Origin of the sequence: Streptomyces xiamenensis (genome assembly GCF_000993785.3) — a bacterium.
Classification (GTDB): Bacteria; Actinomycetota; Actinomycetes; order Streptomycetales; family Streptomycetaceae; genus Streptomyces; species Streptomyces xiamenensis.
The window spans coordinates 3,573,251-3,685,118 of the sequence record NZ_CP009922.3 but is presented as its reverse complement, the minus strand read 5'-3'; the positions used below and the strand labels follow the sequence as shown (position 1 = coordinate 3,685,118).

At 72.2% G+C, this 111,868-nt stretch carries 109 protein-coding genes and 2 pseudogenes (2 of these 111 cut by a window edge); 51 read left to right on the top strand and 60 right to left on the bottom strand.

The genetic code is table 11. The features are described 5' to 3' along the window. Nucleotides 1-1,095, top strand: partial view of a radical SAM protein gene (locus tag SXIM_RS17045; protein WP_046724611.1) — the 3' portion only. 27 nt of this gene lie to the left of the window's left edge; only the last 1,095 of its 1,122 coding nucleotides appear in the window; the start codon falls outside the window, past its left edge; its stop codon occupies nt 1,093-1,095. 64 nt (nt 1,096-1,159) lie between these two features. Beyond that, nucleotides 1,160-2,368, top strand: coding sequence for a methyltransferase domain-containing protein (locus SXIM_RS17040; protein ID WP_046724610.1), 1,209 nt, complete (start codon nt 1,160-1,162; stop codon nt 2,366-2,368). 66 nt (nt 2,369-2,434) lie between these two features. Here the strand turns inward: SXIM_RS17040 and SXIM_RS17035 are convergent, their stop codons facing one another. Further along, complete coding sequence (locus SXIM_RS17035) at nt 2,435-3,022, bottom strand: TetR/AcrR family transcriptional regulator (RefSeq protein WP_046724609.1); 588 nt, start codon at nt 3,020-3,022, stop codon at nt 2,435-2,437. A 72-nt stretch (nt 3,023-3,094) separates the two neighbouring features. On the opposite strand from SXIM_RS17035, the gene SXIM_RS17030 reads away from it, so the two are divergent. From SXIM_RS17030 to SXIM_RS17015, 4 genes are all read left to right on the top strand, one after another. Next, nucleotides 3,095-3,898 carry an SDR family NAD(P)-dependent oxidoreductase gene (locus SXIM_RS17030; protein ID WP_030728841.1) on the top strand — a complete coding sequence of 268 codons (804 nt, stop codon included), beginning with the start codon at nt 3,095-3,097 and terminating at the stop codon, nt 3,896-3,898. Nucleotides 3,899-3,908: 10 nt separating this feature from the next. Next, on the top strand, nt 3,909-4,739 hold the full coding sequence (locus SXIM_RS17025) for a M55 family metallopeptidase (protein WP_046724608.1): 831 nt from the start codon (nt 3,909-3,911) through the stop codon (nt 4,737-4,739). Nucleotides 4,740-4,748: 9 nt separating this feature from the next. Then, nucleotides 4,749-5,087 carry a hypothetical protein gene (locus SXIM_RS17020; RefSeq protein ID WP_053116232.1) on the top strand — a complete coding sequence of 113 codons (339 nt, stop codon included), beginning with the start codon at nt 4,749-4,751 and terminating at the stop codon, nt 5,085-5,087. Between the two features lie 298 nt (nt 5,088-5,385). Then, entirely contained in the window at nt 5,386-6,606 is a 1,221-nt protein-coding gene (locus SXIM_RS17015; RefSeq protein ID WP_046724606.1) for a serine hydrolase domain-containing protein, read from the top strand. Between the two features lie 256 nt (nt 6,607-6,862). Here SXIM_RS17015 and SXIM_RS17010 read toward each other — a convergent pair whose 3' ends face one another. Both SXIM_RS17010 and SXIM_RS28570 read right to left on the bottom strand, forming a co-directional pair. After that, nucleotides 6,863-7,504, bottom strand: coding sequence for a response regulator (locus SXIM_RS17010; protein WP_046724605.1), 642 nt, complete (start codon nt 7,502-7,504; stop codon nt 6,863-6,865). Next, on the bottom strand, nt 7,501-8,595 hold the full coding sequence (locus SXIM_RS28570; RefSeq protein ID WP_046724604.1) for a sensor histidine kinase: 1,095 nt from the start codon (nt 8,593-8,595) through the stop codon (nt 7,501-7,503). Before SXIM_RS28570 ends, SXIM_RS17010 begins: the two co-directional genes overlap by 4 nt. A gap of 120 nt (nt 8,596-8,715) precedes the next feature. Here SXIM_RS28570 and SXIM_RS17000 point away from each other — a divergent pair, with 120 nt between their 5' ends. Then, the gene (locus SXIM_RS17000; RefSeq protein WP_046724603.1) at nt 8,716-9,567 is read left to right on the top strand and encodes a hypothetical protein; all 852 of its coding nucleotides are present in this window, start codon (nt 8,716-8,718) and stop codon (nt 9,565-9,567) included. Next, a complete protein-coding gene (locus SXIM_RS16995) occupies nt 9,564-10,436 on the top strand; it encodes a protein-arginine deiminase family protein (protein ID WP_053116231.1) in 873 nt (290 codons plus the stop codon). The genes SXIM_RS17000 and SXIM_RS16995 overlap by 4 nt, the downstream gene beginning before the upstream one ends. 58 nt (nt 10,437-10,494) lie before the next feature. Here SXIM_RS16995 and SXIM_RS16990 read toward each other — a convergent pair whose 3' ends face one another. Next, nucleotides 10,495-11,142, bottom strand: coding sequence for a dihydrofolate reductase family protein (locus tag SXIM_RS16990; RefSeq protein WP_046724601.1), 648 nt, complete (start codon nt 11,140-11,142; stop codon nt 10,495-10,497). Nucleotides 11,143-11,332: 190 nt separating this feature from the next. Here SXIM_RS16990 and SXIM_RS16985 point away from each other — a divergent pair, with 190 nt between their 5' ends. Then, nucleotides 11,333-12,070, top strand: coding sequence for a GNAT family N-acetyltransferase (locus SXIM_RS16985; RefSeq protein ID WP_046724600.1), 738 nt, complete (start codon nt 11,333-11,335; stop codon nt 12,068-12,070). A 101-nt stretch (nt 12,071-12,171) separates the two neighbouring features. Here the strand turns inward: SXIM_RS16985 and SXIM_RS16980 are convergent, their stop codons facing one another. After that, on the bottom strand, nt 12,172-13,401 hold the full coding sequence (locus tag SXIM_RS16980) for an RNA polymerase sigma factor (protein ID WP_420707214.1): 1,230 nt from the start codon (nt 13,399-13,401) through the stop codon (nt 12,172-12,174). Between the two features lie 17 nt (nt 13,402-13,418). Continuing rightward, the gene (locus SXIM_RS16975; RefSeq protein WP_046724599.1) at nt 13,419-13,775 is read right to left on the bottom strand and encodes a YciI family protein; all 357 of its coding nucleotides are present in this window, start codon (nt 13,773-13,775) and stop codon (nt 13,419-13,421) included. Between the two features lie 150 nt (nt 13,776-13,925). Here SXIM_RS16975 and SXIM_RS16970 point away from each other — a divergent pair, with 150 nt between their 5' ends. After that, the gene (locus SXIM_RS16970; RefSeq protein ID WP_148236127.1) at nt 13,926-15,437 is read left to right on the top strand and encodes a helix-turn-helix domain-containing protein; all 1,512 of its coding nucleotides are present in this window, start codon (nt 13,926-13,928) and stop codon (nt 15,435-15,437) included. A gap of 124 nt (nt 15,438-15,561) precedes the next feature. Here SXIM_RS16970 and SXIM_RS16965 read toward each other — a convergent pair whose 3' ends face one another. Beyond that, nucleotides 15,562-16,317 (bottom strand): SAM-dependent methyltransferase, encoded by a 756-nt coding sequence (locus tag SXIM_RS16965; protein ID WP_046724597.1) that lies wholly within the window; start codon nt 16,315-16,317, stop codon nt 15,562-15,564. A 98-nt stretch (nt 16,318-16,415) separates the two neighbouring features. Here SXIM_RS16965 and SXIM_RS16960 point away from each other — a divergent pair, with 98 nt between their 5' ends. The 3 genes from SXIM_RS16960 (at nt 16,416) to SXIM_RS16950 (ending at nt 19,970) form a co-directional block, all read left to right on the top strand. Beyond that, nucleotides 16,416-17,783 (top strand): FAD-binding oxidoreductase, encoded by a 1,368-nt coding sequence (locus tag SXIM_RS16960; RefSeq protein WP_046724596.1) that lies wholly within the window; start codon nt 16,416-16,418, stop codon nt 17,781-17,783. Between the two features lie 130 nt (nt 17,784-17,913). Continuing rightward, nucleotides 17,914-18,495, top strand: a complete 582-nt coding sequence (locus tag SXIM_RS16955) for an NADPH-dependent FMN reductase (protein ID WP_046724595.1) — start codon at nt 17,914-17,916, stop codon at nt 18,493-18,495. Continuing rightward, nucleotides 18,495-19,970, top strand: coding sequence for a DHA2 family efflux MFS transporter permease subunit (locus SXIM_RS16950; protein ID WP_053116229.1), 1,476 nt, complete (start codon nt 18,495-18,497; stop codon nt 19,968-19,970). Before SXIM_RS16955 ends, SXIM_RS16950 begins: the two co-directional genes overlap by 1 nt. A 154-nt stretch (nt 19,971-20,124) precedes the next feature. Here SXIM_RS16950 and SXIM_RS16945 read toward each other — a convergent pair whose 3' ends face one another. From SXIM_RS16945 to SXIM_RS16930, 4 genes are all read right to left on the bottom strand, one after another. Further along, entirely contained in the window at nt 20,125-21,057 is a 933-nt protein-coding gene (locus SXIM_RS16945; RefSeq protein ID WP_046724594.1) for a hypothetical protein, read from the bottom strand. 115 nt (nt 21,058-21,172) lie between these two features. Further along, a complete protein-coding gene (locus tag SXIM_RS16940) occupies nt 21,173-22,699 on the bottom strand; it encodes an ABC transporter substrate-binding protein (protein WP_148236126.1) in 1,527 nt (508 codons plus the stop codon). Between the two features lie 231 nt (nt 22,700-22,930). Beyond that, on the bottom strand, nt 22,931-23,236 hold the full coding sequence (locus tag SXIM_RS16935) for a carboxypeptidase-like regulatory domain-containing protein (protein ID WP_030728878.1): 306 nt from the start codon (nt 23,234-23,236) through the stop codon (nt 22,931-22,933). Nucleotides 23,237-23,407: 171 nt separating this feature from the next. After that, nucleotides 23,408-24,781 (bottom strand): metallophosphoesterase, encoded by a 1,374-nt coding sequence (locus SXIM_RS16930; RefSeq protein ID WP_046724592.1) that lies wholly within the window; start codon nt 24,779-24,781, stop codon nt 23,408-23,410. A gap of 207 nt (nt 24,782-24,988) precedes the next feature. Between SXIM_RS16930 and SXIM_RS16925 the strand changes: the two genes are divergently transcribed. Continuing rightward, the gene (locus SXIM_RS16925; RefSeq protein ID WP_030728884.1) at nt 24,989-26,284 is read left to right on the top strand and encodes a D-alanyl-D-alanine carboxypeptidase family protein; all 1,296 of its coding nucleotides are present in this window, start codon (nt 24,989-24,991) and stop codon (nt 26,282-26,284) included. Nucleotides 26,285-26,348: 64 nt separating this feature from the next. On the opposite strand, the pseudogene SXIM_RS28175 reads toward SXIM_RS16925, so the two are convergent. The 3 genes and pseudogenes from SXIM_RS28175 to trpS form a co-directional block, all read right to left on the bottom strand. After that, nucleotides 26,349-27,239 (bottom strand): annotated as a pseudogene (locus SXIM_RS28175) (YhjD/YihY/BrkB family envelope integrity protein); the annotation flags it as partial. A gap of 53 nt (nt 27,240-27,292) precedes the next feature. Next, nucleotides 27,293-27,859: a 2'-5' RNA ligase family protein gene (locus tag SXIM_RS16915; RefSeq protein WP_046724589.1), complete on the bottom strand. Its 567-nt coding sequence runs from the start codon at nt 27,857-27,859 to the stop codon at nt 27,293-27,295. Between the two features lie 109 nt (nt 27,860-27,968). Next, nucleotides 27,969-28,982: a tryptophan--tRNA ligase gene (gene trpS, locus SXIM_RS16910; RefSeq protein ID WP_030728900.1), complete on the bottom strand. Its 1,014-nt coding sequence runs from the start codon at nt 28,980-28,982 to the stop codon at nt 27,969-27,971. A gap of 196 nt (nt 28,983-29,178) precedes the next feature. Here trpS and rocD point away from each other — a divergent pair, with 196 nt between their 5' ends. From rocD to SXIM_RS16885, 5 genes are all read left to right on the top strand, one after another. Next, nucleotides 29,179-30,429: an ornithine--oxo-acid transaminase gene (gene rocD / locus SXIM_RS16905; protein ID WP_030728903.1), complete on the top strand. Its 1,251-nt coding sequence runs from the start codon at nt 29,179-29,181 to the stop codon at nt 30,427-30,429. 156 nt (nt 30,430-30,585) lie between these two features. Next, nucleotides 30,586-31,809, top strand: coding sequence for an NADP-dependent isocitrate dehydrogenase (locus SXIM_RS16900; RefSeq protein ID WP_030728906.1), 1,224 nt, complete (start codon nt 30,586-30,588; stop codon nt 31,807-31,809). A 95-nt stretch (nt 31,810-31,904) separates the two neighbouring features. Continuing rightward, nucleotides 31,905-32,894 (top strand): malate dehydrogenase, encoded by a 990-nt coding sequence (locus SXIM_RS16895; protein ID WP_030728909.1) that lies wholly within the window; start codon nt 31,905-31,907, stop codon nt 32,892-32,894. 106 nt (nt 32,895-33,000) lie between these two features. Then, the gene (locus SXIM_RS16890) at nt 33,001-33,948 is read left to right on the top strand and encodes a glycine betaine ABC transporter substrate-binding protein (protein WP_046724587.1); all 948 of its coding nucleotides are present in this window, start codon (nt 33,001-33,003) and stop codon (nt 33,946-33,948) included. A 78-nt stretch (nt 33,949-34,026) separates the two neighbouring features. After that, nucleotides 34,027-34,251 carry a hypothetical protein gene (locus SXIM_RS16885; RefSeq protein ID WP_030728916.1) on the top strand — a complete coding sequence of 75 codons (225 nt, stop codon included), beginning with the start codon at nt 34,027-34,029 and terminating at the stop codon, nt 34,249-34,251. 33 nt (nt 34,252-34,284) lie between these two features. Here the strand turns inward: SXIM_RS16885 and SXIM_RS16880 are convergent. After that, a pseudogene (locus SXIM_RS16880) lies at nt 34,285-35,017 on the bottom strand (helix-turn-helix transcriptional regulator). Between the two features lie 123 nt (nt 35,018-35,140). Between SXIM_RS16880 and SXIM_RS16875 the strand changes: the two are divergent. Both SXIM_RS16875 and SXIM_RS16870 read left to right on the top strand, forming a co-directional pair. Continuing rightward, nucleotides 35,141-35,338, top strand: a complete 198-nt coding sequence (locus SXIM_RS16875; protein WP_030728922.1) for a hypothetical protein — start codon at nt 35,141-35,143, stop codon at nt 35,336-35,338. Beyond that, the gene (locus SXIM_RS16870; RefSeq protein WP_030728925.1) at nt 35,335-35,520 is read left to right on the top strand and encodes a hypothetical protein; all 186 of its coding nucleotides are present in this window, start codon (nt 35,335-35,337) and stop codon (nt 35,518-35,520) included. The genes SXIM_RS16875 and SXIM_RS16870 overlap by 4 nt, the downstream gene beginning before the upstream one ends. A gap of 75 nt (nt 35,521-35,595) precedes the next feature. Here SXIM_RS16870 and SXIM_RS16865 read toward each other — a convergent pair whose 3' ends face one another. The 6 genes from SXIM_RS16865 to SXIM_RS16840 all read right to left on the bottom strand — a co-directional run bounded on the left by SXIM_RS16865 (nt 35,596) and on the right by SXIM_RS16840 (nt 39,897). Beyond that, nucleotides 35,596-36,027 (bottom strand): PIN domain-containing protein, encoded by a 432-nt coding sequence (locus SXIM_RS16865; RefSeq protein WP_046724584.1) that lies wholly within the window; start codon nt 36,025-36,027, stop codon nt 35,596-35,598. Further along, complete coding sequence (locus SXIM_RS16860) at nt 36,012-36,266, bottom strand: type II toxin-antitoxin system Phd/YefM family antitoxin (protein WP_030728931.1); 255 nt, start codon at nt 36,264-36,266, stop codon at nt 36,012-36,014. The genes SXIM_RS16865 and SXIM_RS16860 overlap by 16 nt, the downstream gene beginning before the upstream one ends. 166 nt (nt 36,267-36,432) lie before the next feature. Then, the gene (locus tag SXIM_RS16855; RefSeq protein WP_234306795.1) at nt 36,433-38,091 is read right to left on the bottom strand and encodes a BCCT family transporter; all 1,659 of its coding nucleotides are present in this window, start codon (nt 38,089-38,091) and stop codon (nt 36,433-36,435) included. A 159-nt stretch (nt 38,092-38,250) separates the two neighbouring features. Next, complete coding sequence (locus tag SXIM_RS27745) at nt 38,251-38,478, bottom strand: hypothetical protein (protein ID WP_046724582.1); 228 nt, start codon at nt 38,476-38,478, stop codon at nt 38,251-38,253. Nucleotides 38,479-38,578: 100 nt separating this feature from the next. Beyond that, nucleotides 38,579-39,040: a DUF3017 domain-containing protein gene (locus SXIM_RS16845; RefSeq protein WP_078635270.1), complete on the bottom strand. Its 462-nt coding sequence runs from the start codon at nt 39,038-39,040 to the stop codon at nt 38,579-38,581. Then, nucleotides 39,037-39,897 carry a bifunctional methylenetetrahydrofolate dehydrogenase/methenyltetrahydrofolate cyclohydrolase gene (locus SXIM_RS16840; RefSeq protein WP_030728944.1) on the bottom strand — a complete coding sequence of 287 codons (861 nt, stop codon included), beginning with the start codon at nt 39,895-39,897 and terminating at the stop codon, nt 39,037-39,039. The genes SXIM_RS16845 and SXIM_RS16840 overlap by 4 nt, the downstream gene beginning before the upstream one ends. A 134-nt stretch (nt 39,898-40,031) precedes the next feature. Between SXIM_RS16840 and SXIM_RS16835 the strand changes: the two genes are divergently transcribed. The 3 genes from SXIM_RS16835 (at nt 40,032) to SXIM_RS16825 (ending at nt 41,532) form a co-directional block, all read left to right on the top strand. Further along, on the top strand, nt 40,032-40,433 hold the full coding sequence (locus SXIM_RS16835; protein WP_046724580.1) for a hypothetical protein: 402 nt from the start codon (nt 40,032-40,034) through the stop codon (nt 40,431-40,433). Between the two features lie 162 nt (nt 40,434-40,595). Beyond that, a complete protein-coding gene (locus SXIM_RS16830; protein ID WP_030728951.1) occupies nt 40,596-41,231 on the top strand; it encodes an HNH endonuclease family protein in 636 nt (211 codons plus the stop codon). A gap of 19 nt (nt 41,232-41,250) precedes the next feature. Next, a complete protein-coding gene (locus SXIM_RS16825) occupies nt 41,251-41,532 on the top strand; it encodes a hypothetical protein (protein ID WP_030728955.1) in 282 nt (93 codons plus the stop codon). Nucleotides 41,533-41,653: 121 nt separating this feature from the next. On the opposite strand, the gene purH is transcribed toward SXIM_RS16825, so the two are convergent. Further along, on the bottom strand, nt 41,654-43,234 hold the full coding sequence (purH, locus tag SXIM_RS16820) for a bifunctional phosphoribosylaminoimidazolecarboxamide formyltransferase/IMP cyclohydrolase (RefSeq protein WP_030728958.1): 1,581 nt from the start codon (nt 43,232-43,234) through the stop codon (nt 41,654-41,656). Beyond that, the gene (purN, locus tag SXIM_RS16815; protein WP_174864364.1) at nt 43,231-43,878 is read right to left on the bottom strand and encodes a phosphoribosylglycinamide formyltransferase; all 648 of its coding nucleotides are present in this window, start codon (nt 43,876-43,878) and stop codon (nt 43,231-43,233) included. The genes purH and purN overlap by 4 nt, the downstream gene beginning before the upstream one ends. 148 nt (nt 43,879-44,026) lie before the next feature. On the opposite strand from purN, the gene SXIM_RS16810 reads away from it, so the two are divergent. Then, nucleotides 44,027-44,872 carry a hypothetical protein gene (locus SXIM_RS16810; RefSeq protein ID WP_053116227.1) on the top strand — a complete coding sequence of 282 codons (846 nt, stop codon included), beginning with the start codon at nt 44,027-44,029 and terminating at the stop codon, nt 44,870-44,872. Between the two features lie 58 nt (nt 44,873-44,930). Here the strand turns inward: SXIM_RS16810 and SXIM_RS16805 are convergent, their stop codons facing one another. After that, nucleotides 44,931-45,365 carry a nuclear transport factor 2 family protein gene (locus SXIM_RS16805; RefSeq protein ID WP_030728970.1) on the bottom strand — a complete coding sequence of 145 codons (435 nt, stop codon included), beginning with the start codon at nt 45,363-45,365 and terminating at the stop codon, nt 44,931-44,933. 23 nt (nt 45,366-45,388) lie between these two features. Beyond that, nucleotides 45,389-46,930, bottom strand: coding sequence for a cell division protein PerM (locus SXIM_RS16800; protein WP_148236125.1), 1,542 nt, complete (start codon nt 46,928-46,930; stop codon nt 45,389-45,391). Between the two features lie 73 nt (nt 46,931-47,003). Between SXIM_RS16800 and SXIM_RS16795 the strand changes: the two genes are divergently transcribed. Then, nucleotides 47,004-47,651, top strand: a complete 648-nt coding sequence (locus tag SXIM_RS16795) for a SigE family RNA polymerase sigma factor (protein ID WP_052385100.1) — start codon at nt 47,004-47,006, stop codon at nt 47,649-47,651. Between the two features lie 23 nt (nt 47,652-47,674). Here the strand turns inward: SXIM_RS16795 and SXIM_RS16790 are convergent, their stop codons facing one another. Together SXIM_RS16790 and SXIM_RS16785 are read right to left on the bottom strand one after the other, a co-directional pair. Continuing rightward, nucleotides 47,675-48,865 carry an epoxide hydrolase family protein gene (locus SXIM_RS16790; protein WP_246156895.1) on the bottom strand — a complete coding sequence of 397 codons (1,191 nt, stop codon included), beginning with the start codon at nt 48,863-48,865 and terminating at the stop codon, nt 47,675-47,677. A 208-nt stretch (nt 48,866-49,073) separates the two neighbouring features. After that, complete coding sequence (locus tag SXIM_RS16785) at nt 49,074-49,673, bottom strand: TetR/AcrR family transcriptional regulator (protein WP_030728982.1); 600 nt, start codon at nt 49,671-49,673, stop codon at nt 49,074-49,076. A gap of 155 nt (nt 49,674-49,828) precedes the next feature. Here SXIM_RS16785 and SXIM_RS16780 point away from each other — a divergent pair, with 155 nt between their 5' ends. Continuing rightward, nucleotides 49,829-50,770 carry an alpha/beta hydrolase family protein gene (locus SXIM_RS16780; protein WP_030728985.1) on the top strand — a complete coding sequence of 314 codons (942 nt, stop codon included), beginning with the start codon at nt 49,829-49,831 and terminating at the stop codon, nt 50,768-50,770. 96 nt (nt 50,771-50,866) lie between these two features. Here SXIM_RS16780 and sucD read toward each other — a convergent pair whose 3' ends face one another. The 3 genes from sucD to icmB form a co-directional block, all read right to left on the bottom strand. After that, nucleotides 50,867-51,754, bottom strand: coding sequence for a succinate--CoA ligase subunit alpha (gene sucD / locus SXIM_RS16775; protein WP_030728988.1), 888 nt, complete (start codon nt 51,752-51,754; stop codon nt 50,867-50,869). 26 nt (nt 51,755-51,780) lie between these two features. Beyond that, nucleotides 51,781-52,956 carry an ADP-forming succinate--CoA ligase subunit beta gene (sucC, locus tag SXIM_RS16770; RefSeq protein ID WP_030728990.1) on the bottom strand — a complete coding sequence of 392 codons (1,176 nt, stop codon included), beginning with the start codon at nt 52,954-52,956 and terminating at the stop codon, nt 51,781-51,783. 197 nt (nt 52,957-53,153) lie between these two features. Beyond that, nucleotides 53,154-53,558, bottom strand: coding sequence for a coenzyme B12-dependent isobutyryl CoA mutase small subunit (icmB, locus tag SXIM_RS16765; RefSeq protein ID WP_030728992.1), 405 nt, complete (start codon nt 53,556-53,558; stop codon nt 53,154-53,156). Between the two features lie 347 nt (nt 53,559-53,905). Between icmB and SXIM_RS16760 the strand changes: the two genes are divergently transcribed. Then, on the top strand, nt 53,906-55,306 hold the full coding sequence (locus tag SXIM_RS16760) for a peptidoglycan DD-metalloendopeptidase family protein (protein WP_046724578.1): 1,401 nt from the start codon (nt 53,906-53,908) through the stop codon (nt 55,304-55,306). Between the two features lie 84 nt (nt 55,307-55,390). Here the strand turns inward: SXIM_RS16760 and SXIM_RS27740 are convergent, their stop codons facing one another. Both SXIM_RS27740 and pcrA read right to left on the bottom strand, forming a co-directional pair. After that, nucleotides 55,391-56,107, bottom strand: a complete 717-nt coding sequence (locus tag SXIM_RS27740) for a hypothetical protein (RefSeq protein WP_053116225.1) — start codon at nt 56,105-56,107, stop codon at nt 55,391-55,393. 165 nt (nt 56,108-56,272) lie between these two features. Next, nucleotides 56,273-58,711 carry a DNA helicase PcrA gene (gene pcrA / locus SXIM_RS16750; protein WP_046724576.1) on the bottom strand — a complete coding sequence of 813 codons (2,439 nt, stop codon included), beginning with the start codon at nt 58,709-58,711 and terminating at the stop codon, nt 56,273-56,275. A 113-nt stretch (nt 58,712-58,824) separates the two neighbouring features. On the opposite strand from pcrA, the gene SXIM_RS16745 reads away from it, so the two are divergent. The 6 genes from SXIM_RS16745 (at nt 58,825) to SXIM_RS16720 (ending at nt 64,676) form a co-directional block, all read left to right on the top strand. Next, entirely contained in the window at nt 58,825-59,460 is a 636-nt protein-coding gene (locus tag SXIM_RS16745) for a DUF1707 SHOCT-like domain-containing protein (RefSeq protein ID WP_030729000.1), read from the top strand. Between the two features lie 204 nt (nt 59,461-59,664). Next, a complete protein-coding gene (locus SXIM_RS16740; RefSeq protein WP_030729001.1) occupies nt 59,665-60,897 on the top strand; it encodes a C40 family peptidase in 1,233 nt (410 codons plus the stop codon). Nucleotides 60,898-61,006: 109 nt separating this feature from the next. Continuing rightward, a complete protein-coding gene (locus SXIM_RS16735) occupies nt 61,007-61,942 on the top strand; it encodes an ABC transporter ATP-binding protein (RefSeq protein ID WP_043177071.1) in 936 nt (311 codons plus the stop codon). Beyond that, nucleotides 61,942-62,706, top strand: a complete 765-nt coding sequence (locus tag SXIM_RS16730; protein WP_046724574.1) for an ABC transporter permease — start codon at nt 61,942-61,944, stop codon at nt 62,704-62,706. The genes SXIM_RS16735 and SXIM_RS16730 overlap by 1 nt, the downstream gene beginning before the upstream one ends. A gap of 6 nt (nt 62,707-62,712) precedes the next feature. After that, a complete protein-coding gene (locus SXIM_RS16725) occupies nt 62,713-64,059 on the top strand; it encodes a sensor histidine kinase (protein ID WP_107073937.1) in 1,347 nt (448 codons plus the stop codon). Then, nucleotides 64,056-64,676, top strand: coding sequence for a response regulator (locus SXIM_RS16720; protein ID WP_030729010.1), 621 nt, complete (start codon nt 64,056-64,058; stop codon nt 64,674-64,676). Before SXIM_RS16725 ends, SXIM_RS16720 begins: the two co-directional genes overlap by 4 nt. 104 nt (nt 64,677-64,780) lie before the next feature. Here SXIM_RS16720 and SXIM_RS16715 read toward each other — a convergent pair whose 3' ends face one another. Both SXIM_RS16715 and SXIM_RS16710 read right to left on the bottom strand, forming a co-directional pair. Further along, nucleotides 64,781-65,770, bottom strand: coding sequence for an alpha/beta hydrolase (locus SXIM_RS16715; RefSeq protein WP_030729013.1), 990 nt, complete (start codon nt 65,768-65,770; stop codon nt 64,781-64,783). A 178-nt stretch (nt 65,771-65,948) separates the two neighbouring features. Beyond that, on the bottom strand, nt 65,949-66,443 hold the full coding sequence (locus SXIM_RS16710) for an iron chaperone (protein ID WP_030729015.1): 495 nt from the start codon (nt 66,441-66,443) through the stop codon (nt 65,949-65,951). A 203-nt stretch (nt 66,444-66,646) separates the two neighbouring features. Here SXIM_RS16710 and SXIM_RS16705 point away from each other — a divergent pair, with 203 nt between their 5' ends. Next, on the top strand, nt 66,647-68,557 hold the full coding sequence (locus tag SXIM_RS16705; protein WP_107073936.1) for a penicillin-binding transpeptidase domain-containing protein: 1,911 nt from the start codon (nt 66,647-66,649) through the stop codon (nt 68,555-68,557). Here the strand turns inward: SXIM_RS16705 and SXIM_RS16700 are convergent. Genes SXIM_RS16700 through SXIM_RS16680 form a run of 5 tightly spaced genes read right to left on the bottom strand, consistent with a single transcriptional unit; the run spans nt 68,538 to nt 70,762 of the window. Continuing rightward, entirely contained in the window at nt 68,538-69,194 is a 657-nt protein-coding gene (locus SXIM_RS16700) for a YdcF family protein (protein WP_046724570.1), read from the bottom strand. The genes SXIM_RS16705 and SXIM_RS16700 overlap by 20 nt on opposite strands. Nucleotides 69,195-69,211: 17 nt before the next feature. Beyond that, entirely contained in the window at nt 69,212-69,427 is a 216-nt protein-coding gene (locus tag SXIM_RS16695; protein ID WP_046725722.1) for a DUF397 domain-containing protein, read from the bottom strand. Nucleotides 69,428-69,468: 41 nt separating this feature from the next. After that, complete coding sequence (locus SXIM_RS16690) at nt 69,469-69,684, bottom strand: DUF397 domain-containing protein (RefSeq protein ID WP_078847096.1); 216 nt, start codon at nt 69,682-69,684, stop codon at nt 69,469-69,471. A 41-nt stretch (nt 69,685-69,725) separates the two neighbouring features. Next, on the bottom strand, nt 69,726-69,938 hold the full coding sequence (locus SXIM_RS16685; RefSeq protein WP_078846950.1) for a DUF397 domain-containing protein: 213 nt from the start codon (nt 69,936-69,938) through the stop codon (nt 69,726-69,728). Then, nucleotides 69,914-70,762: a helix-turn-helix domain-containing protein gene (locus SXIM_RS16680; RefSeq protein WP_046724568.1), complete on the bottom strand. Its 849-nt coding sequence runs from the start codon at nt 70,760-70,762 to the stop codon at nt 69,914-69,916. The genes SXIM_RS16685 and SXIM_RS16680 overlap by 25 nt, the downstream gene beginning before the upstream one ends. Nucleotides 70,763-70,915: 153 nt before the next feature. On the opposite strand from SXIM_RS16680, the gene SXIM_RS16675 reads away from it, so the two are divergent. Beyond that, nucleotides 70,916-71,134, top strand: coding sequence for a hypothetical protein (locus SXIM_RS16675; protein WP_046725720.1), 219 nt, complete (start codon nt 70,916-70,918; stop codon nt 71,132-71,134). Then, entirely contained in the window at nt 71,131-71,508 is a 378-nt protein-coding gene (locus SXIM_RS16670; protein WP_053116224.1) for a hypothetical protein, read from the top strand. Before SXIM_RS16675 ends, SXIM_RS16670 begins: the two co-directional genes overlap by 4 nt. Before the next feature lie 177 nt (nt 71,509-71,685). Here the strand turns inward: SXIM_RS16670 and SXIM_RS16665 are convergent, their stop codons facing one another. From SXIM_RS16665 to SXIM_RS16645, 5 genes are all read right to left on the bottom strand, one after another. Further along, on the bottom strand, nt 71,686-72,999 hold the full coding sequence (locus SXIM_RS16665; protein WP_046724564.1) for an MFS transporter: 1,314 nt from the start codon (nt 72,997-72,999) through the stop codon (nt 71,686-71,688). Between the two features lie 75 nt (nt 73,000-73,074). After that, entirely contained in the window at nt 73,075-73,428 is a 354-nt protein-coding gene (locus tag SXIM_RS16660; RefSeq protein ID WP_046724562.1) for an ArsR/SmtB family transcription factor, read from the bottom strand. Between the two features lie 66 nt (nt 73,429-73,494). Further along, on the bottom strand, nt 73,495-74,295 hold the full coding sequence (locus SXIM_RS16655) for an ABC transporter permease (RefSeq protein WP_046724560.1): 801 nt from the start codon (nt 74,293-74,295) through the stop codon (nt 73,495-73,497). A 7-nt stretch (nt 74,296-74,302) separates the two neighbouring features. Beyond that, nucleotides 74,303-75,112 (bottom strand): ABC transporter permease, encoded by an 810-nt coding sequence (locus SXIM_RS16650; RefSeq protein WP_246156894.1) that lies wholly within the window; start codon nt 75,110-75,112, stop codon nt 74,303-74,305. Beyond that, the gene (locus SXIM_RS16645; RefSeq protein ID WP_046724558.1) at nt 75,106-76,146 is read right to left on the bottom strand and encodes an ABC transporter ATP-binding protein; all 1,041 of its coding nucleotides are present in this window, start codon (nt 76,144-76,146) and stop codon (nt 75,106-75,108) included. Before SXIM_RS16645 ends, SXIM_RS16650 begins: the two co-directional genes overlap by 7 nt. Nucleotides 76,147-76,359: 213 nt before the next feature. Between SXIM_RS16645 and SXIM_RS16640 the strand changes: the two genes are divergently transcribed. Continuing rightward, nucleotides 76,360-77,376, top strand: coding sequence for a helix-turn-helix domain-containing protein (locus SXIM_RS16640; RefSeq protein WP_046724556.1), 1,017 nt, complete (start codon nt 76,360-76,362; stop codon nt 77,374-77,376). Nucleotides 77,377-77,418: 42 nt separating this feature from the next. On the opposite strand, the gene SXIM_RS16635 is transcribed toward SXIM_RS16640, so the two are convergent. Further along, on the bottom strand, nt 77,419-78,495 hold the full coding sequence (locus SXIM_RS16635) for an alkene reductase (RefSeq protein ID WP_046724554.1): 1,077 nt from the start codon (nt 78,493-78,495) through the stop codon (nt 77,419-77,421). A gap of 127 nt (nt 78,496-78,622) precedes the next feature. Between SXIM_RS16635 and SXIM_RS16630 the strand changes: the two genes are divergently transcribed. Continuing rightward, the gene (locus SXIM_RS16630) at nt 78,623-79,021 is read left to right on the top strand and encodes a MerR family transcriptional regulator (protein WP_030729055.1); all 399 of its coding nucleotides are present in this window, start codon (nt 78,623-78,625) and stop codon (nt 79,019-79,021) included. Here SXIM_RS16630 and SXIM_RS16625 read toward each other — a convergent pair. After that, nucleotides 78,939-79,691, bottom strand: coding sequence for a hypothetical protein (locus SXIM_RS16625; protein WP_174864324.1), 753 nt, complete (start codon nt 79,689-79,691; stop codon nt 78,939-78,941). The genes SXIM_RS16630 and SXIM_RS16625 overlap by 83 nt on opposite strands. 27 nt (nt 79,692-79,718) lie before the next feature. Here SXIM_RS16625 and SXIM_RS16620 point away from each other — a divergent pair, with 27 nt between their 5' ends. Further along, nucleotides 79,719-80,231: a GNAT family N-acetyltransferase gene (locus SXIM_RS16620; protein WP_030729057.1), complete on the top strand. Its 513-nt coding sequence runs from the start codon at nt 79,719-79,721 to the stop codon at nt 80,229-80,231. A 60-nt stretch (nt 80,232-80,291) separates the two neighbouring features. On the opposite strand, the gene SXIM_RS16615 is transcribed toward SXIM_RS16620, so the two are convergent. Both SXIM_RS16615 and SXIM_RS16610 read right to left on the bottom strand, forming a co-directional pair. Further along, nucleotides 80,292-80,543, bottom strand: a complete 252-nt coding sequence (locus SXIM_RS16615; RefSeq protein WP_046724553.1) for a hypothetical protein — start codon at nt 80,541-80,543, stop codon at nt 80,292-80,294. 115 nt (nt 80,544-80,658) lie between these two features. Beyond that, nucleotides 80,659-81,288 carry a class I SAM-dependent methyltransferase gene (locus SXIM_RS16610; RefSeq protein ID WP_246156893.1) on the bottom strand — a complete coding sequence of 210 codons (630 nt, stop codon included), beginning with the start codon at nt 81,286-81,288 and terminating at the stop codon, nt 80,659-80,661. A 468-nt stretch (nt 81,289-81,756) separates the two neighbouring features. Here SXIM_RS16610 and SXIM_RS16605 point away from each other — a divergent pair, with 468 nt between their 5' ends. Further along, complete coding sequence (locus tag SXIM_RS16605; RefSeq protein WP_046724551.1) at nt 81,757-83,421, top strand: AAA family ATPase; 1,665 nt, start codon at nt 81,757-81,759, stop codon at nt 83,419-83,421. 42 nt (nt 83,422-83,463) lie between these two features. Here the strand turns inward: SXIM_RS16605 and SXIM_RS16600 are convergent, their stop codons facing one another. Beyond that, entirely contained in the window at nt 83,464-83,814 is a 351-nt protein-coding gene (locus tag SXIM_RS16600; RefSeq protein ID WP_046725717.1) for a hypothetical protein, read from the bottom strand. Between the two features lie 103 nt (nt 83,815-83,917). On the opposite strand from SXIM_RS16600, the gene SXIM_RS16595 reads away from it, so the two are divergent. The 4 genes from SXIM_RS16595 to SXIM_RS16580 all read left to right on the top strand — a co-directional run bounded on the left by SXIM_RS16595 (nt 83,918) and on the right by SXIM_RS16580 (nt 87,860). Continuing rightward, nucleotides 83,918-84,703 carry a DsbA family protein gene (locus tag SXIM_RS16595; RefSeq protein ID WP_046724549.1) on the top strand — a complete coding sequence of 262 codons (786 nt, stop codon included), beginning with the start codon at nt 83,918-83,920 and terminating at the stop codon, nt 84,701-84,703. 148 nt (nt 84,704-84,851) lie between these two features. After that, nucleotides 84,852-86,018: a C40 family peptidase gene (locus tag SXIM_RS16590; protein WP_078846948.1), complete on the top strand. Its 1,167-nt coding sequence runs from the start codon at nt 84,852-84,854 to the stop codon at nt 86,016-86,018. A 64-nt stretch (nt 86,019-86,082) separates the two neighbouring features. Further along, nucleotides 86,083-87,324, top strand: coding sequence for a hypothetical protein (locus SXIM_RS16585; protein ID WP_046724546.1), 1,242 nt, complete (start codon nt 86,083-86,085; stop codon nt 87,322-87,324). A 32-nt stretch (nt 87,325-87,356) separates the two neighbouring features. Beyond that, on the top strand, nt 87,357-87,860 hold the full coding sequence (locus SXIM_RS16580) for a DoxX family protein (protein ID WP_046724544.1): 504 nt from the start codon (nt 87,357-87,359) through the stop codon (nt 87,858-87,860). A 42-nt stretch (nt 87,861-87,902) separates the two neighbouring features. Here SXIM_RS16580 and SXIM_RS27475 read toward each other — a convergent pair whose 3' ends face one another. After that, the gene (locus SXIM_RS27475) at nt 87,903-88,175 is read right to left on the bottom strand and encodes a hypothetical protein (RefSeq protein WP_030729082.1); all 273 of its coding nucleotides are present in this window, start codon (nt 88,173-88,175) and stop codon (nt 87,903-87,905) included. Next, nucleotides 88,172-89,650 carry a PspC domain-containing protein gene (locus SXIM_RS28565; RefSeq protein ID WP_046724542.1) on the bottom strand — a complete coding sequence of 493 codons (1,479 nt, stop codon included), beginning with the start codon at nt 89,648-89,650 and terminating at the stop codon, nt 88,172-88,174. The genes SXIM_RS27475 and SXIM_RS28565 overlap by 4 nt, the downstream gene beginning before the upstream one ends. A 156-nt stretch (nt 89,651-89,806) precedes the next feature. On the opposite strand from SXIM_RS28565, the gene SXIM_RS16570 reads away from it, so the two are divergent. Together SXIM_RS16570 and SXIM_RS16565 are read left to right on the top strand one after the other, a co-directional pair. Further along, entirely contained in the window at nt 89,807-91,111 is a 1,305-nt protein-coding gene (locus SXIM_RS16570; RefSeq protein ID WP_030729090.1) for an ATP-binding protein, read from the top strand. Beyond that, the gene (locus tag SXIM_RS16565; protein WP_046724540.1) at nt 91,108-91,779 is read left to right on the top strand and encodes a LuxR C-terminal-related transcriptional regulator; all 672 of its coding nucleotides are present in this window, start codon (nt 91,108-91,110) and stop codon (nt 91,777-91,779) included. Before SXIM_RS16570 ends, SXIM_RS16565 begins: the two co-directional genes overlap by 4 nt. A gap of 31 nt (nt 91,780-91,810) precedes the next feature. Here SXIM_RS16565 and SXIM_RS16560 read toward each other — a convergent pair whose 3' ends face one another. Both SXIM_RS16560 and guaA read right to left on the bottom strand, forming a co-directional pair. Continuing rightward, on the bottom strand, nt 91,811-92,407 hold the full coding sequence (locus tag SXIM_RS16560) for a Uma2 family endonuclease (RefSeq protein WP_046724538.1): 597 nt from the start codon (nt 92,405-92,407) through the stop codon (nt 91,811-91,813). Between the two features lie 117 nt (nt 92,408-92,524). Continuing rightward, nucleotides 92,525-94,120, bottom strand: coding sequence for a glutamine-hydrolyzing GMP synthase (gene guaA, locus SXIM_RS16555; RefSeq protein ID WP_030729101.1), 1,596 nt, complete (start codon nt 94,118-94,120; stop codon nt 92,525-92,527). A 299-nt stretch (nt 94,121-94,419) separates the two neighbouring features. Between guaA and SXIM_RS16550 the strand changes: the two genes are divergently transcribed. Next, a complete protein-coding gene (locus SXIM_RS16550) occupies nt 94,420-94,734 on the top strand; it encodes a chorismate mutase (RefSeq protein ID WP_030729105.1) in 315 nt (104 codons plus the stop codon). A gap of 696 nt (nt 94,735-95,430) precedes the next feature. After that, on the top strand, nt 95,431-96,465 hold the full coding sequence (locus tag SXIM_RS16545; protein WP_046724535.1) for an LAETG motif-containing sortase-dependent surface protein: 1,035 nt from the start codon (nt 95,431-95,433) through the stop codon (nt 96,463-96,465). A 104-nt stretch (nt 96,466-96,569) separates the two neighbouring features. Here SXIM_RS16545 and SXIM_RS16540 read toward each other — a convergent pair whose 3' ends face one another. From SXIM_RS16540 to SXIM_RS16525, 4 genes are all read right to left on the bottom strand, one after another. After that, nucleotides 96,570-98,147: a succinic semialdehyde dehydrogenase gene (locus tag SXIM_RS16540; protein WP_078846946.1), complete on the bottom strand. Its 1,578-nt coding sequence runs from the start codon at nt 98,145-98,147 to the stop codon at nt 96,570-96,572. 39 nt (nt 98,148-98,186) lie between these two features. Continuing rightward, a complete protein-coding gene (locus tag SXIM_RS16535) occupies nt 98,187-101,327 on the bottom strand; it encodes a protein kinase family protein (RefSeq protein WP_107073935.1) in 3,141 nt (1,046 codons plus the stop codon). Between the two features lie 108 nt (nt 101,328-101,435). Beyond that, entirely contained in the window at nt 101,436-103,742 is a 2,307-nt protein-coding gene (locus SXIM_RS16530; protein WP_246156892.1) for a serine/threonine-protein kinase, read from the bottom strand. 743 nt (nt 103,743-104,485) lie between these two features. Then, nucleotides 104,486-106,192 (bottom strand): glycerol-3-phosphate dehydrogenase/oxidase, encoded by a 1,707-nt coding sequence (locus tag SXIM_RS16525; RefSeq protein WP_046724533.1) that lies wholly within the window; start codon nt 106,190-106,192, stop codon nt 104,486-104,488. Between the two features lie 239 nt (nt 106,193-106,431). On the opposite strand from SXIM_RS16525, the gene SXIM_RS16520 reads away from it, so the two are divergent. Beyond that, entirely contained in the window at nt 106,432-107,670 is a 1,239-nt protein-coding gene (locus tag SXIM_RS16520) for a nucleotide sugar dehydrogenase (RefSeq protein WP_030729125.1), read from the top strand. Between the two features lie 93 nt (nt 107,671-107,763). Then, on the top strand, nt 107,764-109,170 hold the full coding sequence (locus SXIM_RS16515) for an alkaline phosphatase PhoX (protein WP_030729128.1): 1,407 nt from the start codon (nt 107,764-107,766) through the stop codon (nt 109,168-109,170). 32 nt (nt 109,171-109,202) lie between these two features. Here the strand turns inward: SXIM_RS16515 and SXIM_RS16510 are convergent, their stop codons facing one another. The 3 genes from SXIM_RS16510 to guaB all read right to left on the bottom strand — a co-directional run. After that, complete coding sequence (locus tag SXIM_RS16510) at nt 109,203-109,550, bottom strand: Uma2 family endonuclease (protein WP_030729130.1); 348 nt, start codon at nt 109,548-109,550, stop codon at nt 109,203-109,205. A 120-nt stretch (nt 109,551-109,670) separates the two neighbouring features. Further along, nucleotides 109,671-110,786 carry a GuaB3 family IMP dehydrogenase-related protein gene (locus tag SXIM_RS16505; protein WP_030729134.1) on the bottom strand — a complete coding sequence of 372 codons (1,116 nt, stop codon included), beginning with the start codon at nt 110,784-110,786 and terminating at the stop codon, nt 109,671-109,673. A 54-nt stretch (nt 110,787-110,840) separates the two neighbouring features. After that, a protein-coding gene (gene guaB / locus SXIM_RS16500) for an IMP dehydrogenase (protein ID WP_046724532.1) crosses the window boundary here: on the bottom strand, nt 110,841-111,868 show its 3' portion. The gene runs 478 nt beyond the window's last position; the window shows 1,028 of its 1,506 coding nt (coding positions 479-1,506); its start codon lies beyond the right edge, outside the window; the stop codon is at nt 110,841-110,843.

Below are 111,868 nucleotides of genomic sequence, written 5' to 3'. Positions count from 1 at the left end.
CCCGTTTCCGTGGTGCCGGATCGTACAGTTCGAGTAAAGGTCATCGACGCTTGCGGGCTGGCCTGCGGATTCTGCCACAACGAGGGAACCCCCGTGGCCGCCGACAATGCCGGCCGCCAACCGGGCGAGTACATCGGTTCTCCTGGCAAGAGCGGACGAGTATCCATCTACCTGCGCACTAATGGGGCCTCCTTCTTGCCCGCCAGGATCGAGCCCAGCACTGACTTCGCCCTTGCCCTCGCCGCCCTACGGGGGTCGGTGGAGACCGACGAAGTCCACTTCACCGGTGGGGAGCCGACCCTTCATCCCCGGCTCCCGGACCTGGTGGCCCAGGCGCGTCGGCTGGGGCTGACCGTGGGGCTGACTTCCAATGGCGAGAACGGTGCCGCCGTGCTGAAGGACTGTGCGAAAGCCGGACTCGACCGGGTCAATCTCTCGGTCTTCGGCACCACGGCAGATGAACTGGCCGCTGTCCAGGCACCGCGCCTCGGTTCGGTGAAGCTGGCGGAGCGGAAGATCACGGCCTTGCACGCCACCATCGACGCGGCACTGCGCAACGGCGTCAAGGTGTCGGCCAACCTCGTGGTGCCGGATCGCAGCCACGTCCCGCGCGTGCTGCGGGTCATCGAGGATTACGGCCGCGATGTCGCCGTCCGCATGCTGATCAATCTCGAAGACGGGGATGCGTCGCTGGCCGCGATGCGGGAGGTTCTGGATTCCGTCGGAGCGGTACCCGTGCACCGCATCTTCACGGCCGGCACCTCGGACCAGCGCACCCGCTACCGGCTGCCGGACGGCCGCACGTTGTACGCCAAGTCGATCCGTCCCGTACGGCTGCCTCAAACCTGTGAAGGCTGCCGTTTCAACAATGAAACCGATTGCGAGGAGGGCTACTACGGGATCCGGCTCTACCGAGCCCAGCACGGCCCCTTCATGGTCGGGGTGTGCATCCAGCGGATGGATCTGTGCTGCACACTCGGCGAGTTCGTCATGAGCAAGATCCGCGACGAGGTGCGTGCTGTGCGAGAGCAAGAGCTATCGCGTCTGCGCTCGGAACACCGATCCCGGCTACACGAAGAGGCCGCCGAGTTGTAGCGGACGCTCTGGGGTGGGTTGCGACAGATAGGACAAGCCGTGCGAGGGCGATGGAGAAGGGCACGTGAAATCTGATCGAAGGGAGCGCGTCAGTCCCCTTGAAGGACTGACGCGGTTCCTGCTGCGCACCGGTGCGATGGCGCGGGAGTGGGCCGACGCGTTCGAGGCCGTGCCGCGTGAGGTGTTTCTGCCCGATCTGATGTGGCCGTACGACATGGAGACCGGCCGGAGCAGGACGGTGGACCGGCGGACGGATCCGGTGGCGTGGGAACGTGAGGCCTACGCCAATGTTCCCGTCACCACGCAGTGGGACGACGGGCAGCACCCGGGGCCCGGGCCGGGCCGGGTGCCGACCAGTTCGGCGAGCATGCCGTCCGTCGTGACGCGGATGCTGGGCGATCTCGATGTGTACCCCGGCGCCCGGGTGCTGGAGGTCGGGACGGGGACCGGCTGGAACGCCGGGCTGCTGTCCGCGCGGCTGGGCGATCGGAACGTGGTCTCCGTCGAGGTGGACAAGCGGGTGGCGTCTCGGGCGCGGGCGAAGTTGGGCAGTCTCGGACTGTATCCCGAGGTGGTGTGCGCGGACGGCCGGGACGGCTGGGCGGCGCGGGCGCCGTACGACCGGGTGATCGTCACGGCCGGGGTACGGGAGTTCCCGCCGGCGTGGGTGCGACAGACCCGGCCGGGCGGCCTGATCGTGGCCCCGTGGGGGACGCACTACTGCGACGAGGACGCGTTGGTACGGCTGACCGTGGCCGAGGACGGGACCGCGAGCGGGCCGTTTCTACGCCCGCTGGAGTTCATGAAGCTGCGGGCGCAGCGCCTGGACTGGGGGCGGTCCGGCCGGCATGTCTGGGAGTATCCGGGAGACGCGGACGAGTCGGCCACCAGCGTGACCCTCTCCGATCTGGGCGAAGGGCAGCGGTTCCGCGGGGCGCGGTTCGTGCTGGGGCTGTGCGTGCCGGACTGCGCCCATGTGCTGAACGCCGGGGAGGATGGCGAATCGACGCTGTGGTTCTTCGACATGGCCGAGGGGTCACGGTCGTGGGCGTCGGTCCTTTTCCAGGATGGGAAGGACAAGGCCACCGTCTACCAGTCCGGGCCACGCCGACTGTGGGACGAGGTGGCGCGGGCGCTGGAATGGTGGCGGGGGCAAGGAGCCTCGCAGTTGAACTCCTTCGGGCTCACCATCAGCCGTGACGGAACAAGTCGGCCCTGGATCGGCGATCCCACGCGTCCGCTGCCGACATTCGGGGCCGGGTTTCGGGATTGATCCGGTGGGCGGGGCCGACTCCGGGGGGCCGGTTTCCCCATGCCCGGCGCGGGCGCGCTCCGTGCTCTAGGCGCGGAGGGTGGCGACCGCCTCGTCGAAGAAGCGCTCGGGGTCGTCGGCTCCGCCGGAGCGGTACCACGCGTCGACGGCGGCGTCGAGGCAGGCCAGCGCGGCGGCGACGAAGGCCAGGGCGCGGGGATCGGGGGCCGGGGAGGCGGGCAGGCCGAGGCGGCGCTGCACCTCGGGGGCGAGCAGTTCCTGCCAGCGCAGGTGCTTCTCCAGGTGCCGGGCGCGCAGGGAGGGCGCCTCGTGGTGGATGCGCGCGAGGATCAGCTGTTCCTGCGGGCTGCCCGCCTTCTGCTGGAGCACCAGGAACGCCTGCTTGATGGCGGTCCAGGCCGACTCCTCGGCCGGACGGGCCTCCAGAGCGGCGCGCACCGACTCTCCCAGCGCCTCGGTGTCGCCGAGGACGACGTCCTCCTTGCTGCCGAAGTAGTGGAAGAACGAACGGCGGGACATGCCGACCGCGGCGGTGATCTGGTCGATCGTCGTTGCCTCGAAGCCGTTCTCCGCGAAGAGCCGTACCGCGCTGGCGGTGATTTCCGTGCGAGCCGCGCGGCGCGCGCGCTCGCGGAGCGAGGGGGTTTCGGCCATGCACTCAGTCTAGATCTCTGCACTGCATGCGTCACCTTGCACTGAGTGCAAGATATTGCGTACGGTGCAGTCATGACTCCGATCAGCTTCTCCGGTCAGACCACGATCGTCACGGGCGCCAGCTCCGGCATCGGTACCGCCTTCGCCCGCGAACTCGCCCGCCGCGGCTCCGACGTCGTCCTCGTCGCACGGCGCCTCGACCGCCTGGAAGAACTCGCCTCCGAGCTGCGGACGCGGCACGGCGTGCGTGCCACCCCGATACCCCTCGACCTCAGTGAACCGGGCGCGGGCCGGCGGCTGGCCGCCGAGCTGGGCCGACGGGACATCACGGTCGACGGTCTGGTGAACAACGCCGGTTTCGGTACCGACGGCCCCTTCCACGAGGAGGACCCGGACCGCCTCACCGACGAGATGAACGTCAATGTCGCCAACCTCGTCGATCTCACCCGCGCGTTCATCGAACCGCTCCGCGACTCCGGCCGGGGCGTTCTCGTGAATGTCGCGAGCATGGCGGCGTACACCCCCGTTCCCGCGATGGCGGTCTACGCCGCCTGCAAGGCGTTCGTCCTCAGCTTCACCGAGGCGCTGTGGCACGAGTCGCGGGGTACCGGCCTGCGGGTGCTGTCACTCGCCCCGGGCCTCACCCGGACCGAGTTCTTCGACGGCCTGGGCAGCGGGGCCCACCAGGGCTCTTACCAGACCCCCGAACAGGTGGTCGCGACCGCGATGCACGCGCTCGACCGCGGCCGGCGACCGAGCGTGCAGTCGGGCCGCCGGAACGCGCTCGTGGTGAGGCTGCCCCGATTGACCACCCGTCGACGTGCCGTCCTGCTCAGCGGGGCGATCTCGGCCCGGTCCTCCGGGGCGGCGGCGTAAGGTCGGGCGGGTGACCAAAATACTGATCTCTGTGGACATGGAAGGTATCTCGGGGGTCGTGCACGCCTCCGAGACGCACCCGGACGGCTACGACTACACGCGGGCCCGTACCACGATGACGGCCGAGGTCAACGCCGTGATCGACGGGGTGCTGGAGGGGGAGCCCGGGGCCGAGGTCTGGGTGGCCGACGCGCACGGGTCGTTCCGCAATCTGCTGCCGGAGGAGCTCGACCGGCGGGCGCTGCTGGTGCGGGGGAAGCCCCGGCCGTTCGGGATGCTCGGCGGGCTGGACGCGGAGACCGACGCGGTGCTGTTCGTCGGATACCACGGGCGGGCCGGGTCCGGGCCCGCCGTGATCGCGCACACCATGAACGGCATCATCCTGGATGTGCGGGTGGCAGGGCTCTCCCTCGGGGAGATCGGGCTGAACGCCGCCATGGCCGGACACCTCGGGGTGCCGGTGGTGCTGCTCAGTGGTGACGACGTGGCCTGCGCCGAGGTGCGCGAGCTGGTGCCCGAGACGGTCACCGTCGAGGTGAAGCAGGCGCTCGCCCAGGGCGCCGCCGTCGCGCTGCACCCGCAGGAGGCGCGGGACCGGCTGCGGGCCGCCGCCGCGAAGGCCGTGGCGCGGCGGGATGAGGTCACACCGTTCCGGGTGCAGGGGCCGGTTGACATCGAGATCGACCTGGGCCGGGCCCACACGGTCGATCTGGCCATGCTGGTGCCGGGCGTCACCCGCGTCGGGGGCGGGCGGACCATCGCGTACTCCGCCGCCGACTTCGCCGAGGCCTACCGGCTGGGCCTGCTGATCGCCCAACTCGGCAACATCACCCCCGCGTAGGGTTGCGGAATGACCGCTGACGCCATAGCCGGACTGCGCCAGGTGCACGCCCGGCTGAAGTCCATCGGGACTGACACCATCCCCCGTCCCCATGAACTGGAGGCGGCGGCCGAGAAGGTCCTCGCCTGCTCCGCCGAGCTGGGCGATGTCGCCGTCGCGGATCCGGAGGAGGTGCGGCGCCTGCTGGCCTACGCCGTGAAGTCGCTCAGGGCAGCGGAGAAAGCGGCCCGCGCCCACCACAGCGACCCGGCGGGCCGGCCGCTCTCTCCGGTACGTTTCGCGCTCAAGGCCGGCTCGGCCGACGGCGCGCTCGAAAGCGTCCTCGAACTGCTCGGCCCCGGCAACTAAGGGGAATGACAAAAGGAACCTCCCGGCGGTGTCGGGGCGTCAGTTGTCGCGCCTCAGTGATGAGTCGATGACCGTCGTGCCCCCTCCTCTTCCGACGGGCAGTCGGCTGCCTTCGAAGCTGTATTGGGCCGCACTCAGGGAGTCAGCACCAGCGCCAAGCAGGGGGTTACCCCCATTACCTGCCGCGCCTCCACTGCGTAGCGTGATCGTCGTTCCCAATTCTGTTCAATTCGATGGAGGAATAGCGACAATGAGGTACGGGCTTCGTCGGCGAGGTGGTCGGCAAGGGAAGCGCCTCGTGGCCCTGGCGACGGTCACTGCGGCGCTTTTTTCGGGGATGATGGTGTCGGGAAGTGGGCCGGCCGTCGCGTACGCGGTGGTGGAGCCATCCGGGCGCAGTGTTACCGCGTCACTACGCAGTGACCTTGAGAAATATCTGGATGATCAGGGCGCCAAGGATCATTTCTCAGCGGTCTCCCTTCGGGTGACCTATGCCGATCAGCGACCTGATATCTCGGTCGATGTGGGGACGTTCCGCTACGGCGGTGGCCGGCCGGTGAACAGCGGGGCGCTGTGGCAGATCGGCAGCAACACCAAGGCGTTCACGTCCGTGCTGCTGCTTCAACTGGAGACCGAAGGAAAGCTGTCCATGACGGACAAGCTGGGACAGTGGCTTCCCGAGTATCCGGCGTGGCGCGATGTCACCATCACGCAACTGCTGTCGATGACCAGCGGCATCCCCAACTACACCGAGCAGAGTGCGTTCCTGAGGGATTTCGACGCCAACCCCTACACGCGCTTCACACTGGAGCGCCTGATGTCCTATGTGGAGGGCCTGCCACTGGGTCCCCCGACGTACGAGTACTCGAACACGAACTACCTCCTCGCGCAGATGATTGTCGAACGAGCGTCGCACGATACTTACGTTGAGCAGCTCGCCGAGCGCATCATCGAACCTCTCGGAATGAACGACACCTGCCTCCCCCCGTACTGCCCTCCGGGCACGGCCTCGCGCATGCCGACGCCGTACTCCACCCATTCCGACCTGCCGAACCATCTCAACAAGTCGGTTCCTCCGCTCGCCCTGTCCTGGGCGCAGGGAGCGGGTGGCCTGGTGAGTTCGCTGGAGGACATGACGGCCTGGGACAGGGCGCTGTACAGCGGTCAACTGCTGCCCCCGGCGCAGCAGCGCGAGCTGGAGTCTTTGGTCTCGATGCAGACGAGTGAGTCCATCGAGAACGTCACGGCCGACGATCCCATGGGTTTCGGGCTCGGTCTCGTGAAGATCGCTCATCCTGTGGCCGGGACGGTCTGGTTCTATGAGGGGGCCACTTATGGAAACCGGGTGCTGCACATGTACCTCCCGGAGACTGGCACGATCATCGCCATTGCTGTCAACAGCGCCGTCGGCGGAGAGGACACGCTGCCCGACCTCGCCGGTACCGTCTACGAGACTCTTTCGGCGCAGAACGCAACAAGTTCTCCCACGACACCAGTAGCCCCGGAGCCGGCTGCGTGACGTCCAGGTAGCCGCACTGCGAGGTCTGAGCTCCCTCTTCCTGAGCTCGGCCTTCAACGTGGCGGGGCACCCGGCCTGCTGAGGCCCCGGGAATCGGCAGGCCGTGATGCGGCCGTTCCTCGCGGTGGCGGCGAGGTACGACAAGCTCGCCGTCCGCCATGAGGCGACCGTGCTGGTCGCGGCCATCAGCGCATGTCTGTGACCAGCACTTTCGAAAGCTGCGTCTCGGCCGCGACAGTCCCAGGAAGTTGCCGGTTCAGGGGCCTTCCATCAGCCCCGCGCCCCAGGCCCAGGCGGCGACGCCGACCCGGTTGCGGGCGCCCACTTTGCGCTGGGCCGCCGCCGCGTGGGTCTTGACCGTGCCGAGGCCGATGCTCAGCGCCGTGGCGATCTCGCCGTTGCTCAGTCCCCGGGCGACGAGGCGAACGACCTCGCTCTCGCGGGCGGTCAGCACCGAGGGGTCCGGGCCGGTGGCGGGGCGGGGCGCCGGGAGCCCGCGCAGCAGGCGGGCCGTCAGGGAGGGGCTGATGAGCGTGTCCCCGGCCATCGCCGCGCGGATCGACTCCACCAGCAGGGCCGGCCCCGAACGCTTCAGCAGATAGCCGGCGGCGCCCTCGCGCAGCGCCGGGCCCAGGTAGGCGTCGTCGTCGAACGTGGTCACCACGATCACCCGGTGGCCTTCGGGAGCGAGCCGCCGCACCACCTCCAGTCCGTCCACCCCGGGCATCCGGATGTCGGCCAGCACCACGTCGGGGCGCAGTTCCCGGGCCGCCGCCACGGCGGCGAGCCCGTCCGCCGCCTCCCCCGCCACGCACATGTCGGGCTGTGCCCCGACGACCATGCGGAACCCGTGCCGTACGAGGTCCTGGTCGTCGGCGATCAGGACGCGGATCGTCACGCGCCACCCCACACGGCCGTGGTGTGCCAGCCGCCGGACGGGGTGGGGCCGGCGGTCAGGGTGGCGTCCTCGGTGGCCAGGCGGCGGCGCAGGGCGGCCAGTCCGGTACCGGCGCCGGCGGCGGGACGGGCGGTGGCAGCGGGCGGGACGGAGTTGAGGACCCGCACCGTCAGGCCCTCACCCCCGCGTGCCACCGTCACCCGGACGTCGCCGCAACCGGGCGCGTGGCGCCGTACGTTCGTCAGCGCCTCCGTCACCAGCCGGTGTGCGGAGGGCGGCACGTCACGGACGGCCGGGTCCAGGTCCAGGGTGGCGGAGCCGTACCGCCGGACGGCGGCGGTCAGTTCGGCGAGCACCGCGCCCGGAGCGGTCGGGCCGGAGTCCTCGCCGTCGTCGGCGTCGAGCATGCGGACCGTCTCCTCCAGGGTGTCCATCGCGCGCAGCCCCGCCGCCTCGATGCGGCGCAGCACGGCCATCGCCGCGTCCGGGTCGCCCGCGGCGACGAGTTGGCCGGCCTGGGCCTGCACCAGCATGCCGCTCACCTCATGGGCCACGAAGTCGTGCAGATCGCGGGCGAGCGCGATGCGCTGCGCCCGGCGGGCCTCGCGGACCGCGTGCGCGCGGCGGGTGTCCTGGGCCCGCAGGTGGCGGCCGGCGGCGACGGCGGCACCGGAGGCGGCGGCGGCCAGCAGGCAGATGACGGTCAGTTCGTCTGCGGGCGAGGGAGGTTCGAGGTGGAGGCCGACGCGCAGCGGCAGCGCGGTCAGGGCCAGCACCGGCAGTACGGCGTGCCGGAGGCCGCGGCGGGCCGCCGGCACGGTCAGCGCGAGCAGGGCCGCGGTCTCCAGGAGCCACCAGGGGCCGACCGCGTTGCCCGCCGGGCCGCGGTAGGCGGCGGTCGCGGCCAGCGACCCCGCCGCCACCGCCGGGGTCGCCAGGTGAGGGGACCGGGCCAGCAGGGCGGCGCCGCCCGCCAGGGCCGCCGGGAGCGCGATCAGCGGTCCGGCCGAGGGCAGCGCGAGCAGGGCAGCGACCGTCAACCCGGCCGCGAGCAGCCCCCGTACGCCTTCGCCGACCGTCCACCCGCGCATCGGGCCAGCGTACGGGCGTGGGCGGGGTGCCGCCTCTGCCGTTCGGCAGAGGCGCGGGGGTGGTGTTCTCTGTCCGGTGGCCGATCCGCCGGGCGGTGTCGCTCGCCCAGGGTGGGGATCATGAGACGCACCGCAAGGCTGGCCGTCGCCGCGAGCACGGCCGCCGTCCTCCTGATCCCGCTCGCCGGCTGCCAGTCGGCCGGCGGCCCCGGTTCCACGGTGACGCTGACGGCGGCCGTTCCGTACGTCATGCCCAACCTCGATGACAGCGCCGGCCTTTGCCCTTCCCTCGGCGAGGACGGGGCCCGGCTCCCCGACGACGCGCTGGCGGCCTGCCACGACGCCGCCGACGAGGTGGTGAACGGGGCGCTGGACGCCCTGGACCTGGCCCCGTTGCGGATCGGGGCGCTGCCGGGGCTCGGCGAGGGCGCTTACGGGACGGTCCGGGTCGATCCCGCGTCGGCCCCGTACACCCGGCTGTTCGTGCGGGAGGGGACCGCGTACACCGTGCTGCCCGCCGAGGAGCGGCTGAGCGCGGCGCAGTTGCGTGACGGTGTCGAACTCGCCCTGGAGGCCACCGACCTGGTGCGCGACCCGGCGGTGTGGGACGGCGGGATCGAGGTCTCGCTCACCGTCGTGGACGGCGGGCGCACGGAGCGGGCCCACGCCGCGCTGCGGGTCGCGCCGCTGATCCTGACCCACGATCTGCTGCCGATCGACCGGATGGTGATGAGCGACAATGGGACCACCCCCGAGGACGCCGAACGGCATGGCTACGACCCGGAATCCCCCGCCGCACCGGTCGAGGACGGCGAGGAGGTCTTCCGGGAGGAACTGAGCGCCGCGCTGGAGGCGGCCGGGCTGAACGGGCACCTGCTGGAGTATCCGACGGGCGGCGACCGGTGGATGCGGGACCAGTTCATCACCGGCTACTTCGCCGTACCGGACCGGACGGAGAGGTGCGGCGGATGAACGTGCTGCTGCGCTCGGCCGATGTGATGCCGGAGGGGAGCACCGCCGACTTCCCGCTGCGCGACGCGGGGCGCTCGGCGTACACGGTGCTGGGCGGCCCCGGTACGGCGGTGATCCAGGAGTACGACGCCGGCCGGGTCGGGGACGACGAACGCAGCCAGCTGTGGGGGTCGTTCAGCTCCACCGGCAACTTCCTGGTCACGCCGCCGGACGCGGGGGCGCCGGCGGGCCGGGTGCTGTACGGATCGGACGGCGGGGACGCGGCGCCGGACGCGGACTTCCTGCGGCTGCTGGAGGCACAGCGCGAGCAGCGTCCGCTGGCCGTGGACACGAGTTGGCTGGGCGTGGGCCACATCGACGAGTTCCTGTCCTTCGTCCCGGCGGACACCGCGCGCGGCTGGGCGGCGCTGGTCGCCGACCCGGAACGCGGCCTGCAACTGACGGGCTCGGAGGACCCGGAGGTCCTGGCGGGGACCCGGATCGCGGCGCGGGGCATCGAGGCGGCGCTTGACCTGTTCGAGGACGAACTCGGGCTGGGGGACGAGGACATCGTGCGGGTGCCCGCGCTCTTCGAGCGGCTGGTGATCCCCGGCTATCCGCGCCAGGACGTCGTCGCCAACGCCCTGCCCGCCGTGGCGAACGGCGTGCAGACCGGGGCCGGCACCTTCCTCGCCCCCGAACCGCACGACGCGGCGTTCAAGGCCGAGACCGAGGCGGCCTTCGCGGCGGCCGGGGCCGGTCACGTGGCGTGGGTCGAGGAGTGGGACTACGCGCACGCGGTGGGCACGGTGGGCGGCGAGATCCACTGCGTCACCAACGCGCTGCGGGACACGACGGGTGCCGGGCCGTGGTGGAGCGAGGAGGAGTGAGGCGTGCGGGGGCGGCGGGGGATACGCACCCGCCGCCCCCGGCCGGCGCCGGGTGCGGTCACTTCCGCCAGAAGAGGTGGTGCGTCATGCCGCTCGGGCTGGGCACGACCTCCAGGTGGTACCGGTCGAGCAGTTCCTCGGGTGACTCCCACAGGCGCAGTCCGGACCCGAGTTCCACCGGTGCGACCGCCACATGCAGCGTGTCGACGAGACCGGCGTCCAGGAACTCCCGGACGGTGCTGACCCCGCCGCCGAGCCGGACGTCCTTGCCCCGCGCCGCCTGCCGTGCCTGCTCCAGGACGGTGGCCGGGTCGGCGTCGACGAAGTGGAAGGTGGTGTCGGAGAGGGTGAACGAAGGACGCGGGTGGTGGGTCAGCACGAACACCGGGGTGTGGAACGGGGGTTCCTCTCCCCACCAGCCGCGCCACTCGTGGTCGGTCCAGGGGCCGCGTTGGGGCCCGAACTTGTTGCGGCCCATGATCTCGGCACCGATGTTGTGCGCGAAGTCCCGCGTGAAGTAGTCGTCCAGGCCCCTGCTCCCTCCGGGGTCGGTGCGGTTGGGCCAGCTCGCCGTCGCACCGGCCCAGGCGAACAGCTCCGCCGGGTCGACCGCATGGCCGAACGGATGTTCAAGGCTCTGGTCCTCTCCGGCACCGATCCCGTCACGTGAGACGGTGAAGTTCTGGACTCTCAGCAGCTGAGCCATGTGTTCCTCCTGTGTGGTCGAACCCTGATGGTGGGACTTCCCGGACGGCGCGAACTCATCGCAGCGCCGTCCCCCGGCCGGAATGGGGCCATTCGCGCGCACGGACGGCGGACGGGGACCGGGCGGCCGCCGCTATGGACGAACGCCGTCGCTCGGAGGCGTCACCGCCACGCGTGCCAGGATCGGGGGCATGCCGATCGATCCGCCGCTGTTCACCGCCGCCCGTGCCGTCTGGGAGTCGCTGGCCGGTGTGCCGGTGGCGTTCCGCCCCGACCAGGGGCCGCAGGTGGTGCTCTCGCCCGCGTCGGGCCTGTGCCCGCCCGGATGGGCCGGGGTGGCGGCGGTCGGTGGGGCGGTGATCGCGACCGTTCCGGAGGAGGCGTGGGCCGCGCCGGTACGGGCAGCCCTCGCTTCGCTGTCCGCCGGGGCGGCCGTCGACCCGGCGGCCGTACGCCGTGTCCTGCCGGTGGCCGAGTCGCTCGGCCCGGCCGCGCTGGCGTATCTGGACGCCGCTCATTTCCGGCCGGTGGACGACGGCGGGCCCGCGGTCGTCCACCTCCCGGCCCGGCACGCCGCGGTGGAGGAGCTGGAGCGGGAGTCCGGTGCGCAGGACGCGGACGAGGCGGACCTGGGACGGATCACCTCGCCCGCGTTCGTCGTCCTCAACGGCGAGACGGTGGTGGCCGCGGCGGGCTACCGGCGGTGGGCCGGGGGCGCGGCGCACATCGGCGTGCTGACCCGGCCCGGCCGCCGGGGGCGGGGCCTGGCCAGGGCGACGGGTTCGGCGGCTGCCGCGCACGCGCTGGCGGCCGGGCTGCTGCCGCAGTGGCGAGCCCGGATCCCGGCGTCCCGGCGGGTGGCGGCGGCCCTGGGCTTCGCCGAACTCGGGGCCCAGCTCAGCGTCCGCCTCCGGCGACCGAGCCGGTAGCGGGTCCGCCGGCAGGCCCGACGGCAGGCGTGACAGCGGGCGTGACAGCGGGCGTGACAGCGGGCATGGCAGCAGCCACGACAGCAGGCGTCGCCGCAGGTCTAGCGGGCGGACCGTTCCAGCAGCAGTTCCCGTTCCCGCTCGTTGTGGGTCAGGGACGCGGCGCGGCGGAACTCTTCGCTCGCCTCGGCGTCCCGGCCCAGCCGCGCGAGCAGGTCGCCGCGCACGCTCGGCAGCAAGTGGTAGTCCTTCAGGGCCGGTTCCTCGCGCAGCGCGTCCACTAGGGCCAGGCCGGCCGCCGGGCCCTCGGCCATGGAGACGGCGACCGCCCGGTTGAGGGCCACCACCGGGGAGCCGGTGAGGGTCAGCAGCCGCCCGTACAGCGTGGCGATCATCGCCCAGTCGGTGTCCTCGTAGCGGGCGGCCCGGGCGTGGCAGGCGGCGATCGCGGCCTGCAGCGCGTACGGTCCGCCGCCGCCCGCGCGCGCCAGGGCGTCGGCGCCGCGCCGCATGAGGGGCCGGTTCCAGCGGGTGCGGTTCTGGTCGGCGAGCAGCACCGGTGCCCCGTCCGGTCCGGTCCGGGCGGGGATGCGGGAGGCCTGGAACTCCAGCAGCGCGGCCAGGCCGTGCACTTCGGGTTCCCCGGGCATCAGGGCGGCCAGCACCCGCGCCAGCCGCAGCGCGTCCTCGCACAGGGCGGGGCGGACCACGTCGTCCCCGGCGGTGGCCGTGTACCCCTCGTTGAAGATCAGGTAGATGACCTCCAGGACGGAGGACAGCCGGGCGGCGCGGTCCTCGCCGTACGGCACCTCGAAGCCGACGCCGGCCGTCGCGAGGGCGCGTTTGGCGCGCACGATGCGCTGGGCGACAGCGGGTTCGGCGGCCAGCAGGGCGCGGGCGATCTCGGCGGTGGTCAGGCCGCCGAGCAGCCGCAGGGTGAGGGCGGTGCGCGAGGCCGTGGGCAGCACGGGGTGGCAGGCGGTGAAGATCAGGCGCAGCAGATCGTCGTCGATGTTCTCCGGATCGGGCGGGTCCGGGGGCGGGGTGGTGTCCTCCAGCGACCGGCCCACCTCGGCGAGCTTGCGCGCGTACGTCTCCTTGCGGCGTACCAGGTCGATGGCCCGGCGCCTGGCGGTGGCCGTGAGCCAGGCGCCCGGCTTGTCCGGGACGCCCGACTCCGGCCACTGTTCGAGGGCGGCGACCAGCGCGTCCTGCGCGATCTCCTCGGCGATGCCCACATCGCGCACGATGCGGGCCGCGGCGGCGATGACCCGCGGGGATTCGATCCGGTAGGCCGCCTCGATGGTGGCCGTCACGCGTGGTTCCGTCACGGCCACCCATCAGACCATCAGTCCTCGGTGATCTGCCGCACCTCGGCGGTGATGTTCCACACGTCGGGGTGGATCTCCAGGAAGCGCTTGGTCCAGTACAGCGCCTCCTCCTTGTCCTTGGCCTGGATGATCGAGTAGCCGCCGATGACTTCCTTGGTCTCGGTGAACGGCCCGTCGGTGTAGGTGAGTTTGCCGCCGGACAGGGTCACGCGGGTGCCCTCGGAGCTGGGGGTGAGCCCGGCGGTGTCGAGCATGACCCCGGCCTTGGTGATCTCCTCCAGGAGCGCCCCCATGCGTGCCCCGAAGTCGGCGGGGAAGCCGTCGGCGGGGATGTTCTGTTCGTCGTTGCGGATCAGCGTGATGAAGCGGGGCATAGTGGCTCCTGGATCGCTCGGTGGGCGGGGGCTTTCCCTGCCTCACCCTTACGTCGAACGGGGACGGGCCGGATCGACACCGCGCCCGTATTTTTTTCTGTGGCGGCTTTTCCGTGTCGTGGGCCGCGCTGGTGCGAGGGGATGGTTGCCGTGGAGGGGTTGCTTCGGGCCGCCGGGGGCCCGGCGGGTGTGGGCGGCGTGCTGGAGTGGCTGGGGGCGCGCCTGGACGCCCAGGTGGCGGTGGTGGGCGGGCGCGGCGACGGCCCGGTGGAGGTCGAGGAGGCCACCGCGGGGTTTCCGTCCGCTGCGCGGGCCGGCCTCCAGGAGCTGGCCCCCCGGGTGGTCGGCGGCCGGCTGGCGTCGGCCGCCACCACCACCGGCGGGGAGGGCGGGGCCGGGTCGTGGTGGCTGCGGCTGGAGCGGATCGGGCCGCGGCCGCCGCACCGGGTGCTCGTGGTGGCTGCCGAACGGGCCCCGGACCGTGCGGAGTCGGCCGTCGCTTCGCAGGTGTGCGGGGTGCTCGACCTGCTGTTCCGGGCCCGGGAGACGGACGCGGCGCGGCGCGGCTACCAGCGCAAGGCCCGGCAGCTGCGGCTGGCGCTGTTCCAGGCGCTGATGGCGGGGGATCCGGTGCTGGCGCGGCGGATGTCGGCGGGCGATCCGGCCGGGGTGCTGGAGACGGAGCGGGCGCGCGTCCATCTGCTGCGCTGTGCGCCGGGGGACCGGGACCGGCTGGCGCAGACGTACCAGGATCCGTCCGGCTTCCACGGCCGGGCCCTGATGGTGCGCTGCCCGGTGTACGACGAGCATCTGATCTGTCTGATCCCGGAGGGCGATCCGGCGGGCGAGCCGCTGGCCGGCGCGCTGCGCGAGCTGGTCGGCGCGAACCGTACGTACACGCTGGGCATCAGCGCCGTGCAGCCGCTGGCCGCGACCGCCGAGGCGTACGAGCAGGCCCGGCACGCGCTGGCCGTGGCCCGCACCACCCCGGACCGGATCGCCGGCTACGAGGGACGCGAACCCCTGGCGCGGCTGCTGCCGCCCGCCCCCGCCGGCCGCTGGGCCGCCGGGCTGCTGCGGCCCCTGGACGCGGTGCCGCGGCTCGCCGTGGACATCACCGGTCTCGCGCTGAGCATGCCCCGCGCCGGGGTGGCCCGGTTCCTGAACCTCAGCAGGACCACCGTCGGCGCGCACGTACGGGAGGTGGAGAGCGCGCTGGGCATGGATCTGCACGCCGTACGGGACCGGGCCGCGCTGCACCTGGCCGTGGCCCTGGCGGCGCGGCGGGCGGACCCGCCCTGGGCCACCGACCCGGAGCCCGGCGCCGGCACCGGCCCGGGTGACGCCCCGCGGCTCACCGATCTGCTGGGGACGGACGCGGCGCGGCGCTGGGCGCGGGCGTTCTGGACTCCGCTGGCCGGGGCGGAACACCACCGCGTGCGCGGCACCCTGCGCGGCTGGATCGACGCCAACGCCGACGCCCGGCGGGCCGCCCAGGAGCTGGGCCTCAGCCGCACCACCGTCACCGCCCACCTGCGGACCGCCGAACGGCTGCTGCACCGCGACCTGAGCGCCTCCGGGCCCGGCATCCACGATCTGGTGCACGCGCTGCGGATCAGCGTGTCCAGCCACGAGGCCGATTCTGGGCACCGTGCACAGTGACCCGCCCTTGTGCCCGGTGCCGTCCCGGCGGTCTACTCGCATAGTCACCATCGGGGGGCGAGGGATCCGCGATCAGATGGAGCGCACGGTCGCGGATCCCTCGTAGTGACCCGGCCGCGCCGGCTCAGCGTGTACTGCGCAGCACCAGACTGACGAAGCCGAAGGTGCCCCGGTAGCCGTGCAGCCACGCGTCGCGGTGCGCCGCGGCCGTCTCGGCGGCCTCCCCCGCCTTGGGGTGGTCGGGGTGGTCCAGCGCCCAGGCGGTCAGCGATCCGGTCCAGGACCACTCGTAGTCGTCCCACTCGTCCAGGGTGCTGGTGTGCCCGTAGACCGGGGCCCAGCCGGCGCCGGTGATCCGGTCGACCGTGGTGGCCAGGTCGGCGTAGGCGTCCGGCCCCTCCCCCAGCGCCTCCAGTACGGCCGGGGTCGGTTCGCGCTCCCAGAAGCCGTCGCCGATCAGGACCCGGCCGCCCGGCGCGAGGTACGCGCGGAGGGCGTCCAGGGTGGGCAGCAGGCCACCGAGGGCGTGGGTGGAGCCCACGCACAGAACGACGTCGAACGGTTCGGGGGCGTGGTAGTCGGCCGCGCTCAGCTCGTGCAGTTCCAGCCGGTCCGCGACGCCGCGTGCCCGGGCCTCCTCGGCCGCGCGGGCCAGTCCGGCGGCGTTGATGTCGATGCCCACGGCGCGCAGCCCGGGGAAATGGTCCAGCGCCTCCAGCAGCCAGGCGGCCTCTCCGCAGCCCACGTCGAGGACGCGCAACTCGGCCGCGTCGTCGTCCCCCAGGGCCCGTTCCAGCAGTTCCAGAACGGAGTGCGGGTGGAGCGGCGCCGCGATCGGGTGGTGGGCATGGGTGATGAGGTGTCTCTCGTAAGGCTGCATCCGGCCAAGATCTCACCGGGCAGGGGGTCCGGCCAGCGATTTTCCCGGTGTCGCGCGTGGGCTTCCCACCTTCCTGGGGCGGTGCCAGGATGCGGATTATGAGCGATCTTGTGTCCCGGCTGCGGGAGGGTCTGCCGGCCGAGGCCGTGCTGACCGACGCCGATGTCCTCGCTTCGTACGCCCACGACATGGCCAGCTTCTGCCCGGCCGGCACCCCGGCGGCGGTGGTGCTGCCGCGCGAGGTGGAGCAGGTACGGCACGTCCTGCGGGTGGCGAGCGAACTGCGGGTTCCGGTCGTGCCGCAGGGGGCCAGATCCGGGCTGTCGGGGGCGGCCAACGCCGTGGACGGGTGCGTCCTGCTGTCGCTGGTGCGCATGAACCGCGTCCTCGACATCGACCCGGTGAACCGGATCGCGGTGGTGGAGCCGGGGGTCGTCAACGCCGAGCTGTCCAAGGCGGTGGCCGGGCACGGGCTGGCGTACCCGCCGGATCCGTCCAGCTGGGAGCAGTGCACCATCGGCGGGAACATCGGTACCGGGGCCGGTGGGCTGTGCTGTGTGAAGTACGGGGTGACGGCCGAGTACGTGCTCGGGCTCGATGTGGTGCTGGCCGACGGCCGGTTGCTGTCGACGGGCCGCAGCACCGCCAAGGGGGTCGCCGGGTACGACCTGACGCGGCTGTTCGTGGGGTCCGAGGGCACCTTGGGCGTGGTGGTGCGGGCGGTGCTGGCGCTGAAGCCGGCGCCGCGACAGCAGCTGGTGCTGGCGGCGGAGTTCGCTTCGTCGGCCGCCGCCGGGGACGCGGTGTGCCGGATCATGGCGGCCGGTCACGCCCCCTCGCTGCTGGAACTCATGGACCGCACCTCCGTCCAGGCCGTGAACCGGATGATGCGGATGGGGCTGCCGGAGTCCACCGAGGCGCTGCTGCTGGCCGGGTTCGACACCCCGGAGCCGGGCGCGGAGCTGGCGGCGGTCGGCGAGCTGTGCCGGGCGGCGGGCGCCACCGAGGTCGTGCCGGCCGAGGACGCCGCCGAGTCCGAGATGCTGCTTGCGGCGCGGCGGGCCGGGCTCTCGGCGCTGGAGGCGGTCAAGGGCACCACGATGATCGACGATGTGTGCGTGCCCCGGGCCCGGCTGGCGGAACTGCTGGACGGGGTCGCGGAGATCGCCGACCGGCACCGGCTGACGATCGGCGTCATCGCGCACGCCGGGGACGGCAACACGCACCCCACCGTGTGCTTCGACGCCTCGGACGAGGACGAGGCGCGGCGGGCGCGGCAGTCGTTCGACGAGATCATGGCGCTGGGCCTGGAGCTGGGCGGCACCATCACCGGCGAGCACGGGGTCGGGGTGCTCAAGCGGGACTGGCTGGCCCGAGAACTGGGCCCCGATGCCCTGGAGTTGCAGCGCGGGATCAAGGCGGTGTTCGACCCGCTGGGGATTCTCAACCCGGGCAAGGTGTTCTGACCCGCGCGGGCGAGGGGACGGCCGGGCGGGTCGCCCGGCCGGAGCTTGACCTCAAGTTCCCTTGAAGTATCAGCATGGGCGATGCCCGGCCGATCCGGCCGGACCCACCGGAACAGGACAGGACATCGCCATGTCACCGATCCCCCGCCGCCCGCTCCGCCTCGCCGTCATCGTCGGCAGCGTGCGCGAGGGCCGCATGGGCCCGACCATCGCCCGCTGGTTCGCCGAACACGCCGCGCGCCGCACCGACATGACCGTCGACGTCATCGACCTCGCCGAGCACCCGCTGCCGCTGGACATGGCCGGCGGCACCCCAGGCACCGACGCCCTCGCCACCCGCCTGGCCGCGGCGGACCTCTTCACCGTCGTCACCCCCGAGTACAACCACAGCTTCCCGGCCGGCCTCAAGAACGCCATCGACCTGCACAACAAGGAGTGGCACGCCAAACCGGTCGGCTTCGTCTCCTACGGCGGCGTCTCCGGCGGCCTGCGCGCCGTCGAGCAACTGCGGCAGGTCTTCGCCGAACTGCACGCCGTCTCCGTCCGCGACACCGTCAGCTTCCACGGGGTGTGGGGCAGTTTCGACGGCACCGGCCGCCCCGTGGACCCCGAGGGCTGCGGCGGCGCCGCCACGACGATGCTGGACCAACTCGCCTGGTGGGGCCGGGCGCTGAGCGACGCCCGCGCCGTACAGCCGTACGGAGCCCGCTGATGCGCACCGCCGAGGTCGGCGTCCCCGCCATATCCCCCGGCGACGGACCGGCCGCCCCGCTCCCGCCGCGCTCACCCGTGCCGCGGCTGGGGGCGCTGGCCACCGTCGTCATCATCGGCTCGGTGATGATCGTGCTGGACACCACCGTCGTCGCCATCGCCTACCCCACCCTGGCGCGGGAGTTCGGGGCCGCGATCACCACCGTGCAGTGGGTCTCCTCCGGTTACACCCTGGCGCTGGCCGCCGTCATCCCCACCGCCGGGTGGGCGATGGGCCGGTTCGGCAGCCGGCGCGTCTACCTCACCGCCATCGCCGCCTTCACGGTCGGCTCCGCGCTGGCGGGCCTGGCCTGGAACATGGAGTCGCTGATCGCCTTCCGCGTCCTGCAAGGGCTGGCCGGCGGCCTGGTGTCCCCGGTCGGCATGGCCGTCATGCTCCAGGCGGCGGCCCGGCGCGGCAGCGACAACGGCAAGGTGATGAGCCTGCTGGGCATCCCCATCCTCATCGGCCCGCTCACCGGCCCGGTGCTGGGCGGACTGCTCATCGACTCCGTCTCCTGGCGCTGGATGTTCCTCATCAACGTGCCGGTCGGGGCGCTCGCCGTGCTGCTGGCGGTACGGCTGCTGCCGCGCGACGCGCCCCGCTCGGGGCAACGCCTGGACCTGCCCGGGCTGCTGATGCTCTCGCCCGGTCTGGGCGCGTTCATTTACGGGCTGACCCGGGGCGCGGAGGGCGAGTCCGGCATGACCTCGGCGCACTCGCTCGTGCCCACCGCCGCCGGCCTGGTGCTGATCACGGCCTTCGCGGTACGCGCCCTGCGCACGAGCTCGCCCCTGGTACGGCTGCGACTGCTGGGGGAACGCCGGCTCGCCGTGGGGGTGGCGACCGTGTTCCTGTTCGCCACCGGCTACTTCGGCTCGATGGTGCTGGCGCCGATCTACTTCCAGTCGGTACGGGAGGCGTCCGTGCTGACCGCCGGACTGATGGGCGCTCCACTGGCGCTCGCGTCGGGAACGGTGATGCAGTTCGCGACCCGGCTGACCGACCGGGTGGCGCCCCGCTCCATCGTGGTGCCGGGCGTGCTGCTGGGCGCCGCCGGGTTCGCCGGGTTCGCGCTCCAGGCGCAGGCGGACACCCCGTACTGGCGGCTGATGATCGCGCTGATCGTGATCGGCGCGGGGGGCGGCATGACCCTGATGCCGAGCATCGCCGCCGCCACCCGGGGGCTGTCCCCCGACCAGGCCCCGGCGGCGTCCACGCTGATCGCGATCTTCTCCCAGATCGCCGCCTCCGTGGGCGCGGCGGCGGTGTCCCTGCTGATGGCGCGGCGCCTGACCGAGCCGTTCACGCGGGCCGATCCGGAGACGATGACGCAGGCCGTCCGGCACGCGTACCTGTGGCCCGTGGCGGCGGTGCTGCTGGCGCTGATCCCGGCCCTGCTGTCCTCTCGCCGGCCACCGGAACGGACCGGTTGACGGGGGGCCGTGGCCGAGCGGCGGTGCCGGCGGGATCCGGGACAGCGGGGGCGTTCCCGGATCCCGCCGGCACGGCCGGGCGCACCGCACGGGCGGCGGCAGCCGGCGCTTCCGAGCGGGCCCGCTCCGGGGGCGCTCCCGACCGCGCGGTGGGTCAGGGCCGGTCGGTGGCCCGGTCGGGCCCGGCGGCGTTCGCCTCGCCGTCCTTGCCGAGGAACACCTCACCCACCGCCGCACGGTGTGCGCCGCCCTCCTCGCCCCGCTCCCCTGGATCCGTGTCCTCCGCGTCCTCCCCGGCCTCGCGGAGGACGGACTCCAGGTACAGCGCCAGAAGTTCCTCGGGGGTACGGGGGAACCGGCCGAAGTCCTCGTCGCACAGCTCCCGCGCGGCCTCGTCCAGTTGCTCCGCGAAGCGCCGGCGGACGGCCCCCCTCGCCAGCCACAGCGCCGTGCCGACCAACGGGCGCCAGATGCCACGGCCTGTGACGGTCACGCTGATCTCCAGCAGCCACTCGCCCGGCTCGCCCCGGCTCGGGGTGATCGCCACGGTGGCACGGGCCAGGGTGAACGCGGCCTGCGCCGTCACCGGCGCCGGACCGTCCGCGCCGGTGGTCAGCGCCTCCCACCAACGGGGCCAGTCCAGCCGCGCGCTGCCCTCTCCCCACACCATCCGGCGGCCGAACACCGTCCAGCGGTTCAGCGCCCCGCGCGCCGACACCTCAAGCCGCCCCGGGTGCTCCGCGCTGCGGAAGCTCACCTCCGCCGTGCCCTCGGCCGCCTCCAGATCCGGCCGCTCCGAGGCGAGTTCCAGTTTCAGCGCGCTCTCCGCGCGGCGGTCCCACGCCCATACGGTCGTGGTCAGCCGCGCGGTGTCGTCCAGCGGTGCCGTGAACCGTTCGCCCTGGCGCAGTCGTCGGGGCAGTGCCAGTTCGCCCCGTTCGGCGCACCGGCGTATCTCTTCCTCCGGTATCGCGTCGGCCTGCTGGACGAGCATGCTCTCGGCGATCTCGTGCAGCGTCGGGAGGAGGCTTTCCACCTCGCGGCGATCGAGGGCCTGGGTGGCGATCGTGTGGCGCAGACGTGTCATGGGCGCCATGTTCCCGTATGCCGCGGCTTTGTCGTGCATATGCCGCAGACATGCCGCCGCCCGGCCGGAAGGGGTCCGGCCGGGCGGCGGTACTGCTTCGGTGGGGGAACAGCCGTTACAGGCGGCTCAGTTCCCACAGGCGCCAGACGCCGGAGCTGCCCTGGAGATGCTGGAGGCCCGTGATGTCGGGTCCGGCCAGCACCAGCCGCTTCTCCTGCCAGATCGGCACGATGGTGGCGGCGTCGGCGGCCAGTTCGTGGATCTCGCGGAAGCTGTCGTCCGTACGGCCCCGGTCGGACTCCGCCTGGGTCTCCTCGATCAGACCGTAGATCTCGCTGTTCACGTAACCGGTGCGCATGCTGTCACCGGGGCCGAGCAGCGAGTCGGTGAAGGTGGCGGGGTCCGGGTAGTCCGGGCGCCAGCCGATGAGGTACGCCTCGAACTCCCCGGCGTTCTTCATCGGGATGAATTCCTGCCAGTCGTAGTACTCGATCTCCACGTCGAACAGGCCGTCGGCCTCCAGCTGCTGCTGGATGAGTTCGGCCTCCTCGTGGTTGGCGGCACCACGGGAGTAGGCGAGGGTGAACGGGATCGGCAGCTCGTAGCCGGCCGACTCCAGCTTCTGGGTCAGCTCCGCCGGGTCGGGCGCGTCACCGTACAGGTCGTGGTACGGGGTGCCGTGGCCGGTGAAGCCCACGGGTATGAGGGAATACAGCGGCTCCACCGTGTTGCGCTGCACCTGGCGGGCGATCGCCTGCCGGTCCAGGACGGCCGCGGCCACCTGGCGCACGGTCTCGTCCGACATCACCGAACCCTCGATGTCGGTGGCCAGCGTCATCACGCGGATCGAGCCACCGGTCGACTCGTACACCCGGTACTCGGGCGAGGCCGAGTTGATCTCGGCGACCACCTCGGGCGGCAGCTTGCCGTCCGCGACGTCGATCTCGCCCCGGTCCCACGACTCCGCCAGCAGGTCCTCGGCGGAGGTGCCGTCCTCGTCCTGCACGAAGTAGCGGACGGTGATGGGGAAGTCGGAGACCTCGTACGGGCCGTCGTAGTTCGGGTTGGGCACCAGTTCGGCGCTCACGTCCGGGGTGAACGACTTCAGCAGGTACGGGCCGGAGCCGTCGACCTTGTTGTCGGTACGGACCTCCAGCTCCTCGTACTTCTCCCGGTCGACGATGGCGCCCGTCGTACCGGCCACGATGAACGGGAAGGTGGCGTCGGTGTGGGAGAGCTCGAAGACGATGTCCTGGCCGTCGACCCGGACCGCCTCCAGCGAGCTGAGCAGGGTGATCGGCCCGGAGTAGTTGAACTTCTCGTCCTCCGGGATGTTCGGGTCGTCCGCCTCGCGGCTGGCCCGCTCGCCCATGGCGAGGATCCGGTCGTAGGAGAACTTCACGTCGTCGGGGGTGATCTCCCGCCCGTTGCTGAAGGTGAGGCCCTCCCGCAGAGTGCAGCGGTAGACGGTGAGCTCGGTGTCGGTGAAGCCGCAGCTCTCGGCCGCGTCCGGCTCCGGCTCCTCCTTCCCCGGGACGAAGGTGAGCAGCGACTGGTAGAGGTTGCTCATCAGGTACCAGGCCGCCGCGTCGGTGGCGGCCCCCGGGTCCACGCTGGTGGGTGGGGATGTGCTCCCCACCACGATCGGGTCCTTGTCGCTCCCCTTCGGCCCGAACAGCAACCAACCGCCAAAGGCGCCCAAGACCAGCACTACGGCCAGCCCAATGCCTATGGCCCCTTTGGCTCGGATCCCTCGCACCCGCCGCGCCCTTCATCGGAAGACATGTCGCGGGCCAAGCCAACCACAGGGGCATATCCCGTGCACCACGCGGGAGACAACGGACCGGCCACAACTCGCCCCGTGATCAAGCCGCTACGGCACCATCGTGCCCGGCACATCGATGCGGAACTCCACCTCGACGGGCCGCCCGTCGAGGCTCACCGTAACGCTCTGCGCGCCCAGTTGCGGCGAGAAGGCCGCCAGCAGATAGTCGCCCTCCCCGGGCGCGCGCACCTGGAAGCCGCCGTCGTCGGCGCTCCGCGTCTTCTCCAGCTGTCTGCCCCCAGGAACAGCCAGGGTCACCACGGCCCGCGGCAGTGCCACACCGAGCGAGTCGCGGACCGTACCCCGGATGACCAGAGCGTCCCCCGCAACGGCCCCGGACTCCGATTTGCTCACTTTGTCCTCCTATGTCCATGCGCATCGTAGCTGTTGCGCACTTCATCTGTTCCCATGTCGTTATCCAAGACATCAGAGTGAGCCGAATAGTTGACCGACAGAAGAGGATGAGACGAAATTCGGACGGATGTCCGGTCCGGCCCCGCTCGGGCCGTGTTTCCGGGCGGCGGCTCAGGTCTGCGTCGAAGCCAGCTCGATGACCGTGATGTCCGGGTCCGCGCCGACCCGGACCGGCGGGCCCCACGCCCCGGCGCCGCGCGACACGTACAGCTGGGTGTCCCCGTACCGCTCCAGCCCGGCCAGGGTCGGATTGGCCAGATCGGCGACATAGGTGACCGGCCACATCTGGCCACCGTGCGTGTGCCCCGACAACTGGAGATCGACGCCGGCGTCCACCGCGTCGTGGATCAGCACCGGCTGGTGCGCCATCAGCACGCTCGCCCGCTGCCGGTCGCGGTCCCCCAGCGCCGCCTCGAAGTCCGGACCGCCGTGCGCGGTGCCCTCGCCCTGGACGTCGTTGACCCCGGCCAGATCGAAGAACGGCAGCTCGACCCGGGCGTTCTCCAGCGGGATCATGCCCAGCTCCCGGACGTGGTCCACCCACTCCAGGGTGTCCACGTAGTACTCGTGGTTCCCGGTGACGAAGTACGCGCCGTCCGCCGCCTCCAGCTCCGCCAGTGGCGCCGCCGCCGAGCGCAGGTCGGAGACCTCCGCGTCCACCATGTCCCCGACCACCGTGATCAGGTCGGGCTGGGAGCGGTTGATGGCGTCCACGATCCGGCGGCTGTGCGAGCTGCCGAGTATCGCGCTGAGGTGGATGTCACTGACCACCGCGATCCGGTAGCCGTGCGCGGCGCGCGGCAGCTTCGCCAGCGGGACCCGGACGTGCTTGGTGGTCAGCTGCCGGAAGCGGTAGCTGCCGTAGCCGACGGTGCCCGCCGCGACCAGGCCGGCGCCGGCCGCCACCGTACGGGCCACGAACTGGCGGCGATCCGGCTCGGTACGGCCCGGCACGCCCTCCGGGGTCCGCCCGGGTACGTCGTCCGCCTGCCCGGCCGGCACCGCCTGCCGCTCCGGCGCGTCCGGGAGCCCGGCGGAACCGGCGCCCTGGCCCGGACCGCCGGCGGCCCCGACCGTCACCGGCTCGTCCTCGCGCTCCGCCACGCTCTGGGCGGACACCTCGGCCTCCGCGGCCTCCCCCGGCACGCCGGCCCGCTCCACGCGCCGCGCGTCACGACGGCGCAGCACCCGCAGCACCAGCGGCCGCAGCACCTCCCCCACCGCCAGCGACAGCAGCAGGTACAGCAGCACCGCGATCCAGTAGCTGCCCGGCCACGCGACCGCCTTCTCCACCTCGAACGGCAGGCCGAACGTGCCGCCGAACTGGAACAGCACGGTGGTCACCGGCATCACCACCAGCACGACGGTCCCCACCCGCCGGTACACCCCGCCCGGCGCGGACACGTCCGCGACCAGCCGTTTCCACAGGTACCAGTGAACGGCGCTCAGCAGCAGCAAAACGACAAGGGCCCCGACGATGGCCATGAAGATCCAGATCCTCTCACTGACACGGGTTCACCGGTCGAGACGCAGAAACCACCGAACGCGATGACACGCCGACCAATGTTCCTACGATCATCGCCCGGATGAACGCGCCGCCTCACCGGTTCGGGCCCCTGCGCTGGCCAGGGCCGTACCGGCTATGGGTAAGTTCGCGTTGTGCCGATTCTGCGATCGCCCTCTTTTCGGATCATGGCCCGCCGCCCCCGCGTGCGCCACTCCCTGACGCTCCCCCTCGCCGCCGCCCTGCTCCCGGCCGCCGTCCTGCTCCCGGCCGCCGCCCCCGCCACCGCGGCCACGGCCGCCCCCTCGGCCTCCTCCGACGACACCACCGTCATCGGCGGCGAGCGGCTCGGCCTGCCGGGCCCGCAGGTGTCGCTGGGGCCCGGCGCCCCCGAACTGCCCGAGGACATCTCCTCCCGGGCGTGGATCGTGGCCGACGCCGAGACCGGCGAGGTCCTGGCCGCCCACAACGCGCACCGCCGGCTGGCCCCCGCCTCCACCCTCAAGATGCTGTTCGCGGACACCCTCATCCCCAAGTTCGACGCCGACGAGGTGTACACGGCCGAGCCGGAACACTTCGTGGGCATGGGCGCCGGCAGCAGCGCGGTGGGCATCGCCGACCACCAGACGTACACCGTGGAGGACCTGTGGCACGGGGTCTTCCTCGCCTCCGGCAATGACGCCGTGCACGCGCTGACCGCCATGAACGGCGGCATGGAGGCCACCGTCGCCGAGCTGAACGAACGCGCCGCCGACCTCCAGGCCCTGGACACCCACGTGGTCAGCCCGGACGGCTACGACGCCGAGGGCCAGACCTCCTCCGCCTACGACCTCACCCTCATCGCCCGCGACGGCCTGAAGAACGAGGACTTCCGCCGCTACGCCGCGACCGTCCGCACCGAGTTCCCCGGCGGCGCACCGGAGGAGGACGAGGACGGCAAGCCGGGCGAGCGCGAGCCGTACCAGGTCCAGTCCACCAACCGGCTGCTGGTCGGCGACCGCGGCCTGGAACCGTACGAGGGCGTCGCCGGGGTGAAGAACGGCTACACCACCAACGCCGGGCACACCTTCACCGGCGTCGCCGAGCGCGGCGACCGGGTGCTGCTGGTCACCTGCATGAACCCGTCCGAGGGCGACAGCCTCCAGGTGTACCGGGAGACCGCCGCGCTCTTCGACTGGGGCTTCGAGGCGGCCGACCACATCGAGCCGGTCGGCGAGCTGGTACCGCCGCTCAGCGAGATCGAGGCCGCCGCCCGCGAGGCGAGCGTCTCCGAGGACGACGGTAAGGGCATCACCCCCGTCGACGGCGCCACCGCCGCGGGCACCGGCGCCCGCCCGGCGAGCGTGGGCACCGTCCTGGGCGTCACGGGCGGGGCGCTGGTCCTGATGGCGGTGGCGGCCTACGTGTTCCACCGGCGCCACCCGCTGCCCGCCGCCCTCCAGCAGCTCCCAGAACGTCTGCGCCGGTCCGCTCCCCCGCGCTGACCGCCGTGGCCGTCCAGGCACAGCACGCCAGCAGCAGCCGGGCGATCAGGTTGATCCACACCAGCAGGGCGATCGGCGCGCCGAACGCCCCGTAGACGGTGCGCCCGGCGATGTTGATCAGATAGCCGCCGAGCAGCAGCTTGAGCAGCTCGATGCCGATCGCGCCGACCAGACAGGCACCCAGCAGGGCGCCCCGGGGCGGCCGTACGCCGGGCAGCCAGGCCAGGACGTACAGCAGCAGGGCGAAGGTCACGGACATGGCCAGGACGTACGCGGCGGCCTGGAGCAGGGCCTGGGCGACGCCGTTGCGCTCGACGCCGAGCCAGCTGGTGGCCCAGTGCACGGCGTTGATGGCCAGGGCGGAGGCGCCCAGCGAGGCGAGCACCACGGCGCCGAGGCCGGCCAGCACGCCGATGTCCTTGACCTTGCGCAGCAGCGGGTTCCCGTCGGGCTCCGGCAGGTCCCACACGGCGCGCAGGGTGCCGCGCAGCGAGTCGACCCAGGCGGCCCCGGTGGGCAGCAGCAGAAGCAGGGCGGCCAGGCCGATGGCGCGGGAGTTGGCGAAGAAGGACCCGAGGTCCAGCTGCTGGGAGATGCCGGGGACCTGGTCGGTGAACCAGTCCTCGACGCGGACGACCTGGGCGTCGCTCAGCACGGCGGCGGTGACGGCGGCGGCCAGCGCGATGGCGGGGAAGAGCGTCAGGAAGGACGTGAAGGTGATCGCGGCGGCGAGCCGGGTCCACACCCGGTCCTCCAGGTACTCCCAGACCCGGTAGGGGCGGGAGGCGAACAGGGCGGCGAAGGCGGGCCCGACGCGGGGCACCCGGGCCAGGCGCTCCTGGACGGTCAGGCCCCGTTCCCTGAGGGTGCCGGGGTGGGCGCCGCCGATGCCGGTGGCCCCCGCCGGACGGCGGAGGGCTTTCTCCGTACTTCTCCCGCTTCTCCCGTTTTCCATGGTGGAGACTGTAGGGCCGGGTGAGCGGCGGGCAAGAGGTTACGCGGCGGAGGTCACGCCGCGTTCTCCGGCTCCGGGGTGCGCTCGGCCGCCGCCACCGTCGCGAAGAGGAACTCCCGCTGGAGCCGCCACGCGCCGTCGCGGCCCTGCTCGTAGAGGGCGAAGCCGCTCGCCGTCCAGGCCGCCTCGTACTCGGCCAGCTCGGCCTCCGCGGCGTCCATCCGCTCTTCCTCGATGCCGTGCGCCACGGTCACATGCGGGTGGTACGGGAACTGAAGCTGCCGCGCCAGCGGGCCCCGCGGGTCGCGCACCCGCTCCTGGAGCCAGCCGCACGCCGAACCGCCCTCGACCACCTGGACGAAGACCACCGGAGACAGCGGCCGGAAGGTGCCGGTGCCGTACAGCCGCATGGGGAAGGGGCGCCCGGCGGCGGCGATGCCCGCCAGGTGCTCCTCGATCCGGGGACGGGCGGCCGGGTCGACCGCGGTCGGCGGCAGCAGGGTGACATGCGTGGGGATCTTGGCGGCGGCGGCGTCACCGAAGCCCAGGCGACAGCTCTGCAACCTGCTGCCGTGCGGCTCAGGCACCGCGATCGACACGCCCAGCGTGACGGTCCCCACAACCTGCTCCCTTCCTGTCCTGCCGTGCCCGGCCGCGAGTGTGCCGGGGGGAGTGGGCCGCGCGCGGCGGCCGTGGTCCCTTTTGCGTCATCTTCCCGAGGTGCGGCGGCTACGGCCGCGGCGGCAGGAAGCCGACCCGGTCGTACGCGGTGGCCAGGGTCCCGGCGGCCACCTCGCGGGCCTTGGCGGCGCCCTTGGCGAGCACCGCGTCCAGCTCGGCCGGATCCGCGAGGAACTCCTGGGTCCGCGCCCGGAACGGCGTCACCCAGTCCGCGACGATCCCGGCGAGTTCGGTCTTGAGCGCACCGTACAACTGTCCGGCGAACTTCTCCTCCAGCTCAGGCACGGTCGTGCCGGTCAGAGCCGAGTGGATGACCAGCAGATTGCTGATGCCGGGCTTGTTCACCGGGTCGTAGCGGACCTCGGTACCGGTGTCGGTCACCGCCGACCTGACCTTCTTGGCGGACGCCTTCGGCTCGTCCAGCAGGTTGATGATGCCCTTCGGCGAGGACGCCGACTTGCTCATCTTCGCGGTCGGGTCCTGGAGGTCGTAGATCTTCGCCGCCTCCTTGAGGATGTACGCCGCCGGGACGGTGAAGGTCTGGCCGAACCGCCCGTTGAAGCGCTCGGCGACATCGCGGGTCAGCTCCACGTGCTGGCGCTGGTCCTCGCCGACAGGCACCTGGTCCGCCTGGTAGAGCAGGATGTCGGCGACCTGGAGCACGGGGTAGGTGAACAGGCCCACGGTGGTGCGGTCCGCGCCCTGCTTGGCGGACTTGTCCTTGAACTGCGTCATCCGGGACGCCTCGCCGAAGCCGGTGAGGCAGTTCATCACCCAGGCGAGCTGGGTGTGCTCGGCGACATGGCTCTGGACGAACAGCGTGCAGCGGTCCGGGTCCACCCCGGCGGCCAGCAGCTGGGCGGCGGCCAGCCGGGTCGAGGCGCGCAGCTCGGCCGGATCCTGCGGGATGGTGATGGCGTGCAGATCGACCACCATGTAGAAGGCGTCGTGCGTCTCCTGGAGCGACACCCACTGGCGGACGGCGCCGAGGTAGTTGCCGAGGTGGAACGAGCCCGAGGTCGGCTGGATTCCGGAGAGCACGCGGGGACGATCAGTGGCCATGGCACCCATTGTCTCAGGCGCCCGGTGGTCCGTGACACGGGTGGGGCGGGCGTTCCGGCGGGTACCGGGGCGGCGCCGCACACTGTCCGCTGACCGGACGTTCGCCCGCGCTTTCTTCCGCGTCCCGGCACCCGGCGCGACAATCGGCGGCGGATGATCCCCGTCAGAGCCGCCGGAAGATCACAGGAGAGCGCCCATGATCGCGAACGTGTCCGGGAAGTCGTCGGCCGAGCTGATCGGCGCCGCCGAGGAGCACAGCGCGCACAACTACGCCCCCCTGCCGGTGGTGATCGCCTCGGCGCGCGGCGCCTGGATGACCGATGTGGAGGGCCGCCGCTATCTGGACCTGCTGGCCGGCTACTCGGCGCTCAACTTCGGGCACGGGCATCCGCGGCTGATCGCCGAGGCCAGGGCGCAGCTGAGCCGGCTGACCCTGACCTCGCGCGCCTTCCACCACGAGCACTTCGCCGACTTCTGCGCCGGGCTGGCCGAGCTGTGCGGGATGGAGATGGTGCTCCCGATGAACACCGGCGCCGAGGCCGTGGAGACGGCGGTCAAGACGGCCCGGGCGTGGGGCTACCGGGTGAAGGGCGTACGCCCCGGGCGGGCGAAGATCGTGGTCGCGGACCAGAACTTCCACGGCAGGACCACGACGATCGTGAGCTTCTCGACGGACGAGGAGGCGCGGGCGGACTTCGGCCCCTACACGCCGGGCTTCGAGATCGTGCCGTACGGGGACCTGGCGGCGCTGGAGGCGGTGCTGGACGAGCACGCCGGGGACGTGGTGGCGGTGCTGCTGGAGCCCATCCAGGGCGAGGCGGGGGTACGGGTGCCGCCGCCCGGCTATCTGGCGGGGGTACGGGAGCTGACCCGGGCGCGTGACGTCCTGTTCCTGGCGGACGAGATCCAGTCGGGCCTGGGCCGCACCGGGGCGACGTTCGCGTGCGAGCACGAGCACGTGGTGCCCGACATGTACATCCTGGGCAAGGCGCTGGGCGGCGGGGTGCTGCCGGTGTCGGCGGTGGTGTCCTCGGCCGCGGTGCTGGGGGTGCTGCGGCCCGGGGAGCACGGCTCGACGTTCGGCGGCAATCCGCTGGCGTGCGCGGTGGCGCTGGAGGTGATCGCGATGCTGCGGGAGGGCGAGCCGCAGCGCCGGGCGCGCGATCTGGGCGAGCGGCTGCACCAGGAGCTGGCCGGCTGGGTGGGAGCCGGGGCGGTGACCGAGGTGCGCGGGCGCGGCCTGTGGGCGGGGGTGGACATCGACCCGGCGCTCGGTACGGGCCGGGAGATCTCGGAGCGGCTGCTGCGGCGCGGGGTGCTGGTGAAGGACACCCACGGCTCGACGATCCGGATCGCGCCACCGCTGGTCATCTCGCCCCAGGACCTGGAGTGGGCCCTGGAGCAGTTGCGGGCGGAACTGGTGCCCCGGGGTGCGGCGGGGAGGTGAGCGGGGGGCGTACGCGGGGGGATCCCGCCCGGAGCCGGGTGCGGTCATCCCTTGGGCGGGGGCCGGGGCGGGGGCTAGGGTGGGCCTGGGTATCTTGATGACGAGATATTGAGATCCCAGAACGACCCAGCCGGCCCGGAGGGACAGACCGTACCCATGGCAAAGATCAAGGTAGCCAACCCCGTCGTCGAACTCGACGGCGACGAGATGACCCGCATCATCTGGCAGTTCATCAAGGACAAGCTGATCCTTCCGTACCTCGACGTCGAGCTGAAGTACTACGACCTCGGCATCGAGCACCGCGACGCCACCAACGACCAGGTGACGGTCGACGCGGCCGAGGCCATCAAGCAGTACGGCGTCGGCGTGAAGTGCGCCACCATCACCCCGGACGAGGCGCGGGTCGAGGAGTTCGGCCTCAAGCGCATGTACCGCTCGCCCAACGGCACCATCCGCAACATCCTGGGCGGTGTCATCTTCCGCGAGCCGATCATCATGGAGAACGTGCCGCGTCTGGTCCCGGGCTGGACCAAGCCGATCGTCGTCGGCCGTCACGCCTTCGGCGACCAGTACCGCGCCACCGACGTCAAGATCCCCGGCGAGGGCACCCTGACCCTGTCCTTCACCCCGAAGGACGGCTCCGAGCCCATGGAGCTGGAGGTCTACGACTTCCCGAGCTCCGGTGTCGCCCTGGCCATGTACAACCTGGACGACTCCATCCGCGACTTCGCGCGGTCCTCCTTCCGGTACGGCCTGGAGCGCAACTTCCCGGTCTACATGTCCACCAAGAACACGATCCTCAAGGCCTACGACGGCCGCTTCAAGGATCTGTTCCAGGAGGTCTTCGACGCCGAGTTCAAGGCGGAGTTCGACGCGCGCGGGCTCACCTACGAGCACCGGCTGATCGACGACATGGTCGCCGCCGCCCTGAAGTGGGAGGGCGGCTACGTGTGGGCCTGCAAGAACTACGACGGTGACGTGCAGTCCGACATCGTCGCCCAGGGCTTCGGCTCGCTGGGCCTGATGACCTCCGTGCTGATGACCCCCGACGGCAAGACCGTCGAGGCCGAGGCCGCGCACGGTACGGTCACCCGCCACTACCGGCAGCACCAGCAGGGCAAGGCGACCTCCACCAACCCGATCGCCTCGATCTTCGCCTGGACCCGGGGCCTGGCCCACCGCGGCAAGCTCGACAACACCCCCGAGGTGACCGAGTTCGCGCACAAGCTGGAGCAGGTCTGCATCGAGACCGTCGAGGCCGGTCAGATGACCAAGGACCTGGCGCTGCTCATCGGCAAGGACCAGCCGTGGCTGACCACCGAGGAGTTCCTCGCCGCTCTCGACGAGAACCTGAAGAAGAAGATCGCCGCCACCGCGTAACGCGGCGGCAGTTCGGCAGTACCGCGTGGGCCCCGGTGGCGCCGGGGCCCACGCGCTCTCGGAACCCGTCACCACATCACCGGAGTTGGTCAGAGATGCCCCGCACCCCCGTCAACGTCACCGTCACCGGCGCGGCCGGCCAGATCGGCTACGCGCTGCTGTTCCGGATCGCCTCCGGCCAGCTGCTCGGCCCCGATGTCCCGGTCCGGCTGCGGCTGCTGGAGATCACCCCGGCGCTGAAGGCCGCCGAGGGCACCGCCATGGAGCTGGACGACTCGGCCTTCCCGCTGCTGGACGGCATCGACATCTCCGATGACCCCAACGTCGCCTTCGACGGCACCAACGTGGCGCTGCTGGTCGGCGCCCGCCCCCGTACCAAGGGCATGGAGCGCGGCGATCTGCTGGAGGCCAACGGCGGGATCTTCAAGCCGCAGGGCAAGGCGATCAACGACCACGCGGCGGACGACATCAAGGTGCTGGTGGTGGGCAACCCGGCCAACACCAACGCGCTGATCGCGCAGGCGGCGGCCCCCGACGTACCGGCGGAGCGGTTCACGGCGATGACCCGCCTCGACCACAACCGGGCGCTGACCCAGCTGGCGAAGAAGACCGGCGTGCCGGTCTCCGAGATCCGCCGGCTGACCATCTGGGGCAACCACTCGGCGACCCAGTACCCCGACATCTTCCACGCGGAGATCGGCGGGAAGAACGCCGCCGAAACCGTGAACGACGAGGCGTGGCTGGCGGATGAATTCATTCCCACCGTCGCCAAGCGCGGCGCCGCCATCATCGAGGCGCGCGGCGCTTCCTCGGCCGCGTCGGCCGCCAACGCCGCCATCGACCACGTCCACACCTGGGTGAACGGCACCGCCGCCGGTGACTGGACCTCGATGGCGATCCCGTCGGACGGCTCGTACGGCGTTCCCGAGGGTCTGATCTCCTCCTTCCCGGTCACCACTTCGGGTGGTACGTACGAGATCGTCCAGGGTCTGGAGATCAACGCGTTCTCCCGCACCCGGATCGACGCCTCCGTCCAGGAGCTCGCGGACGAGCGGGAGGCCGTGCGCGCACTGGGCCTGATCTGACCGGTTGGGCATATCCTGCGGAATGCGGCCCCGTACGCGCGTGCGTTCGCTCGCGCGCCACGGGGCCGCCCCGCCGCCCAGCCTGAAGGCCGAAGGAACGGACACCATGCGGAACTGCCGGCGCGTCCTGATCGCGGGAGTCGCGGTGCTGGGCCTCACCCTGAGCGGCGGCTGCGCTCTGCTGGACGAAGGGGTGGCCGGCGCCGGTGAGGAGCTGGGCGAACGGATCGCGATAGCGGTCCCCGACTGGCCGGGCGGGCAGGCCAACGCGGCCGTGGCGGCGTACGTTTTGGAGACCGAACTGGGTGTCGGCGTGGATTGGATGCCGGTGGACCAGGCCCGCGCCTGGGACGGCCTGAACGACGGCACCGTCCAGGCACTGCTGGAGGACTGGGGCGGTCTGCCGGAGAAGACGGAGCTGTACGTCCGGCAGAAGCGCAGCGTGGTGGACGCCGGGGACCTGGGGATCACCGGCCACATAGGGTGGTTCGTGCCGAAACGGTTCTCCGACGCGCACCCCGAGGTCCTCGACTGGGAGAACCTCAACGACTTCGCCGAGGACTTCAACGGCGAACTCCTCCAGGCCGACGCCGCCTACGCCACCTTCGACGCGGCGATCATCGAGGAACTCGGCCTGGACCTCACCCCCGTGGCGGCCGGCAGCGAGAGCGCCCTGGTGGAGAACATCACCCGCGCCGCGGCCGAGGGCACGCCCCTGCTCACCTACTGGTGGCAGCCGCACTGGCTGAACGCCGAGGTGGAGATGGCCGAGATAAAGCTCCCCCGGTACACCCTGGGCTGCCAGAACGACCCGGAGACGGTCGCCTGCGCCTACCCCGACCTGGCCCCGCGCAAGTACCTCAACGCCGCCTTCGCCCAGACCGAGGCCCCGGCCGCCGAGTTCCTGCGCGCCTTCCGGTGGACGACGGACGACCAGAACGAGGTCGCCCGGCTGATCGAGGCGGAGGGGCTGTCGCCGATGGCCGCGGCCGAACGCTGGGTGACGCAGAACCCCGCGGCCGTCGAGCAGTGGCTGCCGGAGCCGCAGGATTAGTCCGTGCCCCGTGCCCTGCCCGCGACCCCCGGGCGAGCGGCGACGATGAACGGCGAACGACGACAACTCCCGAGGTGCGTGAGGTCGAACCCCTCCGACGCGGCGGACGTGGACGAGGCCGTCAGGAGTCCGCTGCTGGTGCCCCGGATGGTCGGACGCGTCGAGCGCATCCAGGTGCCCGAAGCGATCCCGTCGATGGCCCTGGCCCCGCTGACCCCGGAACAGCGGCGGTTGTTCGTCGTCACCTTCCACACGTACGAGGCGGCACTGGCCCAGGAGCACGCGGAACAGCCGTCTTCCTGAGACGGGCCGCCGGGTGGAACCGGCGGACCGCCGCTACTCCTGCGGGCGGTGGTTGTATCTCTCCACCGCGGCCTTCGCCGTGGAGGCGTCCCGGAAGACGAGCTGCCACGGTCCGGTGTTCACATCGAATTCCTTGCCGAACCCCACCCACTTGCCCACCATCCGGCGGCCGGTGGGCTCGGCCAGGAGTTGTATCGCGCCGTGGTAACGGGCGCCCTGGTAATAGCTGTCCCGGGCGGTCTCCTCGGTCCAGGTACCGGTGATGACAGTGCCGTCAATCACGAGGTCCATGATCAACGACGAGTCCGAGGAGCCGGGGAGGCTGCGGACGGTCAGCCGGCTGCCGTGCTGGAGCACCACGACATGGTGCAGCCCGACGAAAGCGGCCCCACGGCCCGAACTGAAGTATTCGTAGCGCGACAGCCAGATACCGGAGTGGTTGGCCCGATGACCGTGAGCCACCGGCGAGGCGGCGGCCTCCTTGGCGGCAACCGTCATGTCGTGGCCACCCCGGCCGTCGTCCGCCACCTCACCCAGGGGAATCGGCGCGGCGAAACCCAGCGCCTCGATCGGCAACCCGGTCACCTGCTCCAGCGCCCGCGCGTACACCGGCCGCGGACTGGTGGTGACGCCCGCCTCCCAGCGCTGGACCAACCGCTTTGAGGCACCTGGCACTCCCGCCTCCCTGATCGCACGGGCCAAGTCGTCCTGGCTCATGCAATCCCATGCGGACGGCTCGCAGAGCGCTGTTCGGTGTGGTCGTCACGCTCCTCACGGTAACGCCAACCGTCGGCGAATGACACCCATTTGACGCCTTGTTTGACGCCGCGCGGACCGCCCGTGGTACGTCACGGTGAGTAGAGGAACGACTCCAAGGAGGGAGGTCAACGTGTCACACGGCACCACGCGTTACCCGAATGAGCAGGTGGCCGACGTACGGAGGTCGGCCGTTCTCACGGTGGCACGGGAGAACTTGGCCGATGCGGAGAGCCTGCGGCTCGACTCCGCCTCCACCGAGGAGCTGGCGTACCACTTCTGCGTCCTCAAGCGCAGTCTGCGCGAGGTCCTGACGGTGGTGGCGCTGTGACGCCACCGCTCCAGGTGCCCGTGCCGGTGAACGGCGAGACCCGGGTGGTCCTGCTCTCGGCCGTCGAGGCGGAACTCCTGCACGCGCGGCTGTGCCACGCGCTCAGCGGCGAACCAGCGCCCTCCGGGGCGCCCGAGTGCCGGTTCGACCAGAAACTCGACCCCCGGCGCCGCCGCGCATGAGGAAGCCCCCGGGGCCGGTACGGGAGTGGACCGGCCCCGGGGGGACCGGCGAGGGAGGTGGCCCGGTCGGCCCCTTCAGCCCCGCGACCGGCCGGAGGGCTCCGCGGGGAGAATCGAGGCACGCACCCCCGGCAGGCCGTCGAAGGCGGCCTTGTCGTCCATGGTGAGCAATGTTCGCGCGGTGGCAGCCGCTGTCGCCGCGACGATGAGGTCGTGGGCGCCTCGTGGCTTGCCCTGGCGGCGGACGGCGGCGAGGAGGCGGGCGTGGACGACCGCGATCTCGGCTGTGTAATCCTCGACGGGAATGAGCGCCCGCACGCCGTCGACGAACGCCTGTCGGCGCTCTCGTCGGGCGCCGTCCGCCAGCTCCACACCGAACTGCAACTCGGCCAGCGTCACCGCCGCGATGGTTACATCGTCCTCGTCGTCGAGCAGCCGACCGAGGCCGGCACCGCTGCGCTCCGCCCGGATGACGACGCCGGTGTCCAGGATCAGTCGTCGTGCCATGTCGCGCCCATCTCGTCGGTCACACTCTCCCGGGCCGCCGCCACGTCGTCGGCGAAGTCCTCGTCAAGGGATTGCGCGGCAAGGAACTCCTTGATCGCGGCTCCGTTCCCGGCCGGCGTGGGGGCGAGGGTGGCCAACCGGCGACCGCCACGGGTGATCACGATGGTTTCCCCATGCTCGGCACGGTCCAGCACGGAGGCGAAATTGCGCGCGACCTCTGTCGCCGTCATCGTCCTCATGGAATCAGAGTATCTGATTCCATGAGTTCACGGAGGTTTTCGACCGAAGATCCGGGCACCCACCCGCCCGTCCGATGGCGCCTCAGCGGCGCCGCGCATGAGGAAGCCCCCGGGGCCGGTACGGGAGTGGACCGGCGCCCGGGGGCTGTGCAGAGGGACGTAACGATCAGGTGCGGGTGGTGGCCGTCGGCTTCTTGCCGGTGCCGTTCACGCCCTCGGCCGTCGCTTTGTCGGCCTCCTCGAGCGCGGCCACGGCCTCCTCGATCAGTCGCGTCTCCGTCTTGCGGCGCTCGGCCGCCAGGTAGGCGGCCCGTTCCGCGCGGAACTGCTTCAGCGTGGCGATACACATCGCGATCATCACGAAACTGAAGGGCAGGGCGATGATGATCGCCACCGTTTGGAGCGTGGTGAGCGCGTCACTGCCCGCGGCCACCAGCAGCGCGATGGCCACCGTGCCCTCGACCACCGACCAGAACACGCGGCTCCAGCGCGGCGGCGTCGGGTCCCCGCCGGAGGCCAGCATGTCCACCACGTACGAACCGGAGTCCGAGGAGGTGACGAAGAACAGCACGATCAGCAGCATGGTCAGACCCGCGACCAGGGCGCCGCCCGGGAAGTGGTCCAGCAGCTGGAAGAGGGCACTGTCCTTGTCCACGCCGTCCGCGCCGACCATCGAGCCGGGCTCGCCCCGCTCCTGCTGGACGGCCGAGCCGCCGATCACGGAGTACCAGAAGAAGGTCAGCAGCGAGGGCACCAGCAGCACGCCGCCGACGAACTGCCGCACGGTGCGGCCCTTGGAGACGCGGGCGATGAAGATGCCGACGAAGGGCGCCCAGGAGATCCACCAGCCCCAGTAGAAGACGGTCCAGCCGCTCACCCACGCCCGGCCCTCTTCGCCATGGGCGGCACCGGTGTCGAAGCTGAGCGAGGGCAGCGCCTGGAGGTAGTTGCCGATGTTCTCGGTGAAGTCCGACAGCAGCAGGGTGGTGGAGCCGGCGATCAGGATGAAGGCCATCAGGCAGAAGAACAGCACCATGTTGGTGTTGGACAGCCACTTCATGCCCTTGCCGAGCCCGGAGAGCACCGAGAGCAGCGCCAGCAGCGTGATGCCGACGATCAGCGCCACCTGGAGCGCGGTGCCCGGGTTGTCGGCCCAGCCGAGGAAGTCGGCGCCCGCGGATATCTGCATGACACCGAAGCCGAGCGAGGTGGCGACACCGAAGACCGTACCGACCAGCGCGATGACGTCGATGGCGTCACCCCACCGGCCCTTGACGCGGTCGCCGAGCAGCGGCTCCAGCGCCCAGCGGATGGACACGGGGCGGCCCTTGCGGTGCACGGCGTACGCGATGGCCAGACCGACCACCACGTAGATCGCCCAGGGGTGGATGCCCCAGTGCAGGAAGGTCTGGGAGAAGGCGGCCCTGGTCGCTTCGGCCTCGCCGCCGTCCACGCCGGGGCGCGGCGAGTCGTAGAAGGTGAGCGGCTCGGCGACGCCCCAGTAGACGAGGCCGATGCCCATGCCGGCGGCGAACAGCATCGCCAGCCAGGAGGCGGTGGAGAAGTCCGGCTTGTCGTCGTCCTTGCCGAGCTTGATGTCACCGAAGCGGCTGAGCCCGACCCAGACGACGAAGATCACGAAGAGCGAGACCAGCACCATGTAGTACCAGCCGAGGTTGCCAACCACGTCCGAGTTGAGGTTCATGACCACGCGGTTGGCGGCGTCGTCCCAGATGATGGCCCACAGCACGAAGGCCCCGATGATCGCGACCGAGGGCCAGAAGACCCAGGGGGCGATCGTTTGAAACCACGGTTGTGATTTCACGGGTGGTGACGGTGCGGGTTTCCGGTCCGACATGCGTTTCCCCTCTGGGCGGTGCGAAGGCCGTGTAAACGACCTGGTCAACGTTGCGCGCCTGCCCTATGGGGAAAGATGTATGTGTCACGGTTCGATTTCCGTGCGGAGACGAATCGCACACGCGTCTCAGCAGCCGCCCCCGCCACCGTCTCCCCCACCGCCACCGCCGTCGCCCCCGCCACCGCCGTCCCCGGCGGCGAAGAAACCGCCGCCGCCCGATGAGTCGCTCCCGCTCCCGGGGCGGCGTCCCGCCCGGGCCCGCTTGCCCAGGCTCCGGACGATGACCAGCAGCAGGGTGCCCCAGAACAGCACCAGTGCGATGGGGAACACGATGACAAAGGTTTCGATCGGCACGGCCCGCCCCCTCTTCCTGCGGGCTTCCTGCCCGGCCGTGGCCCCCGCACACGGCGCGGCACAGCACCGGGACGGGCCCGTGACCGTCCCGGTACAGCCGTTATCCCGCCGAGAACCTCAGCACGTCGTTGAAGAACGGGACCTCCAGCCACGGCTTCGGCTGGGCCATCAGCGTCAGCAGCACGATCGTCAGCCCCAGCAGCCCGTAGGTGACGATGTCCGTGGCCCGTGAGCGCACCGCCAGCATCCCCACCTCCGGCAGCCAGGCGCGCAGCGCGGCGGCCGCCACCAGGGCGCCGCCGACGATCAGCAGCCCGATCCGGAAGTTCCCGAGCGTGACCAGCAGCCCGAGAAGGGTGCCGCCCAGCACCCCCACCAGCGGCCACTGCCGTATCGCCGCGGGCGCGCTGCCGGGCGCCGTGCGCCGCCCGCCCTCGGGGCGCGCGGTGTCCCGGGTGCTGTACTTGTCGGACGGGCTGCCGCCGCCGCCCACGGTGGCCACCTTGCGCACCCGGCCGATCCAGTCCCGCACCGGACGGGGCAGCGAGAGCCGTGGGGTCATGCGGTGGCCGCCTGCCGCTCGGCGGCCTCGACCACGTTGCGCAGGAGCATCGCCCGGGTCATCGGGCCGACGCCGCCGGGGTTCGGGGAGAGCCAGCCGGCCACCTCCGCGACGCCCGGGTGGACGTCGCCGACGATCTTGCCGCTCTCGTCCCGGCTGACGCCCACGTCGAGGACGGCGGCGCCCGGCTTCACGTCCTCCGGCTTGACCAGGTGCGGCACCCCGGCCGCCGCCACGATGATGTCGGCGGCGCGCAGCTGCGCCGACAGGTCGCGGGTGCCGGTGTGGCACTGGGTCACGGTGGCGTTCTCGCTGCGGCGGGTGAGCAGCAGCGGCAGCGATCGGCCCACGGTGATGCCGCGGCCGACGACGGCGACCTGGGCTCCGGCGATCTCCACGCCGTGCCGGCGCAGCAGCTCGATGATGCCGTTGGGGGTGCAGGGTAGCGGGGCGGTCTCGTTGAGGACGAGCCGGCCGAGGTTCACCGGGTGCAGGCCGTCGGCGTCCTTGTCGGGGTCCATGAGGGCGAGGACGCGGTTGACGTCGATGCCGCGCGGCAGCGGCAGCTGGACGATGTAGCCGGTGCAGCCGGGGTCCTCGTTCAGCTCGCGGACGACCGCCTCGATCTCCTCCTGGGTGGCGGTCGCGGGCAGTTCCCGCTGGATGGACGCGATGCCCACGGCGGCGCAGTCGCGGTGCTTGCCGGCCACGTACTTCTGGCTGCCGGGGTCCTCCCCGACCAGTACGGTGCCCAGGCCCGGCGTGATGCCGCGCTCGCGGAGGGCCTGGACCCGGGTGGTCAGGTCGGACTTGATCGCGGCGGCGGTCGCCTTGCCATCGAGAATCTGGGCGCTCATGCCCCCATCCTCGCGGATGCGGGGGCCTGGCCTCCAATCGCCCGCCGGGAAACCCTGGACAGGGGCGGGCGCGCACGATCAAATAACGGGCAGCATTGTGTACAAAAAGAAGATCCGAGAGGGCCGTTGACCGCATGAGCACTCCGCCGCCCCCGCGGCTTCCCGGCCGTATCCGTTCCGCCCGCGCCCTCGCGTACACGGTGGCCGGGCTGAACCTGCTGATGGCCCTGATCTCGTTGCGGGCCGGATTCGGCGACGAGGAGACCCTGCGCGAGCTGGACGTGACGGCCGGGCCGGTGATCACCCTCGGGGTGATCTTCCTGGCGTTCGGGGCGGTCGGCATCGCGCTGGCCACCCGTTTCGCCCGGGGCGGGGCGCGGGTGCGGATCGGCGCCATGGCGTGGGGCGGGGCCGGGGTGCTGCTGGGCTTCGGCACCGGGACGCTGGGCCTGCTGGTGCTGGCGGCCTCGGTCGTCCTGGTGGCCCTGCTGGTCATGCGGGACAGCCGCGACTGGTTCGCCAAGCCCCAGGGCTGACCGGTTCCGGGGCCGGCCGGCTCCGGGTGGAGTCAACGGGCCTGTCACACATCGCTGTTGGGCGGTGCGTTATCAACTCGCGTAGAAATCGTCATGAGCACGTCATCTACGCACTCAACAATCTGTCAGGAACCCCCACACCCCCCTATGGGAGGCATCCTGATGCTGACGCGCGCACGACGCGGCGTCGCCGTGCTCACCACCGCTCTGAGCACCGCGCTGCTGTTCGTCCTCCTGGGCCAGCCGGCCACCGCCGCACCGCCCAACATCCCCTCCGCCGCCACCGCCCGCACCGAGCTGAACGCCCTGCGCGTCGCGGCCGAGGGCTCGATGACCGGCTACTCGCGCGACCTCTTCCCGCACTGGACATCCTCGGGCGGGTGCACCACCCGGCAGACCGTCCTCAAGCGGGACGGCTCCAACGTGGTGGTCGACAGCAACTGTCAGCCCACCTCGGGCAGCTGGTACAGCCCGTACGACGGCGTCACCGTCACCAGCGCCTCCGGCGTGGACATCGACCACATCGTGCCGCTCGCCGAGGCATGGCGCTCCGGCGCCAACTCCTGGACCACCGACACCCGGCGCTCCTTCGCCAACGACCTGTCCAGCCCGCAGCTGATCGCCTCCAGCGCCAGCTCCAACCGCTCCAAGGGCGACCAGGACCCGGCGGACTGGAAGCCGGTCTCCTCGTACCAGTGCACCTACGCGCGGATGTGGATACGCGCCAAGTACCGCTGGAACCTGAGCGTGGATTCGGCCGAGAAGACCGCCCTGACAAGCATGCTCAACACCTGCTGACCATGGTCAGATGTCCGGTATGAGTGAGGCACAGAACGCACAGAGCGAGCACAGCGAGCGGTTCACGACCTTCAAGCCGCCGCGCGGTGGCGTCATGACCAAGGAAGTCGGTGCCATCACCGGCGAATTGGAACTGCACACCAGAGCCGACGAGGACGGTGTCCTCACCCTGCGCGTCCGCTACGCGGGCGCCGACGAGTGGTACACGCTGGAGGGCGCGCCCTACCAGCTGTACGACGCGCGCGACGCCGGCGTCCTGCACGACATCCTCGTCGAGCTGCTGCACCGCCCCCAGCCGTGACGGCCTGACCCGGCAAAGGCGAACGGCCGCACCCCCGTAGCCCGGGGGTGCGGCCGTTCGCCGTCATCCGACATCCGTCATCCGACACCGACCGGACGCCACGGGGCGCCCGTCGGCGGCATCAGTGGAAGAAGTGCCGGGTCCCGGTGAAGTACATGGACACCCCGGCCGCCTTGGCCGCCTCCATGACCTCCCCGTCCCGCTTCGAGCCGCCCGGCTGCACCACGGCGCGGATGCCCGCCGCCGTGAGCACCTCCAGACCGTCGGCGAACGGGAAGAACGCGTCCGAGGCCGCGTACGCCCCGGCCGCCCGGTCCTCGCCCGCCCGCTGCACCGCCAGCCGCGCCGAGTCCACCCGGTTGACCTGGCCCATGCCCACGCCCACCGTGGCACCGTCCTTGGCCAGCAGGATCGCGTTCGACTTCACCGCGCGCGACGCCCGCCACGCGAACGCCAGCTCGGCCAGCTCCGCCTCGCCCAGCGCGTCGCCCGCCACCAGCGTCCAGTGCGCCGGGTCGTCCCCGTCCGCCTGGAGCCGGTCGGCGACCTGGAGCAGCGTGCCGCCCTCCAGCGGCCGGTACTCGCCGGTCGCGGCCGGGGCGCCCGGGGCGCGCAGCACCCGGATGTTCTTCTTGCGGGCCAGGACGTCGACGGCACCGTCCTCGTACGCCGGGGCCACGATGACCTCGGTGAAGATCTCCGCGACCTGCTCGGCCAGCGCCACCGACACGGGGCGGTTGACGGCGATCACGCCGCCGTACGCCGACAGCGGGTCGCAGGCGTGCGCCTTGCGGTGCGCCTCGGCGACATCGGCACCGACCGCGATCCCGCACGGGTTGCTGTGCTTGATGATCGCCACGGCCGGCGCCTGGTGGTCGTAGGCGGCGCGGCGGGCGGCCTCGGCGTCGATGTAGTTGTTGTAGCTCATCTCCTTGCCGTGCAGCTGCTCGGCGGCCGGCAGGCCGGTGCCGGAGCCGTCCGCGTACAGCGCGGCCCGCTGGTGCGGGTTCTCGCCGTACCGCAGCACGCCCTGCCGGGTGAAGGTCAGCCGGGCGGCGGAGGGGAAGTCCCCGGCCTCGGCACCCTCGTACGCCGACGCGCCCTGCACGGCGAACCAGCCGGCCACCGCCGCGTCGTACTCGGCGGTGTGCGCGAACGCCTCCGCCGCCAGGGCGCGCCGCTGCGGCAGCGTGAAGCCGCCCTCGGCGACGGCGGACAGCGCGTCCGCGTACCGCTCCGGGTTGACGATCACGGCCACCGAGGGGTGGTTCTTGGCGGCGCCGCGCACCATGGAGGGGCCGCCGATGTCGATGAGTTCGACGCACTCGTCGAAGGAGGCGCCGGAGGCGACGGTCTCCTGGAACGGGTAGAGGTTCACGATGACCAGATCGAACGAGTCGATCTGAAGCTCCGACAGCTGCTGCCGGTGCTCGGCGCGGCGCAGGTCGGCGAGGATGCCGGCGTGCACGCGCGGGTGCAGGGTCTTGACCCGGCCGTCGAGCATCTCGGGGAAGTTGGTGACCTCCTCGACCGGGGTCACCGGCACCCCGGCGGCGGCGATCGTCTTGGCGGTGGAGCCGGTGGAGACGATCGCCACCCCGGCGGCGTGCAGACCGCGGGCCAGCTCCTCCAGACCGGTCTTGTCGTACACGCTGACCAGGGCCCGGCGGACCGGGCGCTTCGTACCTTCTTCGGAGGTCACGGGATGGAAACCTTTCGTCCCTCGATGCGGTATCCCTCGCGGGCGAGACGGCCCACGGCGTCGACGAGCAGGGAGCGTTCGACTTCCTTGATCCGCTCGTGGAGCGAGGACTCGTCGTCCTCCTCGCGGATGTCCACGGCGCCCTGGGCGATGATCGGGCCGGTGTCGACCCCGGCGTCGACGAAGTGCACCGTGCAGCCGGTCACCTTGACGCCGTGGGCGAGCGCGTCCCGTACGCCGTGGGCGCCGGGGAAACTCGGCAGCAGCGCGGGATGGGTATTGATGAATCGCCCGCCGAACCGGGCGAGGAAGGCGGGCCCCACGATCTTCATGAAACCGGCCGAGACGACGAGATCGGGCTCGTACGCGGCGACCTCGTCGGTGAGGGCACGGTCCCAGTCGGCGCGGGTCGGGTAGTCGCGCACCCGGCGTACGAACGCCGGCACCCCCGAGCGCTCGGCACGCCGCAGCCCCTCGATGCCCTCGCGGTCGGCGCCGACCGCCACCACCTGCGCTCCGTACCAGCGGGGCCCGAGCGCCGACTGGGCGTCCAGCAGGGCCTGAAGATTGGTACCGGAGCCGGAAACCAGGACGACAAGGCGTGCGGGATCCTTGGGCTGCGGAGCTGGGGCCACGGCGGGAATCTTCCTTCAGCGGTGGGCGAAGCACGACAGGCCGTCGGCCACCGGTCACCATACCGGCATACCGGGCCTCCCCCGTGCGACGGGTTCGGCCACTGCCGGGTACGGTCATTGCCAGCGGAACCGTGGACGAAGGGGACAGCCGACCAACATGACCGATCGACGGCGAGCCTCGGGGCGACAGGACCTGCCCGGCGAGGAGCACAACCCCTTCGCAGCGCCTCCCGAGAACCAGCCCGACCGGCCGTGGCGGTCCCGCCGGAACGACAACGGCGACAGCGGGCGCGGCAACGGGAACGGCAGCGGGAACGGCGAGGACCACAAGGACTCCGAGAACGGCGACGACAACCAGCGTTCGCGCTGGGGCAGCCAGTGGAGCCGGCGCCAGCCGGGCCGCGGCAACGGCGCCTTCGGCGAACCCCGGCAGCCCGGCGGCAACGGCCGCGACGGCGGCCCGGGCAGCGGCGGCCCCTTCGGGCCGCGCTGGGACCCGACCGACCCGGCGCAGCGGCACGCGCGGTACGCGGTGCTGGCCGGCCTGTGGGGCATCTTCGCCGGTGTGTTCGGCTGGGAGTGGCTGGGCCTGCTGCTGGGCGCGCTGGCCCTGTACTGGGGCATTAGCGCGCTGCGCGGCGGCCCCAAGGACGAGAGGAAGCCCGGGGAGAGCGGCGAGAAGGGCGAGCCGGAGGAGCAGCCCGCCCCCGACCACCACCGCGCGACCGTCGCCGAGGTGGAGGGCGAGGCCCCGGTCCCGCCCCGCCCCACGACCGCGCCGCGCGCCGGGGCCGCCGCCCCGCGTTCCCCGGTCGCGATGGCGATCGGCGGGCTGGTGCTGGCCGGGATGGCGCTGGTGATCGTCTTCACCACCTACACCGTGCAGCTCGTGTACAAGGACTACTTCGACTGCGTCCAGGACGCGCTGACCACCCCCACCCGCGAGGCGTGCGAGGACCTGCTGCCCAAGCAGCTGCGCCCGATCCTGGGCGAGCGGGACTGACGGGAAACGGCGCGGCACCGGCCGGAACATCCGGGCCGGTGCCGCGCCGTGCCGCGGGTCAGTCGCCGGGGGCGAACGCCTGGGCCACGGCCAGGCTGTCCTCGTAGAGGTGGTGGCGGGTGACCTGGGTGTTCTCGACCGTCAGATACAGGGCGAACGCCGCCCGGTAGGCGCGGCCGGTGGAGCGGGCGGTCTGCCGGATCTCTCCGGTGACGACCGCGTCCGTACCGTCGACCAGGATGCGGTCGATGACCGTGCCCGCCTCCTGGGGGACGTGGTGCTCGGCCACCTCCCGGTAGTGGGCGGCTATGTCGGCGCGGGTGCGGCGGTGCCGGATCCACGGGGTCTGCGCGCGGCCGTGTTCTGCCTCCGGCCAGTCAAGCTTCCAGTCGGTCTCCGGTGCGTACAGTTCAGCGATCCGCTCGGGGTCGCCGGCGCCGATGCGCTTCAGCAACTCTTCCACCACGGCACGCGTGTGCGAACTCGTATCCATGACGGCATCCTGACACGCGCCGCTCAGGGCTCCCTGGCCGTGTCCCGCAGGGGGGAGAGATCCGTCTCCTGGTCGAAGGGCATGTCCGGGGTACGGGGCACGCCGACGGGCGGCGGTGTGTCCACCGGCTCCGGCCCCGACCGCAGGCGCCGGCGGAGGCGGAGGCGGCTGATCGTCGTGTGCAGCGGGTGCTCCTCGCCCGCGCGCCGGCGCCACCACCTGCGCCCGCGCCCCTCCGGCCGCCGCCCCTCGTGGGCCGACTCCTGTGGGGCACCGTCCCCCGCTCCCGCGCTCCGCGCCCCCTCCTCCGCCGGCGGCTCCGCGCGCCGCCGCAGCCTCCCCGCGACCGCCTCCCACGGGCTCACCGTCCGCAGCTGCCACACCCGCAGCAACAGCGCCAGCGGCACCCCCGCCAGCGCACCCCACCCGGCCGCCGCCGCTCCGGTCAGCACCGGATCGGGGCCGAACTCGGCCAGTGCCAGGGTGCCCAGCGGGCCACCCGCCAGCGCCGCGAGACCGCCCAGCGTCAGCCCGCACCCCAGCGCCGCCAGCAGCGCGGTGAGCGCCGTGGCCGCAGACCCCGAGCCGGACCGTACGGCGCCCCTGGCCGTGAACCACGCCAGTACCCCCACCCCGACCACCGGCACGACGGCCGCCGTCGCCCACACCGCCCAGCCGTCACCCACCCCGCCCGGGGCCATCGCCAGCAGCGGGAAGGCCGGCAGCCGCGGTTCGGCGCCCTCCGTGCCCGTCCCGGCCAGGCCCAGCGGGGCGATCACGCTCCCCGCGCCCAGCGTGAACCCGGGGCCGAGCCCGTACGCCGCCGCCCACACCGCGGCGTTCGGGGCCAGCGCCAGGCCGAGCAGCAGCACCGCGAACCGCCCCGACCAGGGCCCGGAGAGCTGACCGAACGTCCGCTGCGCCGTGTCCGCGTGCAGCACCAGCGCGCCGGCCGCCAGCAGCGCGCCCGCACCGCACACCGCCGCCGTACCCGCCAGCGCCGCCCGGCCGGCCGCCGCCAGCCGGTAGGGGTCGGGCCACGGTGCCGGCCAGCCCAGCACCGCCACCGCCGACGCCCCGGTCACCACCACCGTCAGCAGCGGCATCACCGCCAGCGCGCTCAGCGGGCGCGCGCTGATCGGCCCGCCGAGCGTGTACAGCACGGCCGGCGCCGCGGGCAGCAGATAGCCGGCGCTGACCCAGGCGGCGGCGCGCGGCCCCACCGCCGGACTGCGCTCGCCGATCAGCGCCACCCGCACCGCCCGGTGCAGCAGCCAGCACGGGAGCGCGGTCAGCAGCAGCGGGGTCAGCCCGATGGGCGCGGGTACGCCGCTGAGCGTCTCGGCGCGCACGAGTTCGGTGCCGTGCGCCAGCAGCCACAGTCCGGCGACGACGCGCAGCGCGCCGCCCGCGCCGCTGTCGGGGAAGGGGGACGTGGTCCACAGCACGAGGCCGATCACGGCCAGCACGCCGAACCCGAGTCCCGCCGCCACCAGGCCCTCTCCGAACCATCGGGTGCGGGAGACTCGGCCGTCCGGGGCAAATCGCTGGATAAGGAGGCGCACGCGGCCATGCTGCCAATAACGCCCGGCAGGCTGAGGTATCGCCACGGTCGGGACAGGGAAGGAACGGCAGCCAGTGGAGACTCTGACCAGCGCACCGGGCCGAAGACGCACGCTCGTTCGAGGGCTGAACCCGTCGGGCTCACCGGAGGCGGCGTTCGCAGCCCTGTACGAACGGCACGCGGTCTCGCTGGCCCGGCAGGCGTATCTGCTGTGCGGCGGTGACACGCGGTTCGCGGCCCGGGCGGTGGAACGCGGCTTCCAGCGCTGCTGGGAGGAGTGGCCCGCGGTGGCGGCGGACGCCGACCCGGTGGGGCGGGTGCGGGCCGCGGTGTACGGATACGCGCTCTCGCCGTGGCACCGGCTGCGGCCGTGGGGCCGGCCCCGGCCCGTGCTGCCGGTGCTGCTCGAACTGCCCCCGCACCGGCGGGGCACGGTGGTGCTGCACGACTGCGCGGGCGTCGGGCTGAGCGCGGCGGCGGCGGAGACGGAGGCCACCGTCGCGGTGACCGGGGCGCGGCTGGCGACGGGGCGGGCGGCGCTGCCCGCCGGGTTCCCGCCCCTGGCCGCGCTGGCGGCGGCGGTACCGGTACGCACCCGCCGCCCCGACGCGGTCCGCCGCGACGGCGAACGCGCCACGGCCCGCCGCACCCGCGCCTTCCTCCTGCTGACAGCGGCGACCCTGACCGCGATCACGGCGTCCCTGCTCCCGGCTGTGCGCTGAGCCGGCGCTCCGGGCGGCCTCGTTCAGGGCCTGCGGCCCCGGAAGGTGCGGCGCAGGTCGTCCACCCAGGCGTCGGGGTTCTCCCAGGGGATGAAGTGGCCGCCGTGCTCGTGCGCGGTGACGTTGACGGGGTGGAACCAGTCGGCCTGCGGGCCGGCCGTGAAGGCCCGGACGCGCTCGTCGGCGGTGTGGATGCCGGGCGGGTTCTCGTACGTGACGAGGGTGAGCCCGGCCGGGGCCCGCACGACCGGCGTCCGGTCGTGGGCGGGGGCCCACGGGTAGCGGTTGGCGTTCGCGTAGTACCGCAGGGAGGTGGCGGCGGAGTTGTTCACCCAGTAGATGGTCGCGTGGGTGAGCAGGTCGTCCCGGGTGAAGACGGATGCGAGGTCGCCCCCGTTGTCGCTCCACGCGTTCCAGCGTTCCAGCAGCCAGGCGAGCAGTCCGGCGGGCGAGTCGCTCAGCCCGTGGGCCAGGGTCGCGCCGTCCAGCATGTGCACGGTGAGGTGGGACGCGAAGCGGCGGTCCTGGTCGATGATCCGGGCGCGGACCTCGGCGGGCTGGTCGTCGGTGAGGGGCCGGTTGCGGGCGAAGTCCCAGGCGCGGGGGCCGTTGAAGAAGTCGAGCGGCAGTCCGGAGCCGATGTGGATGCCGTACAGGGCGTCGGCGTACTTGTGTCCGAGCTGGCTGGAGACGAGCCCGCCGATGTCGCAGCCCCCGGCGGCGTACCGCGCGTATCCCAGGGTGTCGGTCATCAGGGTGTGCCAGAGGTCCGCGACCTTCCAGAAGTTGACGTCCGGGAAGCCGGTGAGCGGGCCGGGGAAGCCGAAGCCGGGCAGGGAGGGCACGATGACGTCGAAGGCGTCGGCCGGGTCACCGCCGTGGGCGGCGGGGTCGGCGAGCGGGTCGATCACCTTCGACCAGTGCCAGAACGTCCACGGCCAGCCGTGGGTGAGGATCAGCGGGACCGGGCGGGGGCCGCGGCCCGCGCGGCGCAGGAAGTGCACCGGGACACCGGCGACGTCCACCTGGTAGTGCTCGTACGCGTTGATGGCGGCCTCGGCCGCACGCCAGTCGTAACCGTCCCGCCAGTACGCGACCAGATCCCGGAGGTATCCGGCCGGGACGCCGTAGGACCAGTCCTCGTTCGCCTCGTCCAGCGGCGGACGGGTCAGGGCGAGGCGGGCGCGCAGGTCGTCGAGGGCCTGGTCGGGCACCCGGATCGGGGTGGGTTCCAGGGGAAGGCGTGCGGGGCGGTCATGGCGCGGGCCTCCTTGCGGGGCGGAGGGGGAAGCGCGCCGGGGAGGTCCGGCGCGGGCACTCGGCGGCGGCGGCGAGCGGACGGGGTGACTGTCCCACATCCCCGCCGCCGGCGGTGGCAGGGCGTCGCCCGGGTGGCCGCCCCGCCCCGGTGCGGCGTCCGGGCTACGGCGCGGGGTCCGGTCGGCGCAGTCCCGCGACGAGGAGGCCGACCAGCAGGCGCGCGTCGTAGTCGGGGTCGCGGTCGGCGCCGATGCAGAGGTTTCCGATGCCGTGCATGAGCTGGAGCGCTTCGATGCCGGGGCGGATCTCGCCGGAGTCGGCGGCGGCGTCCAGGAGGTGCGCGCACACCGGTACGAGGCGGTCCAGGAAGTGGGCGTGCAGCGTCTGGAAGCGGGCGTTGTCGGCCTGGAGCGCCGCCGCGAGGCCGTGCTTGGTGACCAGGAAGTCCACGAAGAGGTCGACCCACCGCCCCAGGGCGGCGTGCGGGGTCGGCCCTTCCGCCAGCAGGGCGGGCCCCGCCTCGGCGCAGGCGTCGATCTGGTGGTGGTAGACGGCGATGACCAGGTCGGCCCGGGTGGGGAAGTGCCGGTAGATGGTGCCCATGCCGACCCCGGCCGCGGCGGCGATGTCGCGCACCGGTGCCTCCACGCCGGAGGTGACGAAGACCGTGGCGGCCGCCTCCAGCAGGGTCTGGCGGTTGCGCCGGGCGTCCTTGCGCCGTGCTCCGGGCGTGCCGTCCGCGCCCTGGCCGCTGTCGTTCACCACGAGGTCCTTCCACGAGATTGCAAAGCGGAACAGCGTTCCGTATCGTCGGGAGCGGAGCACGGTTCCGTTTTCCCATGATGACAGACCGCCGGGCCCTCCCCTGCCCTGATCAGGCCGGGAGCGCACGGCGGGAAACAGCGGAAGGCACGCCCATGACCGACCCGACCACCACGACCACCACGCCCCACACCCACGCGCCCGCCGCGGTGATATCCGCGCAGCCCGTCGTCCTCCCCGCCCCCGGCCGGGGAACGGATCTGCGGGTACGGGTGTCGGCCCCCGCCACCGGCGGCGAACTGCCCGTCATCGTCCTCTCGCACGGCCACGGGTCCTCGCTGCACGGCTACGGCCCGCTCGCCGACCACTGGGCGGCCCACGGATTCGTCGTCCTCCAGCCCACCCACCTGGACTCCCGCACGCTCGCCCTGCCCGCCGACGATCCCCGCACACCCAGGATCTGGCGCTACCGCGTCGAGGACCTGTTCCGTGTGCTGGACCGTCTCGACGTGCTGGAGGCCGCCGTACCGGGCCTCGCCGGGCGCGTCGACCACGAGCGGATCGCCGTGGCCGGCCACTCCTGGGGCGCCCAGAGCGCGAGCATGCTGCTGGGCGCGCGCGTCCTGGACGCCGACGGCGCGCCGGGCGACGACCTGTCCGATCCCCGGGTCGGCGCGGGTGTGCTGTTCGCCGTGACCGGCCTGGGCGATGACCTGAGCCCTTTCGCGCGGGAGCACCTCCCCTTCATGCGGCCGTCCTTCGCCACCATGACGACACCGGCGCTCGTCGTCGCCGGGGACCGGGACCAGTCCGCGCTCTCCACCCGGGGCCCCGACTGGTTCACCGACGCCCACACCCACAGCCCCGGGACCACGTCCCTGCTCACCCTGTTCGGCGCGGAGCACTCGCTCGGCGGCATCAGCGGGTACGAGGCCGCCGAGACGACGGACGAGAGCCCCGCCCGGGTGGCGCTGGTCCAGCGGCTGAGCACCGCCTTCCTGCACAGCGCCCTGCGTCCCGGTGACACGGGCTGGAAGGCGGCGGCCACCGCGCTGGAGGCGGACCCCGAGCCACTGGGCGCGCTGCGCACGCCGTGAGCGCACACCGGTGCGCCGGGACGGGCACCGGGAAAACGCACGAGGGTGCCCTCCGCCGTGCGGCGGAGGGCACCCTCGTGCGGTACTACGGAACGGTCAGCTCGCGGCCAGCAGCTCGCGGGCCAGCAGCGCCGTCTCGGACGGGGTCTTGCCGACCTTCACGCCCGCGGCCTCCAGGGCCTCCTTCTTGGCCTGCGCCGTGCCGGAGGAGCCGGAGACGATGGCGCCGGCGTGGCCCATGGTCTTGCCCTCGGGCGCGGTGAAGCCCGCCACGTAGCCGACGACCGGCTTGGTGACGTTGGCCTTGATGAAGTCCGCGGCCCGCTCCTCGGCGTCGCCGCCGATCTCGCCGATCATCACGATCAGGTCGGTGTCGGGGTCGGCCTCGAACGCCGCGAGGGCGTCGATGTGGGTGGTGCCGATGATCGGGTCACCGCCGATGCCGACCGCCGAGCTGAAGCCGATGTCGCGCAGCTCGTACATCATCTGGTAGGTCAGGGTGCCGGACTTCGACACCAGACCGATCCGGCCGGGCTTGGTGATGTCGGCCGGGATGATGCCCGCGTTGGACTGGCCGGGGGTGATCAGGCCGGGGCAGTTGGGACCGATGATGCGGGTCTTGTTGCCCTTCTTGCCGGCGTACGCCCAGAACGCGGCGGTGTCGTGCACCGCGATGCCCTCGGTGATCACGACGGCCAGCGGGATCTCGGCGTCGATCGCCTCGATGACCGCGTCCTTGGTGAACTTCTCCGGCACGAAGATGACGGTCACGTCGGCGCCGGTCGCCTCGATGGCGTCCTTGACGCCGCCGAAGACCGGGATCTCGGTGCCGTCGAAGTCAACGGTGGTGCCCGCCTTGCGCGGGTTGACGCCGCCGACGATGTTGGTGCCGGCGGCGAGCATCCGCCGGGTGTGCTTCTGGCCCTCGGAGCCGGTCATCCCCTGGACGATGACCTTGCTTTCCTTGGTGAGAAAGATAGCCATGGTGTGTTCGGTGTCCTCGTCCGTCGTTACTTGGCGGCCAGCTCGGCGGCACGGTCGGCCGCGCCGTCCATGGTGTCGACCTGCTCCACCAGCGGGTGGTTGGCGTCGGTCAGGATCTGCCGGCCCAGCTCGGCGTTGTTGCCGTCCAGACGGACGACCAGCGGCTTGGTGACCTCTTCGCCCTTGCCGGCGAGCAGGTCGAGCGCCTGGACGATGCCGTTGGCGACCGCGTCACACGCGGTGATGCCGCCGAAGACGTTCACGAAGACCGACTTGACGTCGGGGTCGCCCAGGATGATCTCCAGACCGTTGGCCATCACCTCGGCCGAGGCACCGCCACCGATGTCGAGGAAGTTGGCCGGCTTGGCGCCACCGTGGGCCTCGCCCGCGTACGCCACGACGTCCAGGGTGCTCATGACGAGCCCGGCGCCGTTGCCGATGATGCCGACGTTGCCGTCGTCCAGCTTGACGTAGTTCAGGCCCTTGGCCTTGGCAGCCGCCTCCAGCGGGTTGGCCGCGGCCTTGTCCTCCAGCTCGGCGTGGCCGGGCTGACGGAACTCGGCGTTCGCGTCCAGGGAGACCTTGCCGTCCAGGGCGATGATCTTGCCGTCGCCGGTCTTCACCAGCGGGTTGACCTCGACCAGCAGGGCGTCTTCCTTGATGAAGACGTCCCACAGCTTCTGGAGGGTGAAGACGACCTGGTCGGCGATGTCGGCCGGGAACTTCGCCGCCTCGACGATCTCGCGCGCCTTGGCCTCGGTCACGCCGTCGATCGGGTCGACCGCGATCTTGGCCAGGGCCTCGGGGTTGGTGGCCGCGACCTCTTCGATCTCGACACCGCCCTCGACGGACGCCATGGCGAGGAAGGTGCGGTTGGTGCGGTCCAGCAGGAAGGAGACGTAGTACTCCTCCGCGATGTCCGCGGTCTGGGCCAGCATCACCTTGTGAACGGTGTGGCCCTTGATGTCCATGCCCAGGATGGCACCGGCCTTGTCGACCGCGTCCTGCGGGTCGGAAGCCAGCTTCACGCCGCCGGCCTTGCCGCGGCCACCGACCTTGACCTGCGCCTTGACGACCGCACGGCCGCCCAGTCGCTCGGTCACCGCGCGCGCCGCCTCCGGCGTGTCGATGACTTCACCGGCCAGCACCGGTACGTCATGCTTGGCGAAGATGTCCCTCGCCTGATACTCGAACAGGTCCACGCGCGTCCGTCCCTCAATCAGTGGTCTCGCGGTTCGTCGATTCAGCGTGGGCGTGCCGGGTGGCCGCAGCGCATGCGAGCACGCGGCAGGTCCGCAGAGCAGCGTACCGGGGGGCAATTTGCCTATCTGAAATCCAGGTCACACCTGGGTGGTGACAAGGGTCACAAAACCGTACGGCACGGGTCGCCCCGGCCCCCTCAGGCAACCCTGATGTGGTCGCGGACCCAGGTCACGACATCGCCGGTGGGCGCCCCCGGGGTGAAGATCGCCGAGACCCCGGCGGCTTTCAGCGGCGGAATGTCCGCCTCCGGGATGATCCCTCCCCCGAAGACCTTGATATCGGCGGCATCCCTCTCCTTCAGAAGTTCGATCACCCGGGCGAAGAGTGTGTTGTGCGCGCCGGAGAGGACGGAAAGGCCGATCGCGTCGGCGTCCTCCTGGATGGCGGTGTCCACGATCTGCTCGGGGGTCTGGTGCAGGCCGGTGTAGATGACCTCCATCCCCGCATCCCGCAGGGCGCGCGCGATGACCTTCGCGCCGCGGTCGTGACCGTCGAGCCCTGGCTTGGCGATCACGACGCGGATCGGTCCGGAAACACCCATCAGAAGCCTCCCGAGGAGCTCCGGCACCGATGCCGGAGTGAACGGACATTAACCTCAGCATCCCGCAACGGGCCAGGCTTACGCACGCGCCGCGAGACAGATCACAGGGGAGGAGGAAAAGAGAGGGCACGGGGCACCGGCGGGACCTTTTGTTCGAACAGATATCGAACACATCGTGTGGCACCGATGGTGCCGGTCCCGAATGACGACTGATTGCCCGATTCTTGAACCCGCGAAACCCCGGGAAAGATTGTCGCGGCCCGGAAACGACAGGTACAGTCGCGCTGCCGTACGCAGCCGCCGGGTCCCCACCCCAGCTCCTGTAGTCGAGCCGAAAGGCGTAGTCAGTGAGCGATCGTCACCCGTCGGGAGTCTTCTCTCCGACTGGCCACACTGACGAGATCGGAAACCCCTCCTACGGGACGCTCTCGTACGACGGTTACGCGACGTACGACGGGTACCAGGCACCGGGCCACGCACCGGAGCAGACCTACGCGCAGGCCCACGGGCAGCCGCAGACGCACACACCGACCCACGGGTACGACGGATACGAGGCGTACCAGGGCGGCTGGGACAGCGCCTACGGCTGGGAGCAGCAGCAGACCCCCGCGACCGGCACCGCCACCCTGGCGCCGGAGCACGAGGCCACCGCCACCGCGGACGGGCAGCAGACGTACGCCGGTTACGACGCGTACGAGACCTACGGCTCCCCGGTCGCGGACCCGTACGACACCCCCGTGCACGGAACTCCCCTGTACGAACAGGAGTATCAGCCGGAGTCCGAACAGGAAGCGGGCACGGCCCCGGGGATGGGCGCGGAGGCGCACGGCGATCCGGACGCCGCGACAGCGGCCGGCCCGGACACCGAAGCACCCTACGAGCGGGAGACCGCCGAGGACGCCGGCGGCGACCCGTCCACGGCCGACGCCTGGACGCCGGAGCCCTGGCAGCCCTCGGAGGGCCCGCAGGACGACCCCCAGGACGAGTGCGCCCCCGAACGCCCGGCGGGCCGCGGCCGGCGCCGCTGCGTCAAGCCGAAGCGCTCCGCCTTCCTCTCGGTCGCCGCACCCTCCCTCGCCGTCCTGGGCATGACCGCCGTGGCCACCGCCGCCACCGTCTCCACCTCCGACAGCGTCGAGGACGAGCCCCCGGTGGCCGCCCCCGACCCCGGCGAGGCCAAGACGGTCGAGGCGAACAAGGAGTTCGACACCCAGCTGGAGAGCCTGTCGGCCGCCGTCGACGACTACGCCGACCGCGCCAACCGCACCCAGGGCCGTATCGACCTGGAGGAGCGGCTGGAGCAGGAACGGCTGGACGCCGAGGCCGAGGCCGCGCGGATCGAGGCGGAGCGCCCCAAGTTCGCGCTCCCGGTCGACCAGCGCGGCCTCAGCTCGTACTACGGCCAGGCCGGCATCAACTGGCTGTCGCTGCACACCGGCATCGACTTCCCGGTCAGCTACGGCACCCCGGTGAAGGCCGCCACCGACGGCACCATCCGCACCCAGTGGCACATCAGCTACGGCAACCTGCTGATCCTCACCGCGGCCGACGGCACCGAGACCTGGTACGCGCATCTGAGCAGCACCACCTACCAGTCCGGCTACGTCCAGGCCGGCACGGTCATCGCCTACTCCGGCAACTCCGGCAACTCCACCGGGCCGCACCTGCACTTCGAGGTACGACCGGCTTCCGGCGGCACCATCGACCCGCTCACCTGGCTGCGTAACAAGGGCCTTGAGCCCAACTGACGCACGGCTGATCACACGCGACGCGGAACGGCCCGCCTCCCCGAAGGGAGGCGGGCCGTTCCGCGTGCGGGCCGGAGGTGCCGGTCAGCTGTTCTGGCTCTGACCCACCCGGTAGGCGACACCGAGGGCGGCCAGCGGAGCCACGAAGACGAAGATCCAGTTGATCGCCTCCGCCGCCTCCTTCCAGGCGTCGAAGATGTCCCCGAAGTCACCGAAGAGGTAACCGAAGGCGCTCTTCTGCTCGATCCCGTACATGGCCGCCTCACTGGCGGAGATGCTGTCGGCCTGGTCGGCGAAGATCGCCGAGAGCGCGAACAGCTCACCGAGGAACATCGAGACCAGCGCGATCGCCGCGCCCGCCGCGTACAGGCCCCAGTTGCGCGGGACCAGCTTGCCGATCGGCAGCCCGATCAGCGCGCCGATGACCACCGCGGCATACGTGAACTGCGGGTACTCGCCGGACTCCTCGTCGAACAGCTGGGCCACGATGTAGCCGTACGCGATGAACAGCACGATGCCGATGCCCAGCGCCGCCAGGATCGCCAGCAGGACCTTGTTGCCGCCGCCGGCAGCCGGCGGCGGGGGCGGCGGGAAGCCGCCCTGCGGCGCGCCACCGTACGGCTGCTGCTGCGGCTGCCCGTAGGCGCCGGGGCCACCGGCCGGGGGCTGCTGCGGGTAGCCGTAACCGGGCTGCGGCGGCTGCTGGGGCTGGCCGTAGCCACCGCCGGGCGGAGGCTGGTTCGGCGGCGGCTGCTGGCCGTACCCGCCCGGCTGTTGCGGCTGCTGCCACGGCTGGCTCATGAAGTCCCCCTGGGTGGAGAGTGATCCGTACTCCGTGGTCAGTGATGAAGAGGAGTACGTCCGAAACGACTAAGGCAATGACGAAAGCAATGCCGAGTCATCTCATCTCGTCCGGGGTGACTTCACAAGGTTTTTATCCTGTCTGTGACAGGACAGCGACATGCCTCAGAGCTTCTCCACCGGAGCGTAACGCAGCAGCAACCGCTTGGGTTTTTCCCCGCCGAAGTCGATCGTCGCCTCCGCCCGGTCCCCGCTGCCCTGCACCGAGACCACCCGGCCCAGGCCGAACGAGTCGTGGCTGACCCGGTCGCCGGCCGTCAGCGCCACCACCTCCCGCTGCGTACCGCCCCTGGCGGGCGCCCGGTTGGTCGCGAAGCCGCCGGTCGCCGTCCCGGAGGAGGCGGGGCGGCGGCTGACCGGGGCGGGCGGGGGCGGCGCGAGCGGGCCGGTGCGGCGCCACTCCAGGTGCTGTTCGGGGATCTCCTCCAGGAACCGGGAGGGCGGGTTGTGCTGCGGCTGCCCCCAGGCGCTGCGCAGCGCGGCCCGGGTGACGTACAGCCGCTCGCGCGCCCGCGTGATGCCGACGTACGCGAGCCGGCGCTCCTCCTCCAGCTCCTTGGTCTTGCCGAGCGAGCGCATGTGCGGGAAGACGCCGTCCTCCATGCCGCTGAGGAAGACCACCGGGAACTCCAGGCCCTTGGCGGTGTGCAGCGTCATGAGGGTGATCACCCCCTTGTCCTCGCCCTCCGCCTCGTCCGGGATCTGGTCGGAGTCGGCGACCAGCGCGACCCGTTCGAGGAATTCGGCGAGGGTGCCGGAGGTTTCCTCCTCCTCGCCTTCGCGCTCCTGCTCGAATTCCAGGGCGACGGAGGCCAGCTCCTGAAGGTTCTCCACCCGGGTCTCGTCCTGCGGGTCGGTGGAGGACTGCAACTCCGCCAGGTAGCCGGTCTGTTCGAGCACGGCCTCCAGGACGGTGGCGGGCCCGGCGCCGGATTCGGCGATCGTGCGCAGCTCCTCCATGAGGACGTTGAAGCGTTTGACGGCGTTCATGGAACGCGCCGCCATGCCGTACGCCTCCTCCACCCGTACGAGCGCCTGCGCGAAGGAGATCTTCTCGCGCTGGGCGAGCGCGTCGATCATCGCCTCGGCGCGGTCGCCGATGCCGCGCTTGGGGACGTTGAGGATGCGGCGCAGCGGCACGGTGTCCTCGGGGTTGGCCAGCACCCGCAGATAGGCGAGGACGTCGCGGACCTCGCGGCGCTCGTAGAAGCGGACACCGCCGACGACCTTGTAGGGCAGGCCGACCCGGATGAAGACCTCTTCGAAGACCCGGGACTGGGCGTTGGTGCGGTAGAAGACGGCGACGTCGCCCGGCCTGGCGTCGCCCGCGTCCGTGAGCCGGTCGATCTCGTCGGCCGCGAACTGGGCCTCGTCGTGCTCGGTGTCCGCGACGTAGCCGATGATGCGGGCGCCGGCGCCGGCCTGGGTCCACAGGTTCTTGGGGCGGCGGCTCTCGTTGCGCTCGATGACGGCGTTGGCGGCGGAGAGGATGGTCTGGGTGGAGCGGTAGTTCTGCTCCAGGAGCAGGGTGGTGGCCTGCGGGTAGTCCTCCTCGAACTGGAGGATGTTGCGGATGGTGGCGCCGCGGAAGGCGTAGATGGACTGGTCGGCGTCACCGACCACGCACAGTTCGCCCGGCTCCTCGGTGCCCACCAGCTCGCGGATGAGGGTGTACTGGGCGATGTTGGTGTCCTGGTACTCGTCCACCAGGATGTGCCGGAAGCGCCGCCGGTAGTGCTCGGCGATGTCGGGGAACGCCTGGAGCAGGTGGACGGTCGTCATGATGATGTCGTCGAAGTCCAGCGCGTTGGCCTCGCGCAGCCGGGACTGGTAGAGCGCGTACGCCTCCGCCAGAGTCTTCTCAAAACCGTCGGTGGCCTGTCCGGCGAAGGTCTCCTCGTCGATCAGTTCGTTCTTGAGGTTGGAGACCTTGGCGCTGAACGACTTGGGCGGGAACCGCTTGGGGTCCAGGTCCAGGTCGCGGCAGACCAGCGCCATCAGCCGCTTGGAGTCGGCGGCGTCGTAGATGGAGAAGCTGGAGGTGAAGCCGAGGTGCTTGCTCTCGCGGCGCAGGATGCGCACGCAGGCGCTGTGGAAGGTCATCACCCACATCGCGGCGGCGCGCGGGCCGACCAGCTCCTCGACGCGCTCTTTCATCTCACCGGCGGCCTTGTTGGTGAAGGTGATGGCGAGGATCTGCCCGGGGTGGGCGCCGCGGGCGGCCAGCAGGTACGCGATGCGGTGGGTGAGGACCCGGGTCTTGCCGGACCCTGCGCCGGCCACGATGAGCAGCGGCGTGTCGCTGTGGGTGACGGCGGCGCGCTGCTGCTCGTTCAGTCCTTCGAGCAGCTGCGCCGGGTCCATGACGGGCTTGGGGGCGCCGTTGCGGTACCAGAGGTCGCGCTCGGCCACCTCGGAGGACGCGGAGAAGAGGGCATGCGGGACCTCCTCCTCGCGGTGGTCGTCCTCGGGAGGGGGAGGCGGCGGCTCCGCACCGGGGGGTACGAGATCCGCCAGAACACTGTCGTCAAAGAGGCCGCTCATCGTCTCCCGAGTCTAGGACCCTCCGCCGGGTGGCCGCCCCGCCGTGCGTCCGGCCCAGGCCCGGCCGGGCCGAGGGTCCACGGAACCGCCGTACGCTCCTACAATCAGGTCTCATGACCGAGCGCCGATCGCAGGACGAACTGCGTGCCTCGCACGCCGACCGGGACATCGTGGTCGAACGGCTGCGCGAGGCAGCCGGGGAGGGCCGGCTCGATCTCGATGAGCTGGACGAGCGGCTGGAACGGGCGCTGACCGCCAGGACCTACGGCGAGCTGGCGGCACTGACCACCGATCTGCCCGGCCCGTCCGCGCCCACGCCCGCGACGGCCCCCGCTCCGCTCGCACCCCGCCCCGCGGCGCGCCCCGTCCCGGCCGAACTCACCGTCAAGGGCGGGGTAGCCGGCGCGGAGCGGACGGGCTACTGGCGGGCGCCGGCCAGGATCATCGCCCGGGGCGGTATGGGCGGCGTCAAGCTCGATTTCACCCTGGCCGAACTGAGCGCCCTGGAGACCGAGGTGGAGATCCACGGCGGGATGGGCGGGGTGACCCTGGTGGTTCCGGCGGGCTGGGCGATCGACACCCAGGACCTCGAAGAGGACCTCGGCGGGCTCAAGAACAAGACCGAGCACGTGGTGCCCGACGAGCGCACGCCCGGGCTGCGGCTGACCGGGAACGGCGGCATGGGCGGCGTCGTCGTCCGCCACCCGAACCTGTGGGAACGGCGCCGGCTGCGGGAAAACCCGTCCTAGGTCACAAATTGATTTCGGTCATATCGCACATCAGCCTTCACAAGAGCCCCTCATGATGGCTACCGTGCGACGGCAGGTGGCTCGCTCCCCCGCCCGCCGGTCCCGGCGGCACGGGCCGCCGACCGCTGACTCCGGGTGCGCCGTGGGGGCCACCATCCCCCGGTAGGCGGCAGAGGAAGTGGACACAGAAGGAGACCTCCGGCCTTGGGTACTCACCGCAAGCCGCGTACCGGAATCCTGGAATCCCCCGCCGGCCGCCGGGGCGCCCTGGGCATGGGCGCCGCCGCGCTCGCCTCGGCCACCCTGCTGTCGTCGCAGACCGCGTACGCCGACGACATCGACGACCAGCGCGAACGCGCCGAGGCCGCGGCCGGCCGCGCCGCCGACGTCAAGGACCGGGTGGACGCGCTCTACCGGGAGGCCGGCACCGCCACCCAGCACTACAACGCGGCGCAGGAGGACGTGACCGCGCAGCAGGAGCTGGTCGAACAGCTGCTGGACGAGGCGGCCCAGGCCACCGACCGGGTCAACGAGGCCCGCCGCACGCTCGGCAGTTACGCCGCCGCCCAGTACCGTACGGGCGCCGGCTCCGCGATGCCGTCCACCATCACCTTCATGCTGTCGGCCGATCCGCAGAGCTACTTCGACCAGCGGTACGCGCTGGACCGGCTCGGCGAACAGCAGCAGCAGGCGCTCACCGACTTCACCGCACGGCAGTCGCAGGCCACCGAGCAGCGCGACGCCGCGACGGAGGCGCTGGACGAACTGGTGGTGCGCGAGGACGAACTCCAGGAGCAGAAGGAGACGGTCCAGGGCAAGCTCGCTGAGGCGCGGCAGCTGCTGGAGCAGCTGACCGAGGAGGAGCAGGACGAACTGGCCGAGCTGGAGCGGCTGGAGCGGGAAGAGGCCGAGCGGGTCGCCGAGCAGGAGCGCCTGGAGCGCGAGGCGGCGGAACGGGCCGCGGCCGAGGAGGCCGCCCGCGCGCAGGAGGAGGCGGACGCGGCGGCCGGGCAGGGCTCGGGCGGTTCCGGGTCGGGCTCCGGCTCCGGGTCGGGCTCGGGTGGCTCGGACACGGGCGGCACGTACGCGACCAAGGCGGAGGCCGCGATCGCCTTCGCGGAGGCCCAGATCGGCAAGCCGTACGTGTGGGGCGCCACCGGCCCGAACTCGTACGACTGCTCGGGGCTGACCCAGGCCGCCTGGCGCGAGGCCGGGGTGACCATCCCCCGCGTGACCTGGGACCAGGTGAACATCGGCACCAAGATCGCCAAGTCCGACCTGCAACCCGGCGACCTGGTCTTCTTCTACAGCGACATCAGCCACGTGGGCCTGTACATCGGCGGCGGCCAGATGATCCACGCGCCCAAGCCGGGCGATGTGATCAAGGTCGAGTCGATCGACTACATGCCCTGGCACAGCGCCGTCCGCCCGGCCTGACACCGGCGGCGGGTGCCCCGCATCCACCGATCGGTGGATGCGGGGATCAACCGAAGCCCGGGCTCGGTGGCCGATGTGGCGGGGTGTGGTGCGCTCGTAGCGTCGCCGTATGACCGCATTGGACGTGCGACATCTGCACAAACGCTACGGGCGGCACGTTGCCGTGGAGGATGTCTCCTTCACCGTCGAGGAGGGGGAGATCTTCGGCATCATCGGGCCCAACGGCGCCGGCAAGACGACCACCGTCGAGAGCATCGCGGGCCTGCGAACGCCCGACTCGGGCTCGATCTCGGTGCTGGGGCTCGACCCGGTCAAGGACCGGGCCGAGGTGCGTGAGCTGCTCGGGGTGCAACTCCAGGAGAGCAGCTTCCCGGACGCGATCAAGGTCGCCGAGGCCCTCGATCTGTACAGCTCCTTCTACCGGAACCCCGCCGACTGGCGCGAGCTCATGGAGCTCCTCGGTCTGACCCAGAAGCGCGACACGCGCTACAAGGCGCTCTCGGGCGGGCAGAAGCAGCGGCTGTCGATCGCGCTCGCGCTCGTCGGCAATCCGAGGATCGCGATTCTTGACGAGCTCACGACGGGCCTGGATCCGCAGGCCAGGCGCGACACCTGGAGCCTCATCGAGCGGGTCCGCGACACGGGCGTCACGATCCTGCTCGTCACACACTTCATGGATGAGGCGGAGCGCCTGAGCGACCGGATCGCCGTCATCGACGGTGGCCGGGTCGCCGCGGTGGACACGCCGGAAGGGCTGATCGCGCGGTCGAGCGCGGTGCAGCAGGTCCGGTTCCGCGTGAGCCAGCCGCTGGACATGGGTGTCCTGACCGATCTTCCCGACGTGAGCCATGTCGAGATCACCGGGGGACGCTGGCGGGTCACCGGCCAGGGGCAGCTGCTGAGCAGCGTGGCGGGGGCTCTCGCCCGCGCGCAGGTCGTGGCGGAGGATCTCCGCGTCGACCAGCGCAGCCTCGACGACGCGTTCGTGGCCTTCACCGGACGCGCCCCGCAGACCCCGGAAGCCTCCGGCACGGAGGTGGACTGATGCCCGCTCTGCTGAAGTTGGTCAAGGTCGAGACGCGACTCTTCCTCCGGGACTCCGCCACCGTCGTCTTCGGTGTGCTGTTCCCGGCGGGGCTCCTGCTCGTGCTGGGTTCCATCCCGGCGCTCCGGGAGGTGTCGCCGGAGAACGGCGGGCTCCGGTCCATCGACATCTGGGCGCCGACGGCGCTGGTGTTCGGGATGGTGATGATCGCCGTGCAGCACATCCCGGCGGTGGTCGCGACGTACCGGGAGCGCGGCATCCTGCGCAGGCTGTCGACCACCCCCGCGCATCCGCGCAGTGTCCTGCTCGCGCAAATGATGGTCGCGTTCGCCTCGGTGGTCGTCTCCGCCGCGCTCACGATCCTCCTCGCGTGGGCGGTGCTGGACATCGCGCCGCCCGAGCGCCCCCTGGCGTTCGTCGTCGCCTGCGTCGTCGGCTACGCGGCGCTGCTGGGAATCGGCATGATCTCCGCGGCCGTGGCCCGCACGAGCGGTGCCGCGAACCAGACCGGCACCCTGCTGTTCGTCGCGCTGATGTTCTTCGGCGGGGCCTTCCTGCCCCGTGCCCTCATGCCCGATGTGCTGCGCACGGTCGGCGAGTTCATACCGCCCGGGCTGCAGGCTCTCACCACGGCGTGGTCCGCCGAAGCGGGCGAGGTCACCGCCACCGCCGGTGGCCAGCCCTTCTGGCTGCACATTGCCATAATGGCGGGCATCGCCGTGACCGCGAGCGCGATCGCCGCGAAGCTCTTCCGGTGGGAGTAGGAGTCGATGATGCGGGATGCCGGGGCCGGTGAGCACCCGGGCTCCGGGACGCACCCATCCGCCATCGCGGAAGAGGTGGAGAGCGCGCACCGCTCCCGCTTGGCCTGGAAGGCGGAGCAACTGCGGGTCTGGGGTCTGCTGCAGCTGGTCACACCGTGGCTGCTGCTGACGGTTTCGACGGCGGTCTACTTCTCGTGGACGCTGCCGGCCTCCGGTGAACACTTCTGGCCCGAGGGCGCGTCCGTCCTCGGGCTGGTCGCGGCCTCGGTGCTGTGGGTGCTCTTCGGGCACACGCTGCCCCTCAGGAGGAGGACGCTGCGGCCCGTGCCGGCGGGCCTCTACTTCGTGGGACTGCTGGCCCTGTCCGTCACCCTCATGACGTACTCCGACATCTTCCTCGTCTTCACCGTCGCGGGCTTCTTCCACGCGTACATGCTCAAGCCGTGGCCGCTGGGAGTGCTCGGAGTCCTGACCACCTCCGTGGCCCTCAACGGCGCGGCGATGAGCGTGTGGGAGGACCCGACCCCGCAGACGCTCGCGGAGCTCATCCTGATCGTCACCGTGCAGACCGCGGCGATCGGGGTGGGCATCGTGCTGACCGCGCGCAGCGAGCCGGAGGAACGCAAGCGGGAGGCGCTCGTCGAGCGGCTTGAGGCGGCCCTGCACGAGAACGCCGGGCTGCACGCGCAACTGGTCGCCCAGGCCCGTGAAGCCGGGGCGCAGGATGAGCGGCAGCGACTGGCCGGCGAGATCCACGACACGCTGGCCCAGGGCCTCGCCGGCATCATCACGCAGCTCCAGGCGGCGGAGCGTTCGGCGCGGGTGCGGGGCGAGACGGAGGAGCACGTGGGACGTGCGCTCCGGCTCGCGCGCAGCAGCCTGACCGAGGCCAGACGGTCCGTACAGGCGCTCGCTCCCCGGGAGCTGGGGCAGGCGCACCTCCCCGACGCGCTGCGCACGCTGACCGAGCGGTGGGCGCGGGAGCAGGGGACCAGCGCGCACATGGAGGTCACCGGCACCCGGGAGCCGCTGAGCCCGGCGATCGAGGTGTCTCTCTTCCGGGTCGCGCAGGAGTCGCTGACCAACGTGGCGAAGCACGCGGACGCCGCACGCGTCGGTGTCACGCTGTCGTACACGGGCACCGAGGTGCTGTTGGACGTGCGCGACGATGGACGGGGGTTCGCGGACGAGGTCGGCACCGGCTTCGGCCTCACGAGCATGCGCCAGCGCATCAGAGGGGTCGGCGGTCACCTGGAGGTGCAGAGCGCACCCGGTGACGGGGTGTCCGTCAGTGCGCGCGTTCCGGCGATCGCGCCCGGGGGCACGCGAACGAAGGGGGAGATCGACCGATGATTCGACTGGTCGTTGTCGACGATCATCCGATCGTGCGGGGTGGTCTTCGCGACACCTTCGCGGACGCCGAGGACATCGTCGTGGTCGGTGAGGCCGGGGACGGCGCCGAGGGTGTCGAACGCGCGCGGGCGCTGGCGGCGGATGTCGTGCTCATGGACCTGCGGATGCCCGGGATGGACGGCGTCGCCGCGACCGCGGCCCTGCGCGATCGGGCCCCGGGTGCCCGCGTGCTGATCCTGACCACCTTCGACAGCGAGAGCGATGTCCTGCCGGCGATCGAGGCGGGTGCGACCGGATATCTCCTGAAGGACGCGCTGCCCGACGAACTGATGCGCGCCGTCCGCGCCGCCGCGCGGGGAGAGCCGGTGCTCGCGCCGTCGGTGATGCAGCACCTCATGGGGCAGGTGCGCAGGCCCGGCGCCGGCACGCTGACCGACCGCGAGAGGGAAGTGCTGCAACTGGTCGCGAACGGCAGGTCGAATCGTGAGGCCGCCGCCGCGCTGTTCATCGGCGAGGCGAGCATCAAGACCCATCTGCAGCACATCTACGACAAGTTCGGCGTGCGTGATCGCGCCTCCGCGGTGGCCGAGGGCTACCGCCGGCGCCTGCTCACGTGACGCCCCGCCGCAGGCAGGCCCGGTGCAGGCCGCGCCTCGCCCCGGCGCCGTTCGGGCGGGCCGGGGCGAGGCGTACAGCGGGCGAGGCGGTGCGGGGTGCCGGGCTACGCCTTGCGGAGCCGGCCGATGATGCCGTTGATGTCGTCGGCCAGCAGTTCCCTGCGGACGAAGTGCCCGCCCTCCACCTCAAGCCCTTCGTGCCCGATGCCGGCGCCCGACAGAAGGGACCGGAACTCCCGCTGGCCCGCCAGCACATGCACCTCGTTGAGGCTGTCGAACGGGTTGGTCGGATCGGGGCTGGTCCCGGCGACCAGGAAGATCCGCTTGTTGCGGTAACTCTCCAGCCGCTCCACCGGGTTGTCGGCGCTGACCCGGGCCTGGTCCCACGGCACGCCGTAGACCGTGCCGGTGCCCAGTTCCACGGCGGCGGAGGACACGTTGGCCCAGTGGACCACCGCACCGTCGTCGCGGCGCAGGCTGGCCGGCCCGGAGTGGGCGCTCACCGAGGCGAAGTGGCCGAAGTACTTGGCGGCGTACTTCAGCGCGCCGAAGCCCCCCATCGAGAAGCCGCCGACGGCGCGGCCGTCGTACTCGGCGTAGGTGCGGAAGTTCGCCTCGACCCACGGGAGGAGCTGGTTGATGTGGAAGTGCTCCCAGTTCCGGGGCCCGGTGAACGAGTTGACGGGGTTGCTGTACCAGCCGGCCGGGCCGCCGTCCGGCATCACGACGATGAGCGGTTTGCCGGCCGTCACGGCGCGGATGTCGCGCCCGGGGTCCGTGTCGAAGGTCCTGAAGTCCTCCATGCCGCCGTGGAAGAGATAGAGGACGGGGTACGTGCGCCCGCTGGTGTGATAGTCGTCGGGCAGGAGCACGTTGACGGCCGGGTCCCACTGGATCGCGTCGGTCGCGAACCGGTAGTACTTCATCCGGGCGTTGTCCTCGTTGCGCTCCACGATCCGCAGCCCGAAGCCGTCGCCGACCGCGTGCGCCGCCGACGCCGTGGCCAGGACGGCACCGCCGCCCAGCGCCATCGCTGCGGTGATCGAGCCGGCCGCCTTCAGTACCCCGCGCCGGTCCGGACGGTATGCGCTCATGGTGCCCCCTGGTGTCTGCGCGCTCGCTGGGCCGCACCGCGCGGCCCGCGACCACGCTAGGAGTGGCCCGGCCGGGAGAACCCGTATTTCCACGGCAACCGCGCATTCCGGGTGCCGGACCTCCCCACGGGGAGCGAGGAGGTCCGGCCGCACACCGGCGACTGCTCCGGGATCCGCGTCAGGAGACGGCCTTGGTGATCAGATCCCGGAGGGTGGCCTCCGCCGCCTCGCTCAGCTCGTCGGTGATGGCGTAGGACGTCGGCCACATGCCGCTGGTGTCATCGAGGTTCGCCGTCTCGTTGAAGCCGAAGACGGTGTACCGGACCTTGTCCATCCGCCCGCTGCGGAAGAAGCACACGACCTTGCCGTCCTTGGCGTACGCGGGCTGCCCGTACCAGAGCTTCGGCGCGAGCTCCGGGGCGGCCTCGGTGACCATGGCGTGCAGGCGTTCGCCCAGCTCCCGGTCCCCGTCCGGCATCTCGGCGATCTTGGCCAGGCACTCCTTTTCCTCCGCCGCCGCCTTGGCCGCGCCCCGGCCACGGCGCCCCTCGGTCTTCAGCTCTGCGGCGCGCTCCTTCATCGCCGCACGCTCCTGCTCGGAGAACCCCTCCCCCGAGGACGCGGAGGACGTGGTCTTCTTCTTCCGATCGCTGGACTTCGGCGCGCTGCTCATGGGGCGTGCTCCTGTGGTCGCGGGGGTACACGGTGCCACTCACGGTAGCCGTCCGGGGCGCGTTCGGGCTTCTCGAATCCTGATCGGCGTGGGTGGCGGGCCACCGACCGCCGACCGACGCCGACCGACGCCATGCCGAAACGGCATCAAACCGCGCGATGGTGTCTTGGACCGCCGCGCGGCACCGGCCGATGCTGAGGCGCATGACCAACCGGACATATAAGAGGAGCGGGCTGCTCGCGTTCGCGCTCGTACTCGTCCTCCTCGCGACAGCAGCCGTGGTGCTGGTGCTGCGCCGGGACGACGGCGGGAGCCCCGCCGACCGGGCGAACGCCGGTGCCCAGCGGTTCCTGGACGCCTGGGCGGCCGGTGAGCTGGAGCGGGCCGCCGGATACACGGACGACCCGGAGGCGGCACGGTCGCTGCTGGAGTCGGTGGAGAACAATCTGCGCGCCGAGGAGCTGACGCTCGGCGCCCCGGGCGAAGCCGTCGCGGCGAACGGCGGGCAGGACGGCAGGGAGGACGGGGCCGACGGCGGGGACGCGTGGGCCGTGCCGTTCACCGTCACCTTCACCCTGCCGGGCCTCGGCGCCTGGACCTACGACACACAGGCCGTGCTACGCCCCGGCGGGGTCGACGACGGCTGGCAGGTGACGTGGGAGTCCGCCCTCGTCCACCCGGAGCTGGCCGAGGGCCAGACGCTGGTGCTCTCCCACGGGGAGGCCGAGCGGGCGCCGGTCCTCGCGGCGGACGGCAGCGAACTGGCCGGCGCGTCCACCGTGTGGGAGGTGAGTGTCTGGCCGGCGCGGCTGACCGATCCGCCCGCCGCCTGGGCGGCCCTGGACGCGCTCGACGCCGGGATCGACACCGACGCGCTCGCCGACCGCGTCGCGGAAGCCGATCCGGACGAGGCGGTTCCGGTGGTGACGCTGCGCGACAGCGTCTTCCAGGAGCACGCGGAGGACCTGCGGGCCGCGCCCGGACTCCAGTTCGCCGAGGGCAGCCGCCAACTGGCGCACGCGGCGCGGGCCGTGGTCGGCGGCGTGGACGGCAGCGGGGCCGGGGTGTCCGGACTCCAGGAGCGCTACGACGAACAGCTCGCGGGTACGGCGTCGGCCGCCGTGGTCATCGCCGACCGGGAGTCGGGCGCCGCGCTGGAGACCCTGTACGAGCGGGAGGGCGGTGAGCCCGGCGAGCCGGTGACCACGACCATCGATCCGGCGGCGCAGCAGGCGGCCGAAGCCGCGCTGGAGGACGCCGGTCGTGAGGGCGCGATCGTCGCCGTCCGGCCCTCGACGGGCGAGGTGCTGGCCGCCGCCGACTGGCCCGTCGACGGTTTCGCCCGTTCGCTGACCGGACAGCTGGCGCCGGGTTCCACCTTCAAGGTGGTGACGGCGGCGGCGCTGCTGGAGGGCGGCCTGACGCCGGGCGATGTCATCGGCTGCCCGAAGTACGCGACCGTCGACGGGTTCCGGTACGAGAACCAGAACGAGTTCGAGCTGGGCCCGGACACCACCTTGCACGAGGCGTTCACGGCCTCCTGCAACACGGCGCTCATCGAGAACCGCGACCGGCTCGCGAACGACTCCCTGCACACGACGGCGCAGGCGTTCGGCATCGGCACGGAGTGGAACGTGGGCGCGTCCACCTACGACGGCAACGTTCCGGTGGCGGAGAACGACAACGAACTGGCCGCCTCCCTCATCGGCCAGGCCCGGGTGCAGACCAGCCCGCTGGTGATGGCGTCGGTGGCGGCGACGGTCGCGGACGGGACGTTCCGGCAGCCGGTCCTCGTCCCGGACGCCGTGACGGAACGGCACGAGGCCCCCGCCACGCTGGACCCGCAGACGGTGGACGGGCTGCGCACGATGATGCGGGCGACGGTCACCGAAGGCTCGGCGTCGGCGCTGCGCGAGGTGCCCGGGGTGCCGCACGGCAAGACGGGGACGGCGGAGTTCGAGAACGCGGACGGCGAACTGTCCACCAACGCCTGGATCATCGGCTACCTCGGCGAGCGGGATCTGGCGTTCGCGGTGGTCCTGGAGGACGGCGGTTCGGGCGGCAGCGACGCCGGCCCGGTGGCGGCGGCCTTCCTCAACGCGCTGGACGGCTGAGCCGCGACACGAACCCCGACGCGCAGAGACGCTCGAAGGCCGCCCGTACCCCCGGGGGTACGGGCGGCCCGACGAGAAACCCGAGCGCCGGGTAGGTGATCAGCCGCTGGAGCGTCCCCACCAGCATGTCGATGACCAGCCGTTCGTCACCGAGGGCGGATACGTACCCGTCGTAGTCCACGAGCGCCGAGGCGCTGACCACCTCCACCTCGGGCCACACCTTGCGCGCGGTGGCGTGCGCCCGGCGCTCCTCGTACGGCTTGCTGACCAGCAGCACGGAGGAGACGGAATGACCGGCGTCGGCGAGGACGGTGCGGGAGAAGGCGATGTTCTCGCCGGTGTTCGACGCCCGGGGTTCCAGCAGGATGGCGTCCTCGGGTACCCCGAGCGCGATCGCCCGCTCCCCGTAGTGCACGGCCTCACCGCGCGGCATCCGCGCCCGGGTCGTCGGGCTGTTCCCGCCGGTGAACAGCGCCACCGGCGCCAGCCCCCGCAGGTACAGCCCGGCGGCCACATCCGCGACCCCGAGATCATGACTGCCCAGCCCGATCACCACATCGCAGGGTCGCGGCTCGTGCTCCATGCGGTGGTACGCCCAGACCAGCCGGGCGTCCGCCCGGACCTGCTCGGTGATCAAGAGGTTCTCCGTCGAACTCAGAGCCGCCCGCCCCGCAACGCGGCCACAAAGGCCGACCACGGGGCGGAAGCGAAGCGGACGATGGGCCCGCCGGGCCACTTGCTGTCCCGGACCGGCAGGACGCCCGGGTGGCCATCGGCCACCTCAAGGCACTGACCGCCGTCCTGATTGCTGTGGCTGGACCGCCGCCACGCGGTGGCATCGTGTTCATCAATGCGCTGTGGTGTCGACATCCCACCGATTGTGGACGCCAGCAGCGCGGGAAGCCACGACGTCACAACCGACCGGCGCGAATCCGAGCCACGAACGACGCCCATTCGGCGTGACCAAAGCGGAGGACAGGCCCGCTGGGATTCTTGCTGTCCCGAACGGGAAGCACACCGGGGCAACCGTCCGCTACCTCGACGCAGTCGCCGCCGTCCTGATTGCTGTAGCTGGACCTGCGCCATGCGGCGCCGCCGCTCTGGTGGATTCGCTGCGCTGTCGCCATGCCACCGGTTGTGGCCTCCGACAGCACCGGAGGCCATGCGGTCACAGCCGCCCGGCCTGAACCTGGGCCACGAACACCGCCCATTCGGCGTGACCGAAGCGGAGAACCGGACCGCTGGGGTCCTTGCTGTCACGGACCGGGAGCACCCCGGGCCATCCGTCCGCCACCTCGACGCAGTTACCGCCATCCTGATTGCTGTAGCTGGACCCACGCCACACAGTGGTGCTGCTCAAGTCGATTCGGGAAGATCGCATGGAATTTCCTCCATCAGCTGCTCAAGAAACGCCACGGACTCCGGTGGCGACAACGCTAGGTCCCTGAGCCGATCGTATGCCAGCCGCAGACGCTCAACTGAAGATGCTTCCTCGGTCAGTTCACCGAAGTATCCGGTCTCGACGTAGCCGACGGGACGACCGTTGGGCATCCACATCAGCATCGTGTCCGTGTTGGTGAGTCCGTGGAACCCAACAGCGAAGGGGAGCACCTGGACGGTGACGTTGGGACGCCCTGCGGTCCGCACCAGGTGCTCCAACTGGCCACGCCAATGTCGCTTGTCATTCAGCACTCGACGCAATACGGCCTCGTCGAGAATGGCACGGAAGTCTGTGGAGCCGTCCCCCAACAGCCTGTCCTGTCGCCCCATTCTCGCGGACACCTGCTCCTCAACATCGCCGCCCAACGGCTCACCCGCACGCAGCAGCTCGCGGGCGTACGCCTCAGTCTGGAGCAGGCCCGGAACGACGCATACCGAGTACTGATGCATCACGGTGGCCTTCGCCTCCAGCTGCATATAGCGCTGATACTTGTCCCGGAACGCACTGTCCCGGGCCAGCTCCCGCAGCTGCGACAGGTGCGGCCCCGTGCCGTAGACCTCGTCCAGCGCCCGGATCACCTCCGAGCTGCCGAGTGTCTTGCCCGTCTCCATCTCGTGCAGGTACGTGTGGTCGAACCGCACCTTCTGGCTCAGCTCGCGATAGGACCACCCCCGCTCCGCGCGCAGTCGCGCCTGCTCCTCCGCCAGCATCCTGCTCGCCGACGGTTTGCCCTGATGACCTGAGAACGGCTTCCTCGACGCCATGGAACTGCCCACTCCCTCGTCGTCGATTGCCGACTCCCGACAGCGATTCCCTGGTCACGGTAGGTGTCTCGACGGGAGGCTGATACCCGTCCGGCTCAACCCCCCACGAAAGGGTCATCGTTCATGGCAGCGGATCCGGTCACCACAGGCACCATGACCACGGCTGATCTCACAGCGTCACGGCAGGCCGCGCAGCGTGCTGTTGACGATCTCCGGGACGCGCTCGGCGCACGAGGGGTGGTGCTGCCCTCGCTGGACGTCGACCTGCACACCTTCAGCGGGTCGTCCGTACGGCCCCTGGTGGAACTCGGGCGCTGCACGCCCGAGGTGGCGGGCGCGCTCGCCGCGCTGGTGCGGAGGGGCGGGCGGTGAGCCGCGACGGGGAGCGGGTGGTGCGGCAGTTGCGGGATCTGCTGGCGTTGCTGGACGTTCCGCCCGCCGCCGTGCAGGAGGTGAAGGTCGGGTCCGCGCCGCCGGTCATCAACATCCTGGGGATGCGCGTGGCCGTCGCGCGCCGCGTCGGGTCGCAGTTGCTCGCCGGGGCGCTGCGTCCGGCCGTGCTGCCGGGGATGGCGTTGTGGAGTGACCGGCAGAACCGGGTGGGCGAGGTGATGTTCGCCGCCACGTGCGGGCTGCCGCTGGACCTGCGGGCGCTCGACGATCCCGATGTCCACTGGCGGGCCACCGCCGCCGATCTGCGGCCGGCGCGGTTGCAGGAGATCGACCGGGCGCGGGGGGCGTCGTGATCACGGCGCCGTGCCGGCATCGGGGGCTGGTGAGGTGCGCGGAGGGCCGGCGGTGCGCCGGCTGCGGGCGGCTGGTTTATGTGAAGGGTGCGGCCACGCTGTGTTTGTGGCTCGCCGTGCTCGCCGGGGCGTTCGTGCTGCTGCTCGTCCGAACCGCCCGGGTCGGATAGCCGGCGGTCAGGGCCAGGCCGGGTGGTGCGTGTCGATCACGTAGTGGTGGGTGTGGCGCCGGCCGCCGGTGGACAGGTGGGGGTGGCCGGGCGGCAGGTCGGGATGGACGTGGGCGATCCGGGCGGGGTCGCGGGCCGGCCAGGCGGCCGTGGCCGTGAGGGCGGCGGCCAGGGACAGGGCCCCGAGCACCATCGCCGTGACGGGGATTCCGGCGCCCGCCGCCAGCCATCCGGCGAGCGGGTACGTCAGCAGCCAGCAGCCGTGCGAGAGCGAGAACCGGGTTGCGTAGGCGGCCGGCAGGTCCGCTTCGGCGGCGGAGCGCCGCAGTACCCGGCCGCCCGGGGTCAGGACGGCGGAGGACGCCGCCCCGATCAGCGCCCACGCCGCGAGCATCGCCGCCCAGGTCGGGGTGGCGGGGGCGGCGGCGGTTAGTGCTGCGACGGCGGCGAGGGCCGGGGGCAGGGTGAACGCGGCGGTCAGCATGACCGGACGGTCGCCCCGGGTGGCCAGGACCCGGGGCAGCGCCAGTGCGACGGCCATGGACCCGGCCCCGTACGCGCCGAGCGCCAGCGACACCGCGCCGGCCGGGTGCTGGAAGTGGGCGCGGACGATGACCACGGTGTTGACGTAGACGATCGCCCCGGCCGAGGCCACCGCGAGGTCGAGGGCGAGCAACGCCCGCAGGCGCGGGGTACGCCGGAACAGCCGCCCGCCGAACGCCACCGTCCCGCCGGTGCGTTCCACCGGTACCGGTTTGGGCAGCACCGTGGACAGGACGAGGGCGGCGGAGGCGAGGAACCCGGCCGTGGTGCCCGCGAACAGCCAGTCGTAGGAGATGACGGTGAGCAGCGCCGCCGCGAGCGCCGGGCTGAGGAGGGTCTCCAGGTCCTGGGCGAGGCGGGACAGGGACAGCGCCCGGGTGTAGTCCTCCTCCCTGGGCAGCACCTGGGGGAGGGTGGCCTGGAAGACCGGGGTGAAGACGGCGGAGGCTGCCTGGAGCAGCACGACCATGACGTAGATCTGCCAGATCTGCGTCACGAACGGCAGCGCGAGGGCGACCCCGGCCCGGATGAGGTCCATGGCGGCCAGCAGGGCCCGGCGCGGTATCCGCCCGGCGAGCGCACCGGCGACCGGGGCGATCACGACGTAGGCGACCATCTTGATCGCGAGCGCGGTGCCGAGGACGGCCGAGGCGTTCCGTCCGGCGAGGTCGTACGCCAGCAGCGACAGCGCGACGGTGGCGAGGCCGGTGCCGGCGAGGGCGACGACCTGGGCGGTGAACAGACGGCGGTACGTGCGATGGCGCAGCACACTCGGCACGGCGGGCCTCTTCCGGTCAGCGCGGAACGACCCGGCCAGCATAGACAATATGTGCACACGTATGCACGTGACGACCTACTCGTGCGGCGGCAGCGCCCCGATCTGGTGATCGGCGACGTTCAGCGCCTCGTCCACCAGGCGGCGCAGATGCCCGTGCCCCAGCGCGTACACCACCCGCCGCCCCTCCTTGCGGGTGACCACCAGACCGGCCAGCCGCAGCTTCGCCAGATGCTGGCTCACCGATGTACGGGCCGCCCCGGTGGCCTCGGTGAGGGTGGTGACATCGGCCTCTCCCCGGCCGAGCCGTTCCATCAGGCCCAGCCGCGTGCGGTCCGCGAGCAGCGCCAGGACGGACACCGCGACATCCAGCCGCTCGCCGCCACCGGCCCCACCACCGCCGCGCTCCTGCGAGCCGTGCGCATCTGCCATGACCTCGCCCCCTTCCCTCACCCGGCATTCTAGGAGCCCCAGGTGCGCACATGCGCACGCGTGAGCTCACGTGCCCGAGCCGGAGTAGTGCCGCAGCTGCGCGCGCCACAGCGCGTACGCCGCCGCGTACAGCAGGGGCCCGGCCAGCGGCGCCCCGTACGCCAGCCACGCGGTGACGTGCAGACCGTCCGCCCGGTCCAGCAGCACCCCGGCCGGCAGATAGGCCACGAACGCCACCGGCACCAGGTAGGTCAGCGCCAGCCGGGCCGCGTCCGGGAACGCCTTCAGCGGGTAGCCGCCGAAAGTGTTCATGAGGTCGTCGATCAGGCCGCGCAGCGCCAGGTTGGAGAGCATCCGGAAGGAGAAGGAGGCGCAGGCGAGTTGCAGCGCGCCCTCCACCATCGCACCGCCGACCAGGGCCAGGACGAGGTAGAGCAGCGCGGAGGGGGTGGGTGAGAAGCCCGCCGGTCCGGCCGCCAGCACCAGGACGGTGATGCCGGTGGCCAGGTCACCGAGGGTCGGCAGATGAACCTGGCGGCACAGCAGTTGAGTGAGCACCCCGGCCGGACGCACCAGATAACGGTCGAACTCTCCCGTGCGAATAGCCACATCGAGATGGTGCAGCTGACTGGTGGGAACGACCAGCAGCCCGTGGGAAGTGACCCGCATGCCGTACAGAAAGGCGATCTCGGCCATGCTCCAGCCGCCGAGATCCCCGAACCGTGAGGTGATGACCCACAGGAAGAGCAGCCCCGTGCCCTGGTACGCGACGCCGCCCGCGAGGGTGAGCAGCAGATTGCTCCGGTACTGGAGCTGCGCCCGGTAGGCGGCCCCGGCGAGCAGCAGATACGTACGGACGAAGGTCACGGCGTGCTCACCCGCCCTGCACGACGACCCGGCGATGGGCGCGCGCCCACACCCACCGCAGCAGCAGCCACAGCGCCACCGTCCAGCCCATCTGCACGGCCAGCGCTCCCAGTACCGGGCCCGTCCCCTCGATCCGGCCCAGATAGAGGGCGATCGGCGTGTAGGTGATGGTCTGGAACGGCAGCACGTGGGCCAGCCCCGCCAGCCAGGGCGGCATCAGCCACAGCGGCACCAGCGCGCCCGCGAAGAACTGTGCCACCACCCGGTGGATCATGAAGATCCCGGTCATCTCCAGGGTCCAGAAGCAGACCATCGAGACGAGCACCGCCAGCAGCAGCGCGTTGAGCAGCGCGGGCGCCAGGCTGACCACGGACGCCAGGACGGCCGCGGCCGAGGCGGGCGCCTGCGCGCCGCCGACGAGGATGGCGAAGGGCAGGGCGAGCAGCGCGAGGGGCAACAGGGCCGCGGTGACCCCGGCCTGGGCGGAGAGCATCTGGGCCGGGAAGCCGAGGGGCCGCGCCAGATCGAAGACCACACTGCCCTCGCGCACCCGCTGCGGGATCGCGCTGGGAGCGAGCCCCGGCGGGGTGAACGCCCAGTTCTGCACGGCGGCGTAGGTGACGTACGCGAGCTGGGTCTCCAGGGAGACGGCCTCCCCCTCGGGGTAGATCGCGCGCCAGACGAGAGCGAGCAGGGCCACCTGGATCAGCAGGCCGAGCATGCGCAGCAGGAAGTCGCCGCGGTACATCAGCTGGCCGCGCAGATGCAGGTGGGCCATGGCGCGGCAGGCGGCGAACTTCTGCCGCCGCGTCAGCACGGGTCCGCCTCGCGGGCGGCGTATATCCGGTGGACGACGCCCTCCAGGCCGGGCGCCGGAAGGGAGAGGTCGGTGACCTCGTGCCGGGCGAGTACCGCAGCGATGACCTCGGCGGCCGGGGTACGGGCGGGGTCGAAGCGCAGCGTGACGCGCCCGGGTTCGGCCTCCGTTCCGCCGCCCCCGCCGGCCTCGCCGGCCTCGCCGGCCTCGCCGTCCTCCCGGACGATCCCGGGCAGCGTGACGCCGTGCCACCGTGTTCCCTCGCCCAACTGGACGACCAGCCGGCGTCCCACGGCGTACTGCCGGGTGAGGCGCGCGACGTCGCCGTCGTACAGCACCCGGCCCCCGTCGATGAGGACGATGCGCCGGCACAGCCGTTCCACGTCGTCCAGGTCGTGGGTGGTGAGGACGATGGTCGTGCCGTCCTCGCGGTTGCGGGTGGCGAGGAAGGCGCGGATGCGTTCCCTGGCCACCACGTCCAGGCCGATGGTGGGTTCGTCGAGGAAGAGCACGCGCGGCTCGGGCAGCATGGCGGCGGCCAGATCACCGCGCATGCGCTGGCCGAGGGAGAGCTGCCGGACCGGGGTGTCCAGGAACGGGCCGAGGCCCAGCAGTTCGGTGAACCGGGCGAGCACGGCACGGTGCCGGGCCCGGTCCACCCCGTACAGCCGGCCGATGAGATCGAGCGAGTCGCGCAGCGGCAGGTCCCACCACAGCTGGGTGCGCTGACCGAAGACGACGCCGATGGTGCGGGCGTGCCGTTCCCGGTCCTGCCAGGGGACGGTGCCGCCCACCCGCACCGTTCCGGCGGTGGGGCGCAGGATGCCCGTCATCATCTTGATGGTGGTCGACTTGCCGGCCCCGTTCGGGCCGAGGTAGCCGACGAACTCGCCCTCGGCCAGGGCGAAGGACACGCCGTCCACGGCGCGGGTGGTGACGTACTGCCGGGTGAGCAGCGTCCGCAGCCCGCCCAGCGGCCCCTCGACGCGTCGTGGACGGCGGAACTCCTTGACCAGTCCTTCGACTTCGATCACGTCCGCCAGGTGTAGCGGCTCACCCGGCCCGGCCGCGAGCGAATTTCGGCGGGCCCGCCGGATCAGGCCACGCCCGCCCATTGCGCGCTGGGTGGCCGGGGCGCGGTTGCTCGCCGGGGCGTTCGTGCTGCTCGTCCGCACGGCGCGGGTCGGACAGGTCAGCGGCGATGGCCGGGTTGCGCCTCAAGCGGCTTGAGGTACGACAGTGGCGGCGTGAACGAACACGAGCTGTATCTCATCGGCGATGCCGCGCGCCGCAGCGGTCTGAGCGTGAGCGCCGTCCGGTTCTACGCCGACACCGGCCTCGTCGAGCCCACCCACCTGAACGGCGCCGGCCAGCGTATGTACGACATCGACGCCATCGCCCGGCTGGAACTCGTGCGCACGCTGCGCGAACTGGACACCGAACTCCACGAGATCCGCCGTCTGCTCGACGGCGGCACGACCCTGCACGAGCTGCTCACCACCCACTTGGAGATCGTCGAGGGCCAGGCACGCACCCTGAGCGCCAGACGGGCCGTGCTCCGGGCCCTGATCACCCAGGGCGCCACCACCGCCCAGGCCGACCTGATGCGCAGGCTCGTCTCGATGACCGACGAGGAACGCGAGGAGGTCATCGACGACTTCTGGAACGACGCCGGCCGGGATCTGGACGTCCCCGCAAGCTTCGTGGACTGGCTGCGGGCGATGCGCCCCGTGCTGCCCGCCGATCCCACGCCCGCCCAGCTGGAGGCCTGGATCGAGCTCGCCGACCTGGTGCGGAAACCGGCGTTCCGCGCATCGGTCCGCGCCTACCTCGAAGACACCTACAGCGCGCCGGAGACCCGCGCCATCACGACCGAGCCGTTCCAGGACTTCGTGCACGGGGACGGAGCCGCGGTCATGGAAGAGCTCCTCGCAGCACACCGTGCCGGTCAGTCCCCCCGCTCCCCATGGGTCCAGGAGGCCGTCACCCGCTTCCTGGAAGCGGCCACCGCGCTCTCGGACACCCCGCTCACCCCCGAGGTACGGGACCGGCTGGCGAGCGCGTACGAGCGGGTGCCCGACATCCTGCGCCAGGTCGCCGACGAGGATGCCGCTTCCACGGGCCCCGTCTACGACACCACCCACGGCCGGTACGTGGCCCTGGTGGCCGCGATCAACGGGACCACCGCCGAGGAGGACCACGGCTCCTTCCCCTACGCCTGGATCGCCGACGCCGTGCGCTGCGGGGACACGCTCATCCCCTGACGTCCGCGATGTCCCGGAGGTCGCCCGGCCGGGACAACCCGCCTACGCGTACTGCGCGCTGGGGTAGCTGATGAACGCGGTGTCGTCCTGGTAGAAGGTCATGTGCTCGGGGGTGGGGGCCAGCGGGGCGCCGGTGCGGAAACGTTCGACCAGGTCGGGGTTGGCCAGGTACTTGCGCCCGTAACTGATCAGATCGGCGCCCTTGGCCAGCCACTCCTCGCCGCCCTCCCGGGTGGCCTCGACCGGCCCGATCTGCTCGGAGGGGTTGACGAGGAAGGTGCCGGGCCACGCCTTGCGCAGCCCGATGAGGGTGTCGTCGTCGGTGGTGACCAGGGTGTGCAGGTAGGCGAGCCCGAGCGGCGCGAGCGCCTCGGTCAGCGCGCCGTACAGCTGCGGGACGTCCTCCTCCACGGTGTCCCAGGCAGTGCCGCCGGGCGAGATCCGCAGCCCCACCCGGCCGGCACCGATGGCGTCGGCCGCCGCCTCCACCGCCTCGACGGCGAACCGGATCCGGCCGGTGATCGAGCCGCCGTACACGTCGGTGCGGTGGTTCGCGCCGGAGGACAGGAACTGCTGGATGAGGTAACCGTTGGCGCCGTGCAGCTCCACGCCGTCGAAGCCGGCCTCCACGGCGCGCCGGGCGGCCTCCCCGTAGACCCGCGCCTCGGCCGCCGCCTCCCGGGTGGACAGGGCGTACGGCACCGGCGCCGGCTGGAAGCCGAGCGCGGTGCCCGCGTACACCTGGCCGTCCAGGGCGATGGCGGAGGGCCCGACCGGCTGGTGGCCCTGGACCGCCTCGTGGCCGACCCGCCCGCCGTGCATGATCTGGGCGAAGATCCGGCCGCCGTTGGTGTGCACGGCGTCGGTGACCGGGCGCCAGGCGGCGACCTGCTCGTCGGTGTACAGGCCGGGCGCCTTGACGTTGGACTGGCCGCGTTCGTTGGGGGCGACGCCTTCACTGACGATCAGCCCGGCGGTGGCGCGCTGCGCGTAGTAGGTGGCGATGGCGGGCGTCGTCAGACCGTCCGCGGTGGCGCGCGCCCGGGTCATCGGGGCCATCACGATGCGGTTGGGGAGCCGGAGGCCACCGAGCTGGTAGCTGTCGAACATGCTGGTCACAAGCTTGTCCTTGGCGTAGAGAAGGGTTTGGCTGACTGCTCCGCTACGCTAAAACCTGACGTTGACGTCAGAGGCAAGTTCTGTGACCGGGGTCACCCGGGCGGGCTGGGAGAGGCGGGCGAGAGCCGTGCGGATCGGCGAACTGGCGAAGCGGACCGGGGTGAGCGTCCGGGCGCTGCGCTACTACGAGGAGCAGCACCTGCTGTCCTCCGAGCGCAGCACCAGCGGGCAGCGTCACTACGCGGAGAGCGCGGTGGACCGGGTGGTCCTGATCCAGCAGCTGTACGCGGCCGGGCTGTCGAGCCGGGCCGTACTCGACCTGCTGCCGTGCGTGGTGGAGGGCAGGGCGAACCCGGGGACGCTGGAGAGGCTGGCGGCCGAACGCGAGCGCATCGACGCACAGATCACCTCCCTCCTGCGCACCCGGCAGCGGATGGACGAGGTCATCGGCTACGCCACCACCTCGGCCATGACCGGCCACGCGTGCCCGCGTCCGGCGAACCCCCGGATCCCGGTGGAGCGTTGACCCGGTCGGCGTCGACCGCGAGGGAGTCGTCCGGACCGATGGCCGCCACCTCCAGCCCCGGCGCGCGCAGCAACTCGCCGATCAGCGCCGGACTGCCCGCCACCAGGGTCGAGTCGAAGTCGATCTCGGAGGCCGCACACCAGGCCCTGTCCTGGGGCCAGTAGAGGTTGGGCGACTGCCCGGCGAACCAGTGCGGCCACGCCGCCTCCAGCGCGCCGCTGAGCAGCAGGTGAGCGCGGCCCGGCAGTTCGACGAGAGGCAGGGCCGGTGTGGCGGGCGGGATATCCACGCCACCGTAGCCCTCCCACAGCCCGAACCAGCACGCGTCCGCGGTGCCGGTGTGCCGGGCCAGTACGGTGCGCAGCCGCGCGAACGTGTCCGGTTCCAGCAGCCCCAGCTCCGGCCGGTCTCCGCCCCACAGCGGGTCGCGCGAGGAGTACGGATCCGGCAGACCGACGAGGGCGTGCCACTGCATGAGGGGGTGCGCCCGTCGCCCGGTAGCGGCGGCGACCTCGGCCCAGGTGTGGTCACCGGCGGGGTGGAAGATCCGCGCGTAGGCGGCGAAACCGCCGGGCACCGTACGCCTGGCCGCCCCGAACTCCCCGCCCAGCCGGGGCCCGATCCAGCCTGCGGCCTCGATGCGTGCGCTCGGGCGCAACTCCTCGCTCATGTCGGCCAGCCTGGCACGATGGAACGCATGGAGACGATCCTGCGCGGGGCACAGGTGACCCTGCGACCGGTGACGGACGCGGACATCCCGGCCCTGGCCGCGATCCGGGACACCCCGGAGGTCTACGCGCGGTGGCGCGGCGGACAGGACCTGGTGGCGGCCGTGCACGAGGACCTGGCCGAGCCGGGCACCACCGTGCTGGTCATCGAGTACGCGGGGGCGGTGGCCGGGGCGGTCCAGTGGCACGAGGAGTCGGAGCCGGACTACCGGCACGCGGGCATCGACATCTATGTCGATCCGGCGGTGCACGGGCGCGGGGTGGGCACCGACGCGGTACGCACCCTCGCCCGGCACCTCGTCACGGACCTCGGCCACCACCGGCTGGTGATCGACCCGGCGGCGGACAACGCGGCGGCCATCGCCTGTTACCGCAAGGTCGGGTTCCGGCCGGTGGGCATCATGCGGCAGTACGAGCGCGGCCCGGAGGGCGAGTGGCACGACGGGCTGCTGATGGATCTGCTGGCGGCGGACCTCAGCTAGCGGGGCCGCCTTCCTCCTCCTCGCCCCACTGGTGGTACTGCCGGTAGGCGGGGCGCTGCATCAGGATGCGCTGCATGACGTGGATCGCGTCGACGACATCGGGCTGTCGGAGGGGTGGATCTGCGGCAGCGCGAAGAACGCGGCGCCGGCGCGGGCCACCAGGAGCCAGGCGTCCGCATCCTGTTCGGTGAAGCCGAGGCGCAGGACGCGGGAGCGGTCGCGCAGTTCGGCCTCGGTCCACTCGCCGGTGGCGGGGCCCGGGGGCGGGGTCGCGTCGGCGCTGGGGGCGGCCTGCGCGGCGGCGCGTGCCACCCAAGAGGGTGCGGCGGGAGACAGGCGGAGGTGTCATGGACCCAACCGTCCCAGCGCCGACTTCCCGTCGCACGAGGCGTCGTTGGACACGTCACCCGGCACGCCGCCAGGCGCGTCACACGGCGCGGCGCACCTTCCAGATCTCCTCGGTCGGCCACTGCCGCGCCCACCCGGGCTCCACCGTGCTGTCATCGCTGAACCACCGCGTCCCCGGATCCCCCTCGGGCGCCGCCAGCTCCAGCAACTTCTCCACCTCGAAGCCGTTCTCCCGCAGCAGCCCGATCAACTCCCCGTGCGGCAGGTTGAACTCGGTGGCGCCCCGCTCCCACTCCAGCCGCCGCAGCCCGAACAGCGGACGCAGCAACTCCGTTCTCACCTGTCCGTGTTCCGGCAGGCACATCGCGAACAACGGTGAGGGCCGCAGGAACACCAGCCGCCCGCCCGGCGTCAGCAGCCGCGCCGCCTCCGGGATCCACTGGTGCGGATCGCACCACAGCGAGGCCCCGTACTCACTGATCGCGAAGTCGAACACGCCGTCCCGGCAGGGCACCCGCCCCGCGTCCGCCTGCACCAGCGCGAACCCGAGGCCGAACTCGTCCCGCAGCGCCCGCGCCGTCTCCAACTGCCGCGCCGAGACGTCGACCCCCACCACCCGGGCCCCGGCCCGCGCCAGCCAGGCCGAGACGTAGCCCGTACCGCAGCCCAGTTCGATGACGCGCTGCCCGGCGATGCCGGCCGGGATCACCCCCGCCCGCGCCTCCGGCGTCCCTCACAGCCCCCAGCTGGGCTCAGCGGCCTCCCAGTGTTCCCGCGCCACCGGTCCGTGCGCGTCGGCACCGACCCCGTCCCAGTACCGCCGATTCCGTTCCACGTCCGCATCCCTGGCCATGGAACCAATCCCATCGGCTCCACCCCGCCCCGGCAACCGGTTTCACCACGCGGAACCGACAGCCTTCACCCCTGTTCCGATGCGTCGGCTCCGGCGATCACGTGGAATGGGACCTCAGCGCCCACATGGATGAGAACACCACCTCCCACTGCGCACGGTGATTGGGCAGAGATCACCGAGTAACATCGGCCCCCTGTTGGCGAACACCTGGCCGTTTTCGCTGATGGACAGAGCGAGGAGTGCGCAGAGGAAGGGGACGCGATGCCAGGCGGCGGTACGCCACGGCGGGCAGCGAAAAAAGCCGAACAGTCATGGCTACACGCCATGCAGTCGTTCCGTCGCGGGCACACCGCCGCAGCGGTCACCGCCTTCGACGCGGCGGTACGGCACGACCCCACGACCGCCGATGCCTGGCTGGGCCTGCACGCCGTGGGAGAACGACAGCAGGAGGCGCTGGACTTCATGGGGCGCCACGCGGAGATGTTCGGAACGCTTCGCACTCGGCACCGGATGCCGTTGTCCTCACGCTTTTCCCTGGGTGAACACGTCACCTTCCGTCTGGAAAACCGCCGCGATCTCTGGCTGGCGCAGCACGCGGCATTGTTGGACAACGGCCTGCCCCATGAAGCGTGGGCCAGCCTCGGGCAGGCCTACCTCGACTGCGACGAAACGCGTTTCCTGTGCACCCGGTGCGCGTATCTTCGTCAGGAGTGGCGAGGGGTACTCAGTCTGTCGGGTGGCATCGAGGACGCTTTTCTGCGGGACGAGGCGCACATGTACACCGGCGTGGCCCTCGTCCACCTGGAAATCTTTCATGAGGCGCTGCGCACGCTCGCCCCACTACCCCAGCGGCTTGAGTCCGGAGGTCACTTCGAGGCCGAGGTGGCATACTGGCGTGGCCGGGCCCATCAGGGCCTGGGCTCTAACGAGGAAGCGCTGAAACACTTCCAGTACGCGTTCCGTTGCTGGCCGGGGCTTTACGACGTGGCCGAGCTGGCCCGCGCAACGCGACCCGAACCCGTCACGGTCACCCCGCCCACCCCGCACAGCGATGTCGTGGCGGCCCCACAGGCGCCAGAACCTCCCGACCCAAGCTCACCGAACGACGAGGACCGCACCGCCGCGCTGACCGAGGCCCTGGCTGAGCTCGACGGCATGATCGGTCTGGAGCCTGTGAAGCGCCAGATCCGTACCATGGTGGCCCAGTTGCGCATGGCCGCTCTGCGGGAACAGCAGGGCCTGCCAACCAGCACTCGGCCTCAGCACTTCGTGTTCGCGGGACCGCCCGGAACCGGGAAGACCACCGTGGCGCGGATCGTGGGCAGGTTTTTCTCGGGCCTCGGACTGCTGGCTCGTGGCCACGTCGTCGAGGCGCAGCGGGCGGATCTCGTCGGGCAACATCTGGGCAGTACTGCCCTCAAGACGTCGACCGTCATTGACTCCGCGATGGATGGAGTGTTGTTCATCGACGAGGCGTACTCGCTTTCCAACGACGGTTATCACGGTGGGGACGCGTTTGGGGACGAGGCGCTTCAGGTACTGCTCAAACGTGCTGAGGACGACCGGGATCGCCTCGTGGTGATCCTGGCCGGGTACTGGCAAGAAATGGCTTCCCTGCTGGCGGTCAATCCCGGTCTGACCTCGCGATTCACCACCCTGGTGGAATTTCCCTCCTACACGCCGGATGAGCTGGGACGCATCGCCCGCGTTCTCCTCTCCCAGAGCGGGGACGTGCTATCGGCAGACGCCGAGGACGTACTGACCCGCTCGCTGCACACGGTCGCGGATCGCATCGATGTCCTGGGCAACGGCCGCTTCGTGCGCAACCTGTGCCAGAAGGCTGCGGCTCAGCGCGACCTGCGACTGGAGGAGGCCTTGGTGGCGGGTGTGACGCCCACCCGCGGTGAGCTGGTGACCGTGCGGGAGCCGGACCTTACGAGCGCCTTCCGGGAACTCACCGGGAGCCTCGACACGACGGCGGGGCGCTGACCCGCGACAGTGCCTCGCGTCACACCCAGCCCGGGCCCCGGCTCACCACAGCGTGGCGATGAAGATGTTCGCCGTGGTCAGCAGGCCGATGGTGCCGAAGACGGGGGCGGAGAGCCTCTCCTCGTCGCGGTTGATGTAGGCCAGCACGCTCAGGACCAGCAGCAGGGCCAGCTTCACGGCGATCTTGGTGTTGTTCACCTCGTTGTCGTCGGCCTGGTTCAGGCCGACCAGCACGAGGCCCGTCACCAGCATCGTCGCCGCGCCGTGCAGCATGCCGGGAACGATCCGGGCCTCGCCCTTGCCCATCGCCTTCATCTGGGTGAGGAAACCACCCAGCAGGGCCGCGATACCGATGATGTGCAGGGCGACGAAAATGTGGATGAGTACGTCCATGCCGCGCAGCGTACGCACCCCCTTTTCCCGGAAAAACAGGGCCCCGCATTACGCTCGGCAGGAAGCGTGTGCACACTCTCCCCCAGCCTCAGAAGGTCCTGCGATGCCCTCGTCCCGGCCGTCCAAGCCCGCCCGGCGCCCCGCCGCCCAGCAGCAGCGCCCGTACGCGGTGCGCAAGCGCCCGCTGACCTTCGCGGTGCTGGCGGGGGTGCTCATCCTGGTGCTGGTCTTCGGGGCGATGGCCGCGCTGTTCAGCAGCGGCAACAGCACCGCCGGCAACCAGCGGAACCCGATCCCCGAGGAGGGCACCGTCCTGCCGCTCCCCGAGGGGCACCCGGCCCTCGCCCTGGCCCGCCGCGACGCGGAGGACCCCCTCGCGATGGGCGACGCGGACGCGCCGGTGGTCATGATCGAGTACAGCGACTTCCAGTCGGCGTTCAGCGGCACCCACGCCCGCGGTGTGCACCACGAGCTGATCGCGGAGTACGTGGACGCCGGGGCGCTGCGCATCGAGTTCCGCAACTTCCCGGTCTACGGTCCCGAGTCGGACGCCGCCTCGCGCGCCGCCTGGGCTGCCGGGCAGCAGGGGCGGTTCTGGGAGTTCTACGACGCGGCGTTCGCGGACGAGTTCCACCGCGACACCGGCCGGTTCTCCGAGGAGGGCCTGCGGGAGCTGGCTCAGGCGGCGGGGGTGCCGGACGTGGAGCGGATGCTCACCGACATGGAGTCCCCGGAGGCGGACGAGGCGGTGGCCACGGACGCCGAGGAGGGGGTCGAGCTCGGCGCCACCACCACGCCGGCCTTCCTCGTCAACGGTCATCCGATCGTGGGGGCGCAGTCCATGGACACGTTCCGCGACACCATCGACCAGCTTCTCGACGCCGCGTGACGACCATCACACCCATCGTCAAGAGCGAACCGACCCGGCCAGATCACCCGGAGTGAAGCGGTCACCATCGATCACGGATCGAGCGTTTGCCGCCAATCCCGTTCTAGTGGCTCCGTAGCGGTACCCGGCCCGCCTAGCGTCCTCAGCCATGGCCCAGCATCGCAAGCCCGGCTCCCCCAGCTACCCGTGGCGCAGATCCCCCGTCACCGCCACCACCCCGGCCGCCGGCGCCGGGACCGGCACCCCGGCCGGCCACCGCAGGCCCCGCTCCGGCGGCGCCGTGCGGACCACCGCCACCCTCACGCTGGCCGGCGCGGCCTCGGCGGCGGTGGCCGGCGGCGGTACGGCGCTGGCCGACCCCGCCGCCCAGGGGCCGGGCACCGCGGAGGTACGCGAGCAGGTCGACACCCTGCACCACGAGGCCGAGCAGGCCACCGAGCGCCACCACGCCGCGAATGAGGCCGCCGAGCTGGCCGAACGCGACCTCGAACGGATCAGCCGGGCCGCCGACAGCAGCACCGACCGGCTCAACGGCTACCGCCGGGCCCTGGGCTCGCACGCCGCCGCCCAGTACCGGGCCGGCGGGCTGCCGCCCGAGGTCCAGCTGGCGCTCTCCTCCGACCCCGACGAGTACCTGGCCCGCGCCGCCACCATGGACCGCAGCGGCGACCGGCAGGCCGACGCCCTGTCCGGCGCCCGGCAGCAGCTGCTCGACCTCGAACGGCTGCGGGCCGAGGCCGCCGACGTACGGGACGAGCTGACCGGCGCCCGCGAGGAGGCCGAGGCCGAACGGGACACCGTGGAGGCCAAGCTCGCCGAGGCCGAGGACCTGCTGGCGACCCTCACCGAGCGGGAACAGCGGGAGCTGCTCGCCCGGGAGTCCCACGGCACCGGCACACCGGGCGCCGGTACGGACGCGAGTACGACCGCCACCCCCGCCGGCACCACCCCGGCCCCGGCCGGCGGCCCCCGCGCCCAGGCCGCCACCGCCTACGCCCTCGCCCAGCTCGGCAAGCCGTACGGCTGGGGCGCCACCGGACCCGACGCGTACGACTGCTCGGGGCTCACCCAGGCCGCCTGGTCCGCCGCCGGGGTCTCCCTCCCGCGCACCAGCCAGAGCCAGTCCGGCGCCGGGACCAAGGTCAGCCGCGACCAACTCGCCCCCGGTGATCTGGTGTTCTATTACTCCGGTCTCACCCATGTCGGCATGTACATCGGCAACGGCCAGATCGTGCACGCCTCGCGCCCCGGAACCCCCGTCCGCACCGCCCCGGTGGACTCCATGCCCTTCGTCACCGCGACCCGGCCCGCGTGATGTGAACCGCCCCGGATAGGGCAGAATTTCCCTCCCACAGTGCAGGCGGGGGAGGGAACCCATCGTGTCCGTGCAGCCGGCTCCAGAAGGCGACTGCCCGCTGGCGGCCCGCGCCGACCACCGGCGCGCCGAGCGGGCGTTCCGCGCCGAGCGCGAACGCCTGGCCGCCGGCCACGGCATACCCGAAGCCCTCGCCTACTCCCCCGAGGCCACCCGGCAGTGGGTCTCCGACGAACTCACCGCCGCCGCCCACACCGTCGCCGACCGGGCCCGCGCCGCGGGCCCCGCCTGGCTGCGGCTGCGCGCCCGGCGCACCACCCTCGTGCTGTGGTCGGCGGTCTTCGCCCTCCTCCTGGGCCAGGCACTCACCGCGATGGGCTCCGGCTGGACCCTGCCGCGCACCGCCGCGCTGCTCGCCGCCGTGCTCCTCGCCGCGCCGCTCACCGCCGTGGCCTGGCTGCACCGCGACCGCGGTGGCGTGCTCGCGCCGCTGATCGGCCCGGACAACCGCGTCTCCACCTCCCGTACGGTCGCGGCCGGCTGGCTGCTGCTCGCCGCGTACGCCGTGCTCACGCTCGCCCTCACCCTCGCCGGCACCGACGACCCCGCCCGCCGCGCCGAGCTGCGCGCCGGACTCGACCTGCCGCACGGCGGCGGGCTGCTCACCGTGGTCGCGCTGGGCTGCGCCGTCGCTCTGTGGACCGGGCACGCCGTGGCGCACCGGGTACGGCACTTCCGCGCCCAGAAGGTGCGCGCCCTGCGCCCGCGCGCCCTGGACCCGCTCACCGACGACTCGGGCGGCATCAGCTTCACCGCGGCCCAGTACGTCCTGGTCAACACCGCCGCCCTCGTCTTCGCCGCCGTCCAGCTGACCCGCGACCCCTACCAACTGCCCAGCCCGCCCTGGGCACTCGCCGCCCTGGTGGCGATCTCCGCGCTCGGCTACGCCGCCGCCAAGCTCACCGAGGGCGGCCGTCCGGTCATCCAGTCGGTGGTCCGGGTCCGCGAGCCGGGCGCGCCGCACTCCCCCATCCGGTACGGCGACGAACTGGAGATCCGCGGCTCCGGCTTCGTGCCCCCCGGCGCCGAAGCCGCCGACCTGGTGGCAGGGACGACCGTACGGATCGGCGACGTGCTGGTCCCGGTGCCGCTCGTCCCGGTGCCCGGCGGCGGCTTCGCCAACCCCAGCGACACCGTGCTGCGGCTGCCGGTCCCCGCCGAACTCGACCCGGGCCCGGTCGACATCCAGGTCATCACCGCGGCGGGCACGGAGTCTGGCCGGTACCCGATCACGGTGGCAGACTGAACCACTCCGACCCACCGGAGGGGGCGCCCGCCATGGCACTGACACCCGACCCGCGCCCCGGCGGCCCGACCGCCGCCCGCTACGCCCTGCTGCCGCTGCGCCTCTTCCTGGGCGTGACGTTCCTCTACGCGGGCCTGGACAAGTACCTGAACGCGGGCCCGTTCTCCGCCTTCTCCCGCGAACACTCCCTCGCCCTGCTGGAGTTCTCCCGCGAGAGCACCCCCGTACCGTGGCTGGTGGATCTCGCCGCGGACCACCCCGCGCTCGTCGGCCACGGCGCGGCGATCACCGAGATCCTCGTCGGACTCTGTGTGCTGACGGGCCTGTTGACCCGGGCCGCCGCCGTACTGGGCGCGCTCCTCACGTTCCTGATGTGGCTGACCGTCTCCTGGAGCACGTCCCCGTACTACTTCGGCGCCGACCTGCCCTACCTCTTCGGCTTCATCACGCTGGCGCTGACCGGCAGCGGCCCGTACGCGCTGGACGCCCACCTCGCCCACCGCGAACACCGCCGCGGCAGCCTCATCTTCGGCTGACGGTCGCCCGGCGCCCGGCGGACGGCGGACGGCGGACGGCGCTCAGGACAGCCGGTCCCCGGCCGGCCGGTCCCGCTCGCCGCGCTCCTCGCCCTTCTCCTTGCGCGAGCGCCGCACCGACTGCGTGACGATCGACACCACCCCGGCGAGCAGCAGCGAACCCGCCACCAGCGCCAGCAGCACTCCCACCGGCAGCCGCCCCTCGTGGTCACGCGCCTGGACGTAGGCCAGGACGCCGATGGCCAGCAGCGCCAGCCCCAGCACCAGCCGGGCCGGCTCGAAACGGTGCCGGTCGATCCCTCGGTACTGGCTCATGACGCCATCTCCGCTTCCGCATCGAGTGCCGCGAGCGTGTCGAGGCGGACCACTTCCACATGCCCGATCCCCATGTCCAGGGTCAGCTCCACGGTGCCGACCGCGTCCACGTCGCCCGGCGGCGCGTACCGGTCCGTCTGGTCGTTGTTGATCCCGCCCCACACATGGTCGGGGCCGCCGGTGGAAGCGTAGTCGGGCACCTCGTTGTAGGTGTACGCGCCGGCGGAGATCCTGGTGTGCACGACCACCTCGGCGTTCAGGGGCACGATCACCTTGATCTGCCCGGCGCCGGCCTCCACCGTGGTGCGGACGGTCTCGCCGTCCGCCAGGACCAGCCCGCCCAGATCCAGCGAGCCCCGCCCCGTCCCCAGCTCGTACCGGTCCGCCACCTGGTCGGCCGCCACCGCCTCCCAGGACGTGTCCGTCCAGCTCGTGGTGATGTTCTTCGGCAGCACCGACGCCCCGGCCAGCAGCACCGTGGTCAGCACGACCACCACCACGCTGCCCGCCCCGAGCCGCCCGAAGAACGCGCTGAGCAGCCAGCCGCCCCCGTACACCACCAGGACCGTGGCGAAGGTGCACACCAGCACCGTGCCCAGCGGATAGCGGAACCAGGTGGCCGCCATCGCCACCAGGCCCGCCACCACAGCGGTCAGGAAGACCAGCCCGCCCAGCCACGCGCCGCGGCGCGGCGGCGGCATCGGCGCCCGCCGCGTCAGCGGGGTGCCCGGCGGCGGCGGCGCCCACGGCCCGCCCGGGCCCCCCGGATGCGCCGTGCCGGTGGGCGGCGGCCCGCCGTACGGCGCGTACTGCCCCGTCGCCGCGTCCGCCGGCCCCCACAGATAGGTCCCCTGCTGCCCGTGCACCGCCATCGTCCTTCCCCCGACTCCCCCGACTGCCCCGGCTCCCCCGGGCCCGCCCGCTTCCCGCCACCACGAGGCGACCGCCCTGGCCGGCGGTGCCTGCGCCTCCGGCGGCGCGGTCGCCACCGCCTCCGCGGCACCCGTGCGCCGCTCCCGCTCGTCCTCCCCCGCCAGCGCCCGGCGCCGCGACCAGTAGGCCGCCCCGCCGACCGAGGCCACCAGCATCGCCGAGAACCACATCGCCGGATGGCGCGTGCTCACCGACGCCACATACAGCCCGCAGCCCACCAGCGTGCACAGCAGCGCGGTCAGCCCCGGGCCCTCCACCCGGCCCGACAGCAGCCGCCGGCCCTCGTTCTCCTCCTCGCCCTCGAACGGAATCAGCAGCCAGGCGACCCCGTACGCGATCAGACCTAGGCCGCCGATGACCGACAGCACGGCCAGCGGCACCCGGAACAGCACCGGATCGAGATGGAAATACCGGCCCAGGCCACCGCACACCCCGCCGGCCACCTTGTGCCGGCGGCTGCGGGTCAGCCGCGCCGTCACCGGTGCGGCCGGTGACGCCGCCGCTGCCGGGGGTGCGGAGGGGCCCGCCTCGTCCACGCTCATGCCCTCCATGGTGCGGCCTGCCGCCGACAGCCGGGATCCGGGACCGCCCCCGAGGAATCCCTGAGATCCGCGGGGCGGTGTTCCGGGGGATTTCCCCACCTCCCCTGGGGGGCACCCCTGATGTGCGCGAGGGGCCGGTCGTGTGACGATCGGAGCATGACCACCGCCACCACGCCCGCGGGCGGCACGCTGCCCTCGGCCGCGCCACCGCCCGAGGAGGTGCCCCCGCGCAAGCTGTACCGCAGCGCCGAGGGCCGCTGGCTGGGTGGCGTGGCGCAGGGCCTGGCCGGGCATGTGGGCGTGCCGGTCTCCTGGGTACGGCTCGTGCTGGCCGTCCTGGTGATGGCCAACGGTCTGGGCGTGCTCGTGTACGGCGCGTTCTGGTTCGTGGTCCCGCTGGGCACGCCGGGGCAGAAGGCCGCCGCCGCTGCCGCCGCCGCACACCGCCCGCCGCGCCCGCGGCGACCCGCCAAGGGGCAGCTGGTGGCGCTCGCGGTGCTGGCCACCGCCCTGGGCGTCCTCGCCGCCAACCTCCAGTTCTCGGTCCGCGACGTCTATCTGTGGCCGCTGCTGATCATCGCCGTCGGCGCCGCGATGGTGTGGCGGCAGGCCGACAACGCCCGCCGAGAACACTGGGCCGAGGTCACCCGCCGCACCCGCTGGCTACCACTGCTGCGCTCCGCGGCCGGCGCCGTACTCGTCACCCTCGGCGTCACCAGCTTCGTATGGCTGCGCTCGGCGACCGAACCGGGCGAGACGCTGAGCACCGCGCTCCAGGCGTCCGTGGCCGTACTGGTCGGGATCGCGCTGCTGGCCGGCCCGTACCTGGTGCGCATCGTGCAGGACCTGTCCGAGGAGCGCACGATGCGCATCCGCGCCCAGGAACGCGCCGAGGTCGCCGCCCACGTCCACGACTCGGTGCTGCACACCCTGACCCTGATCCAGCGCAACGCCGAGAACCCGCGCGAGGTGGCCCGGCTCGCCCGCGCCCAGGAACGGGACCTGCGGACCTGGCTGTACAAGTCCGCGGAGAACCCCGGAAGGGCGGAGGCCGAGGACGACGCCGCACCGCAGACCTTCGCCGAGGGCGTACGGGCCACCGCCGCCGAGGTGGAGGACCACCACGGCGTGCAGATCGAGGTGGTGTGCGTCGGCGACTGCCCGGTGGAAGAGGCGCTGAACGCGCAGCTCCAGGCGGCCCGCGAGGCGATGGTCAACGCCGCCAAGTACGGTGGCGAGAGCGGTCCGGTGCGGGTCTTCGCGGAGGTCGAAGGGCGTACGGTCTTCGTATCGGTCCGCGACCGCGGCCCCGGCTTCGACCCGGAGACGGTACCGGCCGACCGGATGGGCGTGCGCGAGTCCATCATCGGCCGGATGGGGCGGCACGGCGGCACGGCGCGGGTGAAGTCCACGGCGGGCGAGGGGACAGAAGTGGAACTGACGATGGAGCGATCGGCATGACAGCGGGAGCGGCGGCGGAGCGGCGGGCGCGGGTGGTCCTGGTGGACGACCACCGGATGTTCCGGGCCGGGGTACGGGCGGAGATCGGCCGCACCGAGGAGACGGGCGTCGAGGTCGTCGGCGAGGCGGGCGACGTCGACCAGGCGGTCACGGTCATCAAGGCGACCCGCCCCGATGTGGTGCTGCTGGACGTCCACCTCCCGGGCGGCGGCGGCGTGGAGGTGCTGCGCCGCAGCGCGGGCCTGCTGTCCTCGGTGCGCTTCCTGGCGCTGTCCGTCTCCGACGCGGCGGAGGACGTCATCGGCGTGATCCGCGGCGGGGCGCGCGGCTACGTCACCAAGAACATCACCGGCACCGACCTGGTGGACGCGATCTTCCGCGTCTCGGACGGCGACGCGGTGTTCTCCCCGCGGCTGGCCGGCTTCGTCCTGGACGCCTTCGCCTCCTCGGACACCACCCCGGTCGACGAGGACCTGGACCGGCTGACCCAGCGCGAACGCGAGGTGCTGCGCCTGATCGCGCGCGGCTACGCGTACAAGGAGGTCGGCAAGGAGCTCTTCATTTCGGTGAAGACGGTCGAGAGCCACGTCTCGGCGGTGCTGCGCAAGCTCCAGCTCTCCAACCGCCACGAACTGACCCGCTGGGCGACGGCCCGCCGCCTGGTCTGACCCGCTTCGCTCGGCGATCGCCGTCCGGTGGCTAGAGCCGCTGGACGGTGGTCAGATCGATGTCGATGGTGAAGGGCACCGAGAGCTTCAGCTGGTCGTGGTGGATACCGGTGAGGCTGTAAGCACGGGTCGTCTCGTCCAACTCATAGACGTGAACGCGCGGCAGCCCGTCCTCACCACGCTCGACGCGCCAGAAGTGCCGGATCCCGGCCTGTGCGTAGAGCTGCGGCTTGCGCTCGCGGTCACGCTTCTCCGAGTCGGGTGACACCACCTCGACCGCCAGGATCACGTGCCGGGCCCGGTAGTACGTCTCGTCGTTCTCGTCGTCGGGGATGCCTTCCGCCCGCAGGACGCAGATGTCGGGCTCCGGCCCCTGCCGTGTGTCGATGACGACCGTCATCTCCCGCCGCACCCGCAGCTCACCGGGAACCGTTCGATGGAGCCCCGCCTCCAGTACGAACATCGTCAGCGTGTGGAAGCTCCGCTGCGGACTCACGAAGACCAGGCTCCCGTCGATCAGCTCGGTGTGGGGCGGGAGGTCGGGCAGCGTCAGCAGGTGGTCAACCGTGTATCCGTCGGGCGGCGGCACCGGCCACGCGGCAGAAGTCTGCGGCTTTGCGGCAGTCATGATTCCTCCCATACGACGGGACAGTAGACCGGGAAATCAGCCTATCGACCGCAGAAAGGGTTCGCCCTCACCCACACGTGTGGGTGAGGGCGAACCCTTTGACGGTGCCGTGTGGGGTCACTCCCACTCGATGGTGCCCGGGGGCTTGCTCGTGATGTCGAGGGTGACCCGGTTGACGTCCGGGACCTCGTTGGTGATGCGGTTGGAGATCTTCGCCAGCAGGTCGTACGGCAGGCGCGACCAGTCCGCCGTCATCGCGTCCTCCGAGGAGACCGGACGCAGCACGATCGGGTGGCCGTAGGTGCGGCCGTCGCCCTGCACGCCGACGCTGCGGACGTCCGCCAGCAGCACGACCGGGCACTGCCAGATCTCCCGGTCCAGGCCGGCCGCCGTCAGTTCCTCGCGGACGATCGCGTCGGCCGCCCGCAGAACGGTCAGCCGCTCCCGGGTCACCTCGCCGACGATCCGGATGCCCAGGCCGGGGCCCGGGAACGGCTGCCGGTGCACGATCGAGTCCGGCAGGCCCAGCTCGGCGCCGACCATCCGGACCTCGTCCTTGAACAGCATCCGCAGCGGCTCGACCAGCTCGAACTCGATGTCGTCCGGCAGCCCGCCCACGTTGTGGTGGGACTTGATGTTCGCCGTGCCGGTGCCGCCGCCCGACTCCACCACGTCCGGGTAGAGCGTGCCCTGCACCAGGAACGCCACGTCCTCGCCGGCCGCGCCCGCCTCGGCGATCAGCTCGGCCTGGGCCTGCTCGAAGACCCGGATGAACTCCCGGCCGATGATCTTCCGCTTCTGCTCCGGGTCGCTGACCCCGGCCAGCGCGTCCAGGAACCGCTCGGAGGCGTCCACCACGCGCAGCTGGGCGCCGGTGGAGGCCACGAACTCCTTCTCGACCTGCTCGCTCTCGCCCTGCCGCATGAGTCCGTGGTCCACGTACACGCAGGTGAGCTGGTCCCCGATGGCCTTGACCACCAGGGCGGCGGCCACCGCCGAGTCCACTCCGCCGGACAGCGCGCAGATCGCCCGCTTCCCGCCGACTTGGGCCTTGATCGCGGCGACCTGCTCCTCCACGATGCTGCCGGTGGTCCAGCTGGGGTCGAGCCCGGCGCCCCGGTACAGGAAGTGCTCCAGCAGCTGCTGGCCGTGCGTGGAGTGCAGCACCTCGGGGTGGTGCTGGACGCCGTACAGCCGCCGCTCGTCGTTCTCGAACGCCGCCACCGTGACCGTGTCGGTCGAGGCGCTCACGGTGAAGCCCTCGGGGGCGGCGGAGCAGGCGTCGCCGTGCGACATCCACACCTGCTGGCGCTCGGGGGTGCCGGAGAAGAGCGTGGAGTCGATCCGCTCCACGGCCAGCTCGGTACGGCCGTACTCGCGCGAGCCGGTGTTGTCGACGGTGCCGCCCAGCTCGCGGGCCATCAGCTGGAAGCCGTAGCACAGGCCGAGCACCGGCACCCCGGCCTCGAAGAGCGCGCGGTCGATGCCGGGAGCGCCCTCCGCGTACACGGACGAGGGTCCGCCGGAGAGGATGATCGCCTTGGGACGCTTGGCCAGCATCTCGGCCACCGGCATGGTGGACGGCACGATCTCGCTGTACACCCGTGCCTCACGCACCCTGCGGGCGATGAGCTGGGCGTACTGGGCGCCGAAGTCGACGACGAGAACGGTGTCGGGCGCGGACACAGGCGCGGGAGGAGGCGCAGAAGCCACGGGGCGGCCTTTCGGCGGTGGAGCGGGGTTCTTGGCACCGAGTCTACCGAGAGCGCGGGGGCGCCCCGGCTGGCCGGTTGCCGGGGTGCGCTGGCATACTCGGGCGCATGCTTCGTCACGCGCGTCTGTTTACCTATGGCACCGGCCCGGCCGGCTGCCACACGGCGCGCTGCGTTCAGCACTGACGCGGCACACGCGACCACCAGGCGCCCCGGGCTCACGGCCCGGGGCGCTTTCGCGTGGTGCGCCGGGGCCGTGACCGGCCGGGGCTCCGTCCGTACCGAGGAGACCTGCGACACATGACCACCACCCAGAGCACCCGTACGAGCCCGACCGCCGCCGCGACCGCCGCCCCCGACACGGCGACCGCGCGCATCGCCGGTGCCCGGCAGCGGATCGACGATCTCGACGCCCGCATCGTGGCGCTGATCAAGGAACGGATGAGCGCCTCGGACGAGATCCAGCAGATCCGCATCACCGACGGCGGGCGGCGGGTCGATCTCGCCCGCGAGATGGACATCCTGCGGCACTACGGTGACGCGCTGGGCCGCGAGCGCGGTACCCGGCTGGCGATGACGCTGCTGGAGCTGTGCCGGGGCACCGGCTGCCGTTGACCGTCGCGCGCACGCGCGGCCCGTCACCCGTACGGCGCGTGACCAGGGCGGCCCGCGCCTCGTTGAAGGAAGTGTCCCCGGAGCGATGAGACGCCTGGGCGTCGTGGGACCTCGCTCCGGTGCGCGTGGCCGGGCAGCAGGGGACAGCCGGCCGGTCACCACCCTGACGGCCGGTCCTCGGGACGCCGAGGACCGGCCGACTGGCGTGCGGCGGTGGACGGGAAGGGCAGCTCAGGGCGGGAATCGAGGGGGAGGCGGACGGCGGGCGCGGCCGATCCGGGCTCATCCGCGTATTCCCGCGCCAGGCCCTTGCCCGGAACGCCCCCCATCCCCCACCATGTCCGATACCGCGAACGCGTCATCCGACCCGGTCGGCCGGTGGCCTCCCCCTCGCCATTGGTCCGACCTGCGGCAGCGGCGCCTCCCCCGGGCGCCGCGGCACCCAGCACCGGCGGTACCGCCCTGCCGCCCGTGCTGATCGCAGAGGCCCTGGCCGCCGCTTCCCCAAGCCGGCGGCCGGGGCCTCTCTTTGTGCCCATCCGGTGAGTGCCCCATTCTCCCCATGGGCATCTCGTGTCCATTCCGTAATCACCATGGGCACAACCGATCGATTCCATGAGCTGTCCAACCCGGTGTCATCATCGTTTTACCGAGAGGCACTTGATGAAGCTTCGTCGCGCCGCCGCAGCCGCTGCCGTGACCGCTGTCATGGCCCCGGCGGCTCTGCTCGCCGCCTCCCCCGCGTTCGCCGCCGACGGGGACCCGTCCGAGACCCCTGAGGTCGTCCAGGACGCGCCCACCCCCGAACCGCAGGACGGGGACGACGCGGACGAGTCCGCGCAGGACGACACCGGGACCGACGGGACCGGCTCGGCCGGCGAGGGCATCACCGACGGTGGTACCGGCGGGGAGACCGTCCCGGACCCCGAGGACGACAACGACGACGACGAGGGCGAGGACGAGGGCGACACCGGCGACGGGTCGGACGACGGCTCCGAGGACGGGAGCGACGAGGACGAGGACGAGGAGAGCGGTGGCGACGACGGCGGCGCCCCGGTCCTTCCGGACCCCGAGGACGAGTGCGTCGACTGGGAGTTCGACGCCCCCATCAACGCCGAGCTGATCGGCCTGCCCAGCCAGGTCGTCGCGGGGCAGTGGACGGAGTTCACCTACCGCATCAGCAACGAGTTCGACAAGCCCGTCGAGACGCTCTACGCCTACGCCGAGGTCTTCGGCTGGGACAACGAGGACTTCAACGACATCGCCATCGAACTCCAGTGGTTCTTCGACGGTGCCTGGGAGAACATCGAGGACCAGTACGGCTACTTCGGTGAGACCGACGTCCTCGCCCCCGGTGAGTACGTCGAGGCCCAGCTGCGGCTGAAGGTCGCCGACGACGCCCCGGCCGGCTCCGGTTACGCGCTCAGCACCGGCGTCTACGTCTCCGCCGAGGGCGGCCTGTGCCAGGAAGGCGAGTGGAACATCTACGACTTCGAGATCGTTCCCGCCGGCACCACCCCGGACGACAAGCCCTCGACCGGCACCAAGGGGCAGGGCAACAAGCCCGCCCCGCAGGGTGAGTTCGAGCAGCTGCCGGTGACCGGCGAGCTGGCGGCCACCGGTTCGTCCTCGGCGCTGCCGATGTTCGCCCTCGCGGGTGCCACCGCGGTGGGCCTCGGCGCCGGCGCGATGTTCCTCGTCCGCCGCCGTACGGGCGCCGGCATCGCCTGAGCCTGACGGCCGCACAGACCGAAGGGATCCGCCCCTATTCCCCCGGAGGGCGGGTCCCTTCGCCATGCGCGCACCCGTTCGACGCGGATGCCCAGGCCGGGTGTTCAGCGCACGCGCAGGGCCTTCAGCACCCGCAGCACCCGCGACACCACGGCCGCGTACCGCCGGTCGTCCATCCCGAACGCCGGCCCCATCGGCACCAGACGCTGCTGCGCCACCGTCTGCGCCTCGGTGTACTTGGTGATGCCCTCCGTGCCGTGCCGCCGCCCGAGACCCGAGTCGCCCCAGCCGCCCATCGACGCGCCCACGCTCCCGTACGCCGCCGCGAACCCCTCGTTGATGTTCACCGTCCCGGCGCGCAGTTGTGCCGCGATCCGGCGTGCGCGCCGTGCGTTCCCCGACCACACCGAGGCGTTGAGCCCGTACGGTGTGGCGTTCGCCCGCGTCACCGCGTCCGCCTCTTCCGTGAACCGGTACACCGAGACCACGGGGCCGAACGTCTCCTCCCCGCACACCAGCATCGGCGGTCGCACCCCCTCCAGGATGGTCGGCTCGTAGAAGTACGGGCCCAGGTCGGGGCGTGCCCGGCCCCCGGTCACCACCACCGCCCCGCGCTCCACCGCGTCCGTGACATGGCGGGTGACGGCGTCCAGTTGTGCCCGCGAACTGAGGGAGCCCATGTCCGTGCCGTAGTCCAGCGGGGCGCCCAGGCGCAGCGCCCGCGTGTGCTCCGCGAACCGCCGCACGAAGGCGTCCGCGACCGACGCGTGCACGTACAGCCGCTCGATGGAGATGCACAGCTGCCCGGCGGAGGAGAAGCAGGCCCGTACGGCGCCGGCCGCCGCCCGCTCGATGTCGGCGTCGGCGAGCACCAGCATGGCGTTCTTGCCGCCCAGTTCCAGGCTGGCGCCGATCAGCCGCTGCGCCGCGCCGCGCGCCACCTCGCGGCCGGTGCGCGTGGAGCCGGTGAACGTCACGTAGTCGGCCTCCCGCACCACCTGCGGCCCCAGCACCGGGCCGGGACCGAGCACGATCTGCCACACGTCCCGCGGCAGCCCGGCCTCGACCAGCAGCCGGCGCGCCCACAGCGCGGTGAGCGCCGTCTCGGTGTCCGGCTTCATGAGCACCGCGTTCCCGGCCACCAGCGCGGGCAATGCGTCACCCACGGTCAGTTCCAGGGGGTAGTTCCACGGGGCGATGTGACCGACGACGCCACGCGGGTGGCGCAGTTCGCGCACCCGGGTCAGCAGCGGGAACGCGCCGGTGTGCCGCCGGGGGCGCAGATACCCGGGGGCCCTGCGCCCGTAGTGGCGGGCCGCGCTCGCCACGGCCTGCAACTCCTCGTGGGCGTGCAGCCGCGCCTTGCCCGTCTCCAGCTGGATGAGGTCAAGGACCTCATCCTGCCGGGCGAGGAGCAGGTCGTGGAAGCGCAGCAGCACGGCGGCCCGGCGGCGTACCGGCCACCGCGCCCAGGGGTCCTGGGCGATCCTGGCCCGCCCGAACGCCGCGGTCACCTCGGTCTCGGTGGCCTCGGGCAGCTCGGCCAGCGGCCGGCCGGTCAGTGCGCTGTGGCAAGCGGTACGGCCGCTGCCGGGCACTCCCTCGGTGAGCCGCGCGACCACCTCGGCGGGCAGTTCGGCGGGCAGCTCCGCGGACAGCTCGTCGGACGGCGTTGTCGTCATAGCGGGAGGGTACGGCGGGGGCGGCCCCCTGCCCACCCGTCAGTACCGGTAGCTGTCCGCCACCACGTCGAAGACCTCGGCGACCTGGTCGTCGGCGGCGACCGGGCCCCGTACCAGCACCACGTGATAGCTGTCCGCCAGCTGCATCACCTGGTTGAGCGCGACCCACTGCGTGCCGTCCGCCCGCCAGCGGAAGTCGCCCTGCGCCATCACGGAGGCGCCGACCCGGGTCTCGCGCAGCCCGCTGGAGGTGCCGTAGGTGTCGGCGCGGAAACCGGACAGCTCCTGCTGGTGCTCCATCTGGTAGTTCATCGGCCCCTGGGTGAACTGGGCGGTGCCGTCCCGGCCGGGCACGACCACGATCTCGACATCGCCGTCCGAGAACACCACCGACCCGTCCGCGGTGGTGGACCGCTGCCAGCCGTCCGGCAGCGTCATGGAGAACCCGGCCGGGTCCTCCTGCGGCCCGTACCCCTGCGGTATGCCGCCGCTGCCCTGACCGTCCGGGCTCGGCTCCGTCTCGGGATCCGGCGACGAGGGCGTGGGGGAGGGCTCCGGGGTGGGTTCGGGGGAGATGGGCGCGGTGGCCTCGGGGGACGGCGGCTGGCCGGCCCGGTCCTGCGGGTCCTCGGCGAGGAACAGCATGATGTAGCCGATCGAACCGGCCAGGCCGAGCAGGGTGAGCGTCAGCAGCACCTTGCCCAGACGGCGCGGATGGTTCCCGTTCCCGCGTCCGCCGCGGCGGCGCGGGCCGACCAGATCGCCGCGGCGGCGCACGATCGGCAGCCGGCGCGGGTCCGAGGGCCGGCCCGGCTCCAGCGCGGGCAGCGGCGTGGTGACGGTACGCCTGCCGACCTCGGGCTCCGGGGCGCTGCGCAGCAGCGACCGCAGCCAGCCGCGCAGTTCCTCGGCGCTGGGGCGCTCGGTGGGGTCCTGCCGCAGCAGCGACTCCACGATGGGGCGCAGCGCGCCGCACTCCTCGGCGAAGGCGGGCGGCTCGGCGCAGACGGCCTGCACCAGCTCGGCGGGGTTCTCCTCGGGGTACGGGGGGTGGCCCTGGACGGCCCGGAAGAGCAGGGCGCCCAGCGCCCAGAAGTCGGCCGGGGGGCCCACGGGCGGGGCGAGCTGCCAGTGGTCGTGCACCGGACCGGCCTGCTCGGGCGCCCAGCGCTCGGTGACGGCGCCCACTGTGGTGATACGCGCCTGGCGCGCACGCTCGGCGGCCAGGGCGGTGTCCGGGCCGCGGTACCGGGGCGTCGCCGAGGTCTCTATGGCCGCGCGCGGCGGCGGTACGGGGTCCCAGCCGGTGCGTACGGCGCGGCTCTCGCGGCCGGGCGCGGGCAGTTCGGCCGGCCCTCCGGAGCCGCCCGCCGTACCGGCGGCGTGCGCCCCGGCCCTGGTGCCCGCCCGGTACGCGGCGATGGCCCCGCTGCGCGCGGCCCGTTCCTCGGCGGACAGCCGGGCGCCGGCCCCACCGCCGCCCTCGAAGTCCCAGGCGGCGGGAAATCCCTGCGCGGTGGGCGGCTCGCCGCCGCCCCAGCGCCGATAGCGATCGGAGATGCCGGTCTCGGCGTCGGCGTCCCAGCGGTCCTGGGTGGCGCCCAGCGGGCCGTGCCCCCCGGCGGCGGGAGGCGGGCCCTGGGCGCCGCTGTGCGCGTCCCCCGGCCGTACCGTCCGGATCTGGCCGGTGTCCGACGGTCCCTGTCCCTGCGGGGCCGGGTTCGGCGGTGCGTGGCCGTCCCGGGCTTCGGTACCGTGCTGCCCGGGTGCGGCACCGTTGACCTCGTGCGGGTGGTCCGGCCCGCCGTACCCGTACCCGTACCCGCCATCGGCCGGGCCTTCGCCCGCCTGCGCCCCGGGCAGTTCCTGGGTCTCCCAGGCACCCTGTCCCCCGGGGCCGCCGGTCACCGCCGCGCCCGGGCCGCCGTCCTGCGGACCGTGCCAGTTCTGCGCACCGGTCGGGGCGGCGCCCTGCGGCGGGTACTCACCCGTGCCCTGCGGACCGCCGGACCAACCGCCCTGCGGGCCGTCAAGGCCCTGCCGGCCCTCCGCGCCGACGGGGGCGCCCGAGCCGGACGGGTGGCCGCCATGGGCCTCCTGGGCGCCGGGGTGGGCCTGCGCGCCGTTCACCGTTTCCCGGTCGCCCGGGGGACCGGTCTCCGCCGGGGCTCCCGGGCGGCCGTTCCACGGCCCGTCACCTGCTCCGGGGTTGCCGTCCGGGGCGCCGGTCCAGCCCGTCGGGCCGTGACCGCCCTGGCCGCCCTGGCCGTCACCACCGTGCGGGGTGTGCCAGTTCTCCGCGCCCTGCGGACCCTGCCCGCCCGGCGCGGACTGCCGGCCGTCGCCGTCAGCCGCCGTCCCCCAGCGCTGGTAACGGTCCGCCACCGCCGCGCCGCTGTCGCTGTTCCACGGCGCTCCGGCGGCCGGTGCGGCGGGCGCCGCGCCCTGCCCCGGTACGCCCCAGGGCGCGATGTCCCGCCCGCCCCGGCCCGCCTCCTCCACCACACCGGCAGCGGCGGCGGCACCGCCGCCGGCCACACTCGCCGCCGGAAGCGACTGCCGGCCCTGCGCCGGGGGTGCCGGGAGCGGGTCGTACCCGCACAGCACTTCCTCCGCCGCCCCCGAGGCCAGCCCGGTCAGCAGCGCCCGCCCGTCGTCGCAGATCAGCACCGTACGCGTGGTCAGGTTCCGGTGGGTCCAGCCGTGCGCGTGCACGATCCGCAGGGCGGCCAGCAGATCCGCGGCGACCTCGGCCGCCCGGTAGGGGCCGAGCCTGGCCTCCGCCAGCACCGCGGCCAGCGGCCTGGCCGGCACCAGCTCGCTCACGATCCACAGACCGTCGCCCTGGACGAACACGTCGAAGACCTGGTCGAGCCGGGGATGATCGGGCAACTGCCCCGCCGCGGCGGCCGCTTCCAGCGCACGCCGTACCACCGGATCCTCCGGCGACCGTGTCGCCCGGTCGCCGACCCCCCGGCGCGTCCCGCCCGAACCGGACCTGTTGCCTTCCTCGTCGAGGACCTCGGCGTCCACGACCTCCGGCAACGGCACCTGCCGCACGAGCACTTCCTGCCCGCTCGCCGTGTCGAACGCCCGCGACTCCACCAGTTCGAACGCCTCAGACGGCGTCCTGGGAAGCCGATAGCGATCGGCCAGCAGCCGCCCCGCGTACGTATCCACGCCGCCTCCCCACCGCTTCCGTGACTCGGTCACTCACGATACTGGGCGTAGACATACCACACCCACGATCCGTCAACTCCTGGCCAAGTCACTTGTATCGGGACCGAGTCAGGGCAGCGGCGAAAACGTGAGAAACGCGGTCTCGCGAAGAGTGCGGCACTCCTCCTCGTCCCAGGCGTCCGCGGCGCACGTGATCATGATCGCGTAGCCACGGCCCGGGTCGACCTGGAAGCCCCGGTTCAGGATCCGTACCCGCTTGCCGCCCTCCGTACGCTCGAACTCCCAGTCCGCGACGGTCGGGTAGCCGCGCCAGCCGACCTGCTGGATGTCGATGCGCCGGTAGTCGGTGCTGTTGTTCCGGACGGCCGGTTCCAGACTGCGCCAGGCGCCGGCCGCGTCGTCCCCCGGGGTGGCGTTGAAGTCGACCTGCACCTTCGGCGGTCCCCCGTCGGGGGCGCTGAAGATGCCGCCGGAGTTCTGCCCGGCTATCCCGGTACGACGCCAGCCCTCGGGCAGCGACATCCGGAAGCGGAAGTCGTCGTCCGTCAACTCGGCGTAGCCCTGCGGGTTCTCGGGCAGCGTGCCGTCACCGTCGTTCTCCGGCTTGGCGCCGGGCGGCCCCGAGGTCCCGCCGGCGTCCGGATCGCCGTCCTGCTCACCGCCCGGCGGCTGCTCCGCGTCCGGGCCCGGTTCCTGGCCGGAATCCTGGCCGTCCGCGCCGCCGTCCGAGGCGTCCGGGCCGTCCCCGGCGCCGGCGTCACCGCCCGCGCCATCCTGGCCCTCGTCGCCCGGGGTGCCCTCGTCGCCCGGCGACCCGTCGTCCGGCTGCCCCTGGTCCTGGCCCGAACCCTGGCCGTCCGCGTCGCCGCCGCTCCGCGCCAGGATCAAGGTGGTGCCGATCACGGCCAGCACCGCGATCAGCGCCGCCGCGACGATCAGCGCGCGCCGGCGCCCGTTCGCCGCGCCGGAGCCGACCACGGGCGCGCCGTACGGCGGTGTTCCCTGCGGGGCGGGCGGCGGCCCGGCGGGCGCGGCACCGGCGGTGCGCAGCCCGACGACCATGGTCCGGTCGTCCGAACCCGCCGGATCGGCGGTCAGGGCGGCGGTCAGCAGTTCCCGGGTACGCGGCTCGTCCAGCCGGTCCCTGGGCGCCTTCGCCAGCAGCCCGGTGATGACCTCGACGAGCGGACCGGCCTGACGCGGGGGCCGCAGCGGGGAGTTCATGACGGCGGACAGGGTGGCGATGGCGCCGCCCTCGTCGTAGGGCGGGCGGCCCTCCACACAGCAGTACAGCAGCGCGCCGAGCGACCACAGGTCGGCGGCCGGGCCGAGCGCCTCGCCGCGCGCCCGCTCCGGCGAGATGTACGAGGGGGCGCCGACCAGCATGCCGGTGGAGGTGATGGACGGGTCGCCCTCGACCTTGGCGATGCCGAAGTCGGTGAGCACGATGCGGCCGTCCTCGTCCGCGATGAGGACGTTGGACGGCTTCACGTCGCGGTGCAGGATGCCCTTGTCGTGGGCGGCGCGCAGCACGTCGAGGATGGCGAGGCCGATCTCGGCCGCGCGGGTGGGCGACATGGGCCCGTCCTCGCGGATGAGGTCGGCCAGCGACCGGCCCTCGATGAGCTCCATCACGATCCACGGGCGGGAACCCTCGTCCACCACGTCGTAGATGGTGACCACGCCACGGCTGCGGATGGTGGCGATGGCCTTCGCCTCGCGCAGGGTGCGGGTGATGAGGCGCTTGCGTTCGCCGTCGTCGATGCCGTTGGTGAGGCGGAGTTCCTTGACCGCGACCTGGCGGCCGAGGATCTCGTCGGTGGCTTCCCACACGGTGCCCATGCCGCCGCGGCCGACGATGGAGATGAGGCGGTAACGGCCGCTCAGCAGGCGTCCGGGGGGCGGGGTGGTCAGGCCGGCGATCTCGCCGGCCCGCTTACGGGCGGCGGCCTCGTCGGCGTCCACGGGGGCGCGACGTCCGGTGGGCCGGTCGGCGGCCTCGGCGGGCGTTCCGGCGGACGGTGCCGCCGGCTTCGTGCCCGAGGCCGTCGCGGGCCGCACCGCGGACTCCGGTTCCGGTTCCGCTTCCGGTTCGGCGTCGGGTTCCGCTTCCGCCTGCTCCGCCGGTTCCGCTTCCGCTGCGGAGGCGTCGGCTTCGGAGGCTGCCGCGGGCTTGGGCGCGGCGTCGGCGGGGGCCGACTTCTCCTCGTCGTCCGCCGGTACGACCTCGGGCTCGGCCTCGGCCTCGGCCTGGGGCTCCACGGCGCTCTTCGTCGCCCGCTTCCGCTCCGCCGCACCGGCCGGCACGGCATCCGCCGGTTCCGCCGCCCCGGCGCGCTCGGCCTTCACGAGACTCGGCGCGTCCCGTTCCGTTTCCCGTTCCGTTTCCCTCTTCGGGTCGACTTCCGGTTCCACGGCCAACTCCTCGTGGTCTCGCACAGCGGACTCCCCAGCTCGCTCCGGCGCGCCCACGACCGGCCCTTCGACAGCCGCCGGTTCACCGTCACCGGCTTCCCGGTCCGGCGCGGCGTGCTCCGGCGCGCCGGGTTCCGCCGGTGGCGCCGCCACCACCGCCCCGGTGCCCGCCGCCCTCGTCGGCCGGCCGGCCGGCTCGCCTGCCCGCTCACCGGTCCGCGTTCCGGTGTCCCCGCTGTCCTGGCCCATGCGTCGTGTCCCCTCCGGCTTCCCGGGCCATTGTCACCCATGCGGGGGCCGCTCCGACCACGGACCTTCAGCTCGGCGGCACCGGCGGAGGCTGCGTGCGGGGACCCGACTGGTGGGCGGTGACGGCCCTTTGTGCCGGTCCGTGGCGTGCGGCGCGGTCATGGTCCGCCGCACACGGGTCCGTACGGACCCCTGCCGACCACCCGGCCCCGGCGATCCCGCTGTTCGACCGCCCCTGTGCGCCCGCGCGCCGCGCCGCCCACCGCGGCGGCGTCGGCCCACCGCTCCCCCACCGCGCTTCCCCCGAACCGGACTTCGCACGTCACGGCACCCGGGAGCCGGTGACACCCCGTCAGGTCGCACGCCCCACCCCGGTCTCGAAACGATCCCCCGACACCGAGTTCACCGAAGCCGACGACGGCCGGGGGCCACTCGGCGGGCCACGGATCACCCCGGTGGCCGGCGGTACGCCCGCCGGCCGTACGCCCGGGGCCCTACAGCGGTACGGTGTCGGGCGCCCCCAGCCGGGCCGCGTCCGCCGTCTGGTCGTCGGGCTGGAGCTGCGACTCGCGCTCCGCCTCCACCCGCTTCTCGTAGTGCTCGACCTCGCGCCCGATCTGCTGCTGGTCCCAGCCCAGGACGCCGGCCATCAGCTCGGCGCACTCGCGCGCGCTGCGCGTCCCCCGGTCGAACGTCTCGATCGAGATCCGGGTGCGCCGGGTGAGCACGTCCTCCAGGTGCCGGGCCTGCTCGTGCGAACAGGCATAGACGATCTCGGCCTTGAGGTAGTCGTCGGCGGCCGGCAGCGGCTCGCCGAGCGAGGGGTCGGCGTCGATCAGCTCCAGGATCTCCTCGGTCATGGAGCCGTAGCGGTTGAGCAGGTGCTCCACCCGGGTGTGGTGCAGCCCGGTGCGCGCCGCGATCCTGGCCCGGGAGTTCCACAGCGCGTGGTAGCCCTCGGCGCCGGTGAGCTGGACCTGCTCGGTGCAGCAGGCGGCGACCCGCTGGTCGAGACCGTGCACGGCCGCGTCCACGGCGTCCTTGGCCATCACCCGGTACGTCGTGTACTTGCCGCCCGCCACGACCACCAGGCCCGGTACGGGGTGGGCCACGGTGTGTTCGCGCGACAGCTGGCTGGTGGCGTCCGACTCGCCCGCCAGCAGGGGCCGCAGCCCGGCGTACACGCCCTGGACGTCGTCCCTCGTCAGCGGTACCGCCAGCACCGAGTTGACGTGTTCGAGCACGTAGTCGATGTCGGCGCTGGAGGCCGCCGGGTGTGCCTTGTCCAGGTCCCAGGGGGTGTCCGTGGTGCCCACGATCCAGTGGCGTCCCCACGGGATGACGAACAGCACGCTCTTCTCGGTGCGCAGGATCAGCCCAGTGGAGGACTGGATGCGGTCCTTGGGCACCACCAGATGGACGCCCTTGGAGGCGGTGACGTGGAACTGTCCGCGTTCGGCGATCATCCCCTGGGTGTCGTCGGTCCACACCCCGGTGGCGTTGACGACCTGTTTGGCGCGCACCTCGTACGCCTCGTCGCCCTCCAGGTCGAGCACCTTCACGCCGACCACGCGTTCGCCCTCGCGCAGGAACTCGGTCACCCGCGTCCGGTTGGCGGCCAGCGCCCCGTACGAGGCGGCGGTACGGACCAAGGTGGCGACGTACCGCGCGTCGTCCATCTGGGCGTCGTAGTACTGGAGGGCCCCGACGAGGGCGTCCTTCCTGAGGCAGGGCGCCACCCGCAGCGCGTGCCGCCGGGTGAGGTGCCGGTGGTGCGGCAGGCCGCGGGCGTGACCCGAGGACAGGGCCATGGTGTCGTACAGGGCGACGCCGCTGCCGGCGTACAGCCGCTCCCAGCCGCGGTGCTGCAGCGGGTACAGGAACGGCACCGGCTTCACCAGGTGCGGGGCGATCCGGCCGAGCAGCAGCCCGCGTTCCTTGAGTGCCTCGCGCACCAGCGCGAAGTCCAGCATCTCCAGGTAGCGCAGGCCGCCGTGGATGAGCTTGCTGGAGCGGGAGGAGGTGCCGGACGCCCAGTCCCTGGCCTCGACGATGCCGGTGGCGAGCCCGCGGGTCACGGCGTCCAGGGCGGTGCCGGCGCCGACCACGCCGCCACCCACCACCAGGATGTCCAGTTCGCGTTCCGCCATCCGGGCGAGTGCCTCGGCCCGCTGGCCGGGCCCCAGGGTCGCTGTCTTCACCGTGCCGCCTCCTAGGTCGTCCGTTTCTCGTCCGCCGTCCGCCCCCGCCGCCCGGGCGTTCGCCGTGCTCCGTCAGCGGTCCCCTCCCCCGGCCGCCGCGACCGGTGATCCGTCCCGTTTGTCGATGCTCTCCCATTTCCGCCACCCCCGCGCGGCACGAACCACGCCAGACTGACAATCCGCTATATATGTCATATATGTGCGCTCGTACGCACAGGGGAGAAGGGAACCCGCCGCACATGCCCGCAGACCTCGCCGTCCTGGGACTGGGCCATCTGGGTCTGCCCGCCGCCCAGGCCGCCTCCGCCATCGGCGTCGGCACCGTCGGCTACACCGATGACCAGCACACCACCACCGAACTCAACGCGGGCCGCCCGCCGGCCGACAGCACCCTCGCCGCCGCCGACCTGCGCCGCATGCTCGCCGCCGGGTTCCAGGCCACGAGCGACCCCACCGTCCTCGCCCGGGTCCGCACCGCGCTGATCTGCGCCCCCACCCCGCCCGCCGCCGACCGCCGCAGCCTCGACCTCACCGGCGTCCTCGACGCCGCCCGCACCCTCGCCCCCCGGCTGCGCCCGCGCACCCTCGTCGTCCTGGAATCCACCGTGCCGCCCGGCACCACCGAGGACCTCCTCGCCCCCGCGCTCGAAGCGGGATCAGGACTGCGCGCCGGCCGCGACTTCCACCTCGCCCACGCCCCCGGGCGCCTGGACCCCGGCAACCGCAGCCACGACTACTCCGGCACCCCCCGCGTCATCGGCGGCCTCACCCCCGCCTGCACCGAGGCCGCCGCCGCCTTCTACGGACGGCTCACCGACAAGGTGGTCCGCGCCAAGGGCGTCAAGGAGGCCGAAACCGTCAAGGTCCTGGAAACCAACTACCGGCACGTCAACATCGCCCTGGTCAACGAGATGGCCGTGCTCTGCCACGAACTCGGCGTCGACCTGTGGGACGTCGTGCGCTGCGCCGAGACCAAACCCTTCGGCTTCCGCTCCTTCCGGCCCGGCCCCGGCGTCGGCGGCCACACCCCACCCATCGACGTCGCCCCGGGACGGCTGCGGATGGTCGAACTCGCGCAGGAGGTCAACGCCCGCATGCCGGGCTACGTCACCCAGCGCGCCGCCACCCTCCTCAACGAGTACGGCAAGTCCGTACGCGGCGCCCGCCTGCTGCTCCTGGGCGTCACCTACAAGCCCGACCTCCCCGACCAGCAGGGCGCCCCCGCCCGCGAGATCGCCCGGAATCTCACCGAACTCGGCGGCCGGCTCAGCTTCCACGACCCGTACGTCACCCAGTGGCGGGTCGGCGGACAGCCCGTCCCGCGCGCCGACTCCCTCTACGAGGCCGCCGCCGGCGCCGATCTGACCCTGCTGCTCCAGCACCACTCCGTCTACGACCTCCAGGGCCTGGCCGCCAAGGCCCAGCTGCTGCTCGACACCCGCGGCGCCACCCCGGCGGGAGCGGCATACCGGCTGTGACCCGGTGCGCCCGCCGACCGGCCGGCCGTGACCGACGCCGGACGGCCCCGTACCGTTCAACGGCCGTTCGCCCCGCGCCGCCATCGTGAGGTCATGCCCCTCAGCCGCAGAGACTTCGTCCAGCACTCCGCCGTCACCGGCGCCGGCGTCGCCCTCGCCGGCAGCGTCGGCGTCCTGACCACCGCGCCCGGCGCGATCGCCGCCCCCGGCCGCCAGGGCCTGGGCTACGGCCCGCTGATCCCCGACCCGGACGGCATCCTCGCCCTCCCCGAGGGCTTCTCCTACCGGATCATCACCCACGCCGGCCGCACCACCCTGGACTCCGGCGAACCCACCCCCTCGAACCACGACGCCACCGGCGCCTTCGAGGGCCCGCGCCGCAGCGACCTGCTCGTCGTCAACCACGAACTCAAGGGCCCGCGCGCCGAGTGGGAACACCCCGTGCCGCTCACCGAGGGCCTGGTGTACGACCCGGCCGCCGCCGGCGGCTGCACGGTCGTCGAGATCAGCCACGGCGGCGAGTACGTCGCCGAATGGGTCGCCATCGCCGGTACCTCCACCAACTGCGCCGGCGGCACCACCCCCTGGGGAACCTGGCTGACCTGCGAGGAGAACTCCGACCGCGCCGGCGAGAACGGCATGACCCGGGACCACGGCTACGTCTTCGAGGTCGACCCGTACGACCGCACCGCCTGCCGCGACCCGCGCCCCGTCAAGGCCCTGGGCCGCTTCGACCACGAGGCCGTCGTCGTCGACCCCAAACAGGGCTACTTCTACCTCACCGAGGACGACAAGAACCCCAACGGCCTGTTCTACCGCTGGGTCCCGCCGCACGGCTTCCGCCCCGGCCGCGGCACCCTGCGCACCCTCGCCGAAGAGGCCGGCACGCTCCAGGCCGCCCGCTGCTTCGACTCGGGCGGCCGGTACGTGGACGACCTGTCCCGCGCGACCGTGACCGGCACCGTGTACGGCGTCGACTGGGCGACGGTCCCCGACCGCGACGCCCGCGAGGCGCCCCTCCGCGAGCAGTTCCGGGCGGGGGCGGTCACCCGGGGCCAGAAGCTCGAAGGCATGTGGTGGGGCGACGGCGGTGCCTACTTCGTGTGCTCCTACGCCCGCGACGGCCAGAGCCCCGGCGCCCCGCACGACGGACAGGTGTGGTTCTACAACCCCCGGCGCCGCACCATGACCCTCAAGGTGATCCTGGGCGCCGAGGACACCTTCGACGGCCCGGACAACATCACCGTCTCCCCCTACGGCGGCCTGATCATCGCCGAGGACGGCGACGGCCTCCAGCATCTCTTCGGCGCCACCGACGGCGGCCGCACCTACGAACTGGCCCGCAACGAACTCAACATCGGCACGGTCGAGGCGCCCGAGTACAGCGAGTTCACCGGCCCGGTCTTCTCCACGGACCGCCGGACGCTGTACGCCAGCATCCAGGAGCCCGGCATCCTGCTGGCCATCACCGGCCCCTGGCGCCACCAGCCCCGCGCATGACACGGGGGCCCGGTCCGTACCCGGACCGGGCCCTACCCGGCGAGAAAGACCGAGGTGTCCAGCGCCGGATAGGGCTCGGGCAGCGGGAGCGAACGCCCCAGATCCACCTCGACCTTGGTGGCATAACGTGCCTTGGCCGATGCGTCCCCCGGCTTCGGGTCCGAGCAGGCGAACGCCTTCTTCTCGTCCCGGTGAATCAGCACATGCACAGGAACACCCGCCGCGGCGTACGTGCGGTACTTGGGGCCGGTGTCGGTCTCATGGTTGCTGGACGTGACCTCCCCGACCAGATCCAGCAGATCGACGGGGTCCATTCGTGGCTTCTTCACGGGCTCGGTCACAGAATCATCGGCAGAATCGATGGCGCGTTCGGCGATCATCGTCACTTTCCGCCCCTTCCCTCTCTGGTGACACGCTGCGCCCGCATGGGTGCCCCGGCACCATCATGCGGGCGTCCGCGCGCCATACCGCCAGTTGAGGGAAATGATCACTCCATCGCGTTAACGCGAGTCGGCGACCGTGACCTCCACGCGCTGGAACTCCTTGAGCTCGGAGTACCCGGTCGTCGCCATCGCCCGCCGCAGCGCGCCGAAGAAGTTCATCGAGCCGTCGGGGATGTGGGACGGGCCGGTGAGGATCTCGGCGGTGCTGCCCACCGTGCCCAGCCGCACCTTCTTGCCGCGCGGCACGTCCTCGTGCACCGCCTCCATGCCCCAGTGGTTCCCGCGCCCCGGCGCGTCGGTGGCCCGCGCCAGCGGGGAGCCCATCATCACCGCGTCGGCGCCGCACGCGATCGCCTTCGGCAGGTCGCCGGACCAGCCGACGCCGCCGTCCGCGATCACATGCACGTACCGGCCGCCCGACTCGTCCATGTAGTCGCGCCGCGCCGCCGCCACATCGGCCACGGCCGTCGCCATCGGCACCTGGATGCCCAGCACGTTGCGCGTGGTGTGCGCCGCGCCGCCGCCGAAGCCGACCAGCACACCGGCGGCCCCGGTCCGCATCAGGTGCAGCGCCGCCGTGTAGGTGGCGCAGCCGCCGACGATCACCGGCACGTCCAGCTCGTAGATGAACTGCTTGAGGTTCAGCGGCTCCGCCGCCCCCGACACATGCTCGGCCGAGACCGTCGTACCGCGGATCACGAACAGGTCCACGCCCGCGTCCACGACCGCCTTGGAGAACTGCGCGGTGCGCTGCGGCGAGAGCGCGGCGGCCGTGACGACCCCCGCGTCCCGGACCTCCTTGATGCGCTGCCCGATCAGCTCCTCGCGGATCGGCGCCTCGTAGATCTCCTGAAGCCGCTTGTTGGCGCCGTCCTCGGAGAGCTCGGCGATCTCCGCGAGCAGCGGCTCGGGGTCCTCGTAACGGGTCCACAGACCTTCGAGGTTGAGCACCCCGAGACCGCCCATCTCACCGATGCGGATGGCGGTGGCCGGCGAGACGACGGAGTCCATCGGCGCGGCCAGGAAGGGCAGTTCGAAGCGGTAGGCATCGATCTGCCAGGCGATCGAGACCTCCTTGGGGTCCCGGGTACGCCGGCTGGGCACCACCGCGATGTCGTCGAACGCGTACGCCCGCCGCCCGCGCTTGCCGCGCCCGATCTCGATCTCCGTCACCTGATGAGCCTTTCCCTGTGCTTTCGCCGGCAGACGTCCCAGTATTCCCCGGGCTCAGCGCCGCGAGTAGTTCGGGGCCTCGGTCGTCATCTGGATGTCGTGCGGGTGGCTCTCCTTGAGCCCGGCCGCGGTGATCCGGACGAACCGGCCGCGCTCCTTGATGTCCGGGACGGTACGGCCGCCCAGGTAGTACATCGACTGGTGCAGCCCGCCCACCAGCTGGTGCACCACGGAGGCCAGCGGACCGCGGTAGGGCACCTGGCCCTCGATGCCCTCGGGGATCAGCTTGTCGTCGTCGCCGACCGACTCCTGGAAGTACCGGTCCTTGGAGTACGAGCGCTTCTCGCCGCGCGTCTGCATCGCGCCCAGCGAACCCATGCCCCGGTACGACTTGAACTGCTTGCCGTTGATGAACTGGAGCTCGCCCGGCGACTCCTCGCAGCCCGCCAGCAGACTGCCGAGCATCACCGTGTCCGCGCCGGCCACCAGCGCCTTGGCGATGTCGCCGCTGTACTGGAGGCCACCGTCGCCGATCACCGGGATGCCGGCCTCGCGCGCCGCCAGCGCGGCCTCGTAGATCGCCGTCACCTGCGGCACGCCGATGCCGGCCACCACGCGGGTGGTGCAGATCGAGCCGGGTCCGACGCCGACCTTGATGCCGTCGACCCCGGCGTCCACGAGCGCCTGCGCGCCGTCCCGGGTGGCCACGTTGCCGGCCACCACGTCGACCCGGTCGTAGTTCGACTTGATCTTGGCGGCCATCTCGGGGACCAGCCGGGAGTGCCCGTGCGCCGTGTCCACGACCACGAAGTCCACGCCGGCCTCGATCAGCGCCTGGGCCCGCTCGTACGCGTCCCCGGCGACTCCGACGGCCGCGCCGACGATGAGGCGGCCCTCGGCGTCCTTGGCGGCGTTCGGGTACTTCTCGGCCTTCACGAAGTCCTTGACGGTGATCAGCCCGCCGAGGCGGCCGTCCGCGTCCACCAGCGGCAGCTTCTCGATCTTGTGCCGGCGCAGCAGCTCCATGGCCTGCTCGCCGGAGATCCCGACCTGGCCGGTGACCAGCGGCATCGGCGTCATGA

What these genes read in the sequence shown, in the direction of transcription:
- SXIM_RS17035 (WP_046724609.1), bottom strand. Translation starts at nt 3,022, where the DNA reads ATGGCCGAAACCCCCTCGCTCCGCGAGCGCGCGCGCCGCGCGGCTCGC.
- SXIM_RS17030 (WP_030728841.1), top strand. Translation starts at nt 3,095, where the DNA reads ATGACTCCGATCAGCTTCTCCGGTCAGACCACGATCGTCACGGGCGCC.
- SXIM_RS17020 (WP_053116232.1), top strand. Translation starts at nt 4,749, where the DNA reads ATGACCGCTGACGCCATAGCCGGACTGCGCCAGGTGCACGCCCGGCTG.
- SXIM_RS28570 (WP_046724604.1), bottom strand. Translation starts at nt 8,595, where the DNA reads ATGCGCGGGTGGACGGTCGGCGAAGGCGTACGGGGGCTGCTCGCGGCC.
- SXIM_RS17000 (WP_046724603.1), top strand. Translation starts at nt 8,716, where the DNA reads ATGAGACGCACCGCAAGGCTGGCCGTCGCCGCGAGCACGGCCGCCGTC.
- SXIM_RS16995 (WP_053116231.1), top strand. Translation starts at nt 9,564, where the DNA reads ATGAACGTGCTGCTGCGCTCGGCCGATGTGATGCCGGAGGGGAGCACC.
- SXIM_RS16990 (WP_046724601.1), bottom strand. Translation starts at nt 11,142, where the DNA reads ATGGCTCAGCTGCTGAGAGTCCAGAACTTCACCGTCTCACGTGACGGG.
- SXIM_RS16985 (WP_046724600.1), top strand. Translation starts at nt 11,333, where the DNA reads ATGCCGATCGATCCGCCGCTGTTCACCGCCGCCCGTGCCGTCTGGGAG.
- SXIM_RS16975 (WP_046724599.1), bottom strand. Translation starts at nt 13,775, where the DNA reads ATGCCCCGCTTCATCACGCTGATCCGCAACGACGAACAGAACATCCCC.
- SXIM_RS16965 (WP_046724597.1), bottom strand. Translation starts at nt 16,317, where the DNA reads ATGCAGCCTTACGAGAGACACCTCATCACCCATGCCCACCACCCGATC.
- SXIM_RS16960 (WP_046724596.1), top strand. Translation starts at nt 16,416, where the DNA reads ATGAGCGATCTTGTGTCCCGGCTGCGGGAGGGTCTGCCGGCCGAGGCC.
- SXIM_RS16955 (WP_046724595.1), top strand. Translation starts at nt 17,914, where the DNA reads ATGTCACCGATCCCCCGCCGCCCGCTCCGCCTCGCCGTCATCGTCGGC.
- SXIM_RS16950 (WP_053116229.1), top strand. Translation starts at nt 18,495, where the DNA reads ATGCGCACCGCCGAGGTCGGCGTCCCCGCCATATCCCCCGGCGACGGA.
- SXIM_RS16945 (WP_046724594.1), bottom strand. Translation starts at nt 21,057, where the DNA reads ATGACACGTCTGCGCCACACGATCGCCACCCAGGCCCTCGATCGCCGC.
- SXIM_RS16930 (WP_046724592.1), bottom strand. Translation starts at nt 24,781, where the DNA reads ATGGCCATCGTCGGGGCCCTTGTCGTTTTGCTGCTGCTGAGCGCCGTT.
- SXIM_RS16925 (WP_030728884.1), top strand. Translation starts at nt 24,989, where the DNA reads ATGGCCCGCCGCCCCCGCGTGCGCCACTCCCTGACGCTCCCCCTCGCC.
- trpS (WP_030728900.1), bottom strand. Translation starts at nt 28,982, where the DNA reads ATGGCCACTGATCGTCCCCGCGTGCTCTCCGGAATCCAGCCGACCTCG.
- rocD (WP_030728903.1), top strand. Translation starts at nt 29,179, where the DNA reads ATGATCGCGAACGTGTCCGGGAAGTCGTCGGCCGAGCTGATCGGCGCC.
- SXIM_RS16900 (WP_030728906.1), top strand. Translation starts at nt 30,586, where the DNA reads ATGGCAAAGATCAAGGTAGCCAACCCCGTCGTCGAACTCGACGGCGAC.
- SXIM_RS16895 (WP_030728909.1), top strand. Translation starts at nt 31,905, where the DNA reads ATGCCCCGCACCCCCGTCAACGTCACCGTCACCGGCGCGGCCGGCCAG.
- SXIM_RS16890 (WP_046724587.1), top strand. Translation starts at nt 33,001, where the DNA reads ATGCGGAACTGCCGGCGCGTCCTGATCGCGGGAGTCGCGGTGCTGGGC.
- SXIM_RS16865 (WP_046724584.1), bottom strand. Translation starts at nt 36,027, where the DNA reads ATGGCACGACGACTGATCCTGGACACCGGCGTCGTCATCCGGGCGGAG.
- SXIM_RS16860 (WP_030728931.1), bottom strand. Translation starts at nt 36,266, where the DNA reads ATGAGGACGATGACGGCGACAGAGGTCGCGCGCAATTTCGCCTCCGTG.
- SXIM_RS16845 (WP_078635270.1), bottom strand. Translation starts at nt 39,040, where the DNA reads ATGACCCCACGGCTCTCGCTGCCCCGTCCGGTGCGGGACTGGATCGGC.
- SXIM_RS16840 (WP_030728944.1), bottom strand. Translation starts at nt 39,897, where the DNA reads ATGAGCGCCCAGATTCTCGATGGCAAGGCGACCGCCGCCGCGATCAAG.
- SXIM_RS16835 (WP_046724580.1), top strand. Translation starts at nt 40,032, where the DNA reads ATGAGCACTCCGCCGCCCCCGCGGCTTCCCGGCCGTATCCGTTCCGCC.
- SXIM_RS16830 (WP_030728951.1), top strand. Translation starts at nt 40,596, where the DNA reads ATGCTGACGCGCGCACGACGCGGCGTCGCCGTGCTCACCACCGCTCTG.
- SXIM_RS16825 (WP_030728955.1), top strand. Translation starts at nt 41,251, where the DNA reads ATGAGTGAGGCACAGAACGCACAGAGCGAGCACAGCGAGCGGTTCACG.
- SXIM_RS16810 (WP_053116227.1), top strand. Translation starts at nt 44,027, where the DNA reads ATGACCGATCGACGGCGAGCCTCGGGGCGACAGGACCTGCCCGGCGAG.
- SXIM_RS16805 (WP_030728970.1), bottom strand. Translation starts at nt 45,365, where the DNA reads ATGGATACGAGTTCGCACACGCGTGCCGTGGTGGAAGAGTTGCTGAAG.
- SXIM_RS16780 (WP_030728985.1), top strand. Translation starts at nt 49,829, where the DNA reads ATGACCGACCCGACCACCACGACCACCACGCCCCACACCCACGCGCCC.
- sucD (WP_030728988.1), bottom strand. Translation starts at nt 51,754, where the DNA reads ATGGCTATCTTTCTCACCAAGGAAAGCAAGGTCATCGTCCAGGGGATG.
- icmB (WP_030728992.1), bottom strand. Translation starts at nt 53,558, where the DNA reads ATGGGTGTTTCCGGACCGATCCGCGTCGTGATCGCCAAGCCAGGGCTC.
- SXIM_RS27740 (WP_053116225.1), bottom strand. Translation starts at nt 56,107, where the DNA reads ATGAGCCAGCCGTGGCAGCAGCCGCAACAGCCGGGCGGGTACGGCCAG.
- pcrA (WP_046724576.1), bottom strand. Translation starts at nt 58,711, where the DNA reads ATGAGCGGCCTCTTTGACGACAGTGTTCTGGCGGATCTCGTACCCCCC.
- SXIM_RS16745 (WP_030729000.1), top strand. Translation starts at nt 58,825, where the DNA reads ATGACCGAGCGCCGATCGCAGGACGAACTGCGTGCCTCGCACGCCGAC.
- SXIM_RS16735 (WP_043177071.1), top strand. Translation starts at nt 61,007, where the DNA reads ATGACCGCATTGGACGTGCGACATCTGCACAAACGCTACGGGCGGCAC.
- SXIM_RS16730 (WP_046724574.1), top strand. Translation starts at nt 61,942, where the DNA reads ATGCCCGCTCTGCTGAAGTTGGTCAAGGTCGAGACGCGACTCTTCCTC.
- SXIM_RS16725 (WP_107073937.1), top strand. Translation starts at nt 62,713, where the DNA reads ATGATGCGGGATGCCGGGGCCGGTGAGCACCCGGGCTCCGGGACGCAC.
- SXIM_RS16720 (WP_030729010.1), top strand. Translation starts at nt 64,056, where the DNA reads ATGATTCGACTGGTCGTTGTCGACGATCATCCGATCGTGCGGGGTGGT.
- SXIM_RS16715 (WP_030729013.1), bottom strand. Translation starts at nt 65,770, where the DNA reads ATGAGCGCATACCGTCCGGACCGGCGCGGGGTACTGAAGGCGGCCGGC.
- SXIM_RS16710 (WP_030729015.1), bottom strand. Translation starts at nt 66,443, where the DNA reads ATGAGCAGCGCGCCGAAGTCCAGCGATCGGAAGAAGAAGACCACGTCC.
- SXIM_RS16705 (WP_107073936.1), top strand. Translation starts at nt 66,647, where the DNA reads ATGACCAACCGGACATATAAGAGGAGCGGGCTGCTCGCGTTCGCGCTC.
- SXIM_RS16695 (WP_046725722.1), bottom strand. Translation starts at nt 69,427, where the DNA reads ATGTCGACACCACAGCGCATTGATGAACACGATGCCACCGCGTGGCGG.
- SXIM_RS16690 (WP_078847096.1), bottom strand. Translation starts at nt 69,684, where the DNA reads ATGGCGACAGCGCAGCGAATCCACCAGAGCGGCGGCGCCGCATGGCGC.
- SXIM_RS16685 (WP_078846950.1), bottom strand. Translation starts at nt 69,938, where the DNA reads ATGCGATCTTCCCGAATCGACTTGAGCAGCACCACTGTGTGGCGTGGG.
- SXIM_RS16680 (WP_046724568.1), bottom strand. Translation starts at nt 70,762, where the DNA reads ATGGCGTCGAGGAAGCCGTTCTCAGGTCATCAGGGCAAACCGTCGGCG.
- SXIM_RS16675 (WP_046725720.1), top strand. Translation starts at nt 70,916, where the DNA reads ATGACCACGGCTGATCTCACAGCGTCACGGCAGGCCGCGCAGCGTGCT.
- SXIM_RS16660 (WP_046724562.1), bottom strand. Translation starts at nt 73,428, where the DNA reads ATGGCAGATGCGCACGGCTCGCAGGAGCGCGGCGGTGGTGGGGCCGGT.
- SXIM_RS16625 (WP_174864324.1), bottom strand. Translation starts at nt 79,691, where the DNA reads ATGAGCGAGGAGTTGCGCCCGAGCGCACGCATCGAGGCCGCAGGCTGG.
- SXIM_RS16620 (WP_030729057.1), top strand. Translation starts at nt 79,719, where the DNA reads ATGGAGACGATCCTGCGCGGGGCACAGGTGACCCTGCGACCGGTGACG.
- SXIM_RS16605 (WP_046724551.1), top strand. Translation starts at nt 81,757, where the DNA reads ATGCAGTCGTTCCGTCGCGGGCACACCGCCGCAGCGGTCACCGCCTTC.
- SXIM_RS16600 (WP_046725717.1), bottom strand. Translation starts at nt 83,814, where the DNA reads ATGGACGTACTCATCCACATTTTCGTCGCCCTGCACATCATCGGTATC.
- SXIM_RS16595 (WP_046724549.1), top strand. Translation starts at nt 83,918, where the DNA reads ATGCCCTCGTCCCGGCCGTCCAAGCCCGCCCGGCGCCCCGCCGCCCAG.
- SXIM_RS16590 (WP_078846948.1), top strand. Translation starts at nt 84,852, where the DNA reads ATGGCCCAGCATCGCAAGCCCGGCTCCCCCAGCTACCCGTGGCGCAGA.
- SXIM_RS16580 (WP_046724544.1), top strand. Translation starts at nt 87,357, where the DNA reads ATGGCACTGACACCCGACCCGCGCCCCGGCGGCCCGACCGCCGCCCGC.
- SXIM_RS27475 (WP_030729082.1), bottom strand. Translation starts at nt 88,175, where the DNA reads ATGAGCCAGTACCGAGGGATCGACCGGCACCGTTTCGAGCCGGCCCGG.
- SXIM_RS28565 (WP_046724542.1), bottom strand. Translation starts at nt 89,650, where the DNA reads ATGAGCGTGGACGAGGCGGGCCCCTCCGCACCCCCGGCAGCGGCGGCG.
- SXIM_RS16570 (WP_030729090.1), top strand. Translation starts at nt 89,807, where the DNA reads ATGACCACCGCCACCACGCCCGCGGGCGGCACGCTGCCCTCGGCCGCG.
- SXIM_RS16565 (WP_046724540.1), top strand. Translation starts at nt 91,108, where the DNA reads ATGACAGCGGGAGCGGCGGCGGAGCGGCGGGCGCGGGTGGTCCTGGTG.
- SXIM_RS16560 (WP_046724538.1), bottom strand. Translation starts at nt 92,407, where the DNA reads ATGACTGCCGCAAAGCCGCAGACTTCTGCCGCGTGGCCGGTGCCGCCG.
- SXIM_RS16550 (WP_030729105.1), top strand. Translation starts at nt 94,420, where the DNA reads ATGACCACCACCCAGAGCACCCGTACGAGCCCGACCGCCGCCGCGACC.
- SXIM_RS16540 (WP_078846946.1), bottom strand. Translation starts at nt 98,147, where the DNA reads ATGACGACAACGCCGTCCGACGAGCTGTCCGCGGAGCTGCCCGCCGAA.
- SXIM_RS16520 (WP_030729125.1), top strand. Translation starts at nt 106,432, where the DNA reads ATGCCCGCAGACCTCGCCGTCCTGGGACTGGGCCATCTGGGTCTGCCC.
- SXIM_RS16515 (WP_030729128.1), top strand. Translation starts at nt 107,764, where the DNA reads ATGCCCCTCAGCCGCAGAGACTTCGTCCAGCACTCCGCCGTCACCGGC.
- SXIM_RS16510 (WP_030729130.1), bottom strand. Translation starts at nt 109,550, where the DNA reads ATGATCGCCGAACGCGCCATCGATTCTGCCGATGATTCTGTGACCGAG.